This is a genomic window from Streptomyces sp. NPDC002076, from assembly GCF_053593835.1.
Map to the genome: position 1 here is coordinate 57672 of NZ_JBSFDI010000013.1, position 98092 is coordinate 155763.

The window sequence follows — 98092 nt, forward strand, 5'->3', positions numbered from 1 at the left end:
GGGATCGGCGCCGGGCCCGAGACGGACGCGCAGGTCCTGGTCTGGACGGACATGCTGGGCCTGACCTCCGGTCGGGTGCCGAAGTTCGTGAAGAAGTACGCCGACCTGCGTGAGGTCATGGGCGACGCGGTGAAGTCGTTCGCCGAGGAGGTCGTCTCCGGGGCGTTCCCGCTGGAGGAGCACTCCGTCCACTGAGCCATCGCGGCAACACCCCGGCAGCCCCGCTGATCTTCCCCCGTCAGCGGGGCTGCCCCTTTGCGGGGTGGCTGACGTCCCTGGGGGCTCCGCCCCCAGACCCCCGGCCTATGCCCACCCACCACCCGTCTCGGTCGGCTGGAAGGGCGCCGTCACGGCGTCGAACCCGCGCGGCGCCGCATCGGTCCCCCCGTCCGGCCGACCGAGACGGGTGGGCGGTGGGCAAAGCCGTGGGCCGCGAAGGCGCCGCCGCGGGCTCGGCTCGGGAGGCCGAAAACTCCCCTGGACGGCACCCTCTCGGCCGACCGAGACGGGTGGGTGGTCGGTGAAAACCCCCTGTCGGCAAGCTGTAGGCAACTTGTCGGCGATTTGTCGGCAGACGCTGGCACCGTCTTCCCCATGACGCGAATCCATGAAAACCCCGTCGGCGCGAGCCACGCAGTGACGGTACGGGGACTGGTCAAGCACTACGGCGAGACCAAGGCGCTGGACGGTGTCGACCTGGACGTGCGCGAGGGCACCGTGATGGGCGTGCTCGGTCCGAACGGCGCCGGCAAGACCACCCTCGTACGGATCCTGTCCACCCTGATCACCCCGGACGCCGGCCAGGCCACCGTGGCCGGCTACGACGTCGTACGGCAGCCCCGCCAGTTGCGCCGGGCCATAGGGCTCACCGGCCAGTACGCCTCCGTCGACGAGAAGCTCCCCGGCTGGGAGAACCTGTACATGATCGGCCGGCTGCTGGACCTGTCCCGCAAGGACGCCCGCGCCCGCGCCGACGAGCTGCTGGAGCGGTTCTCCCTCACGGAGGCGGCCAGGCGGCCGGCGAGCACGTACTCCGGCGGTATGCGGCGGCGACTCGATCTCGCCGCCTCGATGATCGGGCGCCCGGCCGTCCTCTACCTCGACGAGCCGACCACCGGACTCGACCCCCGCACCCGCAACGAGGTGTGGGACGAGGTGAAGGCCATGGTCGGCGACGGCGTCACCGTGCTGCTGACCACCCAGTACATGGAGGAGGCCGAGCAGCTCGCCTCCGAGCTGACCGTGGTCGACCGCGGCAAGGTCATCGCCACGGGCGGGATCGAGGAGCTGAAGGCCCGCGTCGGCGGCCGTACCCTCCGCGTCCGGCCTGTCGACCCGCTGCAGCTGCGCCCGCTCGCCGAGATGCTGGACGAACTGGGCATCACCGGGCTCGCGACCACCACCGTGGACACCGAGTCCGGGACCCTGCTGGTGCCGATCCTCAGCGACGAGCAGCTGACCGCCGTGGTCGGCGCCGTCACCGCGCGCGGCATCACGATCTCCGCCATCACCACCGAACTGCCCAGCCTGGACGAGGTGTTCCTGTCCCTCACCGGCCACCGTGCCAGTGCCCCGCAGGACACCACGCCCGCCGACTCCCGCGAGGAGGTCGCCGTATGAGCTCCCACCCGTCGCCCACCACCACCCTGAACGAGGCGCTTCGCGCCGCCCCTACGATCACCACCATCACCACCCCCGCCGCCACCGATGTACGTATCCCGCTGCGCGGGCATCTGCGGCACACCGGCGCCCTCATCCGCCGCAATCTGCTCTGGATCCGCCAGGACCCGGAGTCGATGTTCGACGCGCTGCTGATGCCGGTCGTCTTCACCCTGCTGTTCGTGTACGTCTTCGGCGGGTCCATCGGGCAGGCGCTCGGCGGCGGCCAGGGCCAGTACGTGCAGTACGTCATTCCGGGCATGATCGCGATGATGAGCATGACGCTCTCCCAGGGCGTGGGCACCGGGTTCAGCCAGGACTTCAACAGCGGGGTCATGGACCGGTTCCGGTCGCTGCCGATCGGGCGCGGGTCGGTGCTGTTCGCGAAGATCGCCGTCGAGCTGGCCCGGATGCTGTTCGCCACGGCCGTGCTGATGGTCGTCGCCGTGCTGGTCGGCTTCCACATCCACCACTGGGCCGGCCTGATGGCTGCCGTCGGACTGTCCGCGCTGTTCGCCTCCTCGATCATGTGGGTGTTCCTCACCCTCGGCGTGATCCTGAAGAACGCGCAGTCCGTGCAGGCGATGGGCTTCCTGGTGCTGTTCCCGCTGCAGTTCGGCTCGTCGATCTTCGCGCCGACCAAGTCGATGCCGGGCTGGCTGCAGCACTTCACCGACTACAACCCGCTGTCCACGCTCGCGGACGCGGCCCGCGGTCTGATGATCGGCGGCCCGGTGGCGCACGACCTGTGGGTGACCGTGGCCTGGTCGGTGGCGATCACGGCGGTCATGGCACCGGTCGCGATCCACAAGTTCCGCACCAAGACCTGAGCCGGCCTGCGCCGTGCGTCAGACCAGGGCGGTGGCCTCCGCGAGGGAGAGGCCACCGCCCTCGGCGTACGCGGCCCGGTAGGCGGGTTCGTCCAGGGTGTCCCGGATCCGGCCCTCGGCCATGTCGCGGCACCGGCGCTCGACCCCGGAGAGGATGTGCCCGGACGGCAGCAGGGCGTGCGCGGCGCCCAGGCAGCGGGCGGCGTCGACGGCGCGGCTGCCGCCGTCGAGGCGGGCGAGGGCCAGCGAGGCGGTGTAGAGGCAGACGGAGTCCAGGTGTGGGGCGACGGTCCTGGACAGCGGGTCCTGAGCGAGCCGCAGCGCCCGCCTGACCCGGTCCAGGGCGTCCTCGGGACGGCCGTCGATGGCGTCCAGCCAGGCCTCCTGGGTGAGGATCATGGAGTCGAAGACGACGAAGTGCGCGATCTTGAACTCCTCGCGCAGCCGGCGCAGTTGCTCCCGGGCCTCGGCGGTGCGGCCGGTCAGGCCGAGCCAGCAGGCGAGGAACAGCCGGGCGGCGGGCATCGCCTCGTTGTGGGAGCCGTCCTGGCTCGCGATGACGTCCCGGAGCAGTTGCTCGCCGCGCTCGAGGTCGCCCGTCTCCATGAGCACGCTGCCGAGGCGGGCGCGGAGGACGGCCACCTGGCCGCGGGCGCCGAGGCGTTCGGCGTGCTCGATGGCCGCCCGGTAGTCGGCGGCGGCCGCACCGTAGGCGCCCTGGCGTTCATGGGCCTCGCCACGGGCGGACAACGCCTCGGCGGTGCCCCAGGCGTCGCCGAGGCGGCGGAAGATCTCCAGCGATTCCTCGGCGTCACGGGTGGCGTTGCCGGCCCAGTCGGCGCGGTTGGCGAGGAGGTTGGCGCGCAGCTGCAGGGTATTGGCCAGGTCCCACTCGAAACCGGGGGTGTCACGGCAGGTCTGGACGCAGGCGTCGATGACGATCCACATCCGCTCGGCGCCGCCGGTCAGCATGACGGCGAAGAACCAGAGCAGGCCGGGCACCCGGCAGGTCTGCGGCAGCCCGGGCTCGTAAGCTTCCACGATGGCGCGCAGCTTGGCCTGTGCCTCGGGCGTCTGCCACGACTCCAGGTCGTGGTCCATGCCGGCGAGGTGGGCGAGGTGGACGCCGCGCCGGGCCTCGGCGAGGACCTCGCCGGCGTACGGGGGCGGGGCGTCGGTGCAGCGCTGCCACTGGGGCAGGGCCGGCCGTACGGGTGCGGCGAAGGGGTCGGGGCCGAGCGCCATGACCTCCTCGCACCAGGTGCGGGTCTCGATGCGCTGGTCCCGCATCTGCCAGAAGACCACCAGAGACAGCACCAGGCACAGTCCCTCCTGCTCGTCGCGCGCGGCGACGGCGTGCCGCAGCGCGGTGCGCAGGTTCTCGTACTCCAGCTGGAACCGGTCGATGGCGGTGCGCTGTTCGGGGCCGCGCAGCAACGGGTCGGTGGTGCGGGCGAGTTCGCGGTAGTACGTCAGATGGGCGCGCTCGGCCTCGCTGCGGCGCCCGGTCTCGTCGAGCCGTTCGCCGGCGTACTCGGCGACGGTCTCCAGGAGCCGGTAGCGCATCCCGCCGTCGGCCGAAGGGGCGGCAACCACCAGGGACTTGTCGACCAGGGAGCCGAGCGCGTCCAGCGCGACGGGCCCGCACACGGCCTCGGCGGCGGCCAGGTCGCAGCCGCCCGCGAAGACCGACAGCCGGGCGAGGACGTCCCGCTCGTCCGCGTCCAGCAGCTCCCAGGACCAGTCCACGACGGCCCGCAGGGTCTGCTGGCGGGGCAGGACGGTGCGGCTGCCGGAGGTGAGCAGCCGGAACCGGTCGTCGAGGCGGTCCGCTATCTGGCGTGGGCTCAGCATCCGCAGCCGGGCCGCCGCCAGCTCGATCGCGAGCGGGAGTCCGTCGAGCCGCCGGCAGATCTCCGCACAGGCCTCGGGGTCGTCCTCGACGCGGAATCCGGGGCGGGCCGCCGCGCCCCGGTCGGCGAGCAGCCGCAGCGCGACCGGCTCCGGCAGCGGCTCCACCGGGCGCACCAGCTCCCCCGGCACGCCGAGCGGTTCGCGGCTGGTGGCGAGGACGGTCAGCCCGGGGCAGCGGGCCAGCAGCCGCTCGGTGAGGTGGGCGGCGGCCTCGATCACATGCTCGCAGTTGTCCAGGACGATCAGCATCCGGCGCCGGGCGCAGTGCTCCACGATCCGTTCGAGGGGGTCGTCGTGCCGGTCGGTGACCGCGCGGATGCTCTCGGCGCCGGCGCCGTGCAGCACGGTGTCACGGGCACCGATGGCGGTGAGCACGGCCTGCGGTACGGCCTCTGGGTCGTCCACGGGAGCGAGTTCGGCCAGCCACACCCCGTCCCGGACGGTGTGCCGTACCGCCTCGGCGGCCTCCTGGGACAGCCGGGTCTTCCCGGCGCCGCCCGGACCGAGCAGGGTGACCAGGCGGGCGGCGGCCAGATCGGCGCCGATGGCCTCGATGTCGGTCTCCCGGCCGACGAAGGAGGTGAGCCGGGCGGGCAGATTGCCCACGGCCGCCGGCCCGGGCCGCGGCGCCGGGGGTTCCTCGGCGGCCAGCAGCTCGGCGTGCAGGGCGCGCAGTTCGGGCCCTGGGTCGGAGCCGAGCCGGTCCGCGAGCAGCCGTCGTACGTCCTCGTAGGCGGCGAGCGCCTGGGCCGGGCGGCCGGCGTCGCGCAGGGCACGCAGCAGCAGCGCCTGGAGCGGCTCGTCCAGCGGATGGTCGTCGCACAGGGCGGTCAGCTCGGGCAGCACCTGCTCGGCGTGCCCGAGGGCGAGGGCGGCGGTGTGCCGGGCGCGCAGCGCGTCCAGCCGGCGGGTCTCCCAGCGGGCCGCCTCGGCGTGGTGGTCGGGCAGGTCGGCGAGGGCGGGGCCGCGCCACAGGCCGAGCGCGTCGTCCAGGACGGTGGCGGCCTTGGCCGGGTCGCCGTCGGCGAGGGCCCGCAGGCCGTCGCCGGTCAGCCGCTCGAAGCGGGTGAGGTCGATGTCGTCGGGCGCGGCGGTGAGCCGGTAGCCGCCCTCGGCGGAGGCGACGGCGTCCGCGCCGAGGGTACGGCGCAGCCGGCCGACCAGCGCCTGGAGCGCCCCGGCGGCGTCGGCGGGCGGGTCCGCGCCCCAGACCTCGTCGACCAGCACGCCCACGGGCACGGTCCGCCCGGCCCGGAGCGCGAGCACGCCCAGCAGGGCACGCAGCCGCGCTCCGCCGACCGGGACGGCCGTGCCGTCGGGGCGGATTACCTGGGTGGTGCCGAGCAGCGAAAAGCGCACGGGGTCCATTCTCGCCGGTGCGGTCACCGTTGGTCACCGGGTTGCGGCGGCGTGCCGTCCGCGACCTCCAGGGCCGTGCCGTCCGGGACCTCCAGGGTGACGCGGACGCCGCAGGTGCGGCGGACCCGCCCCATGCCGTCCACCGTGCCGCGGTCCACCTCCCCGAACCACTTCGGGCAGCTGTCGACGGGCTCCAGCGTGACGGTCCCCGGTACTGGTTCCAGGCAGCGCCCCATGCCCCGGATGACGACCCCGCCCTCCGGCGCCACGGCTTCGAACCCGGGGTCGGGCAGGAGGTAGCCGTACTCCTGGTGAACGAGGTCGACGGCGTGCACCCGGCCGGTGGTCGGACGGTCCGGGCCGCCGTGGTTCTCCACCCACGCCCCGGCGCCGTATCCGTGGCCCTCCCGGACGCCTGCGGCGTCGTAGGCGACCAGCTTCCACGCCACCTCGTCACCCACCGCGAACGGCGTGCCGCAGCAGCCCATCTGCCAGTCCTCGTAGAACACCCTCATCCGTGGCATCCCCCCAGGGTCCAGGAACCGGACGGCGAGCGCGAGACGTTTCCCCCGCGAGGGCGCGGCCGGTACGGTCGCACTCCGCACCGTCCCCACCGCACAGGAGCCCGCCGATGACCACCGCCACCACTCGCCACGGCGACCGCCGGGTCAGTCCCGTGTTCGTCGGGATCCTGGCCGTGACGGTGGTGACGGGCTGGGCCACCTGGACGGGGTATGCGGCACAGCCGGGCATCGCGGTGTTCCTGTTCGTGACGGCCGCCTGGATCGTCTCCCTGTGCCTGCACGAGTACGCGCACGCGCGCACGGCCCTGCACAGCGGCGACATCACGGTCGGTGCGAAGGGCTACCTGACCCTGAACCCGCTGAAGTACACGCACGCGCTGCTGAGCATCGTGCTCCCGGTGCTCTTCGTGATCATGGGCGGGATCGGTCTGCCCGGCGGCGCGGTGTTCATCGAGCGCGGCCGGATCCGGGGCCGCTGGCGGCACAGTCTGATCTCGGCGGCGGGCCCGCTGACGAACGTGCTGTTCGCGGCCGTGTGCACGGCACCCTTCTGGCTGCACGCGCTGGACGGCGTGCCCGCCGGCTTCCAGTACGCGCTGGCGTTCCTGGCCCTGCTCCAGGTGACGGCGGCGATCCTGAACTTCCTGCCGGTGCCGGGCCTGGACGGCTACGGCGTCATCGAGCCCTGGCTGTCGTACAAGGTGAAGCGGCAGGTGGAGCCGTTCGCGCAGTTCGGCCTGCTGTTCGTGTTCGCGCTGCTGTGGGTGCCGTCGGTCAACACGGTGTTCTTCGACCTGATCGACGCCGTCCTGCGCCATCTGGGCGTGGGCGACTTCCCGCGCTACTGCGGCCAGGAGCTGTACCGCTTCTGGCAGGGCACGCCCGAGATCTGCCAGGTCAGCCCGTGACGGACCCGCCCGGCCCGGCGCCGGCCCGGTCGCGCTTGATGTAGTACCAGGTCATGTTGGACGTCAGGCCCGCCAGCAGCACCCAGACGATCCCCAGCCAGCTGCCCTGGACGAACGAGACGACGGCGGCGGCCACCGCGAGCACGCAGACGACGAGGGTGTAGAGGGCGAGTCGCCGGGTCCGGGTGGGCGGGGGCAGAAGGGGCATGGGGGTCGGCTCCTTGCGGGGGGACACTGCTACGCCGAACAGTGTCCCCCATCCGCTCAGACGTCGGTGACGCGGAGCCCGGCGTGTGCCTTGTAGCGGCGGTTGACGGAGATCAGGTTCGCGACCAGCGACTCGACCTGGTGGGCGTTGCGCAGCCGCCCGGCGAACACGCCGCGCATGCCGGGGATGCGCCCGGCGAGGGCCTGCACGATCTCGACGTCGGCCCGCTCCTCGCCCAGCACCATCACATCGGTGTCGATCTGCTCGATCTCCGGGTCCTGGAGCAGCACGGCGGACAGGTGGTGGAAGGCGGCGGCGACCCGGGAGTCCGGCAGCAGGGCGGCGGCCTGCTCGGCGGCGCTGCCCTCCTCGGGCCTGAGCGCGTAGGCGCCCTTCTTGTCGAAGCCGAGCGGGTTGACGCAGTCCACGACGAGCTTGCCGGCCAGTTCGTCGCGCAGTGCCTTCAGCGTGTCGCCGTGGCCGTCCCACGGTACGGCGACGATCACGATGTCGCTGCGGCGCGCGGCCTCGGCGTTGTCGGCGCCCTCGACGCCGTGGCCGCACTCCTGGGCGGCGGCCTCGGCGCGGTCGGCGGACCGGGAGCCGATGATCACCTTCTGGCCGGCCCGGGCGAGCCGGTAGGCGAGGCCCTTGCCCTGCGGTCCGGTGCCGCCGAGCACGCCGACGACGTATCCGGAGACGTCGGGCAGGTCCCAGGGGTCCTTGGCGGGGGCCTTGGCCGGGGTCTGTGCACTGTCGGTAGAGGTCATGGGGCGAGCCTACGTCCGTGGCGCTTGCGGCACCCTCAAGTGAGGCGGCGCACGGGCACCCGGCGGAAGGTGATGGTCTCGTAGGCGCTGAAGTCGCCGGTCTCGTAGAGGAGTCCCACCGTGTCCCGGTCGACGCGGACCAGGTCGGAGTAGGCGGCGGGCAGACCGTCGACGGTGAACGCCGTGCGCCAGGTGGTGCCGCCGTCGGCGGACGCGCGGATCGTCATCAGGGCGCGGAAGGCGGGGTCGGCCGGGCCGGAGTACAGGAGCAGGTCCGGGTCACGGAGCTGGAGGACGGCGGCCTCGCAGACGGGCGCGGCCAGCCCGGCCTGCGGCCGGAACGGCTTGACCAGGGTCTTCCCGCCGTCCGTCGAGTGGGCGTCGGCGCGGTTGCCGGGGGACGGGCCGTCGTTGCGGGTGTTGAAGTAGACGCGGCCGTCGGGGAGTTCGGCGGCGGTGGTCTCGTTGACGTTGATGTACCCGTCGGTGTTCTCGTCGAGATACCCGAGGCACCAGGACTCCCCCCGGTCGTCGCTGAGCAGGCAGTGGCCGCTGTTGTACCGCGGCTCGGCGCCGGTGTCGGTGCCGGTGGGCGGCAGGGTGTGGTTGCCGGGGACGAGGACGCGGCCGGTGCTCAGCTGGAGGGCGTGGCCGGGGGTGGTGGCGTACCAGCGCCAGCCGGGCTTCTTCACCTGCGCGGTGATCTCCCTGGGCGCGGACCAGGTCACGCCGTCGTCGTCGCTGTGCTGCACCCAGATCCGCCGCCCGTCGGCGTCCGGCACCTGCCCGCGCAGGATGGCGGCCTCGGTGGCGGTGGCGGCGGCCCGGACGTGCACGAGCAGGACGCGGCCGGTGTCGAGGACCACGGGGGCGGGGTTCCCGGCGAGGTCGTCGCCGTTGCTCGCGGCGACCTGGAGCGGACGCCAGGTGCGGCCGCCGTCCGTGGACCGCTTGAGCACGATGTCGATGTGCCCGTGGTCGGCGGCGGAGCCGGCGCGGCCCTCGCAGAAGGCGAGGAGGGTACGGGCGCCGGTGGCCACGACCGCCGGGATCCGGAAACTGGCGTAACCCTCGTGTCCGGCGCGGAAGGGAACAGTGACCTCGGTCATCGGGCGGCTCCTCGGGAGGGGACGGGGACCGGTCCGTGCGGGGATCTGTTCGCATGGGGACCTGTTCTCACGGGGACCTGTTCGCACGGTGACCGGTGAAGGTCCCCGTTGTGGGCGAATTCCGGGTGAACTCCGCGTCACGAGTGACCGGTTGCGGCAGGATGCGGGCGCATGGACGCCGTACGGGTCGCGCTGCTGCGGGAAGTGCTCGCCGGGACCGAGTGGCTGGGGGCCACCCGGAGATTCGCGGGGGTGCTGCGCGGGTCGGTGGTGGCGCACGGGGGCGGGCTGCTGCTGGTGGGCACGCCGGAGTACGAGCCGTGGCATCTGGCGGCGCATCTGGTGGACGAGGCCGCGTGGTCGGGGACGCCCGAGCTGGCGCCGATCCTGGTACGGCATCACGCGCGCCCCTGCGACCCGGCCCATCTGGCCGTGGGGCCGGGCCGGATCGAGGCGGCGCGGCGGGGTGAGACCCTGCTGGTCGTGGCTCCCTCGGAGCCCGCGCCGCTCCTTGAGCGGGTGCACGACGCCCGCCGGGCCGGGGTGACCGTGCTGGCCCTCGGGCCTTGCGCCGGCGACCTCGCGGCGCTGGCCCATGACACGCTGGCCGTACCGGAGGGGGCGGAGCTGGACCTGGACACCGTCCAGCACCTGGTCAGCGCGGCGGCCGGCGAGAACGGGGGCGGGGTCTCTCCGAGGGTTCGGCGGAGCTTCCGGGACCATCTGTCGAGGCTGGCGGAGATCCTGACGGCCCCGCCACCTGCCCCCTGGTGACCTTGCTCGGCCGACCGTGCCGTCGGGGAAAAACAGTTGCCCGGTGATCCCGGCCCGCAGAACATGCCTCAGTGACCCGCGCCCTCCTCCCCGACCTCTCCCCCTGGAAGGCCTCCGCGGACTTCCGCCGCCTCTGGAAGTCGGGCCTGATCAGCAACTTCGGCAGCTTCCTGACCTTCGTCGCGCTGCCGGTCCAGCTGAAGGACCTGACGGAGTCGACCGCAGCGGTGGGCGCGATCGGGGCCGTGGAGCTGCTGCCGCTCATCATCTGCGGACTGTACGGCGGTGCCCTCGCCGACGCGCTCGACAAGCGGAAGCTCATCGTGTGGACGGAGGCCGGGCAGGGCCTGCTCAGCGCCGCCCTGCTGGTCAACGCACTGCTCCCGCACCCGGCGGTCTGGCCGCTGTACGCCGTCGCCGCCCTCTCCTCCGCCCTGGTCTCCGTCCAGCGCCCGGCCCTCGACTCCCTGTGGCCCCGGATCGTCGCCCACGCCGACATGCCCGCCGCGGCCTCGCTGAACTCCCTGCGCTGGACCGTCGGCGGAGTCGCCGGACCGGCCCTCGCGGGCGTGGTCGTCGCCTACGCGGGCCTCGGCTGGGCGTACGCCGCCGACCTGCTGACCTTCGCCGTGTCGCTGGCGTACATCGTCCGGATCGCCCCCTCCCCCGCCTCCCACGAGGCGTCGAAGCCCTCGCTGCACGCCGTCCTGGAAGGCGCCCGGTACGCCTGGAGCCGCAAGGAGCTCCTCGGCACCTACGTCGTCGACCTCGCGGCGATGTTCCTGGCCATGCCGCTCGCGGTGCTGCCGTTCCTCGCCGACGAGCTGCACGCCGACTGGGCGCTCGGCCTGATGTACGCCGCCGTCCCGGCCGGCGCGATGCTGGTGAGCCTGACCAGCGGCTGGGCCTCCCGGGTCCACCGGCACGGCCTGCTGGTGCTGCTGTCGGCCACCGGCTGGGGTCTCGCCGTCGCGGCGGCCGGCCTGTGCGGGCACGTGTGGCTGGTCCTGCTCTTCCTGACCGTCGGCGGTGGCTTCGACATGGTCAGCGGGATCTTCCGGTCGGCCATGTGGAACCAGACGATCCCGGACGAGCTGCGGGGCCGGCTCGCCGGGATCGAGCTGCTGTCCTACTCGGTCGGTCCGCAGCTCGGCCAGGTACGGGCGGGCGGCCTGGCCGCCTGGGCGGGCGTGCGGACCTCCGTCGTCTCCGGCGGGCTGGCGTGCGCGGGCGTGATGGGACTGCTCGCGCTGTGCCTGCCGGGACTCATGACGTACGACGCCCGCACCAACGAGCACGCGGTACGGATGCGCGAGCGCCGTGCCGCCGCCGTACCCACTCAGGTGTGATCACTCCTCGTCGGTGCTCCCGCCGGCCGGCGCGTCGTGCCAGCGCGGGTCGTTCTCCCACTGGAGGTTGCGCTCGGCGGCGGTCTCCATCGCGTGCCGGGCCTCCTCCGGGGAGGCGTACGGCCCGAAGCGGTCCTTGCCCGGGCACTCCGGGCCCTCCTCGACCTTCTTGTGCTCCAGGCAGTAGAACCACTCGCCCGGCTTGCCGACGGTGCGCTTCTTGAACAGGGGCATGGACAGCTCCTCTCGCCAACGACATGATCCCCCAACTCCGCTCGATAGACTCGCTGCATGTCTGGCCAGTCGCTGCTCGTACCGGGGGAGCTGTCCCCCACCCGCTCGGTCCCCGGAAACATCCGCCGCCCCGAGTACGTCGGCAAGCCCGCGCCGGCGCCGTACACCGGCCCGGAGGTGCAGAGCCCGGAGACCATCGAGGCGATGCGGACCGCCGGCCGTATCGCCGCGCAGGCGATGGAGGAGGCCGCGAAGATCATCGCGCCGGGGGTCACCACGGACCAGCTGGACAAGGTCGCCCACGAGTACATGTGCGACCACGGCGCCTACCCGTCCACGCTCGGCTACCGCGGCTTCCCGAAGTCCCTGTGCACGTCGGTCAACGAGGTCATCTGCCACGGCATCCCGGACTCGACGGTCCTCAGGGACGGGGACATCGTCAACCTGGACGTGACGGCGTACATCGGCGGGGTGCACGGCGACAACAACGCCACCTACCTGGTCGGGGACGTGGACGAGGAGTCCCGGCTGCTGGTGGAGCGGACCCGGGAGTCCCTGAACCGCGCGATCAAGGCGGTGCGGCCGGGCCGGCAGATCAATGTCATCGGCCGGGTCATCGAGTCCTACGCCAAGCGTTTCGGCTACGGAGTCGTCCGTGACTTCACCGGCCACGGCATCAGCACGTCCTTCCACTCCGGGCTGATCATCCCGCACTACGACAGCCCGCACGCGACGACGGTGATGCAGCCGGGCATGACGTTCACGATCGAGCCGATGCTGACGCTGGGCACCCATGAGTACGACATGTGGGACGACGGCTGGACGGTCGTGACGAAGGACCGCCGGCGGACGGCCCAGTTCGAGCACACGCTGGTGGTGACGGAGACCGGCGCGGACATCCTGACCTTGCCGTAACGCCGGCTCGCTGCTGCCACGACCGCACGGCCCGCCCTCTGCGAGGGCGGGCTTTCTCTTGTACGCTTTTACCGACAGGATGTCGGCAAGATGGGACGGCCTGATGGACTCCTCCTTCTCGACCCTCATCCGCACCGCGTCCCATGAGGCGCACGTGGAGGCGGAGACATCGTCGTTCATGAGCGACCTGCTGGGCGGCCGGCTGGGCGTGAGCGCCTACGCGCGCTACACCGAGCAGCTGTGGTTCGTGTACGAGGCACTGGAGAGCGGCGCCGGACTGCTGGCGGCGGACCCGGTGGCGGGGCCGTTCGTCCGGCCCGAGCTGTTCCGGCTGGCGGCGCTGGAGCGGGACCTGGCGCATCTGCGGGGGCCGGAGTGGCGGGCGACCCTGAGCGCCCTGCCCGCCACGCGGGAGTACGCGGCCCGGGTCCGCGAGTGCGCCGAGCGCTGGCCCGGCGGCTATGTCGCCCACCACTACACCCGCTATCTGGGCGACCTGTCCGGCGGCCAGATCATCCGCGACCGGGCGGAGAAGACCTGGGGCTTCGCGAAGAAGGGCGACGGCGTCCGCTTCTACGTCTTCGAGGCCGTCTCCAACCCGGCCGCGTTCAAGCGGAGTTACCGCGAGCTGCTGGACGCCGTGGACGTGGACGAGCTGGAGAAGCAGCGGGTCGTCGGGGAGTGCAAGCGGGCTTTCGCCCTGAACACGGCGGTGTTCCGGGCGCTCGGGGACGAGTTCCCGCTGAGCGCCTAGCGTTCGGGGGCGGCTAACGCTCCAGGAACACCCGGCCCCCGACCTCCACCCACCCCTCCGGCTGGGGCGCGGTCAGGATCTGGGAGCCCTTGCCCTGGGTGATGTTCAGGGCGCGGCCCAGCCGGTCGGTGAGGAGGAGGGCGGCGGCGCCGGTGGCCTCGTCCTCGGCGATGCCGTCGTTCCGGCCGGGGAAGGCGCGGGCGCGGATCCGGCCGGCCGCCTCGTCCTCCCAGGCCCAGGCATAGATCCACTCGCCGGGGGCCGGGATCTCCAGGGCGTCGACCTCGGCGGCGCTCGCGTACTGCCGCAGGGTGCGCGGCGGCGCCCACTCCGGGCGGGCCTCGATCCAGCTGAACTCTCCGTCCAGCCGGGCGCCGACGATCCCGGCGGGCGTGACCAGTTCGGGCACGTCGAGCAGCCAGGCGGTGCCGACGCAGGGGTGACCGGCGAAGGGCAGCCGCAGGGTGGGCGTGTAGATGTCGATCACGCCGCGCTCGGGGTCGTCCACGAACACGGTCTCACTGAAGCCGAGTTTGGCCGCCAGCTCCTGCCGGTCGCTCCGCTCGGGCAGCACCGAGCCGTCACGGACGACACCGAGCTCGTTGCCGTAGCCGCCGTTCGGTCCGCAGAAGACGCGGAGTACGTCGTAGTCAGTCACGGGGGAATTGAAGCACCGCGGCGTCGGCGAGCGCCTTCCAGGCGGGGGCGCCGCCGGGCAGGGGACGTGCTCAACTTCCAGCCCGACCCGACCGTCCTCCAGGTCACGGTGTGGCTGCTGTACCTGATCCCGACGCTCGCGATCTTCCTCGCCCCGGTAGGGTTCGCCTCCGGAAAGGCGAAGGTGAAGGGACCCGATGAGCAGGGATCGCAGCCCGCGCAGGCTCCGCAGGCGTGACCGGAACGCACTCATAGCGGCCTCGCTGACCGCTTTGTCGCTGACGGCGAGCGGATGCGTGGTGGTGCACGGGGAGCGCGAGGTGCTCCCCGCCGCCACCCGCGCCGAGGCCGCCAAGGCGCTCACCGCGTTCACGGCCGCGTACAACGAGGCGGACAAGGCCTACGACAACTCCCTGGACGCGCCCTACGTCACCGGCCCGTTCGGCGACATCACCGCCGCGCGGCTGAAGGCCGGGCACGCCAACAGCCCCTCCGGCAACCCGAACCACGTGCCGCTGAAGCTGTCGGACGTGAAGATCACGATCCCCAAGAAGGCGGGCTGGCCGCGCTGGTTCGTCGCCGACGCCCAGGGCAACAAGACCGGCACGGCGCGCTGGCTGATGGTGTTCACCCGGGGCGACCTGGGCGAGCGCTGGCGGGTGGCGTACATCACCCTCGTGGCGCCCGCCGCCGTACCGCAGTTCAAGACGGACCAGGACGGCTGGGCCGAGGCGGTGCCGGCCGGGTCCGCTCAACTCGCCGTCGCGCCCGGAAAGCTGAGCCAGGAGTACACGACGTATCTGAAGACGGGCGGCCAGACTTTCGCCGCCGGCAGGTACACCAGCGTCGAGCGCGCCGACCGGGCCAAGCGGGCCCGTAAGCCGGGCCTGGTCACCCAGTTCATCGACGCGCCGCTGACGAACGGCGGCTACGCACCGGTGGCGCTGCGCACGGCGGACGGCGGGGCGCTGGTGTTCTTCACCACCCACCACTACGAGAAGCAGACCGCCGCCACCGGCACGCAGGTGCCCCCTCAGGGCAAGGACGTCCAGGCCCTGACCAAGGGCGAGGTGAAGCAGTCCCTGACGCTGGAGTTCATGTCGGCGGAGGTGGCCTTGGACCCGGCGGGCGGCGGCAGGGTGTCGGTGCTGGGGCGGGTGCCGGGTCTTACATCGGCACAGGGCGAGTAATCAGCGCCGGGTAGGGACACGCCCCAAGGGGCGCGGGGAACTGCGCGACAAGCCACAACGGACCTGCAGCCGCCCGACGCCCCTTCCCGGCACCCCGTAGCGCGCTCAGTGCCGAAGAGGCCAGGCCGCACCCTGATGGCCGGCGCCCGTGGCAGCGAACCGCGCACACGCATCGGTGAGCGCTTCCAACAGGCTCAAGGGATCCGGCAGCGCATGCTCCGGCCCCCGCACCCACCGCACCTGCTGATCGTCACCGGGCAGCCGAGCGGGCGGCACCAGGACGTACGACCCCCGGCAGTGCCAGCGCAGCCCCGGGTGCTCGTCCATGGTCTCCGGGCGGCAGTCCAGCTCGCACGGCCACCACTCGTCCTCGTCCTCGGGGGTGCCGCGGGTGAGGGTGAAGAACAGCATGCGGCCGTCGTCGCTCTCGGCGACGGGTCCCACCTCGACGCCGGAGGAGAGCAGTCGCTCCAGGGCCTCCCGCCCGGCTGCCAAGGGGACGTCGAGGACGTCGTGGACCATTCCGGTCGCGGTGATGAAGTTGGCCTGCGGCTGGTGCCGGGACCAGCGCTCGATCTGCGCGCGGTCGGTGGTGGACTGCGTCTGCCAGGCGAACGACACCGGGTGCCGGGCCGGGGTGGGACAGCCGACGCGGTCGCAGGAACAGCGGTAGCCGGGGGCGGGGTGCGCGGCGGGGGCGAGCGGCAGGCCCGCAGCGGCGGCGGCCAGCAGCAGGGCCTCACGGCCCCCGTCGTCGGCGGCCTCCTTCGGGCGGCGTCCGAGCAGCCACTGGGAGAGTTTGCCCTGCCGGCCGGACCGGCCGCCGAACGTCGCGCTCATCTATCCCCTCAGTCTGGTCGTCGCCTCGCTGGTGTGCGGACAGTGTGCCTTATCGTCCCATCTTCGTGTGCTTGGGGGTGTCTGGGGTCCCGATTCCGTGCAGCGCGTAGTCGACCAGCGTGTCCGTGTAGTCGTAGGAGATCGGCCCGGTCCGGTGCAGCCAGCGTTGCGCGAGCGGCGAGACGAACAGTTCCAGGGCGATCCGTGGATCGACGTCGGCCCGTACCGCCCCCGCGTCCTGCGCGGCGCGCAGCCGGTCGACGTACAGCTGGAGCTGGGGTTCCAGGAGTCCCGCGACGACCTGGCGGCCGAGCGGCTCGTTGACCAGGCCCTCGGCGGCCAGGGCGCGGGCCGGTACCTTCGAAGCGCGGGTCGGGCAACTGGTCCACCGTGATCCACAGCACCGCCTTGAGGTCGGCGGCGAGGTCGACGGTGTCAGGGATGGTGTACGGCACCTGTCCCGCGTCCCGGGCCGCCTGCGTGGAGAGGTCGAGGAACGCCTCCAGCAGGACGTCCGCCTTGGAGGACCACCAGCGGTAGATCGTCTGCTTGCCGACCCCGGCCCGCGCGGCGATCCCCTCGACGGTGGTCCTCGGGTACCCGACCTCGCCGACCAGGGCGAGGGCGGCGGCGTAGATCGCTCTGCGGGACTTCTCGCTGCGGCGGGTGGCGTCGGGGGCGGGCTTGTTGACCATGGGGCGACGCCAACAAGCCGCGGCGCCTACGCGGACGGCTCCTGGGGGGAGCCCTCCGGCGGCCACGGGTCTCCCCACTCGGCGTCCCGGGCGGCCTTGTACAGCGGGCCGTGGCGTTTGGTGACCGTCGTCCGGGCCAGCCGTTCGCCGGCCTCGCACAGGTCCAGGAGCACCTGGCCCTTGCGGATCTGCGGTCGCCGGATCACGCGGGAGGGGGCGGGCGTGGCGGGCAGGCGGGTGGCGGCGACGTACGAGAACTTCTCGTCCTCGTACGGCAGGGTGCCGCCCTTGACCTGACGGTGCAGCGAGGAGCGGCTGACCCGGGCGGAGAAGTGGCACCAGTCCCGGCCGGGCTCTATGGGGCAGGCGGCGCTGTGCGGGCAGGGGGCGACGACGTGCAGTCCGGCGCGGATCATACGGTCGCGGGCCTCGATGACGCGGGCGTAGCCGGCCGGGGTGCCGGCCTCCACGATCACCACGGCCTGCGCGGCGGCCGCGGCGGCGTCGACGAGGGCGGCGCGGTCGGGCTCGGCGAGTTCGTTGAGGACGTACGACACCGTGACGAGGTCGGTGTCGTCCAGGGTGAGGTCGGCGCCGATCCGGGCGCGCTGCCAGCGGGCGCCGCGCAGGGCCGGGTTGGCGGCGGCGATCTCCCGGCCGAGGGCGAGGGCGGGCTCGGCCCAGTCCAGCACGGTGACGCTGCGCTCGCCGGGCCAGGTCGCGGTGACGGCCCAGGTCGCCGCGCCGGTGCCGCCGCCCACGTCGACATGGCTGCCGGGTGTCCAGTCGGGGACGGCCTGTGCGAACTCCTCCAGCGCCGAGTGGACCGCTTCGAAGGTGGCGGGCATGCGGTAGGCGGCGTAGGCGGCCACGTCGGCGCGGTCGCGGAGGATCGGGGCGTGGGTGGGGGTGTCGCCCCGGTAGTGGGCGATCAGCCGTTCCACCGCTCCGGCGGCCTGGGTGGGCGGGAGTCCGTCGAGAAGCTCCGCGAGGGTGCTACGGAGGGTGTCGTTCACCTGCCGATTGTATGGCTGGGCGGTGGGGGCCGGGCCTGCTCCGCCCCCGGCCCCCCGGCCGTCGGCTGGAAGGCCGGACTCAGATCACCGCCCTCGCCAGCCGTGTCGCCAGTCTCGCCCTCGGCCCGCTGTCCGCGGGCCTGCGCCGCGGATGCACCGTGTTGGCCAGCAGGATCAGGAACGTGTCCGTCCTCGGGTCGAGGACGAGCGACGTACCCGTGAAACCCGTGTGCCCCGCCGCCCCGCTGCCCGCGAGTTCGCCCATGAACCACGGCTGGTCGACGGCGAAGCCCAGCCCGGGCGGGGTGAGCAGGAGCTCGACGAAGTCGGGGCCGAGGATGCGGGCGGGGCCGTAGGAGCCGCCGGCGAGCAGGGTGCGGCAGAACACGGCCAGGTCGCGGGCGGTGGAGAAGAGCCCGGCGTGCCCGGCCACGCCGCCCAGCGCCCAGGCGTTCTCGTCGTGCACCACGCCCCGCAGCATCCCCCGGTCCGCCTTGGCCCAGGGCCGCCGCTGGTACTCGGTGGCGGCCGCGCCGGGGCAGGGTCCGAAGCCGGTCGCCGTCATGCCGAGCGGTCGGGTGATGCCGTCCTGGACGAGGACGTCGAGGCTGCGCCCGGTGATGCGCTCCAGCACGGACTGGAGGACGAGCATGTTCAGGTCCGAGTACAGATGGCGGCCCGGCTCCCCCGTCGGCGCCTCGGCGCGCAGCAGGGCCAGTCGGCTCGCGTCGTCGGGGCAGTCGTACAGCGGCAGCTCGGGGCGCAGCCCGGAGGTGTGGGTGAGCAGTTGCCGCACGGTGATGCCGTGCGCGGCGGCGGCGTGGAAGTCGGGCAGGTAGTCGCCGACCCGGGCGTCCATGCCGAGGGTGCCGCGCTCGATCTGCTGCACGGCGGCGACGGACGTGAACAGCTTGGTGAGGGAGGCCAGGTCGAAGGGCGTGTCGACGGTGGCCGGGACACGGGCGGCGGGCGGCAGTTCGACACCGTTGTCGGTCTCGGGGTCGTAGCCGGAGTAGCGGACGGCCCAGCCCGCGGCCTCGGCCACGGCGATCACGGGTCCGCGGGCGGCCAGCACGACGGCGCCGGCCGCCCAGGGGCGGTCTCCGGCGGTGAGTGCGTGCACCTCGCCGACCAGGTGCCCGAGTTCGGCGGGGTCGAGCCCGGCCCGTTCCGGTGTGTCGGCGCGCAGTCTCGGTGCGCTCAGTTCTCGTCTCCCTCCGACCCCGCACGTGTGTTCCCACGTGTGCTCCAGGGACGGCACATTCCCATGAAGCAGGCCGCCGCGACCAGTGCGCCCGCCAGTTGGACCACCGCCATGGGTACGGCGGTGTGCTCTCCGGCGACGCCGACGAGCGGTGAGGCGACCGCTCCGACGAGGAAGGAGGAGGTGCCGAGCAGGGCGGAGGCGGAGCCGGCGGCGTGCCGGGTGCGCAGCAGGGCGAGGGACTGGGCGTTGGGGAGGGTGATGCCCATGGCGGACATGAGGACGAAGAGCGCGGCGGCGACCGGCGGCAGACCGACCTCGCCGAGGGCGCCGGTGGACATCAGCAGCAGGGCGGCCGCGGCGAGCACGATCACCGCGAGGCCGCAGGCCAGCACCTTCTCCAGGGCGACCCGGCCGACCAGCAGCTTGCCGTTGACCTGCCCGGCGATCACCAGGCCGACCGAGTTGAGGCCGAAGAGCAGGCTGAAGGTCTGCGGGGAGGCGCCATAGATCTCCTGGATGACGTAGGGGGAGGCGGATATGTACGCGAACAGCGCGGCGAAGGCGAAGCCGCCGGTCAGCATGTAGCCGGTGAAGGGCGGGTCGGCGAGCAGGCCGCGCATCGCGCGCAGGGCCGCCCCCACTCCCCCGTCGTACCGTTCCTCCGGCGGCAGGGTCTCCGGCAGCCGCAGCCGGACGAGCACGGCCAGCAGGACGCCGACCACCGTCAGGACGACGAACACGCCCCGCCAGTCGGTCACCCGCAGGATCTGCCCGCCGATCAGCGGCGCCACGATCGGCGCCACCCCGGAGACCAGCATCAGGGTGGAGAAGAAGCGGGCCATGGCGTCGCCGTCGTACAGGTCGCGTACGACGGCCCGGGCGATCACGATGCCGGCGGCGCCCGCGAGGCCCTGGGCCAGCCGGAGGGCGACCAGCGTCTCGACGTCGGGGGCGAGGGCGCACAGGGCGGTGGCGAGGAGGTAGACGGCGAGACCGGCGAGCAGCGGGCGGCGACGGCCCCAGCGGTCGCTCATCGGGCCGACGACCAGCTGCCCGAGGGCCATGCCCAGCAGACAGGCGGTGAGGGTGAGCTGGACGGTGGCGGCGGGCGCGTGCAGGGACCCGGTGACCTCCGGCAGGGCCGGGAGGTACATGTCCATCGCGAGCGGGGGTGTCGCGGTGAGGCCGCCGAGGACGAGCGTGACGAGCAGGCCGGTGCGGCGGGTGGCGGCGGACGGCCGGGCGGGAAGGGGCGTGGGCCGTGCCTCAGGTGTCGATGCCGCCGCGGGCTCGCGCATCCGTCCCCTCCCTCTGGTGAAGCGGCCGCCTGACGAGAGCGACCGGCACCTATGCTCTCAGCTCGTACACACTGCCGGGGCACACATGACCGATGGGTGGGGCGATGGTGGAGCGGAAGGTGCGCTGGGGGATCCTGGCGACGGGCGGGATCGCGGCGGCGTTCGCGGCGGACCTGGTGGATCTGGCGGATGCGGAGATCGCGGCGGTGGCCTCGCGGCGCCGGGAGTCGGCGGAGGCGTTCGCGGAGCGGTTCGGGGCGGCGCGGGCGTACGGCGACTGGGAGTCGCTGGCGGCGGACCCGGACATCGATGTCGTGTACGTCGCCACTCCGCACTCGGCGCACCGCGCGGCGGCCGGGCTGTGCCTGGAGGCGGGCCGCAACGTGCTGTGCGAGAAGCCGTTCACGCTGAACCTGCGCGAGACGGAGGAACTCGTCGCGCTGGCGCGGGAGCACGACCGCTTCCTGATGGAGGCGATGTGGATGTACTGCAACCCGCTGGTCCGGCGGCTGAAGGCGCTGGTGGACGACGGGGCGATCGGTGAGGTCCGCACGGTGCAGGCCGACTTCGGTCTCGCCGGTCCCTTCCCGCCGGCGCACCGGCTGCGGGATCCGGCGCTGGGCGGCGGGGCACTGCTGGACCTGGGTGTGTACCCGGTGTCGTTCGCACAGTTGCTGCTCGGTGAGCCGGACGCGGTCGCGGGCAGCGCGCTGCTCTCGCCGGAGGGCGTCGACCTGCAGACGGGCGCGGTGCTGTCCTGGGAGAGCGGGGCGATGGCCGCGCTGCACTGCTCGATCGTCGGCGGTACGGGCGGCACGGCGTCGGTGACCGGTTCACGCGGCCGGATCGATGTGCCGTCCGGCTTCTTCCACCCGGAGCGGTTCGTGCTGCGCCGCGACGGCCGCGATCCGGAGGAGTTCGCCGCCGACCCGGCCGACGGCCCGCGCACCACCCTGCGGCACGAGGCGATCGAGGTCATGCGGGCGCTGCGGGCGGGCGAGAAGGCGTCGCCGCTGGTGCCGCTGGAGGGTTCGCTGGCGGTGATGCGGACGCTGGACGCGGTGCGGGAGCGGATCGGTGTGCGGTATCCGGGAGACGCGGTAGCGGTGACGATGTGAACCGGTATCCCGGAACGGCGGTGGCCGTCGCCGCCGGATAACCGTATGGCGGACATGGCATTCCGCATGACGGACCTGCCACCTACGCTGCGGTGCCATGACCGACAGGCAATCGAAGATCGCGGTGGTGACCGGCGCCGGCTCCGGCATCGGGCGGGCCGTCGCCCTGGAACTGCTGGGGGCCGGCTGGTCGGTGGCGCTGGCCGGCCGGCGCACCGAGACGCTGGAGGCGACGGCGGCACTGGTGCCGCAGGGCGCCTCCCTCGCCGTACGCACCGACGTGTCGCGGCCCGAGGATGTGGACGCGCTGTTCGCGGCGACGGTGGACCGGTTCGGCCGGGTGGACCTGCTGTTCAACAACGCGGGGACGTTCGGGCCGGGCGGGGTGCCGGTCGAGGAGCTGTCGTACGACGCCTGGCGGCGCGTGGTGGACACCAATCTCAACGGGGCGTTCCTGTGCGCCCAGGCGGCCTACCGGCGGATGAAGGAGCAGGAGCCGCAGGGCGGCCGGATCATCAACAACGGCTCCATCTCGGCCCACACGCCCCGCCCGCTCTCGGTGGCCTACACCGCGACCAAGCACGCCCTGACCGGCCTCACCAAGTCGCTGTCGCTGGACGGGCGGCCGTACCGCATCGCCGTCGGACAGATCGACATCGGCAACGCGGCGACCGACATGACGGCCCGGATGCAGATCGGTGCATTGCAGGCGAACGGCGAGGTGGTCCCGGAGCCGGTGATGGACGTGGCCGACGTGGCTCGGACCGTGCGGCACATGGCCGAGCTGCCGCTGGAGGCGAACGTGCAGTTCGCGACGGTGCTGGCGACGGCGATGCCGTACATCGGGCGGGGTTGACCCCATTACCACAACCGGAATTCGAACATCCGCGGTATTGCGGCCCGTCGGGCCTATATGCTCAACTTTCCTTCACGAGAACTTCACAGTTGAAGTACGACGGTTCCGCAGCCACCACCGAGGGGGGAGGCGGCGGCCGTTCCACCCGACCGGAGTTGGGGGTGGACCTCGCCACGGGACGCGAGGTGCACGCCGGTCGGTGGAACGGCCGCCGCACCGTTCAGCGCCGGTGCCGGCCGCCGGGCTCCGCGCCCCCCTCGGCCTCCTCGGCCTCCTCTGACCTCTGCGCTGCCTCGGCCATCGCCGCCGCCGCGACCGCCCTGCGCCGCCGCTTGACCACCAGCGCCCCCGCCGCCGCCAGCAGTAGCGCCGTACCTCCCGCGCCCTCCACCAGCCGGCCGGTGGAGGGGCCACCGGAGCCCGAGTCCGGCGCGCCGGCCGCCTCCTGCGCCGCCTTCCCCGAGGGCTCCGGGCTCACCTTCGCCCCGCCCTCGCTGAGCGGATCGACCAGCGTGCCCACCGCCCGCGCCGAACGCCCGTGACCGAAGCCCCAGTCGAGCAGCGCGGCGGTCTGCTCGTAGACGGCGTTGCTGCCGGTGGCCGGATGCATCACGGTGACCAGCAGGGTGCGTCCGCCCCGGGTGGCCGCGCCGGTGAAGGTGTTGCCGGCATGGCTGGTGTAGCCGTTCTTGACGCCGATCAGGCCGTCGTACGTCTTCAGGCCCCACGCCCCGGTCAGCAGACGGTCGGTGTTCTGGATCTGGAAGGTCTTCTTGCCGCCCGCCGGGAAGTCGGCGGTCCGCGTGCCGCAGTAGCCGCGGAAGTCGGCGTCCTTCAGGCCGTGGCGGGCGAACAGCGTGAGGTCGTACGCCGAGGAGATCTGACCCGGGTGGTCGAAGCCGTCGGGGCTGACCACATGGGTGTCCAGGGCCTGCAGGTCCGCGGCCTTCGCCTGCATCTCGGCGACGGTCCTGGCGATGCCGCCGTTCATGTGGGCGAGCACGTGCACGGCGTCGTTGCCGGAGCGCAGGAACACGCCCTGCCACAACTGCTCGACGGTGTAGGTGATGCCGGGCTTGATGCCGACCAGGCTGGAGCCGAACGGGACGTCGGCGACATCGGAGTCCTTGACGGTGTACCGCTGGGTGCGGTCGAACTTCTTCAGCACGGTGTCCGCGAACAGCATCTTCAGCGTGGACGCGGGCGGGAGCCGCCGGTGCGCGTTGAACGAGGCGAGCACCTCGCCGCTCGCGCAGTCGGCGATCAGCCAGGAGCGGGCGGTGAGCTTCTGCGGCAGCCCGGAGGCACCGCGCACCTGGACGCCGGTACGGGCCAGTTGCTCGCCGCCGATCACCGTCGCGGCGGACGCGGGGGTGGTCGCGGACAGGGGGAGGGCGGCGGCCGTCAGTCCGAGGACGGCACGTCGGCTGAGCCGGGAACATTCGCGCACCCGGGGACGGTACACCGCGCCCAGCAGCGGATTCCGCACCGCGGGCCCGTCATCGCCGTGGAATTTGCCACCTTATGAAAATCCGATGAGTTACCCGGTTTTCTCAGCCCTTGCACACCTTTTGCCCAGGGCGGCTCAAAGGTTCCTCCCTGGTTTGTGGCAGCGCCCACAGCGGGCGCCAAGAACCTTCGAGGAACGGGAGGTTTGGCATCTGTCTCAAGCGCGAGCTGAGCCGCCGCAAGAAGGCCGCTCCGGTCATCGCGATGGGTCTGGCGCTCGGTATCGCGCTGGTCATCACCGTCAACTCGGTGTCGGCCGGCATGACGCAGGCACAGGACAAGGTCCTGAAATCGCTGTACGGCCTCGGCACCGACATGACCGTCACCAAGGCCCGGTCGGCGCCGGCGGCGGCAGCTCGCAGGGGCCGAGGTTCCAGGTCGACGCGAAGTCGAGCAGCAGGACCAGCCAGGGCTCGGACCGGGTGATGACACAGGGGGGTCAGGCCCCGAAGTCCTCGCTGGTCCAGCAGGTCGCCGCGCAGAAGGGGGTGGCCTCGGCGGTGGGCGCCCTGTCCCTGAACGTCGCCCGGGCGGCGGAGGCCCTGCGCTCGGTCGGCCTCGGCGAACGCCTGGCTCACGTCCTCTCGGAGATGTCCGGCGGCCGGCAGCCGGGGGTGCCCCCAGGCCCTTGAGGCACTGGGGGAGCGTCGCGATCGCCCGCGCCCTGGTGAAGAGGCCCGCGGTGCTGCTCGCCGACGAACCCACCGGCAACCTCGACGAGGGCACCCGCGACGACATCATGGCCCTGCTGGAGGGCCTGTGGCGGGAGCACGGCCTGACCTTCGTCATGGTCACCCACGACTCCTCCATCGCCCGCCGCGCCCCGCGCCCGGCCACGATCAAGGCGGGGCAGATCACGCTGACCGAGCAGCCGCAGTACAGCGGCTACGGCTACTGAGACCAGCTGGGGCGGGGTCGCTCACCTGCCGAGGATCCGGTCGATCTCGGCCAGTTGCCCGGCGGTGAGCGGCCCCTTCCCGATCGCCCCGGCGTTCGCCTCGGCCTGTGCGACCGAACGGAAGCCGGGGATGGGCACGGTGCGCGGACTGCGGGCCCAGATCCAGGCCAGGGCGCCCTGGGCGAGGGTGCGGCCGCCGCTGGTGAGGACGTCCCGCAGGGCGTCGATCCGGGTCAGCCAGTCCTCGTCGGCCCCGGAGCCGTCACCGTCGTACCCCTGCATCCAGGCCGGCGGCCGGCTCCGGATGTCCCCGGCCTCCAGCGATCCGCTCCGCCTCCCGGCGAGCAACCCCATGGCCAGCGGACTGCGGTTGATGCTCGCGAGCCCCATCCGCTCGCACAGTTCGAGGAGTTGTGGCGCGTCCTGGAGGACATTGAGGGTGTGCTGTACGGCCGTGCAGTTGGGCCCCTCGGCGAAGACGGCGGCGCGGTCGGGGTCGTCGGTGCTCCAGGCGTAGCCGCGGATGAGACCTTCCTCGACCAACTCCTCGCACAGGTCCCGGAGTTCGGCGCCCCGCACCGGATCGGCGTCGGACAGATGGAACTGGTACAGATCGATGTGGTCGGTGCCGAGGCGGCGCAGGGAGGCGGTGAGGGCGCGCCGGGCGTACTCCGCGGTGTCGTCGCTGCCGGTGAGGGTGCGGGTGTCCGGGTCGAAGACGTTGCCCCACTTGGTGGCGAGCACGACGTCGTCGCGCCGCTTGCCGAGGGCACGCCCGAGGACTTCCTCGCTGTGCCCGGTGCCGTAGACGTCGGCGGTGTCGAAGAAGGTGACACCGAGATCGAGCGCACGGCGTACCGCCCGCACGGACTCCTCGTCGTCCACCTTCCCCCAGCCGAGCGGCTGTCCGTCGGCGGACTGCCACTCCCCGCCGATGGCCCAGCAGCCGAAGCCGAGCGGGCTGACGTCGATACATCCCCCACTCTCGGCTTCGCTCGAGCGGGGGTACCCCCATCGTCCCAAGGTCCTTGTGGTCTCCATGCCTGAGGACGCTAGGAGTTGGAGCGCACGCGAAGACAAGCCCCGGGGAGCTTTTACGCCTGCCCGGTCTCGAACCGCGAGATCCGCCCGTCGTCCTCCACGGTGAAGATCCACTTGGTGCGCATCTCGCCCCAGGTGTCGTTGCGGTAGCGGGCGATGAGGGCGCGGCCGCCGGAGGACTCGTTGTCGACCTCCATGTGGCCGTGGGAGGAGAAGATCTCCTGGTCGATCCACTCGGCGAGGTCACGGTCCGAGCCGTCGTCGGCCATGGTGGCGCCGGGGGCGAGCAGCGCCATGAAGCCTTCTCTGTCGTGCGAGTTGACGGCGTGCACGAAGGCCCGGACGGCCGGATCGCTGAGCTTGGCTGGCTGAATCGTCATGGCGCCAGAGTCACACCGCCGCCCCGGCCCCGCCACCCGAACGCCATCCACAGCGGGCCGACGGGTGTCGGACCTGCGACGGTGGACACACGAGCCTCTGCGCCTCTCCGCTTCTCCGCTTGGGAGTCACCGTGAGCTGTTTCGACCGACGTGATCTGGGCCTGCTGCTGCTCCGGCTGGGGACCGGCGGGGTGCTGGCCGCGCACGGCGCGCAGAAGCTGTTCGGCTGGTTCGGGGGGCACGGCCTGGAGGGCACCGGCCAGTTCATGGAGTCCGTCGGCTATGCGCCCGGCAAGGCGAGCGCCATGGCGGCGGGCCTCGCGGAAGCCGGCGGCGGCACCCTCCTCGCCGTGGGCCTCGCGACCCCGGCGGCGGGCGCGGCGGCGGCCGGCGCGATGGCCGGGGCGGCGATGGTCCACATGCCCAACGGCTTCTTCGCCCAGGAGGGCGGCTACGAGCACGCCGCGAGCCTGGGCCTGGCGGCGGCCGGCCTCGCGGTGACGGGCCCCGGCCGCCTCTCCCTCGACCACGCCCTGGGCCATGTCTTCGACCGGGGCTGGATGGTGCCGGTGGCCCTCGGCGTCACGGCGGCGGCGACGGCGGTGGTGATCGGGGCACGCAACCAGCGGGTACGGGCGAAGGCGGAGGGGGAGCAGGAGGTGCTGTTCGAGGAGTAGCCGTACGGCGCGGTGACTCGAATGGGTGGCCGGTACGGCGCGGTGCCGGGACAGGGCGGCCGGTACGGCGCAGGGCCGGGGCATGGGAAGCTGCCCGGCATGACCGATCAGGACACCACCGGCACCGCCGCCGCCCTCTGGCCGACGATCGACGAACTCTGGTCCCGCCTGGAGGCCACCCGCACCCACCCGGGCACCGAGGGCCTCCTCCTGCGCGTCCTGAAACTCTCGGAGGAGGTCGGCGAGGTGGCCGAGGCGATCATCGGCACGACCGGCCAGAACCCCCGCAAGGGCATCACCCACACCTGGGAGGACGTCCAGGCGGAACTGTGCGACGTGGTGATCACGGCGCTGGTGGCCCTGCGCACACTGACGCCTCAGGCGCGGGAGGTGTTCGAGGGGCATCTGGCGAGGGTGAGTGCGCGTCCCCTTCGGCCCGGCGAATCGGCGTGATCCGCCGTGCCGACACGCTGGCACGACCCAAGGGAACTCGGACAGGCAGACGAGTCGGGCTGTACGCCGGGTTCTGTTCCCCGGGGTCCTCGCGGTCCCCGGGGCGACGGCCATCCATCTAGGGCCGGTGTTGCCACCGGCCTCGTGCGGTCTACCCGCGGACTCGGGCGGGCAGCCCTCGAGTGTCCGCGCAGAAACACCGGAGTGTTTCCTTTTGACCTTGCTCCGGGTGGGGTTTACCTAGCTGCCCAGGTCACCCTGGGCACTGGTGGTCTCTTACACCACCGTTTCACCCTTACCAGGGGCCGGAGCCCCGGGCGGTCTGCTTTCTGTGGCACTGTCCCGCGGGTCACCCCGGGTGGCCGTTAGCCACCACCCTGCCCTGTGGAGCCCGGACGTTCCTCGGGAAGCCCCCTAGGGGGACTCCACGCGGCCGTCCGCCCGGCTCGTCTGCCGTGTCGACCATGGTACCGGGCGCCGGGAGCGGCGCGGACCCGCAGCCGCCGTCGCCAGGACCGAGCCCGTCAGGATCAGGGCGAAGGCCATCAGGACCGTCGCGGTCAGGCGTTCGTGCAGGAAGATCGCGCCCGCCGCCACCGCCACCGCCGGGTTGACGTACGTGATCACCGTCGCCCGCGTCGGGCCCGCCTCCTTGATCAGTTCCAGGAACGCCACGAACGCCACCGCCGTGCAGAGCACGCCCAGGCCCGCCAGTGCCGCGAGGACGGAGGAGGAGGGGACGGAGGACGGGCGCGTCGCGATCGCCACCGGGGCGTAGACCACCGCCGCCAGGCTCAGGCAGGCCGATGTCAGGTGGAGCGACGGGACGTCCTTCATCCGGCGCGCGGCTATCAGCGGGGCCGTCGCGTAGCCGACGACCGTCACCAGGACCTCCACCAGGGAGCGGGCGTCGCCGCCGGTCAGGTGGGGCAGGGTCAGCACCGTCACGCCTGCCAGGCCGAGGGCGAGGCCCGTCAGGCGGCGGGCGCCCAGGTGCTCGGTGTCGCCGAGGAGCCGGACCGCGATCACGCCCACGATCGGCACCCCGGCGATCAGCAGGCCCGATGTCGAGCTGGACAGGTGCCGTTCGGCGTCGGTGAGGGTGAACCAGGGGATCATGATCTCCAGGCACGCGAAGGCCAGCATGGGGCGCCAGTGGGTGCGTACGGTCGCGAGCAGGCCGCCTTGGCGTACGGCGAACGGGAGCAGGAGGGCCGCGCCGAGCGCACAGCGTGTGAACACCAGCACCGGCGGGGACACCTCGGCCACCGCCACCTTGATCATGAGATAGGGGATGCCCCAGATCACTCCCATGAGGGAGAACAGGAACCAGCCGCGTGCAGTCATACGCCGAGTTTCGGCCGGCCCCTCACCTGGCGTCTTGAACGCTGTTGCGGTACGCCGCCGGTGTCACCCCGAGCACCCGGCGGAACCAGCGGGTCAGGTGCGCCTGGTCGGCGAAGCCCACCAGTCCCGCCACCTCCGCCGGGCGCAGGCCCGCCTCCAGCAACCCCCGTGCCCGGTGCACCCGGTACTGGGCCAGCCAGGCGTACGGCGGTATGCCCATCGTCGTACGGAAGGCCCTCAGGAGCTGGTAGCGGGACAGGCCCAGCTCGGCGGCCAGGCCGGCCAGCGATGGTGGCGCGGTGAGTTCGTCGGCGAGCCGGTCGCGGACCGTCAGGGCGATCGCGCCCGCGCCGGGGATCTCGTCGGACAGGGACCTGGCGGTGGAGTGGCGACGGGCCAGGGCCGTCAGCAGCCAGGGCAGGCGGGATTCGGCCTCCAGCGGGTCGGGGCAGGCGCTGAGTTCGGTGTGGGCGAGGCGGAGGGCCGTGGCCAGTTCGGGGTCGTCGAGGAGTGGTTCGCGGAAGTGCGGGAGGCCGCCGAGGGTGCCGTCGGCCAACAGGGACGGCTCGGCGTACAGGGCCCGGTAGGCGTAGCCGTCGGTGGCGTTGCCGGGGCCGCCGGTGTGCATCTCGCCGGGGTCGAGGACGACGATCGTGCCGGGGCCGGTGCGGATGTGGCCGCCCCGGTAGTCGATCACCTCGGAGCCGCCCACGCAGACGCCGATCGTGTACTCGTCGTGGGCGTGCGGGGCGTAGGTGTGCCGTCGGAAGTTCGCGGTCAGAAGGTCCAGCGGCGGGCCGCACCGGCCCAGTCTCGCCCTGGTCCACCGTGCCTGTTCCGTCATGCGGCACCACCCCTTCCCCCGCGGTGCAACGCTTTCAGGCCCCGCTTCCATGCCGCGTCCAGGTCGGCGTCCGCGGGAAGCCGGCCGTGGATCTCCAGGATGACCATGCCGTGGGCGAAGGCCCAGAGGGCGCGGGCCGCGTCGATGTCCCCGCCGCACACGCGCATCAGCGGCAGCGCCGCCCGGCGCTCAAACGGGCGTGAACAGGATCTTCGCCGTCCCCGGTTCGGCCCGGCTGAGCCGGACCCTCAGGCGTTCGCCGAGCGGCAGCCGGTCGCCCTCGATACGGCCGATGACCGCCGGGGAGTCCACCTGGACCGTGCCGACGGTCGGCCGTTGTTCGTCGACGTCCACCACACAGCCGTCGAAGACGTCCCCGACCCGGTCCTTGAGCAGGGCCGCCTCCACGATGTCCACGCACTCGCGCTCGACCGTGCCGGCGATCCGGGAGCCGTCGGCCATCCGCCGGGGCAGCGCGTCGAGCGCGGCGAGCACCCAGTCGGGCGGGGGCTGACCGGCGACCGCCGCGAGGCAGAGCTCCGTCGCGTAGCGGTCGGCGAGGCGGCGCAGCGGGGCGGTGCAGTGGGTGTAGGGGGCGGCGACGGCGGCGTGGGTCGTGATCGCGGGGAGGACGCCGTCCCGGAACACCGTGTAGCCGGAGCCGCGCAGCAGGGTCGTGCACTCCTGGAGGAAGGCCGCGTGGCGGGTGTTGTGCGGGTCCAGGGTGCGGATCAGCGCGGCGTACGACACATGGTGCGGCCAGTCGATGTGCAGCGCGGTCGCGGTACGGCGCAGGCGGGCCACGGCGCCGTCGGGAGCGGCGGGCAGGGTGCGCAGGATGCCGGTGCCCTGCGCGAGCATCAGGTCGGCGGCGGCCATCCCGGTGAGCAGGGAGAGCTGGGCGTTCCAGCCGTCGGCGGGCAGCGGGGCCCGGTAGCCGAGGACATAGGTGTGGTCCTGCTCGGTGATCTCCTGCTCGGGCACGTTCAGGGAGATGCCGCCGCGCTCCGTCTCCTGTCGCTCCCGGGCCTCGCCGATCTCCTTGAGCAGCGCGACCGGTTCCTCGGCGGTCCTGGCGTCGATCTCCTTCTGCACGCGCGCGTAGTCGAGTTTGGCGCGGCTGCGGACCAGTGCGCGGCGCACGTCGACGGAGAGGGTCCGGCCCTCCGCGTCCAGGTCGATGGTCCACAGCGCGGCGGGGCGGACCTGGTCCGGCAGCAGGCTGGCCGCGCCCTCGCTGAGCACGGTCGGGTGCAGCGGGATCTTCCCGTCGGGAAAGTACAGGGTGTTCACCCGGCGGTGCGCCTCCGTGTCCAGCGCTCCACCGGGTACGACGAAGGCGGCGACGTCGGCGATGGCGTACCGGACCCGGTAGCCGGTGCCCTGCCGGGCGAGGTGGGTGGCCTGGTCGAGGTCGGTGGAGGCCGGGGGATCCAGCGTGAAGAAGGGGATGTCCGTGGCGTCGTACGACGGCAGGGCGGGCGGCGTCTTAGCGGCGCGCTCGGCCTCTTCCTGGACCTGGGGCGGGAAGGCGTCCGGGATGCCGAGTTCGGCGCGCAGGGCGGCCAGGGCGGCCCGCAACGGCGCCTCGGGGGCACCGGTCACGCGGATCTTGCGGCAGGGCATACAGCGAGCGTAGGTCGGGGGCGCCGGGGCGGCACGCCGTACCCTGTCGCGGAGGTCTACGTAAGGAGTACGTGTTGCTGGTCCTGCTGCCGCCCTCGGAAGGCAAGGCGAACTCGGGCGAGGGCGCCCCGCTGGAGCTTTCCTCGCTGTCCCTGCCGGGGCTGACCGCCGCACGGCAGGCAGCGCTCACCGAGCTGGTCGAGCTGTGCACCGGTGACGAGGAGAAGGCGCGCGAGGTGCTCGGGCTGAGCGAGGGGCTGCGCGGCGAGATCGCGAAGAACGCCGGCCTGCCGACGGCCGGCGCCCGCCCCGCCGGGGAGATCTACACCGGCGTGCTCTACGACGCCCTCGGCCTGGCCACGCTGGACGCGGCGGCGCGCAGGCGCGCGGCGGACTCGCTGCTGGTGTTCTCCGGGCTGTGGGGCGCGGTGCGGGTCACTGACCCGATCCCCTCCTACCGCTGCTCGATGGGCGTGAAGCTGCCGGGGCTCGGCGCGCTGGCCGGGCACTGGCGGGCGCCGATGGCCGAGGTGGTGCCCGAGGCGGCCGGGGACGGGCTGGTGCTGGATCTGCGTTCCTCCGCGTACTCGGCGGCCTGGAAGCCGAAGGGCGAGCTCGCGGGGCGCACGGCGACCGTAAGGGTGCTGCACGCGCCGACCCGGAAGGTGGTCAGCCACTTCAACAAGGCGACCAAGGGCCGGATGGTACGGAGCCTGCTGACGGCCGGCGCCGCACCGAAGGACCCCGCCGAGCTGGTCGGGGTGCTGCGGGGGCTGGGGTACGTCGTGGAGGCGGAGGCGCCGGGCAGGGCGGGCAAGGCGTGGTCGCTGGACGTCCTGGTGGAGGAGATCCACTAAGACCTCCACATCATTGCAGCATGCGCAACGCTCATTGCGTGTGGTGCACCTGCTGGGCACGATGAGGGCATGACCTCACCGCTGCCCTCCTCTTCGGCTGCCTCCGTGCTGGATCTCGCCCCCGTCGTGCCCGTGGTGGTCGTCTCCGACGCCGCCGACGCCGTACCGCTGGCGCGGGCTCTGGTGGCGGGCGGGCTGCCGGCGATCGAGGTGACGCTGCGGACACCGGTGGCGCTGGACGCGATCCGCGCGATCGCCGCCGAGGTGCCTTCGGCGGTGGTCGGCGCGGGCACGGTGATCACGCCGGAGCAGGTGAGCGCGGGTACGGCGGCGGGGGCGCGGTTTCTGGTCAGCCCCGGGTGGACGGACGTACTCCTGGCGGCGATGCGCGGGTCCGGGGTGCCGTTCCTGCCCGGGGTGTCGACCACCTCGGAGGTCGTGGCGCTGCTGGAGCGCGGGGTGCGGGAGATGAAGTTCTTCCCGGCTCAGGCGGCGGGCGGTGCGGCGTATCTGCGGTCGCTGGCCGGGCCGTTGCCGCAAGCGCGTTTCTGCCCCACGGGTGGGATCGGGCCGGCGAACGCGCTTGAGTATCTCTCCCTGCCCAACGTCGGCTGTGTGGGCGGCAGCTGGATGGTCCCGGCGGACGCGGTGGCCGCCGGGGACTGGGCGCGGATCGAGGAGCTGGCGCGGGGCGCGGCGGGGCTCGCCGGACTCAGGGACGCAGGTGGGACGTGTCGTTGAAGAGCCGTACGCTCGCGTTGCCGTCCGCGTAGTACGCCACCGCCGACAGGGAGGCCGCCGACAGTTCCATCCGGAACACGGACTCGGGCGGGGCGCCGAGGGCGAGGCGGACGAAGGTCTTGATCGGGGTCACATGGCTGACCAGCAGGACCGTGCGGCCGGCGTGGGCGGCGACCAGCTTGTCGCGGGTCGCGGCGATCCGGGTGGCCGTCTCGGCGAAGCTCTCACCGCCGCCGGTGGGGTGGGCCTCCGGGTCGGCCAGCCAGGCGTTGAGGTCGTCGGGGTAGCGGTCGCGGACCTCGCCGAAGGTGAGGCCTTCCCAGGCGCCGAAGTCCGTTTCGCGCAGGCCGTCTTCGATCGTCACCTCCAGACCGAGGCGGGTGGCGACGACGGCCGCGGTCTCGCGGGTGCGGGTCAGGGGGGAGGCAATGACGGCCTGGACGGTGCCGCGCCGGGCGAGTGCCTCGGCCGTGCGGTGGGCCTGTTCGCGGCCGGCGGCGGAGAGGGAGGGGTCGGTGCCGCCGCTGCCGGAGAAGCGCTTCTGGGGGGTGAGGGGGGTTTCGCCGTGGCGGAGCAGCACGAAAGTCGCCGGTGCGCCGAGGTCGGGGGCGCTGCCCCAACCCGGTGTCGAGACGTGCTGCTCGTCGGGGGCGGTCGGGCGCTGCTCGCTGGGAGCTGCCGCGGCGCCCGACGCGGTCTTCAGCGCTGCCGTCGACTCCGAGGGCGACCACTGTTCGCCCCTCGACCCCGCGTCCATCGCCTCGTTCGCCAAGCGGTCCGCGTGCTTGTTCTGCTCGCGGGGGATCCACTCGTACGTGACCTGCTCCGGAGGGAAGATCGACCTCGCCTCCGTCGCCAAGGGCTTCATGTCGGGGTGCTTGATCTTCCAGCGTCCCGACATCTGCTCGATGACGAGCTTGGAGTCCATGCGGACGTGCACCATCGCGGCCGGATCGAGGGCGTGGACGGCGCGCAGACCGGCCACCAGGCCCCGGTACTCGGCGACGTTGTTGGTGGCGACGCCGATGTACTCGGCCACCTCCGTCAGCGGCTCACCCGTGGTCGCCTCACGGACCACCGTGCCGTAACCGGCGGGCCCGGGGTTGCCCCGTGACCCGCCGTCCGCCTCGACGATGAACTCCCGCACGCCTGAAGCCCCTTACCGACTCTTACAGACCCGACTCGGCCGTACGCACCAGGATGCGGCGGCAGTTCTCGCAGCGCACCACGGTGTCCGGGGCCGCCGAACGGATCTCGTTCAGCTCGGTGATCGCCAGCTCCTGGCGGCAGCCCTGGCAGGTGCGGGCGTACAGCTTGGCGGCGCCGATGCCGCCCTGCTGCTCGCGCAGCTTGTCGTAGAGCTTGAGCAGGTCCGCGGGGATGCTGCCCGCGACGACCTCGCGCTCCTTCGTCACCGTCGCCGTCTCGCCGTCGATCTCCTCGAACGCGGCGTCCCGGCGGCCGCTCGCGTCGTCGATCTTCGACTGCACCGACGCGACCCGCTCGGTCAGCTCGGTCACCCGCTCCTGCGCAGCCTCGCGGCGCTCCATGACCTCCAGGACCACGTCCTCCAGATCGCCCTGGCGCTTGGCGAGGGAGGCGATCTCGTGCTGGAGGTTGGACAGGTCCTTGGGCGAGGTGACCGCGCCGGAGTCCAGGCGCTGCTGGTCGCGGGCGGCACGCTGGCGCACCTGGTCCACGTCCTGCTCGGCCTTGGCCTGCTCGCGGGCGGTGTCGCTCTCCTCGGTCTGCGCGGCGACGAGCAGGTCGCGCAGCTGGGTGAGGTCCTTGTTCAGCGAGTCGATCTCGGCGTGCTCGGGCAGCGACCTCCGCTTGTGCGCGAGCTGCTGCAGGCGGACGTCGAGATCCTGGACGTCGAGGAGTCGGATCTGGTCGGCGGGCGCGGCGTTCAGTTGGGGGCTCCTGTTAGTTAGACGTGGTGGTGGACGCCGCGTGGGCGGTCCAGGGGTCGGTGACCGTCTTGGAGACGTGGACGCGAAGGTCCCAGCCGTGGCGGTCGGAGATCTCGTCGAGCTGGCTCGCGGCCAGCTCGCACCAGGGCCATTCGGTGGCCCAGTGCGCCGCGTCGAGCAGCGCGAGGGGGCTGTGGGCCACGGCCTCGGAGGCCGGGTGGTGACGCAGGTCGGCGGTGAGGAACGCGTCCACCCCGGCGGCGCGCACCTCCTCGAAGAGGCTGTCGCCGGAGCCGCCGCTGACGGCGACCGTGCGGACGACGGCCTCGGGCTCGCCGGCCACCCGGATGCCCTGGGCGGTGGCGGGCAGCCGCTCGGCGGCGCGCGCGGCCAGCTCGCGCAGGGTCAGCGGGTGGTCCAGCTCGCACACGCGGCCGAGACCGCGGCGGCCCTCGGGGTCGGTGGGGTCCGGCACCAGCGGTCGTACGACACGAAGGTCCAGCGCGCCCGCGAGGGCGTCCGAGACTCCCGGATCCGCCGTGTCGGCGTTGGTGTGGGCGACGTGCAGCGCGATGTCGTTCTTGATCAGTGTGTGCACGACACGGCCCTTGAAGTGGTTCGCCGCGACCGTGGTCGTCCCCCGCAGATAGAGCGGGTGGTGGGTGACCAGCAGGTCGGCGCCGAGCTTCACCGCCTCGTCGACGATCTCCTGCACGGGGTCGACGGCGAACAGGACCCGGGTGACCTCCTGGTCGGGATCGCCCACGACCGTGCCGACCGCGTCCCAGGACTCGGCCCGCTCGGCGGGCCACAGGTTCTCCAGTGCGGCGATGACTTCAGACAGACGGGGCACGAAGGCAAGGCTACCTGGCTGGTCCGGGCGGCCGTACCGCATCCGTCCGGTCTGGCCCGGCTCAGCACAAAGGCCCCGCTTTCCTCAGGTGAATCGCTTCTGCACCACCCGTATGTGTGAAGCCGGACCTGGCTGTCCCACGTCTGTGCGTGCGAAAACTAGCTTCGTGACCGGAGGTGACCGAACGATGACGGCCTGTGCGATCGAACCCCCGGCCACGGGCGGGGCCGACGGGGTACCGGGGACGGCGTTCGCCGTGACGGCGGACGGCGCGTACGCGGCCCGGCTCGCGCCGGCCGGCGACTGCTGGTTCCCGGAGCGCTGGACGCTGGACGGCCCGGAGCCGTACGCGGTGCCGCTGCCCGGCAACCAGCCCGAGGAGCCCGGCACCGAGGTGCAGCCCCTGTCCGACGGCCGGGTGCTGATCCACCGGCTGGTCGAGCACCGGCACGCCTTCTCGCTGCTGTACCCGACCGGCCCGGGCACGGGTGAGCTGCCGCTGGGCGCGGTGGAGTGCCCCGAGCCCGGCACCCGGCTCACGCTGCTGCCGCCCGCCCCTGGGGGCGTGCGGGCGTACGCCCTCGCGGTCGGGCCGCGGTCGAGTGTGGTGTGGCTGGTGGCGGGCGGGGCGTTCGGGCCCGAGGGGGTCGCCGAGGTGCCGGGACGCTGCTCGGGCGGGGTGTGGCTGGACCGCGCCGGGCGGATGCTGGCGCTGGACCGGGATCTCGGCGGCGGGCCGGTCAAGACGGTCGTGGTGGACCTGGAGCGCGCCGAGGTCTCGCCGCTGCTGCAGATCGCGGCCGACAGCGACGACCGGCTGCTGCTCGCCGACCCCGACAGCGGGCTGCTGCTCCTCTCCTCGGACGCGCCCTCGCCGGGGCAGGAACGATGGGGCTGGGGCGTGCTCGGCAGCACGCTGCCGGTGCGCTTCCCGGAGAGCCTCAGGGTGCCGGACTGCACGGTGACGCCGTTCGCGATCCAGCCCGGGCAGGCGCTGATGCCGGAGAACTGCGCGGTGGCGCTGCGCGTCGACGGGCCGTTCGGCAACAGCTGGGTCGGCATCTGGCAGCCGACGGGGCGGCGGCTGAGCCATGTCCCGGCGCCCGAGGGGTGGCTGACCGGGGCCGGGCTCTGGACACGGGACGGGGTGCTGCGGCTGCCGTACGCCACGGAGGAGACTCCGTGCGGCGTGGCGGAGTTGACGGTGCCCCGGGGGGAGACGGCCGCGGGGAGCGGTACTGCCGCGGCGCGGGGGGAGGCGGGCCCGGAGGGTCCGGTCCGGGACGGCACGGCTGCGGGGGCGCCCTGGGCGCCGCCGCAGCCGACGGAACCGGACCCTCCGGGACCTGCGCACCCGCAGGCTTCGCAGCCTGCGGGTCAGGGCGCTTCGGAGCCTGTGGGACCGGAGATTCAGGAGTGTGTGGAACCGGGGATTCCGGAGCCCGTGGCGGCCCGTCCGGTGCCGTTGCAGGAGGCGCCTCTGGGACGTCTTGTAACGAACTAGTGCCGGTTGGCGTGTGCGCCTGGATTCGGCCCGTGGTGCGCCGGTTACACTCGCCCGGCTGTACGAAAGATCATGTTGACGGGGTGAATACTTCCGATGAGCGACACCAGCACGACGGACCAGCTGTCTGCCGACTCTCTGGAGGCTGCCGGCCACGGCCGGCACCGGGGCCCGGTCGCGGCCCAGGAGAGCGAGTCGGCTCCGCACGGCCGGCACCGCAAGCCGGCCCAGCAGACCGCGGAGGCGGCTGCCTGACGGTGGCAACGAGAAAGAGGGGGCGTCCGACGGGCGCCCCCTCTTTCTCGTCCGGAAGTCCGCTCGGCGGTCCCCTCAGCCCCGTCCGAGCCCCAGCACCTCCGCCGCCGCGAAGGTCTCCCCCGGCGGCCGGTCCGCGTAGTGCGGGGTGAGGAGCGCGTCGAGTTCGTCGTAGCTGAACGTCTCCTGCTTGCTGTCGAACTTCGCCTGCACCCGGGGCCGTTCGACGATCGCGACCATGCCGCCGTGCACGACGAGCAGCTGTCCGTTGATCCCGGCGGCGGCCGGCGAGGCCAGGTAGCCGACGAGCGGGGCGACATGCTCGGGGGCCAGCGGGTCCAGGCCCTCGGCGGGCCGCTCGAACCCGGCGAAGACGTCCTCGGTCATCCGGGTCCGGGCGCGCGGGCAGATGGCGTTGGCCGTGACGCCGTACTTGGCGAGGGCGAGGGCGGTGGAGGTGGTCAGGCCGACGATCCCGCCCTTCGCGGCCGCGTAGTTGGGCTGCCCGGCGGAGCCGGCGAGGAACGCCTCCGAGGAGGTGTTCACGATCCGCCCGTAGACCTTCTCACCTCCGGCGGCCTTGGACCGCTCCCGCCAGTGCCGGGCGGCGAAGTGGGTGGTGTTGAAGTGCCCCTTGAGGTGGACACGGATCACCGAGTCCCACTCGTCCTCGGTCATGGTGAAGACCATGCGGTCGCGCAGGATGCCCGCGTTGTTGACGAGGATGTCCAGCTTGCCGAACTCGCCGATCGCCAACCGCACGAGCTCCTGGGCCTGTTGGAAGTCGGCGACGTCCCCGGTGTGGGCGACCGCCCGGCCGCCTTGTGCGCGTATCTCGGCGGCGACCTGTTCGGCCGGCCCCGCCGAAGCCTCCCCCGAGCCGTCCCGTCCGGGCCGCCCGTAGTCGTTGACGACGACGGCGGCGCCGAGCCGGGCGAGTTCCAGCGCCTCGGCCCGCCCGAGCCCGCGTCCGGCGCCGGTGACGACGGCGGACAGCCCCTGCAACGGCCCCTCGGATGGCAGTGCCATAGCGGCCCCCGTCCTCAGATCTCGATGCAGGTACGCAGGGCCGTCCCCGTGCGCATCTGGTCCAGCGCCTCGTTGATCCCGGCCAGTTGGACCCGGTGGGTGATCAGGCCCGCCAGGTCGACGCGGCCGGCCCGCCACAGGGCGATCGTGCGCTCGTAGGAGCGCAGCACGTCGCCGCCGCCGTACATGGACGGCAGGATGCGCTTCTCGTCGAAGAACAGCTCGAACATGTTCAGCCGCAGGAAGTCGTCCATGGCACCGGCGCCGACCACGACGAGGGTGCCGCCGCGCCGGGTGTTCTCGTAGGCGGTGCGGGCGGTGCCCGACCTGCCGACGACCTCGAAGACGTAGTCGAAGCCCTCACCGCCGGTGACCTGTTGCTTGGCGTCGGCCAGCTCCTCCGGCGCAACCGCCTTGGTGGCGCCGAACCTGAGCGCGGACTCGCGCCGGGAGGCGACCGGGTCCACGGCGACTATCTCGGCGGCGCCCTTCAGCCGCGCGCCCTGCACCGCCGAGATTCCGACGCCTCCGCACCCGATGACGGCCACCGACGAACCGGCCGCCACATCGGCGGTGTTGAGGGCGGCGCCGAGACCGGTGGTGACCCCGCAGCCGATCAGCGCCGCGATGTCGAAGGGCACGTCGTCCGGGATCGGCACCGCACACCCGGCGTCGACCACGACCTCCTCGGCGAAGGTGCCGGTACCGGCGAAGCCGAAGACGTCACCGCCGGAGCGCCTGAAGTTGGGGGTCCCCGCGTTCATGAACCCGGCCAGGCACAGCTCGGTCTGCCCGCGCCTGCAGGCCGGACACGCACCGCAGGCGGGCAGCCAGCAGATGACGACCCGGTCGCCTGGCTTCAAGTGCCGCACCCCGTCTCCCACTTCGAGGATCTCGCCCGCGCCCTCGTGCCCCGGCACGAACGGTGCGGGCTGCGGCAGCACCCCGTTCATCGCGGACAGGTCCGAGTGGCACAGCCCGGTCGCCCGCACCCGGACCCTGACCTTGCCGGGGCCGAAGCCCACCGCCTCGACGTCGTCGAGGACCTCCAGCTTTTCCTGGCCGATCTCGTGCAGTACGGCTGCGCGCATGGTGCGGCTCCCCTCGATACTGGTTTCAGGAGTGCTCTACGACGGTGTCCGCGAGGACCGGCGCGTCATCCCGCTCGACAGCGCTCACGGCCACCCGCACGCTCCCCTCCTGCCGCCACATGCGGATGCGCAGGGTCTCCCCCGGGTACACGACGCCCGCGAACCGGGTGGTGTACGACCGCACCCGGCTCACATCCCCGCCGAGCAGCGTGTCCACGACCGCCTTGAGCGTGATGCCGTAGGTGCACAGCCCGTGCAGGATCGGCTTGTCGAAGCCGGCGAGCTTGGCGAACTCGGGGTCGGCGTGCAGCGGGTTCCAGTCGCCGGACAGGCGGTAGAGGAGGGCCTGGTCCTCGCGGATCGGGCGCTCGACGGTCCGGTCCGGCTCGCCGACGGGGGGTTCGAGCCGCGTGGACGGACCCCGGTCGCCACCCCACCCGCCCTCGCCCCGTACGAAGATCTGGGCGTCATTCGTCCACAGCGGCCCGTCGGCGTCGGCGACCTCGGTGCGCAGGACCAGGACGGCGGCCTTGCCCTTGTCGTAGACGGCGGCGAGCCGGTTGGTCGCACTCGCCCTGCCCTCGGCCGGGATGGGGCGGTGGATCTCCAGCGTCTGTCCGCCGTGCAGGACCTTGGAAAGCTCGACCTCCACGCCGGGCATGGACAGCCCGCTGATCACGCCGGGTGCGCCGGAGCCCGCGACGGTGGCGAAGCTCGGCAGGACGTGCAGCCGGGACTCCAGGGTGTAGCGCAGCTCGTCGGGGTCGGTGGCGGGGGCGTTCTTGTCGGGGTCGGCTCCCGCGCCGATGCCGAGGTGGTAGAGCTGGACGTCCTTGGTGGTCCAGGAGATCTCGCCGGTCCGGGGTTCGGCCGCGAGGGCTCGGCTTGCGTCGATGGGCATACGGCTCCTGACACTGGCGGTTCAAGACCCCGGCGCGGACGTCCGCACCGTCGGCCGCACCGAGGTCGCTACGGGCCGATCTAGAACGCGTTCCAGTCCGGCGCCCTCTGTATAGCCCAGCGCTCCACGGTTGTGAAGGGCTCCTGACGATGTGTCAGCTCCGGGAATGGCTCGGCGGGACAGTGACATTTGTACTGCCCGAGTCCGTACAAGCGCCTCTGCCGGGGCGGGGCAGCGATTCCCTAGCGTCGTAGGCATGACACAGACGGAGAACACCGCCGTGTCCTTCACGGGGGCGGTCAAGACGTACGGCGCGGTGCGCGCCGTGGACGAGGTGGACCTGCGGATCGGGCGCGGGGAGACCGTGGCCCTGCTGGGCCGCAACGGTGCAGGCAAGTCGACCACGATCGGGCTGCTGCTCGGGCTGTACGAGCCCGACGCAGGCGCCGTGGAACTGTTCGGCGCGGCGCCCGAGCGGTCGGTGCGCGCGGGGCGGGTGGGCGCGATGCTCCAGGACGCCCGGCCGGTGCCCCGGGTCACCGTGGGCGAGCTGGTCACCTTCCTGGCCTCCCGCTATCCCGCGCCCATGCCGGTGTCGCGGGCCCTGGAGCTGGCCGGGATCGCGGACCTGGCCGGGCGCCGGGTGGACCGGCTGTCCGGCGGGCAGGTCCAGCGGGTGCGGTTCGCTCTCGCGCTGGCCGGGAACCCGGCGCTGCTGGTCCTGGACGAGCCGACGGCGGCACTGGACGTGGAGGCCCGGCACGCCTTCTGGGCCTCCATGCGGACCTACGCCCGCCGCGGCCACACCGTCCTGTTCTCCACCCACTACCTCCAGGAGGCGGACGCCCACGCCGACCGGATCGTGGTCATCGACCGGGGCCGGATCATCGCCGACGGCACGGGCGAGGAGCTGCGGCGCGCGGCGGGCGGCAACCTGGTCGCCGTGGACCTGTCGGGGCGGGACCCGGAGTCCCTCGGCCTGCTGCCCGGGGTCCGCTCGGTGGAGGTGCAGGGCGAGAGGGCACGCCTGCGCACGGACGACTCGGACGCGACGGTGATCGCGCTGGCGGAGCTGGGGGCGATCAGGAACCTGGAGGTGTCTCCGGCTTCGCTGGACGACGCTTTCCTGGCCATCACGGCCGGGGGAAACACCCTGGGCAGCCCCCGCCCCTCTCACGCCCCGGAGACAGTCTGATGCTCGCCTACGTACGACTCGAAACCCGCCGCACCCTCCGGGACACCGGCTTCGTCATCGGCGGCATCGCCATGCCCGTGATGATGTATCTCCTGTTCACCAACCTCGGCGAGAACGACGGGAGTTGGAAGACGGCAGCCATGGTCGGCATGGCAGCCTACGGCGCCGTGGGCTCCGCGCTGAACACCGGAGGTGCCGTCGCCGAGGACCGCGCGACCGGCTGGCTGCGACAGCTCCGCGTGACCCCCATGACCCCGCGCGAGGTGGTGATCGGTCGGGCCCTGACCGGCGTGGTGACCGTACTGCCCTCGATCGTCGCGGTGCTGGCGGCGGGCGGAGTGTTCAACGGCGTACGGCTGCCGGCCGGCCAGTGGGTGGCGATCACGCTGCTGCTGTGGCTCGGTTCGATCCCGTTCACCCTGCTCGGCCTCGGCAACGGCTACCGGCTGACCGGGCCGAGCACCGGGGTGGTGAACATGGTGTGCAATCTGGGGCTCGCGGTGCTCGGCGGCCTGTGGTTCCCGATCAGTCTGTTCCCCGGCTGGCTGCGGGCCGTATCGGCGTACACCCCGACCCATCGGTTCGCCCAGTTGGGCACCGCCGTATCCGAGGGGCATGCACCGGACACCGGTGCGATCATCGTGCTGACCGCTTGGCTCTTTCTGTTCGGTTCGTACGCTGTGCTGTCGTACCGCCGTCGGGCGGGGACCATCTGACCGGGGGAAACATCAGACATGACGTGGGCATGGGGAGTTCGGTGCCAGCTACAGGCCTTTCGGGCCGAGCGGCGCCAGTGGAAGGCCGAGCACGAGCGCTTCAAGGCCGCGCAACGGGCGGCCCGGAAGGCGGGAAAGGCCCCGGACGTCGACCATCCGGGCCCGCCGCCCACCGGCTTCGCCCTGCTGCCCTGGCTGCTGATGGGGATGGGGTCCTTCTCCAATCTCCTCCAGGGCAGGACCCCGAACCCGTGGATCGGCGGCCTGGGCCTGGTGACTTTCAACAGCCTCTACATCTACGTCACCTTCCGCTCCTTCGACCGCAAGAAGCGGGCCGCCGCCTCCACCCGGGTGGCGCTGCTGCTCATGGCCCTGGTGACCACGGGCCTCGCCCTCGGCTACGGCGGCAACTGGCTGATGTTCTTCCCGTTGCTCGGCCTCGCCGTGGGCGCCGCCCTGCGCGGGCCGTGGCTGGGCCGTACGGGTCTGCTGCTGACGGTGTACGCGGCCGGTGTCTCCGCCGTCCGCGGCGGCTGGGAGGACGCGACGAACATCGGCTACGCCACCTTCCTGTCCAGCATGGTGACCGCCGCCATCCTCGGCCTGTCCGAAGCGGTACGGGAACTGCGCGCCGCCCGCGAGGAGCTGGCCCGGCGCGCGGTGGAGAAGGAGCGGCTGCGCTTCTCCCGGGACCTGCACGACCTGCTGGGGCACACGCTGTCGGTGATCGTGGTGAAGTCGGAGGCGGCCCGGCGGCTGGCGCCGCGCGACATGGACGCGGCGCTGGGCCAGATCACGGACATCGAGTCGGTGGGCCGGCAGGCGCTCACCGAGATCCGCGAGGCGGTGACCGGCTACCGGGAGGGAAGCCTCGCCACCGAGCTGACCCGGGCCCGCTCGGCGCTGTCGGCGGCGAGTGTGGAGCCGGTGGTACGGCAGTCGGGGGTGCCGCTGGAGCCGCAGACGGAGGCGCTGCTGAGCTGGGTGGTGCGCGAGGCGGTGACGAACGTGGTGCGGCACAGCGACGCGGGCCGCTGTGAGATCACCGTCGACAGCGGCGCCGAGCAGGTCCGGCTGACCGTCACCGACAACGGCAGCGGCAAGGCCGTCAGCCGGCCCCAGCAGGGCATCGGCGGCACCGGACTGAAGGGGCTCACCGAGCGCCTCGCGGCGGCGGGCGGCTTGCTCACGGCCGGCCCGTCGCCGCGCGGCGGTTTCACGGTGACCGCCGAACTCCCGGTGGAGTCGGCGGAGTTCGCGGAGGCGGTGGCTACGGCGCCCAGGGCGCGCTGACCGCCCAGCTGACGTCGTCAGTCCAGGACGTACTGCTGTCGAAGGCGTTGGACCCGCCGTCGCTCGCTATGTAGAGGTTGTAGTCGTAGTGGCGCAGGTATCGCGTCGGGTAGTTGTACGAGGCGAACGAGGTGCCGGTGCCGCTCTTGCCGGTCTGCGGACAGAACGTGGCGTCGGCCCGGAACTGGGCGGTGCCGTCCATGGGCTGCCGGTAGAGCTTGTAGTTGTAGTGGCGCAGATAGTCGCCGGGGTAGTTGCGTGACTCGAAGGAGACGCAGGAGCTGCTCGCGAGTCCCTTGCGCACGATCCAGGTGGCGTCGTTCTTGTCCAGGCTGGAGCTGCTGGAGGTGATGGAGGAGAGGACGCCGGCGTTGTTCTGGTGGCGGACGTAGTCGGCGGTGCAGCAGGAGGTGGTGGCGCGCAGCGAGATCTCCGAGCCGGCGCTCAGGGTGCCGGTGCTGCCGGTCGCGCCGCCGTAGCCGACGGAGACGATGTCGGCCTGGACGGCGTTGTCGGCGGCGTCGGTCGGGATGCCGGAGGTCATGACGCCCTCGAAGAACGAGCCGATGGAGCCGTTGCTGTTGTCGCCGCCGGTACCGAGGACGATCGCGCCCTCCTGGTGCATGGGCGAGTATCCGCTCCTGGTCGGCTCACCACCGGAATAGGTGGTCGTGAGCCCACCGGATTGTGCATTCCCCCATTTGAGCGCGAAATGGTTCTGGCCGTTGTTCTTGAGCAGCGCGGTCACGAACGGCAGGGGTCCGGAGCCGGTGTTGGCGGAGTTCTTGCTGTATCCGGCGTCGGACTGGAACAGCCCGTTCTCCAGGTCGGCCTGCACCCAGGGGCCCTGCCCGTAGCAGGGGGAGAACCAGCACTCGGTGCCGAAATTGATGGCGTCCATGTGACCGTTGCCGGTGTCCTTGTTGTTGGTCTCGGCGTTGCCGTAGTCGAAGCAGCAGGCGCCGTTGACATGGGTGCCGGAGGTCACCATGTACATCCCCTCGGCGGCGCCGTTGGTGGCGACGCCGGAGGTGGCGTCGTTCCGGTAGCCCATGCCGGCGGAGATCTCCAGGCCGTAGACCTGGTGGCCGCCGACGGTCACCGGCAGCGCGTCGGCGGGCGCCCCGACATCGGCCTTCCCGGCGCCGCCCGCACCCTCGACGGTGAGGTCGTTGTGCCGGGAGGACTGGTCGTAGATCTTGGTGATGATGCAGGTCGTGCCGGAACAGAAGGAGTCCTGGGCGGCCGCGTTCGCGTATCCGCCGGCGGCCAGCAGCCCGATGTCCTTGGTGGCGCCGTCCGAGGCCCGCTGCACCTGGTAGAGCGAGCCGTTGTACGACGAGTACAGCGCCCGGACCATGCTGTGCGCGGCGACGCAGGGGGTTCCGGCGGCGGCGTAGACGTCACAGGGCAGGGAGCTCGCGGCGGCGGCCTGGGGCGCGCCGACGCCGAGGAGCAGCGCGGCGAGGGTCGCGCAGACGGCGAGCACGGACAGGGCGGCGCTTCTCAGCCGCGGGTGGACGTGGGGGGATCTCACGGGCACGGTGCACCTCGGATTCTCTCGTTCGATATCTCGGACGCTGTTCGATCGAAATACCGAACCTATTCGACAGTGGAAATTGCGCGGATTCCTGGAAATGCAGGGGCGATTGTTTGAGTACCGCCGGAGACCGTCAACCCCCGCCGCACCGGACAATGCCAAGTCTTTAATCGAGGGCGGCTGCCCGCGCCACGAGCAACGGCTGGAAGAAACCCGTCTCTTCGGGCATCAGCCAGGCGACGTCCGTGAATCCCGCACCGGCGGCGAACCCGGCGAGCCGCTCCCGCCCGAGCGCCCAGTAGGTGGCCCGGCGCACCCGGACCTCCCCCTGCCCCTCGCCCGGACGCAGCTGGAAGTGCTCCAGGTCGTAGTGCTCGCCGTCCGCGTGCCACTGCCAGAGCTGGAAGCTGATGGTCCGCTCGGTGCCGTCGGCGGACTCGTGCACCTGCGGGGGCGTCGAAACCGGACGCTCGCGCAGCAGCTCGTCATAGGGCCGGGTACTGACGAGCAGCCGCCCGCCGGGCCGCAGCACCCGGCGCATCTCCCCCAGCGCGGCGCGCACGTCCGGTTCCGTCAGGAGATGGGGCAGCGAGTTGTCGGCACAGACCACGGCGTCGAACCGGCCGCGGGGGAAAGGCAGTTGCCGCATGTCGGCAGCGGCGGTGGGCAGAGGCACTCCGCGCCGGGCTGCCTCCCGGCGCGCACGGGCGGCGGCCCGCACGCTGAGGTCGGTCCCGACCACCCGGTGACCCCTCAGGGCCAGCCCGACGGCCTGCGTCCCGATGCCGCAGGAACAGTCCAGCACGGCCGCACCCTCCCGGCCGACCAGGGCGTCCAGCGCGGCACCCTGCCTACGGAGACTCGTCTCCCAGTCCGGGTAGATCAGGTGATAGTCGTCGGCCAGCTCGTCATAGAAGCGCGCGGTCGAGAACTCGGACATGCGGGCGAGGCTAGCCCGCCGGGAGCCGCGGTGGGCCGGAGTTTCCGGCCGTAACCTGAGCCCATGAACGAGATGCCCCGGGAGCACCGGACCACCAAGTCCATTCGGGTGCTGCTCGCCGAGGACCAGGGCATGATGCGGGGTGCGCTCGCTCTGCTGCTCGGTATGGAGGAGGACATCGAGGTGGTGTCCCAGCTGGGCTCGGGCGACGGCATCGTGGACGCCGTACTCACCCACCGGCCGGACGTGGCCCTGCTGGACATCGAACTGCCGGGCATCAGCGGACTGGACGCCGCGGCCGAGCTGCGGGAGCAGGCGCCCGACTGCCGGGTGCTGATCCTCACCACCTTCGGCCGGCCCGGCTATCTGCGCCGGGCCATGGAGGCCGGAGCGGCCGGGTTCCTCGTCAAGGACGGGCCCGTGGAGGAACTGGCCGCGGCGATCCGGCGCGTGCTCACCGGGGAGACCGTCGTCGATCCGGCGCTGGCCGCCGCCGCGCTCAGCGCCGGGCCCAGTCCGCTGACGGCCCGGGAGTGCGACGTGCTGAAGGCGTCGGTGGACGGGGCGACCGTCGCCGACATCGCCGGCAAGCTGCATCTGTCCGAGTCCACCGTCCGCAACTACCTGTCCTCGGCGATCGGCAAGACCGGCACCCGCAACCGGGCGGAGGCGGTACGGGAGGCACGGCAGCAGGGCTGGCTGTGAGCAGGGCCCGGCCGTCGACTGGGGCCGGGTCCTCGGCGGCGTGCTGCTCCCCGTAAGAAGAAATGCCGTACGCATCAGCCGCGGCCGGCGGCTGGGCGGCCCGGACCGCTGCCTCACGTCGAAGAAGTTCTCCGCGGCAGCCACAGCAGCATCAGCACCGCCCCGCCCAGCAACACCGCCGTACTGGCCCGGAACGCCAGGGCGTAGCCGTCGGTCAGCGCCTCGGGGCCGTGCCCGCTGCCCGTGCCGGCCGCGGCGACGGTCGACATCACGGCGAGCCCGAGCGAACCGCCCATCGTGCGCGAGGTGTTGACCAGCCCCGACACCACACCGGCCTCGCCCGGTGCCGCCCCGGACGTGGCCAGGGAGGCGAGCGGCGTCGCCGCGAGGCCCGCACCGAGCATCATCAGGATGCCCGGGATCATGATCGCGGTGAGGTATGCCTCGTGCGCGCTCATCGTCGACTGCCAGCCGAAGCCGGCCGCGGCCACCAGCGTGCCCAGCGCCGCCACGGTCCGCGGGCCCGCGAGCCGCATCAGGCGCGGCGCCAGCTTGGAGCCGACGACCACGGAAAGCGAGCTGGGCACCAGGGCGACTCCGGCCTCCAGCGGCGTGTAGCCGAGGACGTTCTGGGCGTAGAGGGTCATGAAGTACCACATGCAGAACATGGCCGAGCCGGAGAGGAACATCGCCGCGTTCGCCGAGGCGACCGAGCGCAGCCGGAGCAGGCCGAGCGGCATCAGCGGGGCCGCCGTACGCGCCTCTACCAGCAGGAACAGGGCGATGAGCGCCAACCCGGCGAGCAGCGGCAGCAGGGTGGCGGGGGCCGTCCAGCCCTCGGCCTCCGTCTGCGAGATGCCGTAGGCGAGGGTCGCGAGGCCCGCCGTCACCAGCAGCGCGCCCGGCAGGTCCAGGCGCCGCCCGTCGCCGGCCCGGCTCTCGGTGAGCCACCGCACCGAGCCGGCCAGCACCAGCGCGCCCACCGGCACGTTGATCAGCAGCACCCAGCGCCAGGAGAGCACGTCCACGAGCACCCCGCCGACCAGTCCGCCCGCGGCCCCGCCACCGGCGCCTACCGCGGTCCAGGTGGCGATCGCGCGCGCCCGCGCCGCCCCCTCCGGCACCGCGGAGGTCAGCAGGGTCAGCGTCGAGGGGGCCAGCACCGCCGCGCCCAGCCCCTGCACGGCCCGCGCCAGCAGCAGCTGCCAGCCCTCCTGGGCGAGGCCGCCGCCCAGCGAGGCCAGCGTGAACAGGCCGAGGCCGACGAGGAACATCCGCTTGCGCCCGTACAGGTCGCCGGCCCGGCCGCCGAGCAGCATGAACCCGGCGAAGGCGATGGCGTACGCGTTCACCACCCACTGCAGGCCGGACGCGGTCAGGCCAAGGCCGGACCGCATGGACGGCAGGGCGACGTTCACCACCGACACGTCGAGCACGACCAGGAACTGCCCGGCGCAGGCGAGCGCCACGACCAGCCAGGTCGGCGCGGTCGTACGGCGGGATATGACAGGCGTGGTGTCGGCGGCTTCCAGCATGGGTGTCATGCTCTCAACCCGGTTACGGTCCTTGCATCGGCATTTCGGACCACGGGTGCCTGGACCCTGGGGCCTACACCGCGCGCAGCATCGCCCTGACACGCGATCAGAAACCCATGACCTGGTCAAGGATTCATTAGAGGCCCGAAGCAACGGAATAGTTGCCTGTGCATACGAGGTTCACCCAGCACTTGTCACTACGGGGAGGCCTCGACTCCATGACCCACACGACGACCGACCAGCCGGCCCGGAGGGCGAGCGGCGCTGTGGTCCCGGTGCTCGCCTTCGCGGGCATCGTCGTCGCGGTGATGCAGACCCTGCTGGTGCCGGTCATCAAGGACCTGCCGCAGCTGCTGCACACCGCGCCCAGCAACGCCACCTGGGTCCTCACCTCGACCCTCCTGTCCGGCGCCGTGGCCACCCCGATCATGGGCCGGCTCGGCGACCTCTACGGCAAGCGGCGGATGCTGATCCTCAGCCTCGCCGTCATGGTGGTCGGCGCCCTGGTCAGCGCGCTCACCAGCCAACTGCTCACCATGATCGCCGGCCGGACCCTCCAGGGCTTCGCCATGGGCGCGATCCCGCTCGGCATCGGCCTGATGCGGGACATGCTGCCTCGCGAGCGGCTCGGCTCGGCCATGGCCCTGATGAGCTCCTCGATCGGCGTCGGCGGCGGCCTCGCACTGCCCGCCGCGGCACTGGTCGCCCAGCACACCGACTGGCACGCCCTGTTCTACGGCGCCGCCGGCCTCGGCGTGCTGTCCATCGTCCTGACCCTCCTGGTCGTACCCGAGTCCCCGATGCGGGCGGAGGGCTCCTTCGACCTGCTGGGCGCGCTCGGCCTGTCGACCGGCCTGGTGCTGCTCCTGCTGCCCATCACCAAGGGCAGCGACTGGGGCTGGTCGTCGGGCACGACGCTCGGTCTGTTCGCTGCGTCGGTCGTGGTCCTCGTCCTGTGGGGCCTGTTCGAGCTGCGGATCAAGGCGCCCCTGGTCGACCTGCGCACCACCGCGCGCCCGGCCGTCCTCTTCACCAACCTCGCGTCGATCATGGTCGGCGTGGCGTTCTACGTCGTCTCCCTCGTCCTGCCCCAGCTGCTCCAGCTGCCCAGGGCCACCGGCTACGGCCTCGGCCAGTCCATGGTCGTCGCGGGCCTGTGCGTGGCCCCGCTGGGCCTGACGATGATGTTCACGGCTCCGCTGTACGCCCGGCTGTCCGCCAAGTACGGCCCGAAGGTCACCCTCATCACCGGTCTGCTGATCATCGCGCTCGGCTACGGCGGCGGCCTCGGCCTGATGGACGCGGCCTGGCAGACCATCGTCACCTCCGTCGTCCTCGGCGCCGGCATCGGTCTCGCCTACTCCTCGCTGCCCGCGCTGATCGTCGGCGCGGTCCCGGCCTCGGAGACCGGCGCGGCCAACGGCCTCAACACCCTGATGCGGTCCATCGGTACGTCGGTGTCGAGTGCCGTCATCGGCATGGTGCTCGCCAACACCGCGAAGAACATGGGCGGTATCGCGATCCCGACCATGCACGGGTTCCGGGTGTCCTTCCTGATCGCCACCGCCGCGGTCGCGGTGGGGCTGCTGATGGCGCTGTTCCTGCCGAAGGCCTCCCGGCCGGCCCAGCAGCACACTCAGCTGCGGGCCAGCAGCGAGGAGGACGCCATGCTGGAGCGGGCCGAGGAGGTGCTGCGGGGCTTCCGCGGACGGGTCCTGGGTGCCGACGGCGCTCCGGTCGCCCGGGCCAAGGTCACGCTGATCGACCGACGGGGGCGGCAGGCCGGGGCGACCGTCTCCGACGAGGACGGCAGCTATGTGCTCGCCGTGCCGGCGCAGGGGGCGTATGTGCTGGCCGCGAAGGCCTCCGGCCATGGGCCGCTCGCCTCTGCCGCCACGCATTCCGGCGAGGAGCGGCCTGTCGACCTGGATCTTTCCTTGCCTGAGGAGACTGTGAACGCGTAGAACACGGGGGACTGCCGGCTGGCGGCTGCGGCTCCGTCGTGGCTGGTCGCGCAGTTCCCCGCGCCCCTTCGGGGCGCTGTCACAGCCGTACGACCGAGAGGCCCCGCGATGCCGACCGCCCCCAAGCCCGAGATCCTGGCCGCTTTCGAGGCGGCCAAGGGGTTCATGCCCGTGGACGAGGGGCTGGCGCTGTACGGGGCTGCCGTGGAGGCGGGGCGGCTGGGGCTGCCGTTGCTGGAGGTCGGGACCTACTGCGGGCGGTCGACCGTGCTGCTCGCCGACGCGGCCCGTGCGGCCGGGGTCACGGCGTTGACCGTGGACCATCACCGGGGCAGTGAGGAGCAGCAGCCCGGCTGGGACTACCACGACCCCGAGACCGTCGACCCCGAGGTCGGGCTGATGGACACCCTGCCGGCCTTCCGGCGGACGCTGTTCAAGGCAGGCCTGGAGGACCACGTGGTCGCCCTCGTGGGCCGCTCCCCGCAGATCGCGGCCATCTGGAACTCCCCGCTCGGGCTCGTCTTCGTCGACGGCGGCCACACCGACGAGCACGCGGGCGCCGACTACGAGGGCTGGGCCCCCCATGTGGCCGAGGGTGGACTGCTGGTCATCCACGACGTCTTCCCGGAGCCCGAGGACGAGTTCACCGGGCAGGCTCCGTATCGCGTGTACCTGCGGGCACTTGAGTCCGGCGCGTTCACGGAGGTCTCGGTGACCGGCTCGCTGCGTGTCCTGCGGCGAACGGGAGCGGGGATCTGAGACCCCGGTCAGAGTCGCAGGCGTGCTCTGACCGAAACGGCTACTCCGCAGATCAGGGGTCATCTCAGGCACCGGATCGGCGGGGCCGCATCACTTTTTCATGGAGACCTGCGAGCCCACCATGGAGTGGCTCAAGCACAGGAAGGTGCAGGTGGCGATCGGTCCCGCCTGCTGGGGCCTAGGCGTTGGCGCGGGCGCAGATCCGTTAGTTGGTGGTGCCGATGAACCTGAGCGTCATCTCGCCTCCGCTTCCAATGGGTTGGGCTCCCGGAATGCGCGGGATGGTGCGGGCGCGCCCGACGATTGCGGCAGATTGCGCGCTCTGGCCCCGTCGGCGTGGTTGCGCGCAATCCTGTCGGCCAGGGCTGCCCGCGAGCGAGCTACTGGCTGAGCAGCCGGGCCTTCTGCCGCTCGAACTCCTCGCGGCTCAAGATGCCCTGCTGCTGCAGGGCAGCCGACCGGGCCTCGGCTTCTGCGACTCCATGCCGTCAGTGTCGCCCCCTTTGCGGCTGGAGTGCGGCCAGTTGCGAGACACATATGGGCGATTAGGGTTGAAAGTAACTGGAAGTGACCTATAAGCCAAAGGGGGCAGGTCATGCGCGCCAGCCACTGCAAGCGATCCTCCGTCCTGGGTACAGCCCTGATCGCTGCCACCATCGGCCTCATGCCTGCTGGCCTTCAGCAGGCCTCGGCGGCAACACCGAGCGCAACGCACGTGAGCACAACGCCCGCAGCACTGCAAAGCCCCAGCTACATGAAGGGCTACCGGGCCGGGTACCACGCCGCAGTACAGCGCGACAACAGCTACAGGAGGGGCTACCGCGCCGGGTACCGCCAAGGCTGGGCCGATGCCAGAGACGACTGTCAGGAGCGCGGCGGCGGCTGGGGCTGGGGCGGCGGCAACGGCTCTTACACCAGTGGCTATAGAGACGGCTACAACGACGGGTACTCAGCAGCTGCGGACAGGTACTGCTGAACCACAGCGGACGACAGCCGGACTCGCACGCCACACGCCAGGTCCGCACGGATCTGCTGGACGCCATGGACGCCCGCTAGGGTGGCAGGCGTGTCGTACCTAGGTCCGGAGTTCGATCCCCCGCAGCCGCGCCGGCCCCGGCGGGGCCCGCTGACCGTGGCGCTCGCCGCGCTGGTACCCGGTGCGCTGCTCGGCTGGGTGGTGTACGAGGCGGTGGGCGGCGGTGGCGGGGACGGCGGCGTGCGTACGGCCTCCGCCGCTCCGGCGTCCGGCAGGTCCGCCGCGCCCTCCGCGTCCGCGCACTCCGCCTCCCCTTCCGCGACGGACGACGGCAAGCGGCCCTCGGGAGGTGCCGCGTCCGGTCCGCTCGCGGGCAAGGTCGTCGTCATCGACCCCGGGCACAACCCGGGCAACTTCCGGCACGCGGCCGAGATCAGCCGCAAGGTGGACATCGGCACGAACTTCAAGGAGTGCGACACCACCGGGACGTCCACCAACGACGGTTACACCGAGGCCTGGTTCACCCTGGACGTCGCGCACCGGCTGCGCGCGCTGCTGGAGAAGCAGGGCGCCACGGTGAAGCTGACCCATGACGGCGACAGCCCGGCCTGGGGGCCGTGTGTGGACCAGCGGGCCCGGATCGGCAACGACGCGCACGCCGACGCGGCCGTCTCCATCCACGCCGACGGCTCGGCCGAGGGCAATCGCGGCTTCCATGTCATCCTGCCGGGCTCGGTGCACGCCGGTGCCGCCGACACCCGCCGCATCGTCGGACCCTCGCACGACCTCGGTACCCGCATCGCCGGAAACTTCCTGCGCGACACCGATGAGCCGCCGTCCAACTACCTCGGCAACGGCACCGGTCTCGTCACGCGCACGGACCTGGGCGGTCTCAATCTGTCAACGGTTCCGAAGGTGTTCATCGAGTGCGGCAACATGCGCGATAGCAAGGACGCGGCACTGCTGACCAGCGGCGCCTGGCGGCAGCGGGCGGCGCAAGGGATCTCTGAGGGAATCGTGAGTTTCCTGCGCGCTTCGTGACCGGCGGGCGGAACCGGCCGGACAGCCGGATCTTGCGGACGGTAGTGTCTACCGACGACGAGACGACTCACTAAGGACCTTTGAAGTGAACATCCGCTCCCTCACTAGAGGCGACGGCGTGGTGATCGGAGCAGCGGTGTTGCTGTTCATCGCGTCGTTCCTCAAGCTCTACTCCTACTCGGTCTCCGGCTTCTCCGACAGCCAGAGCGTGTGGGACAGCCTCGGGACGGGCCTCGGCACGTACATGGGGGCCGTCATCGGTGCCGCGCTGATCGTCCTCAACCGCTGTCTGCCGCAGCAGCGCAAGGTGTTGGGCCTGGACCTCGGCACGGTGGGCACGGGTTTCACGATTCTGTCCGCGTGGACCCTCTTCTGGACGCTGGTGGACGTCCCTGACCACGTCGACGCCGGCTCCGGCCTCATCCTCGGGTTCGTCGCGGCCCTCGTTCTCGCCGCCGCCGCCGTCGCGAGCCCCCTGGTCCCGGCCCTCCAGGGCGCGCTGCTCCCGGCCCCCAAGCCGGTCGCCCCGCAGCCCTACGGCGCCCAGCCGCCCGGTGGTTACGGGTACCCGGGTGCCCAGCCGCAGCCGGGCCAGCCGTACGGCGCCCAGCCGCAGCCGGGTCAGCCGTTCGGGCAGCAGCCGCAGGGCGGTCCGGCGGTCGCGCAGCCGCCCGTCGCGGACTTCTCGCCGTTCTGGTTCGCCGTGCCGGTGACCCGTCCGCTGTTCGCGGAGGACGGTTCGCCCACCCCGATCGCCGAACTGGCGCCGGGCACCTGGTACCTGGCCGTCGAGCAGCGCGGTGCCGCGCTGGTCGCGCAGACCCAGGACGGCCGCCGGGGCGTCCTGCAGGACACCTCCGGCATCCAGCGCGGCTGAGCCCCGCGCACCCTCGCGCACGGCCCCTCGCCCTTCCGGGCGGGGGGCCGTTGTCGTACAGTCGCCTCCCGGCAGTGAACTGACGGAGCGTCAGGAGGCAGGCGCATGCGGCTCGGTCTCGCACTCGGCTACTGGGGACGCGGCCCGGACGCCGGTCATGTGCCGCTCGCGAGGGAGGCGGAGCGGCTCGGGTATCACTCGGTGTGGACGGCGGAGTCCTGGGGCTCGGACGCCTTCACCCCGCTGACCTGGATCGCCGCACGGACCTCAAGGATCGGTCTGGGTACGGCCGTTGCCCAGATGGCCGCCCGCTCGCCGACCACCACCGCGATGCAGGCGCTCACCCTGGACCATCTCTCCGGCGGGCGGATGATGCTCGGGCTCGGGCTGTCCGGGCCGCAGGTGGTGGAGGGCTGGTACGGCCGCCCGTTCCCGGCGTCGCCGCTGACCGCGACGAGGGAGTACGTGGACGTCGTACGGCAGGTGCTGCGGCGGGAGGCGCCGGTGGCCTCCGGCGGGCGGTTCCATCCGCTGCCGTACCGGGGGCCGGACGGCACCGGGCTCGGCAAGCCGCTGAAGTCCATCACTCATCCGCTGCGTCCGGACCTGCCCGTGCTGCTCGGCGCCGAGGGTCCGAAGAACGTGGCCCAGACCGTCCGCATCGCCGACGGCTGGCTGCCGCTGTACTGGGCGCCGAGCCGGCCGGAGGTGTACGGGGAGGTGGTGCACGAGCTGCCGGAGGGGTTCGTGGTGGCTCCGATGGTCCGGGTGAAAGTGTGCGACGACGTGGCCGAGGGGCTGCTGCCCGTGAAGGCCATGCTCGGTTTCTACATCGGCGGGATGGGCCACGCCTCCCGCAACTTCCACGCCGATCTCATGGCCCGCATGGGGTACGAGAAGGAGGCCCGGCGGATGCAGGAGCTGTTCCTGGCGGGGCGGCGGGAGGAGGCCGTACTGGCCGTGCCGGACGCCTTCGCCGACGAGATCTCGCTGGTCGGGCCGCGGGAACGCATCGCCGAGCGGCTTCAGTTGTGGCGCGCCGGCCCGGTGACGGACCTGCTGGCCCTGTCACCGGACCCGCACACCCTCAGAGTGCTGGCGGAGCTGAACTCCTAGCCGCTCTTGCTGCCCTGCGAGAGCTGGGGCTCCGACGGCACCTGGTTCTTGACCGGGGCGCCGGCGCTGCTGCCCGCGTCCTTGACCTTGTTGATGACGTCGTTGAAGGAGTTGGCCGCGTTCCCGTCGCCACTGCGGAGCTTGGACGGCAGGTTCTTCAGGCCGTCGATGGCGGCGGCCAGCGGGGCGAGGGCCTTGGACAGCAACGGGTCGCCCTGGGCGTTGCGGACGGCCGCCTTGAGCCGGTTGTAGGTGAACGCGCCGGCCAGACCGGCCTTCACCAGGGTCATCTTGCGGCCGTGGGCGCCCTTCTTGAACTTGCCCGCCTTCCAGGGCTTCACGATCCACTGGTAGGTGGCGCCTGCCGCGAGACCGGCGTTCGCCACGAACCGGGCCTTGGCGAACTTCTGCCGTTCGGCCGAGGTGGTCGGGCTGGGGGTGGCGGCGGGGGCGGCCTGGAGCGCCGCGGTGTCCTTCGTGCTGGTCTGCTCGCCGCTGCCACAGGCGGTGGAACCGGCCAGCAGGGCACAGCACAGGGTGAGCGCCACGGCGAGGCGGCGTATGGGTACGGGCACGGGGTCCTCCCGGCGTGTCCTCCCCGAGCGGTCTGCTTCCTCCGGCAGCGTCACCCGGGACGGCCGGGTACGCCACTCGGCCTACGCCGGTCGGGTTTCACCGGCCGCCGCCCGGCAATCCGGAAGGTATGTTCGCTCGATATCGCAACGGTGCGAATCAGGCCGGGACGGTCATCGCGGTCGTCGCCGACATCATGGCGCTGATCCTCGGCCTGTGGATCCTGATGTATCTGCTGGACGCCAACCGCGCCAACAGCCTGGTCCAGGTCGTCCACCAGGCCGCCGCCTGGCTGGCGGGCTGGTCCCACGACCTCTTCACCTTCAACGAGGCCTGGGCCCGCGTGGTCGCCGGCTACGGCCTGGCGGCGGTGGTGTACCTGTTCGTGGGCCACGCCATCGCCAACCGGATACACCGGCACTGAGCCCCTCGGGCAGGCGACCTAGCCGCAGCAGTCTGGGTCCAGGCCGGTCGGCAGGTGCTCCCCGCCGAAGACCGCGCACGTGGCCTCGTGCCCGCCGAGCGCGGCTACGGCGAGGAGCAGGGAGCCGGCCGTCCACGTGGTGAGTTCGCGGGGCCAGATCGCGTCGTCCTCGAAGACATAGCCCGTCCAGTACAGGCCGCTCTCCGGGTCGCGCAGGTGCTGGATGGACTGGAGGATCTCCAGGGCGCGGTCCGACTCTCCCACCGCCCACAGGGCCAGGGCGAGCTCGCTGGACTCGCCGCCGGTGACCCAGGGGTTGGGGACGACACAGCGCACGCCGGCGCCGGGTACGACGAAGCGATCCCAGGACTCTTCTATCCGGGCCTTGGCCTCCTCGCCGGTGAGCGCGCCGCCGAGGACCGGGTAGTACCAGTCCATCGAGTAGCGGTCCTTGTCGAGGAAGCGCTCGGGGTGCCGGCGGATCGCGTGCCGCAGGCTCCCCACCGCCAACTCCCAGTCGGGCTGCGGCTCTTCGCGCTGCTCGGCGATGGCGAGCGCGCAGCGCAGTGCGTGGTGGATCGAGGAGCTGCCGGTCAGCAGGGCGTCCGCGGTGGGCGTGCCGTCGTCCTCGCGGCGCCAGCCGATCTGGCCGCCGGGCTGCTGGAGGGCGAGCACCCACTCCATGGCCGCGTACACGCAGGGCCACATGCGGTCCAGGAACGTGTCGTCGCCGGTGGAGAGATAGTGGTGCCACACGCCCACGGCTATGTAGGCGACGAAGTTGGACTCGCGGGCGCGGTCGGTGACGTCGTCGTGGGCGCCGTCGGCGTAGGCGGCGTACCAGGAGCCGTCCTCGTGCTGGTGCCGGGCCAGCCACTCGTACGCCCGCTCGGCGGCCTCGTGCTCGCCGGCCGCGTCCAGGGCCATCGCGGCCTCGGTGTGGTCCCAGGGGTCCAGGTGATGCCCGCGGAACCACGGGATCGCGCCGTCCTCCCGCTGTGCGGCGAGGATGCCGCGGACGGTCGCGGCGGCCTGCTCGGCGGTGAGGACCCCGGGCAGGACGAGGTGTTCTGTCCGGGGAGTGGTCACTTGGCGGCCGCCTCGGCGGTCTCGTCCAGGCGGGGCAGGTGCGGCTTGGTCGCGTAGACCACGAAGCTCTTGCCGATCAGCGGGTTCAGCGCCTGCTCGGCGACCCGGGTGGCGAGCGGCTTCTTCATGATGTCCCAGACCAGCAGCTTGTGGTACGCCCGCACCGGCAGCGCCTTGTCGTTGTCGACGCCGAACGCGCACTTCAGCCACCAGTACGGCGAGTGCAGCGCGTGCGCGTGATGGCTGCCGTACGGCTTCAGGCCCGCCTCGCGGACCTTCGCCACGAGTTCGTCGGCCTTGTAGATGCGGATGTGGCCGCCCTCGACCTCGTGGTAGGCGTCGGACAGCGCCCAGCAGACCTTCTCGGGGCCGTAGCGCGGCACGGTGATGGCGATGCGGCCGCCCGGCCTGAGCACCCGGACCATCTCGGCGAGCACGCCCTTGTCGTCGGGGATGTGCTCCATCACCTCGGAGATGATGATCACGTCGAAGGACTCGTCCGGGAAGGGAAGGGCGAGCGCGTCGCCCTCCATGGCCGTGGCGGTGGCGCCCTCCGGCGCCTCCCCGGCCTCCTTCATCGCCGCGAACCACTTGGCGACCTCGCGGATCTCCTCGCCGTTCTGGTCCAGGGCCACGACCTGGGCGCCGCGCCGGTAGCACTCGAAGGCGTGCCGGCCGGCCCCGCAGCCGAGGTCCAGGACGCGGTCGCCCGGGGCGAGCGGGAACCGGGAGAAGTCGACGGTCAGCACGTGGCCCTGCTTTCGGATGAGACGCCTGCAACAGTTGCCGGGGCCGCGGAAGCAACGCTGTGCGGCGCCGCGGGAGCAACACTCGGTGAGGCCGCGGAGCGGCCGGGAGTCCGGGCCGCGACGGGGGTCCCCCCGCGCGAGCCTGTTCGAGCGTGGGGGCGGCTGGGGTCCTCGGCACGGGCGGGACCCGCGGAGCGGGCGGCGCGGGCGATGGCCTCGCGGTAGTGGGCCACCGTGCCCTCCGCGGCCCGCGCCCATGTGAAGTGCCGCAGCACCCGCTCGCGGCCGGCGCGGCCGAGCCGCACCCGCAGCTCACGGTCCTCGAGCAGCCGGCCGAGCCCGGCGGCCAGCGCCCCCGCGTCGCCCGGCGGTACGGCCAGGCAGGTCTCGCCGTCGCGGCCGGCGACCTCGGGGATCGCGCCACCGGTCGTGGCGACCAGCGGGGTGCCGGTGGCCATGGCCTCGGCGGCGGGCAGCGAGAACCCCTCGTACAGCGAGGGCACGCAGGCCACTTCGGCCGAGCGGATCAGGTCGACCAGTTCGGCGTCGGAGATGCCCTTGACGAACTCGACGGCGCCTTCGAGGCCGTACCGCTCGATCGCCGCCGCGACCGGACCCTCCTCGGGGCGCTTGCCGACGACGACGAGATGGGCGGCCGGGTGCTCGGTGCGCACCTTGGCCAGCGCCTCCACCAGGAACACCAGTCCCTTGAGCGGTACATCGGCGCTGGAGGTGGTGACGATCCGGCCCGGCACCTCGGGCACGGCCGGATTCGGCGCGAACAGATCGGTGTCGGCGCCGATGTGGACCACGTGCACGCGGTTGTCGCGGACGCCGAGGTGGTCGACGATCTCCTGCTTGGAGCTGCCGGAGACGGTGAGGACGGAGGGCAGCCGGCGCGAGACGCGCTTCTGCATCCGGGTGAAGGAGTACCAGCGGCGCACCGAGTAGCGGCGCTGCCAGCCCTCGGCCGCGTCCAGCTCCAGCTGCCGGTCGACGGTGATGGGGTGGTGGATGGTGGTGACCAGGGGCGCGCCGATGTCGCCGAGGAGCCCGTACCCGAGGGTCTGGTTGTCGTGGACGACGTCGAACTCGCCGCGCCGGGCCCGCAGATGGCGGCGGGCGCGCAGGGAGAAGGTCAGCGGTTCGGGAAAGCCGCCGGTCCACATCGTCGCGACTTCCAGGGCGTCGATCCAGTCGCGGTACTCGTCCCGCCCCGGGGTGCGGAAGGGGTCGGGCTGGCGGTAGAGGTCGAGGCTGGGCAGCTCGGTCAGGGTGAGGTGGGGATACCCTTCGTCGAGCACGGGGTACGGCTGCGAGCCGATGACCTCGACCCGGTGCCCGAGCCGGGCGAGCTCACGGGAGAGATGCCGTACGTAGACACCCTGGCCGCCGCAGAACGGGTTCCCTTTATAGGTGAGGAGCGCGATGTCGAGCGGTCGCTCGCCGTCGGCAGCGGGGTCCTGCTCGACGCCCGCCACACGGGCCTCAGCGGTCACTCCGTGCCCCCTTCTGCCTGCACTGTCCCGCGAGACTACGTCGGGACGCTAATCTAGAACAAGTTACAGACTTGATCGTTCAAGAGGCTCTGAATCTACCGGCAGGTAGGGGCGCTGGGAGCAGTGGATCAGGTGATTCACGCCACGGCGGACCGGCCTACCATGCTGTCCGATCACACGCCCCAACAGACGCCTTCACCGACTGTCACGGACGGGACCCATGCCTGCGGAATCCAAGGTGGAAGCCAGTACGGTGCGGCCCTCCTCGGCGCCGCTCACCGAGCGCCAGGAGGCCCGCCGCCGCCGGATCCTGCACGCGAGCGCCCAGCTGGCCAGCCGGGGCGGTTTCGACGCCGTGCAGATGCGCGAGGTCGCCGAGTCCTCCCAGGTGGCCCTCGGCACCCTGTACCGCTACTTCCCCTCCAAGGTCCATCTGCTGGTGGCGACGATGCAGGACCAGTTGGAGCACATGCACGGCACCCTGCGGAAGAAGCCCCCGGCCGGCGACACGGCCGCCGAGCGGGTCGCCGAGACCCTCATGCGGGCCTTCCGTGCCCTCCAGCGCGAGCCGCACCTGGCCGACGCGATGGTCCGCGCCCTGACCTTCGCCGACCGCAGCGTCTCGCCGGAGGTCGACCAGGTCTCCCGCCAGACGACCCTGATCATCCTGGACGCGATGGGCCTGGAGAACCCGACCCCCGAGCAGCTCTCGGCGGTCCGGGTCATCGAGCACACCTGGCACTCGGCGCTGATCACCTGGCTCTCCGGCCGGGCCTCCATCGCCCAGGTGAAGATAGACATCGAGACGGTGTGCCGCCTGATCGACCTGACGGAACCGGGTGTCGGGCACTGACGTGCCGGCCTCGGGGACCGGTGGCCCTACTCCTCGGGCGGGTACACCGCCTCCCCGCTCTCGGCCAGCGTGATCACGATCGCCTCCACCGGGCAGCTCTCGGCCGCCTCCAGGACGGGTTCGCCGGCGTCGGTGTCCGCCTGCACCGGGTGGGACTGGCGGGCGGAGTCCAGGCGGAAGGCGTGCGGGGCGTGATGGAGGCACTGGGCCGAGCCGATGCACACCGACCGGTCGACCTCGACGTGCCAGCGGTCGCCCATGGCCTACGCCCCCGCCGGCAGGTGGATCATCTTGTGCTCGAGGTAGGCGCCGTACCCCTCCGGGCCGAACTCCCGCCCGAGCCCTGAGTTCTTGTAGCCGCCGAACGGGCCCAGCATGTCCAGGCTGAAGGTGTTGACCGAGTAGGTGCCGGTGCGGACCTGCCGCGCCACGTCGATGCCGTGCTCGACGTCGGCCGTCCACACGCTGCCGGACAGGCCGTAGTCCGAGTCGTTGGCGATCTTCACCGCTTCCTGCTCGTCGCCGTACGGCAGCAGGCAGATGACCGGTCCGAAGATCTCCTCGCGGGCGATCCGCATCGAGTTGTCGACGTCTGCGAAGAGGGTCGGTTCGACGTACCAGCCGCGGTCGAGTCCCGCCGGCCGGCCGCCGCCGGTGAGGATCTTGGCGCCCTCCTCCTGGCCGATCCGGATGTAGTCGAGGTTGCGCTGCTGCTGGCGGCGGGCGACGAGCGGGCCGACCTGGGTCGCCGGGTCCAGCGGGTCGCCCACCTTCAGCGCGCCGGCCGCTGCCGCGAAGGCGTCGGCGAACTCGTCGTAGCGGGCGCGCGGGACGAGGATGCGGGTCTGGGCCACGCACGCCTGCCCGTTGTTCATCCAGGCCGCCGGGACGATCCCGGCCACCGCGGTCCGCACGTCCGCGTCCGGCAGGACGACCGCCGCCGACTTCCCGCCCAACTCCAGGGTCACGCGGGTGAGATGGCGGGCCGCGACCTCCATCACCCGCTTGCCCGCCGCGACCGAGCCGGTGAAGGAGATCTTGTCGATGCCGGGGTGCCCGACCAGGTACTCGCTGACCTCGCGGTCGGCGGGCAGGATGGAGAGCACACCCTCGGGGAGTCCGGCGTCCCGTGCGATCTCCCCCAGGAGATACGCGTCGAGCGGGGACTCCGGGGACGGCTTCAGTACGACCGTGCAGCCGGCCAGCAGCGCGGGCGCGAGCTTGGCGGCGGCGACGAACTGCGGGACGTTCCAGGGCACCACGGCCGCGACCACGCCGACCGGCTCGCGGCGGACGAGGATCGGCCCGAGGACACCGTCGCGGCGCTCCTCGTACGTGTAGTCGCGCGCGACCCTGATCGCGGCGTCCCACACCATCATCGCGCCGAGCGCCTGGGCGAGGACGCTCCAGGAGTACGGGGAGCCGTTCTGGGCGGAGATCACCCGGGCGATCTCCTCGTGCCGGGCCGCGATGCCGTCCTTGATGCGGGTGACGACCTCGATCCGCTCCTCCAAGGTCGCCCGCGGCCACTGCCCTTCGTCGAAGGCGCGGCGCGCGACGGCCACGGCCCGGTCCACGTCCTGCCGGGAGGCGTGCGGCACCCGGCCGATGACCTCCTCGGTGTGCGGGGAGATCACCTCGATGACGTCCTTGCCGAGGGGCTCGGTCAACTCCCCGCCGATGAACAGCTGTCCGTGTTCCACGAGCTCGGTCATGGCCGACTGCCTCCCACCGCACCGCACGTCATATCTGACGCTGTTTCAGAACTGATATCAGTTCTAGTCGAACTAGGCCAGACCCAGGACTGGATAGGCCTCCACCAGCGGCTTTGCCACTGGCGGAGGGTGCCTCGGCGAGCGCCGAGAAGATCTGGGACAACGCGACCCTGCCGACATCGCCGTTGTCCGCCCCTGGGGCACGGTCGGCCGGATCGTCGCGGACCGTAACGGGTCCCCCGAACGGAGGCCGCGCATTGTTACAGAACCCATTGGGCCGTTCGAAGGAGTCGAGGCCGCGAGACGGCCAAGAGGGTCACGAGCCGACAACCGCACTTTTCCCTGCTCCCGGCGTGATTCCGAACCGGGACAGGGCCGGCACCCGGACCCCTCCCCGGCATGAATGGCCCATACAAGCGAGAGCAACAGATATATCTGCGCCTTGTAACGCGGAACCGTTCCCTCGTCCGGTGTCGCGGCGAAGGTCCACAGTGTGAGTCCTCGGCACATAGCCGGGAATTTCCGGATTTGCACACCCATCCCCGCCAGGGATGGTGTGCACGAACGTGAGGTGACAGATTCATGTCTGTTTCTCGTACGACGGCCCGCCTGCTCGCCACGTGTGTGGCTACAGGCGCCCTCGTCGGCGCGGCCGCCATGCCGGCCCTGGCCGCCAGCGGCGGCCAGGACCGTGACTACGGAAGGGGCTACTCGCTCGGCCACAGGATCGACCACGACCACGATGGCCGCTTCGGCGACTGGGACCGCGACCACGACCGGGGCTGGGACCGGGACCGGGATCGGGACTGGCGCTGGGGCCGGGACCACGACCGGGACTGCGACCGCGGCTGGCACCACCACTGGGGCTGGCACCACGACCGGGACTGGCGCCACGACCGCGGCTGGCACCACGACCGGGACTGGGACCGCTAGCCCGTCCTGCAGGCCGTGTCGTGACGCGGAGGCCCACACCCACCGCCTCCCGTCGCCGTAGCCGGCACGGCCGCTAGACCCAACCGGAGGGCCGAAGCTCCTTGCGGTCTTCGGCCCTCCGACCATGCCCATCTGACGTCCCATCAGTTCTGGTTATAGTGGGCAATGGCCGCGGGTCCGGGCGGTGGGGTGGAGGACAGATGGCGACGACGTTCGAGCACGGCGGGGGCGTACGGTCGGTGGCGGTGCCCATACCGGACAACCCCCTCGGTCACACGCTGGTCTACGTCGTGGCGACCGACCGCGGCCCGGTGCTGGTCGACACCGGGTGGGACGATCCGGCTTCCTGGGACACGCTCGTGGCGGGACTGGCCGCCTGCGGTACGGCGGTGGCGGAGGTGTACGGCGTCGTCATCACGCATCACCACCCGGACCACCACGGACTGTCGGCCCGGGTGCGCGAGGCCTCCGGCGCCTGGGTGGCGATGCACGCCGCCGACACAGCGGTCGTACGGCGTACCCGGGAGGCCCGGCCGGAGCGCTGGTTCACCTACATGCACGCCAAACTCGCGGCCGCCGGCGCACCCGAGGAACACCTGACGCCGCTGCTCGCTCCCCGCGCCCTGCCCGGCCTCTCCCCCGCCCTCCCGGACCGCGAGATCGTCCCCGGCGAGCTCCTCGACCTGCCCGGTCGCAGGCTGCGCGCGATCTGGACCCCGGGCCACACACCGGGCCACGTCTGCCTGCACCTGGAGGAGGACCACCCCGACCACCGACTTCCTGGTCGCGGGCGGCTGTTCAGCGGTGACCACCTGCTGCCCCGGATCACCCCGCACATCGGCCTGTACGAGGACCCGGACGACGCGACAGTCACCGACCCCCTCGGCGACTACCTCGACTCCCTGGAGCGGGTCGGCCGCCTCGCACCCGCCGAGGTCCTCCCCGCCCACCAGCACGCCTTCACCGACGCGCCGGGCCGGGTAAGGGAGTTGCTCGCCCACCACGAGGAGCGCCTGGCCGGTCTGCTCGCCCTGCTCGCGGAGCCGCTCACCCCCTGGCAGCTCGCCGAGCGCATGGAGTGGAACCGCCCCTGGGCGGAGATCCGTTACGGCTCCCGGAACATCGCCGTCTCCGAGGCCGAGTCCCATCTGCGCCGCCTGGTGAAACAGGGCCGGGCGGAGCCGGTGGCGGGGAGCGAGCCGGTGGCTTACGTGGCGGTCTAATCGGTTCGCCTCTTCTCGGGTGCCCCTGTTATCACAGGCCCATGGACCCCTTGCAGCGGCTTCTCGCACAGCGCGCCTGTGAGCGCCTGATCGTCGACTTCGTCCACCGCCTCGACCTCGGTGAACCGGCCTCGGTGGCCGAGCTGTTCACCGAGGACGGCACCTGGGCGTGGCCTCGGCCGGGGGACGGGCGCCGGATCGAGGGCCGGGAGGCGCTGCGCGCGTACTTCGGCTCCCGGCCCGCCGACCGGCTCTCCCGTCGCCTGATGTCCAACCTGCTGGTCACGGTGACCGGCCCGGACACGGCGACCAGCACCGCGTACTTCACGACGTACCGCGTCGACGGACACGACGGCAGTGGCGGGCCCATCCCCGCCGGTCCGCCCGTCCAGGTGGGCCACTACGAGGACACCTTCCGCCGGGTCGACGGCGACTGGCTGATCGCCTCCCGCACCCTGCACCTGCCCTTCGGCGGCGACACCCCGCGGGTCGGCTAGGGGAGGGTGCGGCGGTGCGCGAACCGGTGGGCCGTACCAGCCGTGACCCTGGTCACCGCGACCGCGTGGCCACAGCCACTGCTCAGGCCGCTGAAGGCTGCCGGTAAAGTGACCGGGTCGTCATCACACCCGTACGGGGGGAAGCCGGTGCAAATCCGCGCTGACCCTCCCCCAACTCTCGGCTTCGCTCGAGCCGGGGGCACCCCCATCCGTGAGCCGCCGTAAGGCAGTGAGCCGGAACGCCCCGGGCGGGACGTGACCGGCTCGCGTGCGTCGGTGGTCCGCCGCGCACGGCACCGTCGAGGTTTACGGAGCCGAGCCGCCCGGGGTGCCTCCCGTGCGCTGCCCGGCTCCCCGCAGGAGAGGCAGTCGCCGACCATGAACGTCCGCCGCAGTGCCGCGGCTCTCGCCGCCATAGGCGTGCTGGCCGCCGCCGCGCCCGCCACGGCCGCCGGCCAGTCCCCGTCCCCCTCTCCGAAGGTCGCGATCCCGTCCGGGCTGTACGGAAAGTCCGACCCGGCCTACGACGGCGTGTGGCGCCAGTCGCTGACGCTCATCGCCCAGCGCACCCTCGGCTACCGGCCGGCGGCGAAGGCCGTGGACTGGCTCACCGGCCAGCAGTGCGCGAACGGCGCCTTCCCGGCGTTCCGCACCGACCCCGCCAAACCCTGCGACGCCAAGGTCATGGTGGACACCAACAGCACGGCCGCCGCGATCCAGGCCCTGAAGGCGGTCGGCGGCCACGACGACGCCGTCGGCAAGGCGGTGGCCTGGCTGAAGTCCGTGCAGAACAAGGACGGCGGCTGGGGCTATTCGCCGGGCGGGGCCAGTGACACCAACTCCACGTCCGTCGTCATCGGCGCGCTCGCGGCGGTGGGTACGGATCCGGCGAGCGTCGGCAAGGCGGGCAAGTCCCCCTACGACCTCCTCGCCGCCATGTCCCTCCCCTGCACCCAGGACGGCGGCGGCGCCCTCGCCTTCCAGCCGGACAAGAAGGGCAAGCTGGCCGCCAACGCGGACGCCACGGCGGCCGGGGTGCTCGGCGCCCTCGGCAAGGGGTTCGTGGCCCAGGCCGGCAAGGCGCCCGCCGAGGGCGCGTGCGCCAAGGCCGGCCGTCCGGCGCAGGTCGCCGACAACGCCGGTGCCTATCTGGCCGCGGCCGTCGGCAAGACCGGGCACCTGCAGTCCGCCCTCCCCGGCGCCAAGGACCAGCCGGACTTCGGCAACACGGTGGACACGGTCGTCGCCCTCGCCGCGGACGGCCGGACCGAGCAGGCCAAGAAGGCGTACGGCTGGCTGGAGAAGAACGCCGGGCAGTGGGCGGTGCAGAGCGGTCCGGCGGCGTACGCCCAGCTGATCCTCGCCGCACACGCGGTCGGCGCGCAGCCCGGTGACTTCGGCGGCACCAGCCTCGTCCGGTCCCTCAACGAGCTGGGCCCGGCCCCGGCCATGGACTCCGCCGCGCACGAGACCAAGAAGGCCGAGAAGTCGGAGAAGTCCGGCAGCGGCTCGGGCTTCGGTGTCTGGTGGTTCGTCGGCGTCTGCCTCGTCGCGGGCATCGGCATCGGCTTCCTGCTCAGCGGCCGGAAGAAGCGGCAGCCGTGAGGGCCGTCCGCCGCGCCGCGAGCCTGCTGTGCGCCGCGCTCGTCCTGCTGGCCGGGGCGGGTCAGGCGCACGCCACCGGATACCGCTACTGGTCCTTCTGGGAGCGGTCCGGCGGGCGCTGGACGTACGCCACGCAGGGCCCGTCGACCGCCCGTCCCGACGACGGTGCCGTGCAGGGCTTCCGGTTCGCGGTGAGCGCGGACTCGGCGGACGCGAGCCGGCCGCGCGGGGCGGCGGACTTCGGCACGATCTGTTCGGGCACACCCGCCAAGTCCGGTACGAAGCGGGTGGCTCTCGTCCTCGACTTCGGCACCTCCGCGGACGCGCCGTCCGGCGAGCTGCCGCCGGCCCGCCGCACGGCGTGCGCGCGGGTCCCGGCCGACGCGACGACCGCGGACGCCCTGGCGGCCGTCGCCCCGCCCCTGCGCTACGACACCAACGCCCTGCTGTGCGCGATCGCGGGGTATCCGAAGAAGGGGTGCGGGGAGCAGGTTTCGGCGTCCTCGGGCAAGAAGTCGTCGGAGAAGAGCGGTAGTTCGGGCAATGGGCCGTCGCTGGGTCTGCCGATCGGTGCGGGGGCGGTCGTCCTCCTGGGAGGCGCGGCGGTCTGGCAGTTCCGACGGCGACGCGATGACTCCGTCTGACTGCGGGCCGGTGGGGGGTGTTCGGGCCCACGCGGCGGAGCCGCATGTCGACACGGCTCGCGCCACCGTTCACCCCGGTGCCTGGTGGCTCTGGGCGCTCAGTCTCGGTACCGCCGCCACCCGCACCACCAACCCCCTCCTGCTCGCCCTCCTCATATCCGCTTCCGCCTACGTCGTGGCGACGCACCGCAGCAACACCGGCACCCCCACCGCCCACGCCTACACCGCCTTCGCCAAGGTCGCCCTCGCCGTCCTCCTCGTCCGCCTCCTCTTCGCGGTGGCGCTGGGCTCCCCCATCCCGGGCACCCACACCCTCCTCACGCTCCCCGAAGTCCCCCTCCCCCACTGGGCACAGGGCATCCGCCTGGGCGGCAGGGTCACGGCGGAGGCGCTCGTCTTCGCCGCCTACGACGGGCTCAAGCTCGCCACCCTCCTGATCTGCGTCGGCGCGGCGAACGCCCTCGCGAGCCCCGCCCGCCTCCTCAAGTCCCTCCCCGGCGCCCTGTACGAGACCGGCGTCGCCGTGGTCGTGGCGCTCACCTTCGCCCCGCATCTCGTCGCCGACGTCCAGCGCCTGCGTGCTGCCCGCCGGCTGCGCGGCCGCCCGGACCGGGGTCTGCGGGGCCTGCTCCAGGTCGGACTGCCGGTGCTGGAGGGCGCGTTGGAGCGCTCGGTCGCGCTTGCCGCCGCGATGGAGGCGCGCGGCTACGGCCGTACCGTCGAGGTCCCCGCCCGCGTCCGCCGTACGACGGCCGCGCTCACCCTCGGCGGCCTGCTCGGCGTGTGCGCGGGGACGTACGGGCTGCTCACCGCGGAGGGCGGCACCTACGGCGTCCCCCTGCTCCTCACCGGTGTCGTCGCCGCCCTCGCGGGGCTGCGCCTCGGCGGCCGGCGTTCGCCGCGCACCCGGTACCGCCCGGACCCGTGGGACGTACGCGCCTGGCTGGTCACCGGCTCCGGCGCCACGGTCGCCGCGCTGCTCGGCGTGGCCGCCGCCCGCGACCCGGAGGCGCTGCACCCGGGTGTCGTCCCCCTGGTCGCCCCCGGCCTCCCCCTGTGGCCCGCCGCCGCGGTCCTGCTCGCCCTCCTGCCCGCCTTCGTCGTCCCCAAGGAGCCGTCGTGATCCGCTTCGAGGATGTCAGCGTGACGTACGAGGGTGCGGCCGGACCCTCCGTCCAGGGCATCGACTTCGAGGTGCCGGAGGGCGAACTGGTGCTGCTCGTGGGCCCGTCCGGGGTCGGCAAGTCGACCGTGCTCGGCGCGGTGAGCGGTCTGGTGCCGCACTTCACCGGCGGCACCCTGCGGGGCCGCGTCACGGTGGCGGGCCGGGACACCCGTACCCACAAGCCGCGTGAACTCGCCGACGTGGTCGGCACGGTGGGCCAGGACCCGCTCGCCCACTTCGTGACCGACACCGTGGAGGACGAACTCGCCTACGGCATGGAGTCCTTGGGCCTCGCCCCGGAGGTCATGCGGCGCCGGGTCGAGGAGACCCTGGACCTGCTGGGCCTGGCCGGACTGCGCAATCGCCCGATCGCCACCCTCTCCGGTGGGCAGCGGCAGCGGGTCGCGATCGGCTCGGTCCTCACCCCGCACCCGCGGGTACTGGTCCTGGACGAGCCGACCTCGGCCCTGGACCCGGCCGCGGCGGAGGAGGTCCTTGCGGTGCTCCAGCGCCTGGTGCACGACCTCGGTACGACGATCCTGATGGCCGAACACCGCCTGGAACGCGTGATCCACTACGCCGACCGCATGGTCCTGCTGCCCGCCCCCGGCGAACCCCCGCTCACCGGCACCCCGGCCGAGGTGATGGCGGTGTCCCCGGTCCACCCCCCGGTCGTGGCCCTGGGCCACCTGGCGGGCTGGTCCCCCCTCCCCTTGACCGTCCGAGACGCCCGCCGCCAAGCCGGTGCCCTACGAGAACGCCTGGCCGCACCCGCCGCCGCGGGTACTCGTGGCACCGCGGCCGCAGGTGCGTCCGGGCTGGTCGCGCAGTTCCCCGCGCAGTCCCCACCTCCGGCCGGCACCAGCGCAGGGCGCCGTCTACGGTTCCGTCGCCGCCCGGCCCCCGCCCCAGGGCCCCGGCAACCGCACATCGCCGAGGTCCGCTCCCTCTCCGTCCGCCGCGCCCGCGTCGACGCCCTCCGGCACATCGACCTCACCGTCTCCCCCGGCGAAACCATCGCCCTCATGGGCCGCAACGGCGCCGGAAAGTCCACCCTCCTCGGCTCCCTCGTCGGCCTGGTGGCGCCCAGCGCCGGAAGCGTCCGGGTCGGCGGAGCCGAACCCCACCGCACCGCACCGCCCGACCTCGTACGCCGCGTCTGCCTGGTCCCACAGGATCCGCGGGACCTGCTCTACGCCGACACGGTCGCCGACGAGTGCGCCGCGGCCGACCGGGACGCCGCCGCCCGGCCCGGTACCTGCCGGGCCCTGGTGGCCGAGCTGTTGCCGGGGATCACGGACGACACCCATCCCCGCGACCTGTCCGAGGGGCAGCGCCTGGCGCTCGCTCTGGCCGTCGTGCTGACCGCACGGCCGCCGCTCCTCCTGCTGGACGAGCCGACCCGCGGCCTGGACTACGCGGCCAAGGCCCGCCTGGTGACCGTACTGCGCGGCCTCGCCGCCGAGGGGCACGCGATCGTGCTGGCCACGCATGACGTGGAGCTGGCGGCCGAGATCGCGCACCGGGTGGTGCTGCTCGCCGAGGGGGAGGTCATAGCCGACGGGCCGACCGCGCACATCGTCGTCTCCTCGCCGTCCTTCGCCCCGCAGGTGACGAAGATCCTCGCCCCGCAGCAGTGGCTCACCGTGGCCGAAGTCCGCGAGGCCCTCGCATGAGCCCAACGAGCCCAACGAGCCCGATGAGCCCCCTGCGCCCCGCGCGCCTCCACGCCATCCGTCTCGGGCCCCGCTCGCTCGCCGCACTCGCCCTGGTCGGCGCGGTCGGTGTGGTCGCCTTCGGCTGGCCCTTCCTCGCTCCGCCCACCTCGCAGCTGAGCGCCCACGCCCAGGACGCGCCCTGGCTCTTCGCGGGACTGCTCATCCTCCTGGTCTCGGTCGTGGCAGCGACGATCTCGGAGTCGGATCTCGGACCCAAGGCCGTGGCCATGCTGGGCGTGCTGGCCGCGACGGGGGCCGCGCTGCGGCCGATCGGCGCGGGCACGGCGGGGATCGAGCCGATGTTCTTCCTGATGGTGCTCAGCGGCCGGGTACTGGGCCCCGGCTTCGGCTTCACGCTGGGCTCGGTGACGATGTTCGCGTCCGCCCTGCTCACCGGCGGGGTGGGACCGTGGCTGCCGTTCCAGATGCTGTCGATGGGGTGGTTCACGATGGGCGCGGGGCTGCTCCCGGGCCCGGTCCGGCTGCGCGGCCGGACCGAACTGCTGCTCCTCGCGGTCTACGGCTTCCTCGCCGCCTTCGCCTACGGCACGGTCATGAACCTGGCCGGCTGGCCGTTCATGGGAGCCGCCGCCTCGGACATCTCCTTCGACGCCCATGCCTCCGTCCCCGCCAACCTGGCCCGTTTCGTGGCCTACTGCCTGGCCACCTCGCTCGGCTGGGACCTGGGCCGGGCCCTGTGCACGGTGGCGCTGACCCTCGTCCTCGGCCCGGCCGTGCTGCGCGCGCTGCGCCGGGCCACTCGGCGGGCCGCCTTCGAGACAGCGGTCACATTCGACGGCCCGGAGCGCTCACCTGGCGGATCCGGCGCTTCACCCAGCGCGAGCAAGACCGTGAAGCACCCCACATGACGCAGGTCACCTACGACTCGGGGCCGTAGTACCAAATGTCCGATACGCCCCTTCGGGCACCCTCGCTGACCTGCGCTTTGCGACCCACGTCACAGAGTCGACGTTTACCGCCCATCCGGCCACAACTAGTAAAAGGGGTCATTGCGGACGACTTTCCGGGCTGCTTCTCTGGACGACGTCGCCAGGCGCCACAAGCCCACCGGGCCGAGGCGCCGACGCATGCGGCCACATCGCGTGGCCCGTCCCATGCGGGCGACCCCCTGTCCCCGACGCAAGAGGTACTCCGTGTCCGTCTCCTTCATCCGCCGCATCGCTTCCCCGAAGAAGGCCCTCACCGTTGCCGCCGTGGCCGCCGCCACCGCCGGCATGGCACTGTCCGCGGCGCCCGCCCAGGCCGCCTCGAACTCGGCCTCCTCCGCTCAGGCGATCGCGCACAAGATGATCCCGGACGCCGCGCAGTTCAACGCGTTCAACAAGATCGTCTCGCATGAGAGCGGTTGGAACCCGTCGGCCACCAACAGCTCCTCCGGCGCCTACGGCCTGGTCCAGGCCCTGCCGGGGTCCAAGATGGCCTCCGCCGGTTCCGACTGGAAGACCAACCCGGCCACCCAGATCAAGTGGGGCCTGGACTACATGAAGTCCCGCTACGGCAGCCCCGTGAAGGCCTGGAAGTTCTGGCAGGCCAACGGCTGGTACTGAGCCACCCGCGACGCGGCAAAGAGCCGCTGAAGGCGGCGGCCCCCGATCCCCGGGCCGTCGCCTTCGGCGTTTCCGCAGTCCCCACGTGGTCAACTGGGGCGGTGAGCGCAGCGGAAGAAGCATCGGCGCACGAGACGTACGACCCGGAGGCGCACGGGCTCCGGCTGGTGATCGTGCTGCTGATCCTGACCGTGGTGAGCGGTCTGATCGACGCCGTCAGCTATCTGGGGCTGGGCCGGGTCTTCACCGCCAACATGACCGGCAACGTGGTCGTCCTCGGCTTCGCGGCGGCCGGCGCGCCCGGCTTCTCCGTGCCGCACACGGCGACCTCGCTGGGGTGTTTCCTGCTGGGCGCGGTGACCGGCGGCCGGCTGGCGGCCCGTGTCGGCAAGGGGCCACGCCGTACCTGGACCCGCCTCACCCTGGCGGCCGAAGCGGTCCTGGTGGCCCTGTCGGCGGCGGTCGCCTTCGCCTGGCCGCACGCCACCGGCACGGTCTACGCCCTGATCGCCCTCACCGGGTACGCAATGGGCCTGCGCAACGCGACCGTCCGCAAACTGGGCATCGCCGATCTCACCACCACCGTGCTGACCATGACCCTGACCGGCCTGGCCTCCGAGTCCCGCCTCGGCGACGCCACTGGCCACCGCTCACCACGCCGTACGGCCTCGGTGATCGCCATGCTCGTCGGCGCCTGCCTCGGCGCGTGGCTGGTGCTGCATCACGGCCTGGGCATCCCGCTGCTGATCGCGGCGGTGGCGTCGGGCGTGCTGGCGGTGGTGGCGTCCGGCCGGGAGTGACTGAGCCGACCTCGGGGGAGGCAGGAACGGGGCGTTGGGGTAGGGGTGCTCCTGCCTCCCTCGGGGTGGGCCGACCCGCGCGGGTCAGCCGGTGGTGACCTGGAGTTCCTTGACCCCGTTGATCCAGGCCGAGCGCAGCCGCCGGGGCGCCTCGGCCGGGCGCAGGCCGGGCATCGCGTCGGCGATGGCGTTGAAGATCAGGTCGATCTCCAGGATCGCCAGGGACTTGCCCAGGCAGTAGTGGGGTCCGCCACCGCCGAAGCCGAGGTGCGGGTTGGGGTCGCGGGTGATGTCGAAGGCGTCGGGGTCGGTGAAGACCTCGGGGTCGTGGTTGGCGGAGGCGTAGAACAGCCCGACCCGGTCCCCCTTCTTGATCTGCACCCCACCCAGTTCCGTGTCCTGCGTGGCCGTCCGCTGGAAGGCGTTGACCGGCGTCGCCCAGCGCACGATCTCCTCGGCCGTCGTCCCGGGCCGCTCCCGCTTGAACAGCTCCCACTGCTCGGGATGGGTGAGGAAGGCGTGCATGCCGTGAGTGATCGCGTTCCGGGTGGTCTCGTTCCCGGCCACCGCCAGCATCAGCACGAAGAAGCCGAACTCGTCGGAGTTCAGGTTGCCCTCGTCCTCCGCCGCGACAAGCGTCGTGACGATGTCCCGGGCGGGGCACTTCTTCCGCTCGGCGGCCATGTTCATGGCGTAGGCGATGATCTCGGTGGCCGACTCCGCGCCGACCTCCTCGGTGATGGCGTACTCGGGATCGTCGTAGGCGATCATCTTGTTGGACCAGTCGAAGATCTTGGACCGGTCCTCCTGGGGCACGCCGATCAGCTCGGCGATGGCCTGCAGGGGCAGTTCGCAGGCGACCTCGGTGACGAAGTCGAAGGGGCCGGAGCGGGCGCGGGCACTCGCGACGATCGCCTCGGCGCGCGCCCGGAGCCGGTCCTCCAGGGCGCGGATGGAACGTGGCGTGAAGCCGCGCTGCACGATCTGCCGCACCCGCGTATGTTCCGGAGGATCCATGTTGAGCAGGATCAGCCGCTGCGCGTCGATCGCGTCGCGCTCGATGTGCTCGTTGAAGCGGATGATCGCGGTGTTGACGGTGGAGGAGAAGAGCTCCGGGTGCGTGGAGACGTACTTGACGTCCGCGTGCCGGGTCACGGCCCAGTAGCCGTCGTCGGCGAAGCCCGCGAGGCCGTGCGGCTGCGGGATCCAGCGGACCGGCTCGGTGCGGCGCAGCTCGGCGAACTCCGGGAGGGGCACACGGTGGTGGAGCAGGTCGGGGTCGGTGAAGTCGAACCCGTCGGGCAGCGCGGGGCAGTGCATCGGCGACTCCCGTCGTCCGGTCTGAGTCCGTTGCGAGTCGGTTCCGAGTTGGTTCTGACGACCCATCAGCGGGTGCGGTGAAGGTAGTAACGGGTTCTACAAGTCGCAAGAGGTACGGCGACCCCAATCCGTGCGGAATTCGTGCAGATCGCGACTTCGGCACCTGCAAGACCCTTGCGGTGATGGACATCACGTCAGCAGACTGCTGGGCAGAACTAGAACGCGTACTAGTTCTGGTAGGAGAGCCCTCTCGGAGAGGACCCGCACCCATGGCCGCCGAACCCGTGATCGTCGAAGCCGTCCGCACCCCGATCGGCAAGCGCGGCGGCGCGCTCGCCAATCTGCACCCCGCCTATCTCCTGGGCGAGACCTACCGTGAACTCCTCGGCCGCACCGGCATCCCCGCCGACGCGGTCGAGCAGATCGTCGGCGGCACCGTCACCCACGCCGGCGAACAGTCCATGAACCCAGCGCGCACGGCCTGGCTGACCATGGGGTTGCCCTACGAGACGGCCGCCACGACCGTCGACTGCCAGTGCGGCTCCTCCCAGCAGGCCTCGCACATGGTGGCCAACATGGTCGCCGGGGGCGTCATCGACGTCGGGATCAGCTGCGGCGTCGAGGCGATGAGCCGGGTCCCGCTGGGGTCGGGTTCGAAGCACGGCCCCGGCAAGCCGTTCCCGGACGAGTGGAACGTGGACCTGCCGAACCAGTTCGAGGCGGCCGAGCGCATCGCCCGCCACCGGGGGCTGACGAGGGAGAACGTCGACGCGCTGGGACTTCGCTCCCAGGAGCGGGCGGCGCTGGCCTGGGCGGAGGAACGCTTCAAGCGCGAGACGTTCGCGGTCCAGGTCCCGACCACCGAGGAGGAGCAGCACGCCGGTCAGGGCATGTGGCGGCTGGTCGACAAGGACGAGGGACTGCGCGACACGTCCATGGAGGCGCTGGCGAGGTTGAAGCCGGTGATGCCGACGGCCGTCCATACGGCGGGCAACTCGTCGCAGATCTCGGACGGCGCGGCGGCCATCATGTGGGCGTCGAAGCGGATGGCTCGGGCACTGAAGCTGAAGCCCCGGGCGCGGATCGTCGCCCAGGCGCTGGTCGGCGCCAACCCGCACTTCCACCTGGACGGCCCGATCGACGCGACGCGCGCGGTGCTGGGCAAGGCGGGGATGTCCCTGAAGGACATCGACCTCGTGGAGATCAACGAGGCGTTCGCGTCGGTGGTGTTGAGCTGGGCCCAGGTCTTCGAACAGGACCTGGACAAGGTCAACGTGAATGGCGGTGCGATTGCTTTGGGTCACCCGGTGGGGGCGACAGGCGCCCGCCTGATCACCACCGCCCTGCACGAACTGGAGCGCGCGGACAAGGAGTTCGCGCTGGTGACCATGTGCGCGGGCGGTGGGCTGGCCACGGGGACGATCATTCAGCGGCTGTAGCGGCCCAGTTCACGAAGGTGGTGAAGGCGGCGGGGTCGAGGGTGAGGATCGGTCCCGCCGGGGTCTTTGAGTCGCGGATGGCGACAGTGGCTCCCGCCAGTTCGGCGACCTCGATGCATTCGCCGCCCTGGTCGCCGCTGTACGACGACTTACGCCATGCGAGCGGGCCGAGCGGCGCGCATTCGACGCAATCGCCGCCCTGGTCGCTGCTGTAGCTGGACTTACGCCACTTGCTCCCCATAGCGGTCCTCCATCACCCGTCGGATCAGCCCCGCCGAGTCCTTGATAGAGAGCGCGGCGGCTCGTAGATGATCGTAACGGAGCGAGCAGTCCTTGACGGTGTCCGGGTTCGCGGACGGATGTCCGCTGCTGTAGCCCTCTGTATAGACGATGCTCGGGTCACCAACGAATCGGAAGACGGTGAACGAGCCTTGGAGTCCGGGGTGCGCACCGATGGAGTACGGGAGGATCTGCACGTTGATCCGGGGGTCGTCCTCCAGGGACAACAGGTGGGCCAGTTGCTCGCGCATGACCTCATGGCCGCCGATCTCCTGGTGCAACGCGGCCTCGCTGAGGACCATCCAGAAGACCGGCGGCTCCTCCTTCTCAAAGATGCGCTGGCGAGCGAGCCGAACAGCCACCCGATCCCCGAGGTTGTCCTGGTCCAGCACCCCGAGCACCGCACGTACATAGGACGGGGACTGAAGCAGACCGTGGATCACGTGGGTCTGAAACGTACAGATCTCCGTCGCCCGCACCTCCAGCTCAGCCACCTGCTGAAACCACGCCGGAAGTTGACTTCGCATGATCAGCGGATGCAACCGCGTCAGTAACCCGCCCGTGCACAGCGCCGCGTCCGCCCGCTGGCTGAAGTCGAGCGTCGGCAGCTTCCGGGCAGTCTCCACCTGGCCGACCATCGACCCCGTGTAGTTGATGATGTCCCCGAGCTGCTTCTGCGTGAGTCCCGCCGCCTCTCGGAAGCGGCGCAACTCGAAGCCGTAGTAGTCGAGCGGTGAGGCGCTCGGGTCGAGGGTGTTGATGTTCACCATGCCAAGTCCCCTCTCGGACCCGTTGTGTTCAAGCTGTAGCCGAGCGTAGTGATCCGAGGTCAGCCTCGTCCTGTGAACCTCAACATTCCCCACACCGCCCAGTACCGCATGAGCCTCACCGTCGGCGAGCACTCGGTCCGCCACATCCGCCGTATCGTCCGCTCGCTGCTGCACGAATGGGAGCTGACAGAACTGGTCTTCGCCGTGGAGCTGGGCATGAGCGAGCTGGTCACCAACGTCGTACGGCACGTACCGGACCGCCGCTGCACGGTACTGCTCGCGCGGCTGACAGCGGGCCTACGGGCCGAGGTGACCGACGGTTGCGCCCAACTCCCGTGCCAGGCAAGCGAAGTCGACCAGTACTCGGAGAGCGGGCGGGGTCTGGCTCTGCTCGATGCCGTGGTCGACAAGTGGGGCGTGTCAGCGGCCGGCGGCGACGGGAAGACGGTCTGGTTCGAGTGCGGGACCGAGGGTGTTTCCCCACCGCTGACTCAGAAGTGACCGTGGGGCCGCCCGCTTCTTTGGCCAGTGTCGTGCTTCCGCGAGGTGCGTCAAGGGCGCTACGCGTCGGCTCCGCCGATGGCCCTCCGGGCCACCCTTGACCCACCTCACTCCAGCACGGGGAAGAAGCGAGCGAGCAGCCCGGGAAAGTGGCCGCCTTGCCGGTATCGGGCCCTGCCGTCGGCTGCGTTCGCGCCCTGGACTGCGGGAGCGCGCTCGCGCCTCGCAAGCACGCCGGGCGGGCTCAGCGGCGAACGGCCGGTGGGAGTGGGGCGCCCTCACGCCTCACATGCACGCCGGGTCGGCATAGCGGCGAACGCCCGGCGGGTGGTGCGCCCTCGGCCGGTGGCGGCACGCCCGGTCGGCTCAGCGGCAAATGGCCAGCGGGTGGGGCACCCTCGGCCGGTGGCGGCATGCCGGGCGGGCTTGGCGGCTTGCGGATGGTGGGTGGTGGATAGAGGGCGGCGGTGGGTAGTCACATCTGTCCCATCGGTCACGCACCAGCAGTGATTGGCAGGTTTGTGCCACTCGAAGGGCATCCATGCTCCTCTGGCCTACGGGTCTGCATCCTGCAGGTGGCACAGATCTGCCAATCACCCCTCGGCCACCCAAGGTGGGGCTGGTGAGCCCGCCCGGCGTGCATGTGAGGGCGAGCGCGTCCCTCGCCGGCGGGGACTGGGCAGCGCCCTTGGGGACCGGCGCCGGTCGGGGCCACCGCTCTTTCGGGGCCGCTCGCTCGCTTCTTCCCCCCGACAATCGCGGAGAAGCGAGGGGCCGAACGGTCACATGCTGCCGACGCTCACCTTCTGTGCCTCCTGGGCGGCGCCCGCAACCGCCGTCACCGTCTTCGCCCTCGGGCCCTGGAACACGTACGACAGCCCGAAGCCCGCGCCCACCACCGCCGCGCCGCCCACCGCGTCCAGCACCCAGTGGTTGCCGGTGGCGACGATGGCCGAGACGGTGAAGAGGGGGTGCAGGAGACCCAGCGCCTTCATCCACCACCTCGGGGCGATGACCGCGATCACGACACCGCACCACAGGGCCCAGCCGAAGTGCAGCGAGGGCATCGCCGCGTACTGGTTGGTGAGCGCGGTCAGGGTGCCGTAGTCCGGCTTGGAGAAGTCCTGGACGCCGTGGACGGTGTCGATCACGCCGAGCCCGGGCATCAGGCGCGGCGGGGCCAGCGGGAAGAGCCAGAAGCCGATCAGGGCCAGGAAGGTGGCGAAGCCGAGGGAGGCCCGGGCCCAGCGGTAGTCGACGGGGCGGCGCCAGTAGAGGACGGCGAGGACCGTCAGGGGGACCACGAAGTGGAAGGACTCGTAGTAGAAGTCGAAGAAGCCCCGCAGCCAGCCGATCTTCACGACGGCGTGGTTGGCCCAGTGCTCGATGTCGATGTGCAGGAAGCGTTCGATGTCGAGCACGATGTGGCCGTGGTGCTCGGCCCTGACCCGGCCCCCCGAGATGGTGCCGCCGGTCGCTGCCAGGCGTACCTGCTGGTAGGCGGCGTACACGACCCGGATCAGCAGCAGTTCCAGCAGCAGGTTGGGGCGGGTGAGGACCCGGCGCAGGAACGGCGCCAGGGGGACGTGGCGGAAGCGGGGCGCTACCGGACGCGCGTACTCCGCGGGGATCGGTCGCTGGTAGTGGGGGGACGTCCGGGACACGAAGGGTACGGCCGTGGCGGCGGCCAGTGCCGCGAGCAGGACGAGGTTGTCGCGCAGCGGGTGCATCACCGCCATGTTCGGCAGCAGCATCTTCGCCGGCAGGGTCGTCACCAGGACCATCGCGACCGGCCAGACGTACCGGTCGGAGGCCCGTCTGCCGACCCGGCCGACCATCGCGAGCAGCACCCACAGCAACTGGTGCTGCCAGGCGGTGGGAGAGACGGCGACGACCGCGCAGCCGGTGACGGCCACCGCGAGCAGCAGTTGGCCGTCGTGCGCGTAGTGGACGGCGCGGCGCAGGGCCAGCGCGGTGACGGCGGCGCTCAGCGCCAGGAAGAGGGTGATCTCCAGCGGGCCGGTCAGGCCCAGACGGAGCAGGGCGCCGTGCAGGGACTGGTTGCCGAGGGCGTCGGCCTTGCCGCCGAGGCCCGTCCCGGCCATGTGGTGCACCCAGTACGTGTATGAATCGTGCGGCAGCGCCGCCCAGGCGAGCGCGGTGCAGGCGGCGAAGGTGCCGGCCGTGGCGGCGGTGGCCCGGCGGCGGCCGGTGAACCACAGCAGCGGGGCGAACAGCAGCATGGTCGGCTGCAGGGCGGCGGCCAGGCCTATGCACAGGCCGCTCTCGCGTTCGCTGCGCACGGTGAAGCAGCCGAGCAGGACGAGCAGGACCGGGATGATGCTGGTCTGGCCGAGCCACAGGGCGTTGCGGACCGGCAGCGACAGCATGAGCAGGCTGATCGCGACCGGCGCGGCCAGCAGGGAGGTGCGGCGGCCGACCGGCTGGGGCAGCGCACGGGCGGCCACCAGGCCGAGGGCGACGACCAGCAGCAGGGTGCCGAAGGTCCAGCCCCAGCCGAGGGCGGCCTGCGCGGAGCGCGTGAGGGGTTTGAGGACCAGGCCGCCGAAGGGGGTGCCGGTGAACCGGGTCGAGTCGTAGATCGAGCCCTTCACATGCAGCACTCCGTGCGGGCCGACCCAGGTCTCCAGGTCGGTCAGCCGCTCGCCGCTCGGCGTGGTGAGGACGACGGCCAGCTGCCGTACCGCGAGGGTCGCGGCCACCGCCCACAGGGCGAGCCGGGCCGCGAGCAACCGGGCTTCCGCCGGTGCCCTGCCGAAGGTGTCCGCCGGTCGCCCGCTGTGCTCCACGTTCGCCACGCCTCGTCGGCCTCCCGCCCCGTACGGTCCCGGCGCCGGTCACGCCGGGTTGCTCTGAGAACCCTATGAGGGTCCCAGCCCCCCGGAGAAGGACGCCGGAAACCCGGGATTCACCTGACGTCCGTTCTCCTTTTGTCCGGAAGACGATAGTCGGCAGCACGGCCGGTTCCCCGGCCGAGGCGCGAGAAGGATCACAGCGCGGGACCGTAATGCCTGATCGTGAGCGGGCAGACGTACCTGCATACGCACCATTTAGCTGCACACTGCAGCTAAATGCGTACAGCACGTAAGGGGCGCAGGCCCTCCTATGGTCGGTTTCCGGCCCGTTCCCGGCAGCGTCGCCGTACGGACCGCGCCCTGTCCCCGTCGAAAGGTAGGCGAGCCCCGTTTTGGCGACCGCCGCAGCAGTCTCCCCGTCCCTCCCGAAGACCCGGCGGGCCGGCACGGCCCGTGACGTCACCGTCACCGACCCCGCGCTCGTCAAGCGCGCCGTGAAGGCGGCCGCGCTCGGCAACGCGATGGAGTGGTTCGACTTCGGTGTCTACAGCTACATCGCGGTCACCCTGGGCAAGGTCTTCTTCCCGTCCGGCAACCCGACCGCGCAGTTGCTGTCGACCTTCGGCGCCTTCGCGGCGGCCTTTCTGGTCCGGCCGCTCGGTGGCATGGTCTTCGGTCCGCTGGGCGACCGCGTGGGCCGCCAGAAGGTCCTCGCCGTCACGATGATCATGATGGCGGCGGGCACGTTCGCGATCGGTCTGATCCCGTCGTACGCCTCGATCGGCGTGGGCGCGCCGCTGCTTCTGCTGGCCGCCCGGCTGGTGCAGGGCTTCTCCACCGGTGGTGAGTACGCCGGCGCGTCGACCTTCATCGCCGAGTACGCCCCCGACAAGAAGCGCGGCTACTTCGGCAGCTGGCTGGAGTTCGGCACGCTGGCGGGCTACATCGGCGGCGCGGGTCTGGTGACGCTGATGACCGCGCTGCTGTCCTCGCACGACCTGGTGTCGTGGGGCTGGCGGATCCCGTTCCTGATCGCGGGCCCGATGGGCATCATCGGCCTGTATATGCGGATGCGTCTTGAGGAGACCCCGGCGTTCGCGGCCGAGGTGGCGAAGGCGGAGGCCGCCCGGCCGAAGGTGCCGCTGCGTGAGATGGTCGCGGGCCAGTGGAAGGCGCTGCTGCTGTGCATGGGTCTGGTGCTGGTCTTCAACGTCACCGACTACATGCTGCTGTCGTACATGCCGAGCTACCTCACCAGTGAGCTGAAGTACGACGAGACGCACGGGCTGCTGGTCGTGCTGGGCGTGATGGCGCTGATGATGATCGTGCAGCCGTTCGCGGGCGCGCTGACCGACCGGGTCGGCCGGCGTCCGGTGATCGCGGCGGGCTGCGCGGGCTTCCTGTTCCTGTCGATCCCCGCGCTGCTGCTGATCCGCGAGGGCAGTCTGCTGGCGGTGGGGCTGGGCATGGCTGCGCTGGGTCTGCTGCTGGTGTGCTTCACGGCGGCCATGCCGGCCGCGCTGCCCGCTCTCTTCCCGACGCGGGTGCGGTACGGGTCGCTGTCCATCGGGTTCAACGTGTCCGTGTCCCTGTTCGGCGGGACGACTCCGCTGGTCGTGACCGCGCTGATCGGGGCGACCGGGAACATGATGATGCCCGCGTACTACATGATGGCCGCGGCCGTGGTGGGCGGATTCGCGGTGTGGCGGATGTCCGAGTCCGCGGGGCGGCCGCTGCCGGGTTCCGCCCCGGCGGTGGAGGGTCGCTGAGCGCCGCAGGGGTGCGGGTCGGGTGCTCCTGCCGGTCGCGGCCGCCGGTGCTCTGATCGTCGTACGGCGCTCCCGGTGGCCGGGAATCCGTCGGTGATCACGCCGTCGGCGCCCCTCGGCTGAGACGATGTCGGTGGGAAGGGCAGGCACTCGGGAAAGGCAGCAGGAGCATGAGCGACTCCCAGCTCTGGGACGACGTCGACGACTACTTCACCAGCCGGCTCGCCCCTGATGACGAGGCGCTGCGGGCGGCCCTGCGGGAGAACGACGCAGCCGGTCTGCCGCAGATCGCCGTCACGGCGGCGCAGGGCAAGTTCCTCCAGCTGCTCGCCCAGGTGCAGGGCGCGCGGCACATCCTGGAGATCGGCACACTCGGCGGTTACAGCACGATCTGGCTGGCCCGGGCCCTGCCCGAGGACGGCAGGCTCGTGTCGCTGGAGTACAACGCCAAGCACGCCGAGGTGGCCACCCGGAACCTCGCCCGGGCCGGCCTGGACCGGATCGCGGAGGTGCGGGTGGGCCCGGCCCTGGAGTCGCTGCCCAAGCTCGCCGACGAGAACCCGGCCCCGTTCGACCTGGTGTTCATCGACGCCGACAAGGCCAACAACGCGCACTACGTGGAGTGGGCGCTGCGGCTCACCCGTACCGGCAGCCTGATCGTCGTGGACAACGTGGTGCGCGGCGGCCGGGTCGTCGACGAGCGGAACACCGAGCCCGACGTCGTGGGCACGCGCGCCGCGATCGAGCTGATCGCCACGCATCCGAGGCTGAGCGGCACGGCGATCCAGACGGTCGGCAGCAAGGGGTACGACGGCTTCGCGCTGGCCCGGGTACTGGACTGAGCCGCCGCCCGGGCGGGCTCAGACCTCGTGGTAGAAGCCGACGTTGACGCTGCGCGGTGCGGTGCGGTCCTGGACGACGATCTCGCCGGACGCGCCGTGCGGCAGCGCTACGGTCGCGCCGTAGCCGAGGGGCTGCGCGTACTCCCCCACCACCAGCCGCACTTCGGACGACGGCTCGGCCTGCGAGCCGCGCAGCCAGGTGAGTTGCCAGCCGCCGTCGGGGCCGCACTGGAACTCCAGGTGCACCCGGGAGACGAACAGCCAGTCCTCCGGGGTGACCAGCCGGCACATGGACGCGTCCCGGCCGACCCGGAGCACGGCGCCCGGCTCGCTCGGCGCGTCGGCCATCGTCATGCCGGCCGTGGCGCCCGCGTCGGCGCCGGAGACGGTGGCCATGGTGAGTTCGAGCACGCGCGTTTCCCCCTGTACGACCAGCGGTGTACGGCGGCCGGATCGCCGTATCCCCGCCGCATGATAAAACGCCCGGCGAGGCGGCGTCCGGCACAATGGGCTCATGACCGAGCGAAAGCCACCCGGGGTGCCGTTCGAGTCCTGGGTCGACAAGCAGATCCGCGACGCGCAGGGGCGCGGTGAGTTCGAGCGGCTGCCGGGCACGGGGGAGCCGCTGCCGGGCGAACTCGACTCCACCTATGACGAACTGTGGTGGATCAAGCGGAAGATGGCGCGCGAGGGCCTGTCCGTGCTGCCGCCCGCCCTCGCCCTGCGCAAGGAGGCCGAGGACGCGCTCGCGGCGGCCTACGCGGCGCCGTCCGAGCGGATCGCGCGGAAGATCATCGAGGACGTCAACGTCAAGATCAAGGACATGATGTTCAAGCCGCCGCCCGGTCCCCCGCTGGGGAAGAAGCCGTACGACGTCGAGGAGGTCGTACGCGAGTGGCGGCAGCGCAGGGCTGCCGCCGCACGTGAACGGGGTCCGTCAGAGGTGTAGCAGGCGCCCGGCCAGTTCCTGGTAGTCGCGCAGCGCCAGCCTGAGCTGCTCGGTGTCGGTGTCCGAGCCCGGTCCACGGTCCTCGGAGGCCTCCCAGGACCGCCGCAGCGTACGCCGCCGCCGCTCCACGGCCTCTTCGAACCGCCCCGCGATCTCCTCCAGCACGTGATCGGCCTGCTCGACCGCGCCCCGGGGCTCGTCCACGAACCCCGCGGCCAGCCGCCGCATCCGCTGCTCCCAGCGGTCCGTCTCGTCGTGGGACAGCAGCGGTGCGCCGGTGCCGGAGGGAGCGGGTGCCGTCTCACCGACGGAGGAGGCCCCGGGCGCCGGCGCGGACCCGCGTGCGCGGGCATCGGCCGGTGCCGTCGGCCATGCATCCGGTTCGGTGGACTCGGTGGTATGCGCATCCCGCGCGCTCACATCCCCGGGCGACGGAACGCCCAACCCGTCGTCCGGCATGGGGCTCTCGTAGGACATACCAACCTCGCCGGGCATCCGGCTCTCGCTTGGCATCCGGTCCTCGCGTGGCATGTTGTCCTCGCGTGGCATACGGCTCTCGTGCGACATTCCGGGCCCGCTCGGCATGCCACTCTCGCCGGACATCCCGCTCTCGCCCGGCATCCGGTCCTCGCGTGGCATCCCGGGCTCGCCCGGCATTCCAGGCTCACTCGGCATCCGGCTCCCGCGCGCCATCTCGCCCTCGCGTGACCTCTCGCTCTCACTCGACATGCCGCTCTCGCCCGACAGCCGCCCCTCGGCCGGCCGCCGACCCTCGCCTGGCATACGGCTCTCGTGCGGCGTGCCGGGCTCGATCGACGTGCCGCCCTCGCCGGGCATCGCCCTCTCGCCCGGCATGCTGCCCTCGCCCGGTAGCCACCCCTCGGCCGGGCGACGGCCCTCGCCGGCGATGCCGGCTGCGTCTGGCATTCGGCCTTCGGCCGGGGTGCCCGTTTCGGTTGGGTGGACGGGTGTGTCTTCCGGGGTGAGGTCGTCGGCTGTCAGGCCGTTTCTGCCGGGGCCGATCGAGCCGGGGAAGCGGGAAGGGGGCGCTGTCGGCGGTGGTTCGCCGGGGAGCCGTTCCTCTGGCAGGGGGTCTGTCGGAGTGTGTTGGCCCAGAGGCATGTCCTCCGGGGTCCAGTCCTCGTCCGGCGGTCGGCGGAAGCGGCCGGTGGGGCGCTCGTCGTCCGGCATGATGCTCAGTCCTTCTTCGCGTGGCTGGTCGCACGGTGGCGGCCGGTTTCCCGGGAGGGGTGGGTCAGGTCGTCGAAGAGGGCGCGGGCGTCGACCAGCGCCGTACGCATCTCCTCGGTCCCGGAGCCGGCCTCGGTCAGCCCGTGGCGCGCCCCGGCACGGGCCACCCGGTGCACCTGCCGATAGCCGTCGACGTGGTCGGCGTGGTGCACGGAGAGCGCGGCGAGCTGCTCCTCGTAACGCCCGCCGTTCGGGTAGCCGCGCGCGGCCGCGAGGTCCGCGAGCAGCTGGTCGGCCTCGGCCACCGCCTGCCGCGGCGAGGCGACGAAGTGTTCCTGTACGGCCGTCCAGCGGGCCGCGTAGTGCTCACGCCCGGCCGGATCCAGCGGCCGTTCCCGCAGGTCGCCGTGGCGTTCGACGCGCTCGGCCAGCTCCTGTTCGGCGGCCTTGGTGTCCCCGCCGTGCAGGGCGACGGTCCGCTCGTACTCGGGCCCGAAGCGCCGCTTCAGGCCGGGCCCGCCGTACCGCACGCGGCCGCGCAGAACCAGGGAGGTGACCGCGGCGATGACCACGGCCGCCACGATCACGATCACCACGATCATGCCTGTGGACATGGTTGCCTTCCGATCGGCCGGCCCCGCTGACCGGCTCCCCTTCCGGGTGACCCGGAAGGGGAGCCACAAACGGTGGTCAGTCCGCGAAACGGCGCAGTCCGGTCACCGAACGGACCGTGGTGATACGCCCGTCCGCCACCTCCAGCAGATCGATCCCGCTCTTCTGGGTGCCGTCAGGCAGGGTCACGTACCAGCAGCAGGCGGCCCGGCCCGACTCGCCGTCCACCACCGGTGTGCCGTCAACGGTGAAGCGCAGTCCGGGCTTCTCCCTGCGGAAGGCGGAGATCAAGCCGACGATCCCGTCGGGGCCGTACACCTCGTCGGTGACCGCGCCCCGCTCGGGCTCGTTGCCGAAGCGGATGCGGAAGCCGGGCGCGAGGAAGGCTTCCGGGTCACTGAAGTCGCCGTTCCACAGTGCGGTCCAGCGGTCGAAGAGGGCGATACCGGTCGCGGTGGTCAGCATGCGGTCACTGGTGTGCGAAGTCGTTGTCATGGCCTCAGCCTCCGCCCTGCCCGCGACAGCCCCCTGTCGGTGATTGACGTCACATCACGGTCGCCGCGTCGAGCGGTACGACGTCGGAGCCGAGCGTGTCGAGCGCGGCGAGGTCGACGGCGCGGTGCGGCGCCCGCTCGTCCAGGGCGGTCGCCGCGCGGACCCGGTCCAGCCGGAAGCCGCGCGGCGCGTCCCGCAGCCGGCACCAGGCCGCGAGATACCAGTGCTCCTCGCCGCCGAGGAAGCCGAGCGGTTCCACGTCCCGCGCGGTGACCCGGCCGGCGGCGTCGGCATACTCCAGCCGCAGCACCCGGCCCGCGGTCAGCGCCTCCCGCAGCGCACCGGGCACCACGGGACCGGCGGGCCGCTCCAGGCGGGCGACCGGGACGAGCAGCCGTATCCGCTCGGTCAGCTCGGCCGCCGCCCTGCGCTCCCGCTCCGGCATCACGGCGAGCACCTTGTGCAGCGCGCTGCGCGCGTCCGCCGCGAACGGCGTCCCGGCGAGCGCTTGCAGCCCGACGGCGAGGGCGGTCGCCTCGGCCGGGGTGATGGTCAGCGGCGGCAGTGTCCGCTCCTTGTCGAGCACGTACCCGCCGCTGCGGCCCGGCTCGGCGTGGATGGGCACCCCGGACTGCTGCAACGCGGCCAGGTCCCGCTCGATGGTGCGGACGCTGACCTCGAAGCGCCGGGCGAGCGCGCGGGCGCTGCGGGGGCGGGGAGCGGCGGCGCGCAGCTCCTCGACGAGGGCGTAGAGGCGGTCGGTGCGGTTCATGGCGGGCAGTCTCCGGAAAACCGCTGGGCGGCGCGGTGACGGCCGCCGACAATGGCCGCCATGACGTGGTCGATCACTCCGGAACCGTACGACTCCCCGGTCGCCGCCGCGCTGTGGCGGGCCTACTACACGGAGGTCAGCGACCGCTGGTATCTGCTGCACGAGGGCCGCCGGACCGACCCCGACGAGCTGGAACGGGAGATCGCGGCCGCGGCCGGTGCCGAACTCGCGCCACCTACCGGGCAGTTGCTCGTCGGGCGGTACGACGGTGAGCCGGCCGGCTGCGCGGGCGTACGGCTGCTGGAGCCGGACACGGCGGAACTGACCCGGGTGTTCGTGTACGAGGGGCTGCGCGGCAGGGGCGGCGCCCCGTTGCTGGTGGCCGCCGCCGAGGAGGCCGCCCGCGCCCTCGGCGCCCGGCGGCTGATCCTCGACACCCGCAGCGACCTGGTCGAGGCCCGCGCCCTGTACACCCGCCTCGGCTACACGGAGACCGGCCCGCACAACGACGACCTCTACGCCGAGCACTGGTTCCGCAAGGAGCTGGCGCTCAACTGACCCTGGCGCCGGTGGTGTCGTGCGGTCGTTCGCGCTCGGTGCCGCACATCTCTGCGGTGAGTTCCCTGACGAGCTTGGTCAGGTCGGTGGACCGGCCGGGTTTCCACCAGTCGCCGAGGAGTTCCGCGAGGGACTCCTCGCGGGCCTTGGCGAGCCGTTCGGCGACCTCGCGGCCGGTATTCGTCAGGTACAGGTCGAGGCCACGGCGTTCGCCCAGGTGCCGTTCCTCGACCTGGCGGCCGGCGGCGAGGACGGCCTCCAGCGGGACGGGGCTGCGTTCGGCGAGGACGCCCGGCTCGATCGAGCCGTACTTGCGGATGCGCAGCAGCATCCAGCTGGTGGCGGGCAGCAGGTCGTACCCGGCCCGTTCGGTGATCGTCCGGTAGACCTCGTGGCGGCCCTCGCGGGTGCCGAGCAGGGACAGGGCGCGGCAGCACTCGTCGTAGGAGGACCGCTCGACCGGGTTGGGCGGAATGGTCTCGGAGGCGTCCGGCGCGGTGACCGAGCCGCGCAGCCGGTCCTCCTTCAGGAACCAGGCCAGCAGGAAGCCGAGGAGGGCGACGGGGGCGGCGTAGAGGAAGACGTCGGTGATGGCGGACGCGTAGGCGTGCAGGGCCGCCGGGCGCAGGGTGGGCGGCAGGGCGGCGATGCCGCGCGGGTCGGACTTGAGGGCGTTCGCGGACGCGCCCGGGGGCAGGCTCACGCCCCGGAAGGCGGCGGCGAGTTTGTCGCCGAGGCGGCCGGCGAACACCGTGCCGAAGATCGCCACGCCGAAGGAGGCGCCGATGGAGCGGAAGAAGGTCGCGCCGGAGGTGGCGACGCCCAGGTCCTCGTACGACACCGCGTTCTGCACGATGAGCACCAGGACCTGCATGACCAGGCCGAGTCCGAGGCCGAACACGAAGAAGCAGGCGCTCATCCCGGCGGTCGGGCTGTGCTCGTCGAGCCGGTGCAGCAGGAGCAGGCCGATGGCGGTGACGGCGGTGCCGGTGACGGGGAACACCTTCCAGCGGCCGGTGCGGCTGACGATCTGCCCGGAGATCGTGGAGGACAGCAGCAGGCCGACGACCATGGGCAGCATGTACACGCCGGACAGGGTCGGCGAGATGCCGTGCACGACCTGGAGGAAGGTCGGCAGATAGGTCATCGCGCCGAACATGGCGAAACCCACGATGAAGCTGATGACGGCGGCGAGGCTGAAGGTGCGGATGCCGAACAGCTTCAGCGGCAGGACGGGTTCGGCGGCTCGCCGCTCGGCGGCGACGAACGCCACGGCGAGGAGGACGCCCAGCACGGCGAGCCCGATGATCTGTGCCGAGGCCCAGGGCCAGGTCGTGCCGCCGAGGGAGGCGACCAGGACCAGGCAGGTGGCGACGGAGGCGATCAGCAACGTGCCGAGGTAGTCGATGACATGGTGCTCGGTACGGCGCGGGATGTGCAGGGCGGTGGCGATCACGGCGAGCGCGACCACGCCGACGGGCAGGTTGACGTAGAACACCCAGCGCCAGCTCAGATGCTGGGTGAGCAGCCCGCCGAGCAGCGGTCCGAGCACACTGGTCGCGCCGAACACTGCCCCGAACAGCCCCTGGTAGCGGCCGCGTTCCCGGGGCGGCACGAGGTCGCCGACGATCGCCATCGACAGCACCATCAGCCCGCCGCCGCCCAGACCCTGCAGCGCCCGGAACCCGATCAGCTCGCCCATGTTCTGAGCCATGCCGCACAAGGCCGAGCCGATGAGGAAGATCACGATGGCCGTCTGGAACAGCCGTTTCCGGCCGTACTGGTCGCCGAGCTTGCCCCACAACGGGGTCGCGGCGGTCGAGGCCAGCAGATAGGCGGTGACCACCCAGGACAGGTGCTCCAGGCCGCCGAGATCGCTGACGATGGTGGGCAGCGCGGTCGACACGATCGTCTGGTCGAGCGCCGCGAGCAGCAGCCCGAGGAGCAAGGCACCGATCGAGACGAACACGTTGCCGGAGACGTGCTCGGCGGCCTTGATCTCCTGCTGCGTGGCGTGCGCGTCCAGGGCCATGGAGACCTCCTGGGGCTCAGGGGCTCGAGTGCACCTTCCATCGTGGTCGGAGTCACCCTTTATGGCCTGTTGAGTCCCGCGTTTCCGGCGACGGATGCGAAGAAGTTGCGCATAGGGTCTGTAGTTCGTGAGGGGAGGGGGCGAACGCATGAGTGCATCCGAGGGTCACAGCTGCCCGGAGTGCGGAGCGCCGAGGGGCCCGGACCTGAGCCCGTCCTGCGACTGCACCGAGCGCGCGGCGGAGGCCCTGCGCGAGACGCGGACGGCCGAGGCGGCAGCGGCGGAGGACTTCGATCCGCTGCGAATACGGCCGTATGTGCAGGTCGAGGCCGTCGAGACGACGCTGCCCCCGCGGCCGTCGGCGGAGTCACCGCCGAGCACGGCCGACCTGCGGATACAGCGCCCCGAAGAGGCGTGGGACCGTGCCGCGACCCGCGACTCCGCCGCGATCGATTCCGCGACGGCGCGGCAGCCGGACGACGGCCCGGCGCGGCCGAGCCGGCGCAGTGCTCGCCGTACCGTCCTGCTGTCCGTCGCGGGGGCGGTCATGGCGGCCGGGTTCGCGGGCGGGCTGCTCTCGTATCACACGCCGTCCCGGGACCGGGCGGCCCAGGAGGTCAGGCCGAGCGTCCCGGAGGTGAGCACACCGGGCCCGGCGTCCCCGACGGCGCGATCCGCCTCCCCCGCCGCGCCCCGCTCGCCGGCGCCGCCGCCCGCCGCTTCGGCGAGCCTTCCGAGCCCGCCGGTGACACGGACCACGTCACCGACACCGAGCCCGTCCACCACCACGACCCGCCCGGCCTCCCCCACCGCCTCCGCCACCGCGCGGGCCACCCCGGCCCTCGCTCCGGTGCTGCAACGCGGCGACCATGGCCCCGAGGTGACCGAACTCCAGGACCGGCTAAGGCAGTTGAACCTCTACGTCGGCCAGGTCAACGGCGTCTTCACCCGGCCTGTGGAGGACGCCGTACGCACCTACCAGCTGGCTCGCGGCATCCGGGGCGACGCCCTGGGGGTGTACGGGCCGACGACCAGGAAGAGCCTGGAGGCGGAGACGTCCGAGCCCTGAGAGCGGGCGGCGCGAGGCGTCAGCCGACGTGCAGCCGGATCGTGCCGTCGCCCGTCGCCTCGACCCGCACCCGCGTCAGATCCGGGACGACCACATCAGGTCCGTGCAGACCGGCGCGGGGCCCGACCCCCACCACCGTCATCCCCGCGGAGCGCCCCGCCGCGATCCCCGCGCCGGAGTCCTCGAAGACCACACAGCCCGCCGGATCCACGCCCAGCTCGGCGGCGCCCTTCAGAAACCCCTCGGGGTCGGGCTTGCTCGCGCCCACCGACTCGGCGGTGACCCGGACCTCCGGCAGCGGCAGCCCGGCCGCCTTCATGCGGGCGGTGGACAGCGGGACGTCGGCGGAGGTCACCAGGGCGTGCGGAAGCCCGCGCAGGGAGGCGAGGAAGGCGCTCGCGCCGGGGATCTCGACGACGCCGTCGGTGTCGGCGGTCTCCTCGGCGAGCATGCGGGCGTTGTCGGCGAGGTTCTGCTCCATGGGCCGGTCGGGCAGCAGTACGCCCATGGAGGCGTGCCCCTGCCGGCCGTGGACGACCTTCATCACCTCGTCGCCGTCCAGCCCGTGCCGCTCGGCCCAGCGGCGCCAGATGCGCTCGACGACGGCGTCCGAGTTGACGAGGGTGCCGTCCATGTCGAGCAGGAGGGCACGGGCGGTGAGGACGGTGGGCGTGGCGGTGGCCGTCATCGGCAGCTCCAGGAACGAAAAAGACCCCGAGGGGAGGGACAAGGCGGCCCCGCCCGCCGGTCAGGGGAAACGGGCGGGAGCCACTTTGTTCCTCCACGGTACAAAACCGTGGACGGTCCCGCCACCACGTCCGGAAAGGGTTCACCGACCGTTCAGCTCTGCCGGGGGTCACGACCGGCGGTTCACGGCCGGGGGTAAGGGCCGGCGGTTCATGGCCTGGGTCACGATCGGCCGTTCACGGGCCGGGGGCACGATCGGCCGTTCATGGCCTGGGGTCACGACCGACGATTCACGGCCGGGGCCACGACCGACGATTCACAGCCCAGGGCCACGACCGGCCGTTCACGGCCCGGGGGTCACGACCGGGGATTCATGGCCGGGGGGCACGACCGACGATTCATGGCCGGGCGTCATGGCCGAAGGTTCAGTGCCCGGGGTCACGACCGGCGGTTCATGGCCCGGGATTCATGGCCGGAGGTTCAGCCCGCCACCGCCTCGTACAGGCTCCACACGCCGAGGGCGAGCATCAGCAGTGCCGCGATCTGCGTGATCAGCCGCAGCGGAACCTTCTTCATCAGGGCCTTTCCGCCGACGATGCCGAGTCCGGCGACGGCCCACAGGCCCAGCACGGCGCCGAGCCCGACGGAGAGCGGGTCGTTGTAGCGGGCGGCGAGGTTGGCGGTCATGATCTGGGTGAGATCGCCGAACTCGGCGACGAAGATCAGCATGAAGCCCGTGCCCGCGACCCTCCAGAAGGACTGGTCGGCGGGCTTCTTGATCTCCTCCTCGTCCTCGTCCTTCTTCAGCAGCAGCACCGCGGCACCGGCGAGGAAGAGGACGCCGGTGAGGGCGTGCACGATCCGCTGGGGCAGCAGGGTCAGCACGCTGCCGGCCGCGACGGCCAGCACGACGTGCAGCAGGAAGGCGGCGGCGACACCGGCGAAGACGTAGCTCGCGCGGTAGCGGGTGCCGAGGACGAGACCGGCGAGCGCGGTCTTGTCGGGCAGTTCGGCGAGGAAGATGACGCCGAAGACGAGCGCCGTCACGGTGATGCTGATCAAGGTCCCTCAATCGGTCGGGGCTGCCCCACCGAGAGTGTGGTGCGTCACGCGATGACACCTCGGCAGGGCAGCACACTCGGCGTCCGTGTCGCGGGGACACGGACGTGCACTGCTTGCCGAAGGTCTCGCTGGCGGTCCTCGAAAGACTCGAAAGATCCGCCTCCGGGCGCCGGCTCAGGCTCGCTGAGCAGTATGTCGACGGTCCGGCGAAGAGCTACTCCCCTTCTGCGCTCCCCATCGTAAGGGATACGAAGGTTGAGCCTACGCGGTGCGGCATGCCGAGTTCCCGCCTCCGCCGCAGGGCTTGAGCCGTACGGCAACCGCGGCTCCGTCATGGCCGGTTGCGCCCCACGCGACGGAGTCACATCTCGAATGCAGCCCCGCCCCCTGAGAGGCGCTGCGACGATCGGCACCCGCAGCGCGCCGGGGGCCGAACAGCCGGTGGCCTACGCGGTGCGGCGGCGCATGAGGTAGCCCGCCGCCGCGCCCGCGGCGAAGAGGGCCGCGAAGGACACGGCCGTGGCCAGCCAGGTCGCGCCGAGCCACTGGGCGCCGTAGTAACCGAGGGCCACGCTGTAGGCGGCCCAGGAGAGGCCGGCCAGGGCGGACCAGGGGACGAAGTCGCGGGCTCGGCGGTGGGCGGCGCCGGCGCAGAAGGACACGACCGAGCGGCCCGCCGGGGCGAAGCGGGCGAGCACGACCAGCGCGCCGCCGCCCCGCGCCAGGGCGTCGCCGAGACGTTCCTGCGCGGTGGTCAGCCGCCGGGAGCGGGCTATCGCGCGGTCCAGCCGCGCGCCGCCCCGCCAGGCCAGCCGGTACGCCACCAGATCGCCGAGGACCGAGGCGGTCGCCGCGGAAAGGATGAGGACCAGGAGGTCCGGCACGTCGTGCGGGACCCGGCCGGCCGCCGCGCCCGAGCCCGCCGCCGCTGCCGTACCCGCCGTGATGACGAGCACGCCGCTCGGCAGCACCGGCACGAACACGTCGAGCAGCACGGACATGACGACCGCGGCATAGATCCACGGTCCGGCGGCCAATGCCCCCACATTCTCGAACACCACGACTCCCGTTGCTCCCCCGTTGACAGCCAGACAGCGTACGCCGGGGGTGTGACAGAAGGGGCTAGGGGGGCGAACAAGGACTCAGGCGGTTTCCGGGGCCTCCGACACGCTCTGTCACCCGAACAGCGCAGGCTGTGCGGCAAGGGCCCTCCGTGTCCGTCGCAATGGATAGAGGACTGTCCGAAATGTCAGGCACACATCCGAACGAAACGGCGCATGAGCGCAGAAAAAGGTGCACATCATGGTGGCAGCAGCCATATACGCGGGCACCCTCGCCGCGGCCCTGTTCGCGTCCGGGACCGCAGGCACCGCCCACACCTCCTCACTGGAGACCTACGGCGTGTTCTCCGCTCCGGCCGCGAGCAACAAGTCGAACGCGGTGGCGTACGACCAGAACCTCGTCCCGGCGGGCGCCCTGATCCAGGTCCGCCAGATCACCCAGCCGAGCGGTGCCACGACCGTCGAGCTGCGGGTGGCCGGCGTGAAGCCCAACCACCTCTTCGGGGTCCACATCCACCAGAAGGCCTGCGGCGCCGACCCCGCCGCCGCCGGCAAGCACTACCAGAACCACACCGGCATGGACGCCGCCCACGTCAACAAGGACAACGAGGTCTGGCTGGACTTCAAGTCCGACGCGAACGGGATCGGCAACGCCACCGCCAAGCACACCTGGGCCTTCCGGAAGGGCCAGGCGGGTTCGGTGGTGATCCACAAGGAGCCCGGCACCAAGGGCAGTCGGGTGGCCTGCGTCACCGTGCCGTTCGGCGGGACGTCGTAGCCGGCCGGAGGCCGGGCGGCGCCCTTCCCTCTCGCGGCGGGGAAGGACGCCGTCCCGGGTCAGGCGGCCATCGGGGTGCGCTCGGTGGCGGCCCGGCCGTCCGCGGCGGTGCGGCGGGTGACGAGCCGGTCGAGCCCGAAGGCGCCGGACCCGGTGAAGACCAGCAGGAAGAAGGCCCAGCAGAACAGGACCGACGGCTCGCCGCCGTTCTGGATGGGCCACAGCGCGGCCTGCTGGTGCACGTCGAAATAGGCGTACGCCATCGAGCCCGAGGCGATCAGCGCCGCCCCGCGGGTGCCGAGGCCGAGGAGCACCAGGCCGCCGGCGACGAGCTGGATCACGGCCGCGTACCAGCCGGGCCAGGTGCCGGTCGGGATCGTGCCGCCCTGCGTGCCGGCGGCGCCGCCGAGGACGCCGAAGAGGGACGCGGCGCCGTGCACGGCGAACAGCAGGCCCACGACGATACGGAAGAGCCCGAGGACATAGGGCTGAGCGGAGTTGAGGCGTGCGGACATGAGGGGGTTCTCCTCTTCGGTGGCGGTCGGACCGGCCAGGGACGTCCAAGTGGCCGGTCGTGGGGGGAGTGCGGCGGTACCGAACGAGGGACTCAGGTTAGGGCTGCCTAATCAATGCTTGCAAGTTCAACATTCGGCCATCGCTCCGATTCCGCCGCCTTCCGCGGGCACACCGAAGGAGAACCTCCTTGCCTGGACGGTGCCTTGATGGTTCATCAGGCGGTACGGCCATCGGGCGACGGGGGCGGGGGTATCCAACCGCCACCGGTCAGCGGACGGCACGGTTCATCATGACCTGCTGGCCACAACACCTCTCCTACCGGCCCGAGTTGACCGTCATGCCGGATTGCGGGAGGTGCCCCTACGGCGCGCTTCGTGTCGCCTGCCCCCGCACCTCCAGCCCCCCGAGCAGCTCCGCCGTGGCTGCGGCCACCGCGGCCACGGCGCGGTCGAAGACCTCGCGGTTGTGCGCGGCGGGGGCCCGGAATCCCGAAATCTTCCGCACGTACTGCAGCGCGGCGGCGTGGATGTCCTCCTCCGTGGCCTCCTCGGGCAGCACGGGCGGACGCAGCGTCTTGATACTCCGGCACATGCCCCCAGTCTCACGCACCCCGCGCCAAGGTGCGAGGATCGCGCCGAAGGCGGCCACCGACTCCCGGGGCCGACCGACGAGAGGAACATCCTCATGACCAGTGAGCACACCGTGGCCGTCCTCGGCCCCGGCGGCACCGGCGGACTCCTCGCCGCCCTGCTCTCCCGCTCCGGCCACCGCGTCGTCTGCCTGGCCCAGGACCGTACGGCCGGCACCCTGCGCCGTACCGGAATCACGGTCCGCAGCGCGCAGTTCGGGGAGTTCACCGCCCCGGTCGAGGCGGACACCGAACTGCGCGAGCCGGTGGCCGCCTGCCTGATCGCCGTCAAGCACACCGCGCTGGACGCCGCCCTCACCCGGGTGCCACCGCAGGCTCTGGGTGACGCCCTCGTCGTACCGCTCCTGAACGGCGTCGAACACCCCGGCCTGCTCCGCGCCCGCTACGGCCCCGAGCGGGTCGCCCCGGCGGTGATCCGCGTGGAGTCCACCCGGGTCGCCCCGGGGGTGATCGAACACGGCAGCCCGTTCACGGAGATCGACCTGGCCGGGGACGCCGTACCCCGTCCCCGTCTCGACGACCTCGCGGCCACCCTCGTCTCCGCCGGTGTGACGGCCCGCGTGGTCGAGGACGAGACGGCGGCCCTGTGGGCCAAGATGGCGTTCCTCGCCCCCTTCGCCCTGCTCACCACGCGGTACGCCCTCCCCCTCGGCGAGGCCCGCACCCGGCACCGCGAGGAGCTGGAGTCCCTGGTCGCCGAGACCGCCGCGGTCAGCCGTGCCTGCGGCGCCCCCGCCGACCCGGCCCAGGCGCTGGCCCGGTACGACGCCTTCCCGCCCGGCGCCAAGTCGTCCATGCAACGCGACGCCGAGGCGGGCCGCCCGCTCGAACTCGACGCCATCGGCGGGGCACTGCTGCGCGCCGCGGACCGGCACGGTGTGCCGGTGCCGGTGACGGCCCGCCTGGTGGACGAACTGCGGGCCGCCGGCCACTGAACAGCCCGCGTCGGCTCAATGGTTCAGCAGCCACTGAGCCTGGCGGCACGGGCGGGGCCTGCCGACCTGCGGGGCAGCGGGCCCGGCCCACCCGTTCGCGTGAACCTCACAACCGAACTCGCCCCCCAAAATCGAACAGGCGTAGCATTGGGGTGTGGCTACGACCTATGAATTCCCCAGTGACCTCCTCGCCGGTCAGGAGGAGCTGCATCAGGTCCGGGCCGAGCTGTCGGCCCTGCTCAAGCGCCTGCCGTGGTCGGTCGAGCCGATGGACGGCTTCAGCGACGACACCGGCTGGCGGAAGGTGGAGCGGCCCGCGTCCCCGGGCTGGACCGCGGACGAGCAGGCCGAGGTGGAGAAGCTGCGCCGCCGCGAGCACGAACTCGCGGTTTTCGTCACCACGCACCGCTTCTGGGCCGAGGTCGCGGCAGCGGACCGCATGGACGCCCGCACCGGGCTGAAGCACGCACACAGGCGGCAGCCGTCAGGAGGAGAGGAATGAGAAGAGCCCCCAGCCGTATGGCTGGGGGCTCCGTCGGTGGGCGCGGACGGTTTCGAACCGCCGACATCCTGCTTGTAAGGCAGGCGCTCTACCCCTGAGCTACGCACCCGGACACCTGGGCTGCGCGCCCAGGAGTCGACAGCCTACCTTGCCGCAACCGGTGCACGGCAAACCCGTAACGGGCCGTGTGCGGGGGTTATCCCCACCCCCGGTCCGGGAGCCGTCCTCATCGCCCCGCCCGACCCGGCTCCCTTACGGTCCTCGCAGACCGAATCCCAGGGGGAGTTCCGCATGACCCGTTCCGTTCCTGTCCGCGCCGCCGCCCTGGCCGTCGTCACCGGTGTGCTGGTGGCGACGGTCAGTGCCTGCGGCGCCTCCGCCGCCGACGACACGCACCCGGACCACCGGTCCTTCGCGCTGCGCGGCCGCACCCTCACGATCGACTCCGACAACTCCGCGCTGGAGGTCGTCGCCACCGACTCCGCCAAGGCCGGCACGGTCGAGGTGACCCGGTGGTTCCGGGGATCCGTCGTCGTCGGCCACAGTCCGACGCTGCGCTGGTCCTTCCAGGACGACCGGCTGGTGCTGCGGATGCACTGCTCGGGCCTCATCGCCGACTGCTCGGCCCGGCACCGGATCGAGGTGCCGCGCGGGATCAGCGTGAAGGTCGACGACGTGGACGGCGGCGTGCGGGCGCACGGGTTCCGGGATCCGCTCAGTGTCGACACCGCCGACGGCTCCGTACGCGTCACCGACTCCAGCGGGCCGCTCGACCTGAGGTCGACCGACGGTTCGGTCCGCGCGGACGTCTCCTCGCGCCGGGTGAAGGCCGGCTCCACCGACGGCTCCGTGCAGGTCCTGCTGTCCGGTGTGCCCGACCTGGTGGACGCCTCCAGCACCGACGGCTCGGTGACGGTCGCCGTGCCCAGGGGCGCCTACCGGGTGTCGGCCGGTTCCGGCGACGGCGCGGTGTCGGTGTCCGTGCCCCGCGACGACCGCAGCCCGCACCGGGTGTCGGCCCACGCCACGGACGGAAAGGTCACGGTCCGCACGGGAAAGTGAGGACGCCGGACGCGAACTGAACGGCCCATGTGTTTCGTCTACAACGGGTGGGAGAATGACACCACCCACGGCGGACCACAGCACGGGAGAGGGATGTGACGGCGACACCGGGCACGCCAGCGACGCGGTCGTACCCGCCGTCGACCGTACGGGCCCGGTCCGGGTCCACGGCCCTGCGCGACACCCTCACCCTGCTGAGCCTGCCGGTCCTGGCCGCGCTCGCCCTGCCCGCCGCGTTCGCCGGCGGCGGCACCCGGCGCTGGTTCGGCGGCCGGGCGGAGAGCCAGCGGGCGGAGGCGCAGGCCGCGAAGGACGCCGCGGCGGCCGCGTTCTACGAACTCGACACCGCCCAGCGCGACCTGCGGATCTCCATCGAGACCATCACGGCCGTGGACGACTCGCCCGCCGCCCGCCGTGCCGTCACCGACTTCGCGGCGCTCGGGCAGCGGATCGACGAGGCCAGCCAGCGCTACATCCAGGCCGTCGACGCGCATGACCTGGACCGGGACGATCTGGAGGCCGCCGCGGCCTCGCGGGCGCGCGCGGAGCTGACGTCCGCCAAGGACGAGCTGCTCCGGGTCCGGCAGGAGCTGGACCGTTTCGGCAGCTCGCTGGGGCCGCTGCTCGGCAAGGCCGAGACCCAGCTGGCCCGGGTGGCGCCCGGCGTGGAGCGGGCCCGGCAGGCGCTGCTCGGCGCGAGCAACGCCCTGGACGCCGTACGGGAGCGGGGGCTGCGGGCCGATGACCTGGCCGGCCGGCTCGCGGCCCTCTCCCCCGAGCTGACCAAGCTGAACCAGGGCGCCGGTCAGCACGGCGTGGCACAGACGCTGGAGCGGGCCGAGCGGGTGCAGCGGGAGGCCGGGGCGATCCGGGCCGAGGCCGAGCGGCTGCCGGAGAAGGCCGCCGAGATCGACCACCGGCTGGTCAGCCTGCGCACCCGGGCCCAGGCGCTCACCACCAGGGCCGGACAGGTGGACCCGGTGCTGAGCGAGCTGCGCCGCCGGTTCGCGGCCGCGTGCTGGCAGGATCTGCAGCACGTGCCCGAGCAGGCCGCGGAGAACGTACGGCAGGCCGAGCTCAAGCTCCGCGAGGCCCAGGCGGCGCGGGACGCCCAGCGCTGGCCGGACGCCACGTCACTGTTGTCGACGGTACGGTCCCTGCTGAACGTCACCGACGAGGCCGTGTCGGCCGCGGGTGACCGGCTGCGGCGGCTGAACGAGGTGCAGAAGGATCCGCAGGCGGAGATCGAGCGGACCCGGTTCGCGATCCGGGACGCCCAGCGGCTGGCCATGACCGGCCGCACGACCCCCGATCCCCGGCATGCCCGGCCGCTGGACGACGCGGTGGGGCGGCTGGAACGGGCGATCGGTTCGCTGGAGACCGGCCGACACCCCGACTACTGGCACTTCCTGACCGAGACAGATGCAGTGCGGCAGACGGTGGCGCGGGTAGTGGCCCAGATCCGCGAGGAGCGTGGGGGACACTGAGCGGGGGCCTGCCGTGGGTGCGCTGTGGCATGCCCGGCCGCTGGACGACGCGGTGGGGCGGCTGGAACGGGCGATCGGTTCGCTGGAGACCGGCCGACACCCCGACTACTGGCACTTCCTGACC

At 72.1% G+C, this 98092-nt stretch carries 99 protein-coding genes, 1 tRNA gene, 1 other RNA gene and 4 pseudogenes (1 of these 105 running past the window's edge); 53 read left to right on the plus strand and 52 right to left on the minus strand.

The annotated features are described in order from the left end of the window. The 3 genes from panB to ACWCQS_RS26285 form a co-directional block, all read left to right on the plus strand. Positions 1 to 195, plus strand: partial view of a 3-methyl-2-oxobutanoate hydroxymethyltransferase gene (gene panB / locus ACWCQS_RS26275; protein ID WP_451006725.1) — the final stretch only. It extends 672 nt beyond the left edge of the window; only the last 195 of its 867 coding nucleotides appear in the window; the start codon falls outside the window, past its left edge; the stop codon is at positions 193 to 195. Between the two features lie 399 nt (positions 196 to 594). Next, on the plus strand, positions 595 to 1620 hold the full coding sequence (locus tag ACWCQS_RS26280; protein WP_451006726.1) for an ATP-binding cassette domain-containing protein: 1026 nt from the start codon (positions 595 to 597) through the stop codon (positions 1618 to 1620). Continuing rightward, a complete protein-coding gene (locus ACWCQS_RS26285; protein ID WP_451006727.1) occupies positions 1617 to 2489 on the plus strand; it encodes an ABC transporter permease in 873 nt (290 codons plus the stop codon). The genes ACWCQS_RS26280 and ACWCQS_RS26285 overlap by 4 nt, the downstream gene beginning before the upstream one ends. Positions 2490 to 2507: 18 nt before the next feature. Here the strand turns inward: ACWCQS_RS26285 and ACWCQS_RS26290 are convergent, their stop codons facing one another. Further along, positions 2508 to 5771: a BTAD domain-containing putative transcriptional regulator gene (locus ACWCQS_RS26290; protein WP_451006728.1), complete on the minus strand. Its 3264-nt coding sequence runs from the start codon at positions 5769 to 5771 to the stop codon at positions 2508 to 2510. A 14-nt stretch (positions 5772 to 5785) separates the two neighbouring features. Further along, positions 5786 to 6286, minus strand: coding sequence for a DUF6578 domain-containing protein (locus ACWCQS_RS26295; RefSeq protein WP_451006729.1), 501 nt, complete (start codon positions 6284 to 6286; stop codon positions 5786 to 5788). Positions 6287 to 6393: 107 nt separating this feature from the next. Here ACWCQS_RS26295 and ACWCQS_RS26300 point away from each other — a divergent pair, with 107 nt between their 5' ends. Beyond that, positions 6394 to 7194: a site-2 protease family protein gene (locus tag ACWCQS_RS26300; RefSeq protein ID WP_451006730.1), complete on the plus strand. Its 801-nt coding sequence runs from the start codon at positions 6394 to 6396 to the stop codon at positions 7192 to 7194. Here ACWCQS_RS26300 and ACWCQS_RS26305 read toward each other — a convergent pair. From ACWCQS_RS26305 to ACWCQS_RS26315, 3 genes are read right to left on the minus strand one after another with little or no spacing between them, the layout of a single operon-like run. Continuing rightward, positions 7184 to 7402 carry a hypothetical protein gene (locus tag ACWCQS_RS26305; RefSeq protein ID WP_451006731.1) on the minus strand — a complete coding sequence of 73 codons (219 nt, stop codon included), beginning with the start codon at positions 7400 to 7402 and terminating at the stop codon, positions 7184 to 7186. The two genes, ACWCQS_RS26300 and ACWCQS_RS26305, sit on opposite strands and share 11 nt — an antisense overlap. Before the next feature lie 56 nt (positions 7403 to 7458). Continuing rightward, on the minus strand, positions 7459 to 8172 hold the full coding sequence (gene npdG / locus ACWCQS_RS26310; protein ID WP_451006732.1) for an NADPH-dependent F420 reductase: 714 nt from the start codon (positions 8170 to 8172) through the stop codon (positions 7459 to 7461). Positions 8173 to 8207: 35 nt separating this feature from the next. Next, positions 8208 to 9281, minus strand: a complete 1074-nt coding sequence (locus ACWCQS_RS26315; RefSeq protein ID WP_451006733.1) for a sialidase family protein — start codon at positions 9279 to 9281, stop codon at positions 8208 to 8210. Positions 9282 to 9452: 171 nt separating this feature from the next. Between ACWCQS_RS26315 and ACWCQS_RS26320 the strand changes: the two genes are divergently transcribed. Together ACWCQS_RS26320 and ACWCQS_RS26325 are read left to right on the plus strand one after the other, a co-directional pair. Next, positions 9453 to 10055, plus strand: coding sequence for a hypothetical protein (locus tag ACWCQS_RS26320; protein ID WP_451006734.1), 603 nt, complete (start codon positions 9453 to 9455; stop codon positions 10053 to 10055). Between the two features lie 71 nt (positions 10056 to 10126). Beyond that, on the plus strand, positions 10127 to 11404 hold the full coding sequence (locus ACWCQS_RS26325; RefSeq protein ID WP_451006735.1) for an MFS transporter: 1278 nt from the start codon (positions 10127 to 10129) through the stop codon (positions 11402 to 11404). Here ACWCQS_RS26325 and ACWCQS_RS26330 read toward each other — a convergent pair whose 3' ends face one another. Beyond that, positions 11405 to 11638: a hypothetical protein gene (locus tag ACWCQS_RS26330; RefSeq protein ID WP_451006736.1), complete on the minus strand. Its 234-nt coding sequence runs from the start codon at positions 11636 to 11638 to the stop codon at positions 11405 to 11407. A gap of 57 nt (positions 11639 to 11695) precedes the next feature. Here ACWCQS_RS26330 and map point away from each other — a divergent pair, with 57 nt between their 5' ends. Together map and ACWCQS_RS26340 are read left to right on the plus strand one after the other, a co-directional pair. After that, positions 11696 to 12553, plus strand: coding sequence for a type I methionyl aminopeptidase (gene map / locus ACWCQS_RS26335; protein ID WP_388621748.1), 858 nt, complete (start codon positions 11696 to 11698; stop codon positions 12551 to 12553). 103 nt (positions 12554 to 12656) lie between these two features. Then, on the plus strand, positions 12657 to 13307 hold the full coding sequence (locus tag ACWCQS_RS26340; RefSeq protein ID WP_451006737.1) for a biliverdin-producing heme oxygenase: 651 nt from the start codon (positions 12657 to 12659) through the stop codon (positions 13305 to 13307). Positions 13308 to 13320: 13 nt separating this feature from the next. Here the strand turns inward: ACWCQS_RS26340 and ACWCQS_RS26345 are convergent, their stop codons facing one another. Continuing rightward, positions 13321 to 13965, minus strand: a complete 645-nt coding sequence (locus tag ACWCQS_RS26345; RefSeq protein WP_451006738.1) for a PhzF family phenazine biosynthesis protein — start codon at positions 13963 to 13965, stop codon at positions 13321 to 13323. Between the two features lie 66 nt (positions 13966 to 14031). Here ACWCQS_RS26345 and ACWCQS_RS26350 point away from each other — a divergent pair. Next, positions 14032 to 14202: pseudogene (locus tag ACWCQS_RS26350) on the plus strand (iron transporter); the annotation flags it as partial. Next, positions 14162 to 15154, plus strand: a complete 993-nt coding sequence (locus ACWCQS_RS26355) for a hypothetical protein (RefSeq protein ID WP_451006739.1) — start codon at positions 14162 to 14164, stop codon at positions 15152 to 15154. The pseudogene ACWCQS_RS26350 and the gene ACWCQS_RS26355, both read left to right, overlap by 41 nt. A gap of 105 nt (positions 15155 to 15259) precedes the next feature. Here the strand turns inward: ACWCQS_RS26355 and ACWCQS_RS26360 are convergent, their stop codons facing one another. From ACWCQS_RS26360 to ACWCQS_RS26380, 5 genes and pseudogenes are all read right to left on the minus strand, one after another. Then, positions 15260 to 15994 carry a bifunctional DNA primase/polymerase gene (locus ACWCQS_RS26360; protein WP_451006740.1) on the minus strand — a complete coding sequence of 245 codons (735 nt, stop codon included), beginning with the start codon at positions 15992 to 15994 and terminating at the stop codon, positions 15260 to 15262. 49 nt (positions 15995 to 16043) lie between these two features. After that, a pseudogene (locus tag ACWCQS_RS26365) lies at positions 16044 to 16689 on the minus strand (TetR/AcrR family transcriptional regulator). 26 nt (positions 16690 to 16715) lie between these two features. Continuing rightward, complete coding sequence (locus ACWCQS_RS26370) at positions 16716 to 17705, minus strand: small ribosomal subunit Rsm22 family protein (protein WP_451006741.1); 990 nt, start codon at positions 17703 to 17705, stop codon at positions 16716 to 16718. A 79-nt stretch (positions 17706 to 17784) separates the two neighbouring features. Beyond that, positions 17785 to 18966 (minus strand): serine hydrolase domain-containing protein, encoded by a 1182-nt coding sequence (locus ACWCQS_RS26375; RefSeq protein WP_451006742.1) that lies wholly within the window; start codon positions 18964 to 18966, stop codon positions 17785 to 17787. Beyond that, the gene (locus ACWCQS_RS26380) at positions 18906 to 20210 is read right to left on the minus strand and encodes a multidrug effflux MFS transporter (protein WP_451006743.1); all 1305 of its coding nucleotides are present in this window, start codon (positions 20208 to 20210) and stop codon (positions 18906 to 18908) included. Before ACWCQS_RS26380 ends, ACWCQS_RS26375 begins: the two co-directional genes overlap by 61 nt. 104 nt (positions 20211 to 20314) lie before the next feature. On the opposite strand from ACWCQS_RS26380, the gene ACWCQS_RS26385 reads away from it, so the two are divergent. After that, positions 20315 to 21328 (plus strand): Gfo/Idh/MocA family protein, encoded by a 1014-nt coding sequence (locus tag ACWCQS_RS26385; protein ID WP_451006914.1) that lies wholly within the window; start codon positions 20315 to 20317, stop codon positions 21326 to 21328. A gap of 97 nt (positions 21329 to 21425) precedes the next feature. After that, positions 21426 to 22184, plus strand: a complete 759-nt coding sequence (locus tag ACWCQS_RS26390) for an SDR family oxidoreductase (protein ID WP_451006744.1) — start codon at positions 21426 to 21428, stop codon at positions 22182 to 22184. Positions 22185 to 22404: 220 nt separating this feature from the next. Here ACWCQS_RS26390 and ACWCQS_RS26395 read toward each other — a convergent pair whose 3' ends face one another. After that, positions 22405 to 23634 carry a D-alanyl-D-alanine carboxypeptidase family protein gene (locus tag ACWCQS_RS26395; RefSeq protein ID WP_451006745.1) on the minus strand — a complete coding sequence of 410 codons (1230 nt, stop codon included), beginning with the start codon at positions 23632 to 23634 and terminating at the stop codon, positions 22405 to 22407. 211 nt (positions 23635 to 23845) lie between these two features. On the opposite strand from ACWCQS_RS26395, the pseudogene ACWCQS_RS26400 reads away from it, so the two are divergent. After that, positions 23846 to 24591: pseudogene (locus ACWCQS_RS26400) on the plus strand (hypothetical protein). 21 nt (positions 24592 to 24612) lie between these two features. On the opposite strand, the gene ACWCQS_RS26405 reads toward ACWCQS_RS26400, so the two are convergent. Both ACWCQS_RS26405 and ACWCQS_RS26410 read right to left on the minus strand, forming a co-directional pair. Further along, positions 24613 to 25632, minus strand: a complete 1020-nt coding sequence (locus ACWCQS_RS26405) for an aldo/keto reductase (protein ID WP_451006746.1) — start codon at positions 25630 to 25632, stop codon at positions 24613 to 24615. 53 nt (positions 25633 to 25685) lie between these two features. Next, a complete protein-coding gene (locus ACWCQS_RS26410) occupies positions 25686 to 26012 on the minus strand; it encodes a nuclear transport factor 2 family protein (protein WP_450980869.1) in 327 nt (108 codons plus the stop codon). A 131-nt stretch (positions 26013 to 26143) separates the two neighbouring features. On the opposite strand from ACWCQS_RS26410, the gene ACWCQS_RS26415 reads away from it, so the two are divergent. Beyond that, a complete protein-coding gene (locus ACWCQS_RS26415; RefSeq protein ID WP_451006747.1) occupies positions 26144 to 26689 on the plus strand; it encodes a DoxX family protein in 546 nt (181 codons plus the stop codon). Positions 26690 to 26788: 99 nt separating this feature from the next. Next, positions 26789 to 27142: a MazG-like family protein gene (locus ACWCQS_RS26420; RefSeq protein ID WP_451006748.1), complete on the plus strand. Its 354-nt coding sequence runs from the start codon at positions 26789 to 26791 to the stop codon at positions 27140 to 27142. 46 nt (positions 27143 to 27188) lie between these two features. Here ACWCQS_RS26420 and rnpB read toward each other — a convergent pair. The 5 genes and pseudogenes from rnpB to ACWCQS_RS26445 form a co-directional block, all read right to left on the minus strand. Next, an RNA gene (gene rnpB, locus ACWCQS_RS26425) (RNase P RNA component class A) lies at positions 27189 to 27591 on the minus strand. Positions 27592 to 27709: 118 nt separating this feature from the next. Then, positions 27710 to 28489, minus strand: a pseudogene (locus ACWCQS_RS26430) (DMT family transporter); the annotation flags it as partial. Positions 28490 to 28511: 22 nt separating this feature from the next. Continuing rightward, positions 28512 to 29333, minus strand: a complete 822-nt coding sequence (locus ACWCQS_RS26435) for an AraC family transcriptional regulator (protein ID WP_450980882.1) — start codon at positions 29331 to 29333, stop codon at positions 28512 to 28514. Beyond that, positions 29330 to 29500 (minus strand): TetR-like C-terminal domain-containing protein, encoded by a 171-nt coding sequence (locus ACWCQS_RS26440; RefSeq protein ID WP_451006749.1) that lies wholly within the window; start codon positions 29498 to 29500, stop codon positions 29330 to 29332. Before ACWCQS_RS26440 ends, ACWCQS_RS26435 begins: the two co-directional genes overlap by 4 nt. 22 nt (positions 29501 to 29522) lie before the next feature. Continuing rightward, positions 29523 to 30959, minus strand: coding sequence for an RNB domain-containing ribonuclease (locus tag ACWCQS_RS26445; protein ID WP_451006750.1), 1437 nt, complete (start codon positions 30957 to 30959; stop codon positions 29523 to 29525). Between the two features lie 74 nt (positions 30960 to 31033). Between ACWCQS_RS26445 and yaaA the strand changes: the two genes are divergently transcribed. Both yaaA and eda read left to right on the plus strand, forming a co-directional pair. Then, the gene (yaaA, locus tag ACWCQS_RS26450) at positions 31034 to 31816 is read left to right on the plus strand and encodes a peroxide stress protein YaaA (protein WP_451006915.1); all 783 of its coding nucleotides are present in this window, start codon (positions 31034 to 31036) and stop codon (positions 31814 to 31816) included. Positions 31817 to 31885: 69 nt separating this feature from the next. After that, entirely contained in the window at positions 31886 to 32557 is a 672-nt protein-coding gene (gene eda, locus ACWCQS_RS26455) for a bifunctional 4-hydroxy-2-oxoglutarate aldolase/2-dehydro-3-deoxy-phosphogluconate aldolase (RefSeq protein WP_451006751.1), read from the plus strand. Here eda and ACWCQS_RS26460 read toward each other — a convergent pair. The 3 genes from ACWCQS_RS26460 to ACWCQS_RS26470 are packed head-to-tail and all read right to left on the minus strand — an operon-like array spanning position 32529 to position 35323. Continuing rightward, entirely contained in the window at positions 32529 to 33704 is a 1176-nt protein-coding gene (locus ACWCQS_RS26460) for a bifunctional RNase H/acid phosphatase (RefSeq protein WP_451006752.1), read from the minus strand. The two genes, eda and ACWCQS_RS26460, sit on opposite strands and share 29 nt — an antisense overlap. Positions 33705 to 33726: 22 nt before the next feature. Then, positions 33727 to 34470 (minus strand): zinc ribbon domain-containing protein, encoded by a 744-nt coding sequence (locus ACWCQS_RS26465; RefSeq protein WP_451006916.1) that lies wholly within the window; start codon positions 34468 to 34470, stop codon positions 33727 to 33729. Between the two features lie 13 nt (positions 34471 to 34483). After that, positions 34484 to 35323, minus strand: a complete 840-nt coding sequence (locus ACWCQS_RS26470) for a Nif3-like dinuclear metal center hexameric protein (protein WP_451006753.1) — start codon at positions 35321 to 35323, stop codon at positions 34484 to 34486. A 187-nt stretch (positions 35324 to 35510) separates the two neighbouring features. On the opposite strand from ACWCQS_RS26470, the gene ACWCQS_RS26475 reads away from it, so the two are divergent. Beyond that, on the plus strand, positions 35511 to 36827 hold the full coding sequence (locus ACWCQS_RS26475) for a hypothetical protein (RefSeq protein WP_451006754.1): 1317 nt from the start codon (positions 35511 to 35513) through the stop codon (positions 36825 to 36827). Positions 36828 to 36923: 96 nt separating this feature from the next. Then, positions 36924 to 37082, plus strand: coding sequence for a hypothetical protein (locus ACWCQS_RS26480; protein WP_450980888.1), 159 nt, complete (start codon positions 36924 to 36926; stop codon positions 37080 to 37082). Between the two features lie 75 nt (positions 37083 to 37157). Here the strand turns inward: ACWCQS_RS26480 and ACWCQS_RS26485 are convergent, their stop codons facing one another. Genes ACWCQS_RS26485 through ACWCQS_RS26495 form a run of 3 tightly spaced genes read right to left on the minus strand, consistent with a single transcriptional unit; the run spans position 37158 to position 40103 of the window. After that, positions 37158 to 38111, minus strand: a complete 954-nt coding sequence (locus tag ACWCQS_RS26485; RefSeq protein ID WP_451006755.1) for a 3-oxoacyl-ACP reductase — start codon at positions 38109 to 38111, stop codon at positions 37158 to 37160. 14 nt (positions 38112 to 38125) lie between these two features. Beyond that, positions 38126 to 39202, minus strand: coding sequence for a Zn-dependent alcohol dehydrogenase (locus tag ACWCQS_RS26490; RefSeq protein WP_451006756.1), 1077 nt, complete (start codon positions 39200 to 39202; stop codon positions 38126 to 38128). A gap of 25 nt (positions 39203 to 39227) precedes the next feature. Continuing rightward, entirely contained in the window at positions 39228 to 40103 is an 876-nt protein-coding gene (locus ACWCQS_RS26495) for a MaoC/PaaZ C-terminal domain-containing protein (RefSeq protein WP_450980891.1), read from the minus strand. 256 nt (positions 40104 to 40359) lie between these two features. Here ACWCQS_RS26495 and ACWCQS_RS26500 point away from each other — a divergent pair, with 256 nt between their 5' ends. Genes ACWCQS_RS26500 through ACWCQS_RS26510 form a run of 3 tightly spaced genes read left to right on the plus strand, consistent with a single transcriptional unit; the run spans position 40360 to position 43307 of the window. Beyond that, positions 40360 to 41298 carry an ABC transporter ATP-binding protein gene (locus ACWCQS_RS26500; RefSeq protein ID WP_451006757.1) on the plus strand — a complete coding sequence of 313 codons (939 nt, stop codon included), beginning with the start codon at positions 40360 to 40362 and terminating at the stop codon, positions 41296 to 41298. Further along, a complete protein-coding gene (locus tag ACWCQS_RS26505) occupies positions 41298 to 42014 on the plus strand; it encodes an ABC transporter permease (RefSeq protein WP_451006758.1) in 717 nt (238 codons plus the stop codon). Before ACWCQS_RS26500 ends, ACWCQS_RS26505 begins: the two co-directional genes overlap by 1 nt. Before the next feature lie 18 nt (positions 42015 to 42032). Next, positions 42033 to 43307, plus strand: a complete 1275-nt coding sequence (locus ACWCQS_RS26510; RefSeq protein WP_451006759.1) for a sensor histidine kinase — start codon at positions 42033 to 42035, stop codon at positions 43305 to 43307. Here ACWCQS_RS26510 and ACWCQS_RS26515 read toward each other — a convergent pair. Both ACWCQS_RS26515 and ACWCQS_RS26520 read right to left on the minus strand, forming a co-directional pair. Then, positions 43285 to 44844 carry an alpha-L-arabinofuranosidase B gene (locus tag ACWCQS_RS26515; protein WP_451006760.1) on the minus strand — a complete coding sequence of 520 codons (1560 nt, stop codon included), beginning with the start codon at positions 44842 to 44844 and terminating at the stop codon, positions 43285 to 43287. The genes ACWCQS_RS26510 and ACWCQS_RS26515 overlap by 23 nt on opposite strands. Positions 44845 to 45013: 169 nt before the next feature. After that, a complete protein-coding gene (locus tag ACWCQS_RS26520) occupies positions 45014 to 45787 on the minus strand; it encodes a class I SAM-dependent methyltransferase (protein WP_451006761.1) in 774 nt (257 codons plus the stop codon). Between the two features lie 63 nt (positions 45788 to 45850). Here ACWCQS_RS26520 and ACWCQS_RS26525 point away from each other — a divergent pair, with 63 nt between their 5' ends. Continuing rightward, complete coding sequence (locus ACWCQS_RS26525; protein WP_388621820.1) at positions 45851 to 46492, plus strand: response regulator; 642 nt, start codon at positions 45851 to 45853, stop codon at positions 46490 to 46492. Between the two features lie 113 nt (positions 46493 to 46605). Here ACWCQS_RS26525 and ACWCQS_RS26530 read toward each other — a convergent pair whose 3' ends face one another. Beyond that, entirely contained in the window at positions 46606 to 48036 is a 1431-nt protein-coding gene (locus ACWCQS_RS26530) for an MFS transporter (RefSeq protein ID WP_451006762.1), read from the minus strand. A gap of 209 nt (positions 48037 to 48245) precedes the next feature. Between ACWCQS_RS26530 and ACWCQS_RS26535 the strand changes: the two genes are divergently transcribed. Both ACWCQS_RS26535 and ACWCQS_RS26540 read left to right on the plus strand, forming a co-directional pair. Beyond that, positions 48246 to 49991, plus strand: a complete 1746-nt coding sequence (locus tag ACWCQS_RS26535; RefSeq protein ID WP_451006763.1) for an MFS transporter — start codon at positions 48246 to 48248, stop codon at positions 49989 to 49991. Positions 49992 to 50099: 108 nt separating this feature from the next. Beyond that, entirely contained in the window at positions 50100 to 50750 is a 651-nt protein-coding gene (locus ACWCQS_RS26540; RefSeq protein WP_451006764.1) for a class I SAM-dependent methyltransferase, read from the plus strand. Positions 50751 to 51130: 380 nt separating this feature from the next. Here ACWCQS_RS26540 and ACWCQS_RS26545 read toward each other — a convergent pair whose 3' ends face one another. Continuing rightward, positions 51131 to 51199, minus strand: coding sequence for an SHOCT domain-containing protein (locus ACWCQS_RS26545; protein ID WP_451006917.1), 69 nt, complete (start codon positions 51197 to 51199; stop codon positions 51131 to 51133). Between the two features lie 146 nt (positions 51200 to 51345). Between ACWCQS_RS26545 and ACWCQS_RS26550 the strand changes: the two genes are divergently transcribed. The 4 genes from ACWCQS_RS26550 (at position 51346) to ACWCQS_RS26565 (ending at position 54760) form a co-directional block, all read left to right on the plus strand. Continuing rightward, positions 51346 to 51726 carry a hypothetical protein gene (locus ACWCQS_RS26550; RefSeq protein WP_451006765.1) on the plus strand — a complete coding sequence of 127 codons (381 nt, stop codon included), beginning with the start codon at positions 51346 to 51348 and terminating at the stop codon, positions 51724 to 51726. Between the two features lie 90 nt (positions 51727 to 51816). Continuing rightward, positions 51817 to 52767, plus strand: a complete 951-nt coding sequence (locus tag ACWCQS_RS26555) for an N-acetylmuramoyl-L-alanine amidase (protein WP_451006766.1) — start codon at positions 51817 to 51819, stop codon at positions 52765 to 52767. A gap of 85 nt (positions 52768 to 52852) precedes the next feature. Next, complete coding sequence (locus tag ACWCQS_RS26560) at positions 52853 to 53644, plus strand: hypothetical protein (RefSeq protein ID WP_451006767.1); 792 nt, start codon at positions 52853 to 52855, stop codon at positions 53642 to 53644. Positions 53645 to 53749: 105 nt separating this feature from the next. Continuing rightward, positions 53750 to 54760, plus strand: coding sequence for an LLM class F420-dependent oxidoreductase (locus ACWCQS_RS26565; protein ID WP_451006768.1), 1011 nt, complete (start codon positions 53750 to 53752; stop codon positions 54758 to 54760). Here ACWCQS_RS26565 and ACWCQS_RS26570 read toward each other — a convergent pair. Beyond that, positions 54757 to 55335, minus strand: coding sequence for a hypothetical protein (locus ACWCQS_RS26570; protein WP_451006769.1), 579 nt, complete (start codon positions 55333 to 55335; stop codon positions 54757 to 54759). The genes ACWCQS_RS26565 and ACWCQS_RS26570 overlap by 4 nt on opposite strands. A 128-nt stretch (positions 55336 to 55463) precedes the next feature. Here ACWCQS_RS26570 and ACWCQS_RS26575 point away from each other — a divergent pair, with 128 nt between their 5' ends. Next, positions 55464 to 55757: a hypothetical protein gene (locus ACWCQS_RS26575; protein WP_451006770.1), complete on the plus strand. Its 294-nt coding sequence runs from the start codon at positions 55464 to 55466 to the stop codon at positions 55755 to 55757. Positions 55758 to 55775: 18 nt separating this feature from the next. On the opposite strand, the gene ACWCQS_RS26580 is transcribed toward ACWCQS_RS26575, so the two are convergent. From ACWCQS_RS26580 to ACWCQS_RS26590, 3 genes are read right to left on the minus strand one after another with little or no spacing between them, the layout of a single operon-like run. Then, positions 55776 to 56846 carry a prenyltransferase/squalene oxidase repeat-containing protein gene (locus ACWCQS_RS26580; protein WP_451006771.1) on the minus strand — a complete coding sequence of 357 codons (1071 nt, stop codon included), beginning with the start codon at positions 56844 to 56846 and terminating at the stop codon, positions 55776 to 55778. After that, positions 56843 to 57595 carry a class I SAM-dependent methyltransferase gene (locus tag ACWCQS_RS26585; RefSeq protein WP_451006772.1) on the minus strand — a complete coding sequence of 251 codons (753 nt, stop codon included), beginning with the start codon at positions 57593 to 57595 and terminating at the stop codon, positions 56843 to 56845. The genes ACWCQS_RS26580 and ACWCQS_RS26585 overlap by 4 nt, the downstream gene beginning before the upstream one ends. Continuing rightward, the gene (locus ACWCQS_RS26590; RefSeq protein WP_451006773.1) at positions 57589 to 59094 is read right to left on the minus strand and encodes a glycosyltransferase family 4 protein; all 1506 of its coding nucleotides are present in this window, start codon (positions 59092 to 59094) and stop codon (positions 57589 to 57591) included. Before ACWCQS_RS26590 ends, ACWCQS_RS26585 begins: the two co-directional genes overlap by 7 nt. Before the next feature lie 220 nt (positions 59095 to 59314). Between ACWCQS_RS26590 and ACWCQS_RS26595 the strand changes: the two genes are divergently transcribed. Next, entirely contained in the window at positions 59315 to 59947 is a 633-nt protein-coding gene (locus tag ACWCQS_RS26595) for a TetR family transcriptional regulator (RefSeq protein WP_451006774.1), read from the plus strand. Positions 59948 to 59973: 26 nt separating this feature from the next. Here the strand turns inward: ACWCQS_RS26595 and ACWCQS_RS26600 are convergent, their stop codons facing one another. Together ACWCQS_RS26600 and ACWCQS_RS26605 are read right to left on the minus strand one after the other, a co-directional pair. Further along, positions 59974 to 60207 carry a ferredoxin gene (locus tag ACWCQS_RS26600; RefSeq protein ID WP_388621845.1) on the minus strand — a complete coding sequence of 78 codons (234 nt, stop codon included), beginning with the start codon at positions 60205 to 60207 and terminating at the stop codon, positions 59974 to 59976. 3 nt (positions 60208 to 60210) lie between these two features. After that, complete coding sequence (locus ACWCQS_RS26605; protein WP_451006775.1) at positions 60211 to 61662, minus strand: aldehyde dehydrogenase; 1452 nt, start codon at positions 61660 to 61662, stop codon at positions 60211 to 60213. 582 nt (positions 61663 to 62244) lie between these two features. Between ACWCQS_RS26605 and ACWCQS_RS26610 the strand changes: the two genes are divergently transcribed. From ACWCQS_RS26610 to ACWCQS_RS26655, 10 genes are all read left to right on the plus strand, one after another. Further along, on the plus strand, positions 62245 to 62595 hold the full coding sequence (locus ACWCQS_RS26610; protein ID WP_451006776.1) for a hypothetical protein: 351 nt from the start codon (positions 62245 to 62247) through the stop codon (positions 62593 to 62595). Between the two features lie 200 nt (positions 62596 to 62795). Beyond that, positions 62796 to 63818 (plus strand): MBL fold metallo-hydrolase, encoded by a 1023-nt coding sequence (locus ACWCQS_RS26615; RefSeq protein ID WP_451006777.1) that lies wholly within the window; start codon positions 62796 to 62798, stop codon positions 63816 to 63818. A 41-nt stretch (positions 63819 to 63859) separates the two neighbouring features. Then, positions 63860 to 64315, plus strand: coding sequence for a nuclear transport factor 2 family protein (locus ACWCQS_RS26620; RefSeq protein ID WP_451006778.1), 456 nt, complete (start codon positions 63860 to 63862; stop codon positions 64313 to 64315). 378 nt (positions 64316 to 64693) lie between these two features. Further along, the gene (locus ACWCQS_RS26625; protein ID WP_451006779.1) at positions 64694 to 65920 is read left to right on the plus strand and encodes a prenyltransferase/squalene oxidase repeat-containing protein; all 1227 of its coding nucleotides are present in this window, start codon (positions 64694 to 64696) and stop codon (positions 65918 to 65920) included. Next, a complete protein-coding gene (locus ACWCQS_RS26630; RefSeq protein WP_451006780.1) occupies positions 65917 to 66564 on the plus strand; it encodes an SCO2322 family protein in 648 nt (215 codons plus the stop codon). The genes ACWCQS_RS26625 and ACWCQS_RS26630 overlap by 4 nt, the downstream gene beginning before the upstream one ends. Further along, positions 66551 to 67687: a CbiQ family ECF transporter T component gene (locus tag ACWCQS_RS26635; protein ID WP_451006781.1), complete on the plus strand. Its 1137-nt coding sequence runs from the start codon at positions 66551 to 66553 to the stop codon at positions 67685 to 67687. The genes ACWCQS_RS26630 and ACWCQS_RS26635 overlap by 14 nt, the downstream gene beginning before the upstream one ends. Beyond that, on the plus strand, positions 67684 to 69405 hold the full coding sequence (locus ACWCQS_RS26640; protein WP_451006782.1) for an ABC transporter ATP-binding protein: 1722 nt from the start codon (positions 67684 to 67686) through the stop codon (positions 69403 to 69405). The genes ACWCQS_RS26635 and ACWCQS_RS26640 overlap by 4 nt, the downstream gene beginning before the upstream one ends. A gap of 23 nt (positions 69406 to 69428) precedes the next feature. Continuing rightward, positions 69429 to 70316: an ECF transporter S component gene (locus ACWCQS_RS26645; protein ID WP_451006783.1), complete on the plus strand. Its 888-nt coding sequence runs from the start codon at positions 69429 to 69431 to the stop codon at positions 70314 to 70316. Between the two features lie 285 nt (positions 70317 to 70601). Continuing rightward, complete coding sequence (locus ACWCQS_RS26650; RefSeq protein ID WP_451006784.1) at positions 70602 to 71015, plus strand: aggregation-promoting factor C-terminal-like domain-containing protein; 414 nt, start codon at positions 70602 to 70604, stop codon at positions 71013 to 71015. A 101-nt stretch (positions 71016 to 71116) separates the two neighbouring features. Next, on the plus strand, positions 71117 to 71815 hold the full coding sequence (locus ACWCQS_RS26655; protein ID WP_451006785.1) for a YoaK family protein: 699 nt from the start codon (positions 71117 to 71119) through the stop codon (positions 71813 to 71815). 84 nt (positions 71816 to 71899) lie between these two features. Here the strand turns inward: ACWCQS_RS26655 and ACWCQS_RS26660 are convergent, their stop codons facing one another. Next, complete coding sequence (locus tag ACWCQS_RS26660; RefSeq protein ID WP_451006786.1) at positions 71900 to 73135, minus strand: cytochrome P450; 1236 nt, start codon at positions 73133 to 73135, stop codon at positions 71900 to 71902. A gap of 269 nt (positions 73136 to 73404) precedes the next feature. Here ACWCQS_RS26660 and ACWCQS_RS26665 point away from each other — a divergent pair, with 269 nt between their 5' ends. Next, positions 73405 to 74574 carry a steroid 3-ketoacyl-CoA thiolase gene (locus tag ACWCQS_RS26665; RefSeq protein WP_450980921.1) on the plus strand — a complete coding sequence of 390 codons (1170 nt, stop codon included), beginning with the start codon at positions 73405 to 73407 and terminating at the stop codon, positions 74572 to 74574. On the opposite strand, the gene ACWCQS_RS26670 is transcribed toward ACWCQS_RS26665, so the two are convergent. Further along, the gene (locus ACWCQS_RS26670) at positions 74558 to 74815 is read right to left on the minus strand and encodes a DUF397 domain-containing protein (RefSeq protein WP_451006787.1); all 258 of its coding nucleotides are present in this window, start codon (positions 74813 to 74815) and stop codon (positions 74558 to 74560) included. The genes ACWCQS_RS26665 and ACWCQS_RS26670 overlap by 17 nt on opposite strands. Further along, positions 74796 to 75623 (minus strand): helix-turn-helix domain-containing protein, encoded by an 828-nt coding sequence (locus ACWCQS_RS26675; RefSeq protein WP_451006788.1) that lies wholly within the window; start codon positions 75621 to 75623, stop codon positions 74796 to 74798. The genes ACWCQS_RS26670 and ACWCQS_RS26675 overlap by 20 nt, the downstream gene beginning before the upstream one ends. A 108-nt stretch (positions 75624 to 75731) precedes the next feature. Here ACWCQS_RS26675 and ACWCQS_RS26680 point away from each other — a divergent pair, with 108 nt between their 5' ends. Beyond that, positions 75732 to 76124, plus strand: coding sequence for an ATP-binding protein (locus tag ACWCQS_RS26680; protein WP_451006918.1), 393 nt, complete (start codon positions 75732 to 75734; stop codon positions 76122 to 76124). 782 nt (positions 76125 to 76906) lie between these two features. On the opposite strand, the gene ACWCQS_RS26685 is transcribed toward ACWCQS_RS26680, so the two are convergent. After that, on the minus strand, positions 76907 to 78943 hold the full coding sequence (locus tag ACWCQS_RS26685) for a bifunctional glycosyltransferase 87/phosphatase PAP2 family protein (protein ID WP_451006789.1): 2037 nt from the start codon (positions 78941 to 78943) through the stop codon (positions 76907 to 76909). Positions 78944 to 79332: 389 nt separating this feature from the next. On the opposite strand from ACWCQS_RS26685, the gene proP reads away from it, so the two are divergent. Together proP and ACWCQS_RS26695 are read left to right on the plus strand one after the other, a co-directional pair. Further along, entirely contained in the window at positions 79333 to 80709 is a 1377-nt protein-coding gene (gene proP / locus ACWCQS_RS26690) for a glycine betaine/L-proline transporter ProP (protein ID WP_451006790.1), read from the plus strand. 170 nt (positions 80710 to 80879) lie between these two features. Next, complete coding sequence (locus ACWCQS_RS26695; protein ID WP_451006791.1) at positions 80880 to 81551, plus strand: O-methyltransferase; 672 nt, start codon at positions 80880 to 80882, stop codon at positions 81549 to 81551. 18 nt (positions 81552 to 81569) lie between these two features. Here the strand turns inward: ACWCQS_RS26695 and ACWCQS_RS26700 are convergent, their stop codons facing one another. Further along, positions 81570 to 81962 carry a hypothetical protein gene (locus ACWCQS_RS26700; protein WP_451006792.1) on the minus strand — a complete coding sequence of 131 codons (393 nt, stop codon included), beginning with the start codon at positions 81960 to 81962 and terminating at the stop codon, positions 81570 to 81572. A 103-nt stretch (positions 81963 to 82065) separates the two neighbouring features. Between ACWCQS_RS26700 and ACWCQS_RS26705 the strand changes: the two genes are divergently transcribed. Next, complete coding sequence (locus ACWCQS_RS26705) at positions 82066 to 82500, plus strand: DnaJ family domain-containing protein (RefSeq protein WP_451006793.1); 435 nt, start codon at positions 82066 to 82068, stop codon at positions 82498 to 82500. Here the strand turns inward: ACWCQS_RS26705 and ACWCQS_RS26710 are convergent. The 4 genes from ACWCQS_RS26710 to ACWCQS_RS26725 all read right to left on the minus strand — a co-directional run bounded on the left by ACWCQS_RS26710 (position 82489) and on the right by ACWCQS_RS26725 (position 85570). Continuing rightward, positions 82489 to 83427, minus strand: a complete 939-nt coding sequence (locus ACWCQS_RS26710) for a hypothetical protein (protein WP_451006794.1) — start codon at positions 83425 to 83427, stop codon at positions 82489 to 82491. The two genes, ACWCQS_RS26705 and ACWCQS_RS26710, sit on opposite strands and share 12 nt — an antisense overlap. Positions 83428 to 83696: 269 nt before the next feature. Next, positions 83697 to 84305, minus strand: a complete 609-nt coding sequence (locus ACWCQS_RS26715) for a hypothetical protein (protein WP_451006795.1) — start codon at positions 84303 to 84305, stop codon at positions 83697 to 83699. A gap of 76 nt (positions 84306 to 84381) precedes the next feature. After that, positions 84382 to 84798: a nuclear transport factor 2 family protein gene (locus ACWCQS_RS26720; protein WP_451006796.1), complete on the minus strand. Its 417-nt coding sequence runs from the start codon at positions 84796 to 84798 to the stop codon at positions 84382 to 84384. A gap of 49 nt (positions 84799 to 84847) precedes the next feature. Beyond that, positions 84848 to 85570, minus strand: coding sequence for a helix-turn-helix transcriptional regulator (locus tag ACWCQS_RS26725; RefSeq protein ID WP_451006797.1), 723 nt, complete (start codon positions 85568 to 85570; stop codon positions 84848 to 84850). A gap of 51 nt (positions 85571 to 85621) precedes the next feature. Between ACWCQS_RS26725 and ACWCQS_RS26730 the strand changes: the two genes are divergently transcribed. Continuing rightward, positions 85622 to 86128 carry a GNAT family N-acetyltransferase gene (locus tag ACWCQS_RS26730; RefSeq protein WP_451006798.1) on the plus strand — a complete coding sequence of 169 codons (507 nt, stop codon included), beginning with the start codon at positions 85622 to 85624 and terminating at the stop codon, positions 86126 to 86128. Here ACWCQS_RS26730 and ACWCQS_RS26735 read toward each other — a convergent pair. After that, positions 86121 to 88160, minus strand: coding sequence for a DHA2 family efflux MFS transporter permease subunit (locus ACWCQS_RS26735; protein ID WP_451006799.1), 2040 nt, complete (start codon positions 88158 to 88160; stop codon positions 86121 to 86123). The genes ACWCQS_RS26730 and ACWCQS_RS26735 overlap by 8 nt on opposite strands. A 148-nt stretch (positions 88161 to 88308) precedes the next feature. Here ACWCQS_RS26735 and ACWCQS_RS26740 point away from each other — a divergent pair, with 148 nt between their 5' ends. Further along, the gene (locus ACWCQS_RS26740) at positions 88309 to 89229 is read left to right on the plus strand and encodes a peptidoglycan-binding domain-containing protein (protein ID WP_451006800.1); all 921 of its coding nucleotides are present in this window, start codon (positions 88309 to 88311) and stop codon (positions 89227 to 89229) included. A 19-nt stretch (positions 89230 to 89248) separates the two neighbouring features. On the opposite strand, the gene ACWCQS_RS26745 is transcribed toward ACWCQS_RS26740, so the two are convergent. The 3 genes from ACWCQS_RS26745 to ACWCQS_RS26755 form a co-directional block, all read right to left on the minus strand. Next, positions 89249 to 89917 (minus strand): HAD family hydrolase, encoded by a 669-nt coding sequence (locus ACWCQS_RS26745; RefSeq protein ID WP_451006801.1) that lies wholly within the window; start codon positions 89915 to 89917, stop codon positions 89249 to 89251. A 479-nt stretch (positions 89918 to 90396) separates the two neighbouring features. Further along, on the minus strand, positions 90397 to 90978 hold the full coding sequence (locus ACWCQS_RS26750; protein ID WP_451006802.1) for a TMEM165/GDT1 family protein: 582 nt from the start codon (positions 90976 to 90978) through the stop codon (positions 90397 to 90399). 446 nt (positions 90979 to 91424) lie between these two features. Next, on the minus strand, positions 91425 to 91979 hold the full coding sequence (locus ACWCQS_RS26755; protein ID WP_451006919.1) for a DedA family protein: 555 nt from the start codon (positions 91977 to 91979) through the stop codon (positions 91425 to 91427). A gap of 301 nt (positions 91980 to 92280) precedes the next feature. Here ACWCQS_RS26755 and ACWCQS_RS26760 point away from each other — a divergent pair, with 301 nt between their 5' ends. Beyond that, on the plus strand, positions 92281 to 92817 hold the full coding sequence (locus tag ACWCQS_RS26760) for a superoxide dismutase family protein (RefSeq protein WP_451006803.1): 537 nt from the start codon (positions 92281 to 92283) through the stop codon (positions 92815 to 92817). A 59-nt stretch (positions 92818 to 92876) separates the two neighbouring features. Here the strand turns inward: ACWCQS_RS26760 and ACWCQS_RS26765 are convergent, their stop codons facing one another. Both ACWCQS_RS26765 and ACWCQS_RS26770 read right to left on the minus strand, forming a co-directional pair. After that, positions 92877 to 93332: a DoxX family protein gene (locus ACWCQS_RS26765; protein WP_451006804.1), complete on the minus strand. Its 456-nt coding sequence runs from the start codon at positions 93330 to 93332 to the stop codon at positions 92877 to 92879. Positions 93333 to 93693: 361 nt separating this feature from the next. Then, entirely contained in the window at positions 93694 to 93924 is a 231-nt protein-coding gene (locus ACWCQS_RS26770) for a DUF2277 domain-containing protein (protein ID WP_451006805.1), read from the minus strand. 93 nt (positions 93925 to 94017) lie between these two features. Between ACWCQS_RS26770 and ACWCQS_RS26775 the strand changes: the two genes are divergently transcribed. Beyond that, on the plus strand, positions 94018 to 94917 hold the full coding sequence (locus tag ACWCQS_RS26775; protein WP_451006806.1) for a ketopantoate reductase family protein: 900 nt from the start codon (positions 94018 to 94020) through the stop codon (positions 94915 to 94917). Between the two features lie 154 nt (positions 94918 to 95071). After that, on the plus strand, positions 95072 to 95419 hold the full coding sequence (locus ACWCQS_RS26780; RefSeq protein ID WP_451006807.1) for a hypothetical protein: 348 nt from the start codon (positions 95072 to 95074) through the stop codon (positions 95417 to 95419). A gap of 37 nt (positions 95420 to 95456) precedes the next feature. Here the strand turns inward: ACWCQS_RS26780 and ACWCQS_RS26785 are convergent. Next, positions 95457 to 95528: transfer RNA gene (locus ACWCQS_RS26785), tRNA-Val, on the minus strand. Between the two features lie 182 nt (positions 95529 to 95710). Between ACWCQS_RS26785 and ACWCQS_RS26790 the strand changes: the two genes are divergently transcribed. Both ACWCQS_RS26790 and ACWCQS_RS26795 read left to right on the plus strand, forming a co-directional pair. Beyond that, positions 95711 to 96481, plus strand: a complete 771-nt coding sequence (locus tag ACWCQS_RS26790; protein WP_451006808.1) for a DUF4097 family beta strand repeat-containing protein — start codon at positions 95711 to 95713, stop codon at positions 96479 to 96481. 95 nt (positions 96482 to 96576) lie between these two features. Continuing rightward, the gene (locus ACWCQS_RS26795) at positions 96577 to 97968 is read left to right on the plus strand and encodes a hypothetical protein (RefSeq protein ID WP_451006809.1); all 1392 of its coding nucleotides are present in this window, start codon (positions 96577 to 96579) and stop codon (positions 97966 to 97968) included. The last annotated feature ends 124 nt before the right edge of the window (positions 97969 to 98092 follow it).

Coding starts and splice junctions, on each gene's coding strand:
- ACWCQS_RS26280 (WP_451006726.1), top strand. CDS start 595: ATGACGCGAATCCATGAAAACCCCGTCGGCGCGAGCCACGCAGTGACG.
- ACWCQS_RS26285 (WP_451006727.1), top strand. CDS start 1,617: ATGAGCTCCCACCCGTCGCCCACCACCACCCTGAACGAGGCGCTTCGC.
- ACWCQS_RS26290 (WP_451006728.1), bottom strand. CDS start 5,771: ATGGACCCCGTGCGCTTTTCGCTGCTCGGCACCACCCAGGTAATCCGC.
- ACWCQS_RS26295 (WP_451006729.1), bottom strand. CDS start 6,286: ATGCCACGGATGAGGGTGTTCTACGAGGACTGGCAGATGGGCTGCTGC.
- ACWCQS_RS26300 (WP_451006730.1), top strand. CDS start 6,394: ATGACCACCGCCACCACTCGCCACGGCGACCGCCGGGTCAGTCCCGTG.
- ACWCQS_RS26305 (WP_451006731.1), bottom strand. CDS start 7,402: ATGCCCCTTCTGCCCCCGCCCACCCGGACCCGGCGACTCGCCCTCTAC.
- npdG (WP_451006732.1), bottom strand. CDS start 8,172: ATGACCTCTACCGACAGTGCACAGACCCCGGCCAAGGCCCCCGCCAAG.
- ACWCQS_RS26315 (WP_451006733.1), bottom strand. CDS start 9,281: ATGACCGAGGTCACTGTTCCCTTCCGCGCCGGACACGAGGGTTACGCC.
- ACWCQS_RS26320 (WP_451006734.1), top strand. CDS start 9,453: ATGGACGCCGTACGGGTCGCGCTGCTGCGGGAAGTGCTCGCCGGGACC.
- ACWCQS_RS26330 (WP_451006736.1), bottom strand. CDS start 11,638: ATGCCCCTGTTCAAGAAGCGCACCGTCGGCAAGCCGGGCGAGTGGTTC.
- map (WP_388621748.1), top strand. CDS start 11,696: ATGTCTGGCCAGTCGCTGCTCGTACCGGGGGAGCTGTCCCCCACCCGC.
- ACWCQS_RS26340 (WP_451006737.1), top strand. CDS start 12,657: ATGGACTCCTCCTTCTCGACCCTCATCCGCACCGCGTCCCATGAGGCG.
- ACWCQS_RS26355 (WP_451006739.1), top strand. CDS start 14,162: ATGAGCAGGGATCGCAGCCCGCGCAGGCTCCGCAGGCGTGACCGGAAC.
- ACWCQS_RS26360 (WP_451006740.1), bottom strand. CDS start 15,994: ATGAGCGCGACGTTCGGCGGCCGGTCCGGCCGGCAGGGCAAACTCTCC.
- ACWCQS_RS26380 (WP_451006743.1), bottom strand. CDS start 20,210: ATGCGCGAGCCCGCGGCGGCATCGACACCTGAGGCACGGCCCACGCCC.
- ACWCQS_RS26385 (WP_451006914.1), top strand. CDS start 20,315: ATGGTGGAGCGGAAGGTGCGCTGGGGGATCCTGGCGACGGGCGGGATC.
- ACWCQS_RS26390 (WP_451006744.1), top strand. CDS start 21,426: ATGACCGACAGGCAATCGAAGATCGCGGTGGTGACCGGCGCCGGCTCC.
- ACWCQS_RS26405 (WP_451006746.1), bottom strand. CDS start 25,632: ATGGAGACCACAAGGACCTTGGGACGATGGGGGTACCCCCGCTCGAGC.
- ACWCQS_RS26410 (WP_450980869.1), bottom strand. CDS start 26,012: ATGACGATTCAGCCAGCCAAGCTCAGCGATCCGGCCGTCCGGGCCTTC.
- ACWCQS_RS26420 (WP_451006748.1), top strand. CDS start 26,789: ATGACCGATCAGGACACCACCGGCACCGCCGCCGCCCTCTGGCCGACG.
- ACWCQS_RS26435 (WP_450980882.1), bottom strand. CDS start 29,333: ATGACGGAACAGGCACGGTGGACCAGGGCGAGACTGGGCCGGTGCGGC.
- ACWCQS_RS26440 (WP_451006749.1), bottom strand. CDS start 29,500: ATGCGCGTGTGCGGCGGGGACATCGACGCGGCCCGCGCCCTCTGGGCC.
- ACWCQS_RS26445 (WP_451006750.1), bottom strand. CDS start 30,959: ATGCCCTGCCGCAAGATCCGCGTGACCGGTGCCCCCGAGGCGCCGTTG.
- eda (WP_451006751.1), top strand. CDS start 31,886: ATGACCTCACCGCTGCCCTCCTCTTCGGCTGCCTCCGTGCTGGATCTC.
- ACWCQS_RS26475 (WP_451006754.1), top strand. CDS start 35,511: ATGACGGCCTGTGCGATCGAACCCCCGGCCACGGGCGGGGCCGACGGG.
- ACWCQS_RS26480 (WP_450980888.1), top strand. CDS start 36,924: ATGAGCGACACCAGCACGACGGACCAGCTGTCTGCCGACTCTCTGGAG.
- ACWCQS_RS26485 (WP_451006755.1), bottom strand. CDS start 38,111: ATGGCACTGCCATCCGAGGGGCCGTTGCAGGGGCTGTCCGCCGTCGTC.
- ACWCQS_RS26490 (WP_451006756.1), bottom strand. CDS start 39,202: ATGCGCGCAGCCGTACTGCACGAGATCGGCCAGGAAAAGCTGGAGGTC.
- ACWCQS_RS26495 (WP_450980891.1), bottom strand. CDS start 40,103: ATGCCCATCGACGCAAGCCGAGCCCTCGCGGCCGAACCCCGGACCGGC.
- ACWCQS_RS26500 (WP_451006757.1), top strand. CDS start 40,360: ATGACACAGACGGAGAACACCGCCGTGTCCTTCACGGGGGCGGTCAAG.
- ACWCQS_RS26505 (WP_451006758.1), top strand. CDS start 41,298: ATGCTCGCCTACGTACGACTCGAAACCCGCCGCACCCTCCGGGACACC.
- ACWCQS_RS26510 (WP_451006759.1), top strand. CDS start 42,033: ATGACGTGGGCATGGGGAGTTCGGTGCCAGCTACAGGCCTTTCGGGCC.
- ACWCQS_RS26520 (WP_451006761.1), bottom strand. CDS start 45,787: ATGTCCGAGTTCTCGACCGCGCGCTTCTATGACGAGCTGGCCGACGAC.
- ACWCQS_RS26525 (WP_388621820.1), top strand. CDS start 45,851: ATGAACGAGATGCCCCGGGAGCACCGGACCACCAAGTCCATTCGGGTG.
- ACWCQS_RS26530 (WP_451006762.1), bottom strand. CDS start 48,036: ATGACACCCATGCTGGAAGCCGCCGACACCACGCCTGTCATATCCCGC.
- ACWCQS_RS26535 (WP_451006763.1), top strand. CDS start 48,246: ATGACCCACACGACGACCGACCAGCCGGCCCGGAGGGCGAGCGGCGCT.
- ACWCQS_RS26540 (WP_451006764.1), top strand. CDS start 50,100: ATGCCGACCGCCCCCAAGCCCGAGATCCTGGCCGCTTTCGAGGCGGCC.
- ACWCQS_RS26550 (WP_451006765.1), top strand. CDS start 51,346: ATGCGCGCCAGCCACTGCAAGCGATCCTCCGTCCTGGGTACAGCCCTG.
- ACWCQS_RS26565 (WP_451006768.1), top strand. CDS start 53,750: ATGCGGCTCGGTCTCGCACTCGGCTACTGGGGACGCGGCCCGGACGCC.
- ACWCQS_RS26575 (WP_451006770.1), top strand. CDS start 55,464: ATGTTCGCTCGATATCGCAACGGTGCGAATCAGGCCGGGACGGTCATC.
- ACWCQS_RS26595 (WP_451006774.1), top strand. CDS start 59,315: ATGCCTGCGGAATCCAAGGTGGAAGCCAGTACGGTGCGGCCCTCCTCG.
- ACWCQS_RS26600 (WP_388621845.1), bottom strand. CDS start 60,207: ATGGGCGACCGCTGGCACGTCGAGGTCGACCGGTCGGTGTGCATCGGC.
- ACWCQS_RS26605 (WP_451006775.1), bottom strand. CDS start 61,662: ATGACCGAGCTCGTGGAACACGGACAGCTGTTCATCGGCGGGGAGTTG.
- ACWCQS_RS26610 (WP_451006776.1), top strand. CDS start 62,245: ATGTCTGTTTCTCGTACGACGGCCCGCCTGCTCGCCACGTGTGTGGCT.
- ACWCQS_RS26615 (WP_451006777.1), top strand. CDS start 62,796: ATGGCGACGACGTTCGAGCACGGCGGGGGCGTACGGTCGGTGGCGGTG.
- ACWCQS_RS26620 (WP_451006778.1), top strand. CDS start 63,860: ATGGACCCCTTGCAGCGGCTTCTCGCACAGCGCGCCTGTGAGCGCCTG.
- ACWCQS_RS26625 (WP_451006779.1), top strand. CDS start 64,694: ATGAACGTCCGCCGCAGTGCCGCGGCTCTCGCCGCCATAGGCGTGCTG.
- ACWCQS_RS26635 (WP_451006781.1), top strand. CDS start 66,551: ATGACTCCGTCTGACTGCGGGCCGGTGGGGGGTGTTCGGGCCCACGCG.
- ACWCQS_RS26645 (WP_451006783.1), top strand. CDS start 69,429: ATGAGCCCCCTGCGCCCCGCGCGCCTCCACGCCATCCGTCTCGGGCCC.
- ACWCQS_RS26660 (WP_451006786.1), bottom strand. CDS start 73,135: ATGCACTGCCCCGCGCTGCCCGACGGGTTCGACTTCACCGACCCCGAC.
- ACWCQS_RS26665 (WP_450980921.1), top strand. CDS start 73,405: ATGGCCGCCGAACCCGTGATCGTCGAAGCCGTCCGCACCCCGATCGGC.
- ACWCQS_RS26670 (WP_451006787.1), bottom strand. CDS start 74,815: ATGGGGAGCAAGTGGCGTAAGTCCAGCTACAGCAGCGACCAGGGCGGC.
- ACWCQS_RS26675 (WP_451006788.1), bottom strand. CDS start 75,623: ATGGTGAACATCAACACCCTCGACCCGAGCGCCTCACCGCTCGACTAC.
- ACWCQS_RS26680 (WP_451006918.1), top strand. CDS start 75,732: ATGAGCCTCACCGTCGGCGAGCACTCGGTCCGCCACATCCGCCGTATC.
- ACWCQS_RS26695 (WP_451006791.1), top strand. CDS start 80,880: ATGAGCGACTCCCAGCTCTGGGACGACGTCGACGACTACTTCACCAGC.
- ACWCQS_RS26705 (WP_451006793.1), top strand. CDS start 82,066: ATGACCGAGCGAAAGCCACCCGGGGTGCCGTTCGAGTCCTGGGTCGAC.
- ACWCQS_RS26710 (WP_451006794.1), bottom strand. CDS start 83,427: ATGCCAGACGCAGCCGGCATCGCCGGCGAGGGCCGTCGCCCGGCCGAG.
- ACWCQS_RS26715 (WP_451006795.1), bottom strand. CDS start 84,305: ATGTCCACAGGCATGATCGTGGTGATCGTGATCGTGGCGGCCGTGGTC.
- ACWCQS_RS26720 (WP_451006796.1), bottom strand. CDS start 84,798: ATGACAACGACTTCGCACACCAGTGACCGCATGCTGACCACCGCGACC.
- ACWCQS_RS26725 (WP_451006797.1), bottom strand. CDS start 85,570: ATGAACCGCACCGACCGCCTCTACGCCCTCGTCGAGGAGCTGCGCGCC.
- ACWCQS_RS26730 (WP_451006798.1), top strand. CDS start 85,622: ATGGCCGCCATGACGTGGTCGATCACTCCGGAACCGTACGACTCCCCG.
- ACWCQS_RS26735 (WP_451006799.1), bottom strand. CDS start 88,160: ATGGCCCTGGACGCGCACGCCACGCAGCAGGAGATCAAGGCCGCCGAG.
- ACWCQS_RS26740 (WP_451006800.1), top strand. CDS start 88,309: ATGAGTGCATCCGAGGGTCACAGCTGCCCGGAGTGCGGAGCGCCGAGG.
- ACWCQS_RS26745 (WP_451006801.1), bottom strand. CDS start 89,917: ATGACGGCCACCGCCACGCCCACCGTCCTCACCGCCCGTGCCCTCCTG.
- ACWCQS_RS26755 (WP_451006919.1), bottom strand. CDS start 91,979: ATGTCCGTGCTGCTCGACGTGTTCGTGCCGGTGCTGCCGAGCGGCGTG.
- ACWCQS_RS26760 (WP_451006803.1), top strand. CDS start 92,281: ATGGTGGCAGCAGCCATATACGCGGGCACCCTCGCCGCGGCCCTGTTC.
- ACWCQS_RS26765 (WP_451006804.1), bottom strand. CDS start 93,332: ATGTCCGCACGCCTCAACTCCGCTCAGCCCTATGTCCTCGGGCTCTTC.
- ACWCQS_RS26770 (WP_451006805.1), bottom strand. CDS start 93,924: ATGTGCCGGAGTATCAAGACGCTGCGTCCGCCCGTGCTGCCCGAGGAG.
- ACWCQS_RS26775 (WP_451006806.1), top strand. CDS start 94,018: ATGACCAGTGAGCACACCGTGGCCGTCCTCGGCCCCGGCGGCACCGGC.
- ACWCQS_RS26790 (WP_451006808.1), top strand. CDS start 95,711: ATGACCCGTTCCGTTCCTGTCCGCGCCGCCGCCCTGGCCGTCGTCACC.